The sequence below is a fragment of the Legionella tucsonensis genome (genome assembly GCF_001468035.1).
GTDB classification, from domain to species: Bacteria; Pseudomonadota; Gammaproteobacteria; order Legionellales; family Legionellaceae; genus Legionella; species Legionella tucsonensis.
Genome location: NZ_LNZA01000001.1, coordinates 288,358 through 403,700, shown reverse-complemented (window position 1 = coordinate 403,700; position 115,343 = coordinate 288,358). Strand labels below are relative to the sequence as shown.

Below are 115,343 nucleotides of genomic sequence, written 5' to 3'. Positions count from 1 at the left end.
TTCCACAACTGCCATTATCCCAAAAATTGGTAACGATCAAAACCGATGTTGATTTACCCTTAAGCTGGGGCGAATTAAAACCTGAGCCCATGAATAAAGAACGACTCATTGAATTAACCCGTGAATTTGAATTCAAAAACTGGCTCAAAGAACTTTTGGGTGAAGAAGGGAGGACCTCTACGAGTAAATCTGTTATTTCAAGTATTCCTTTTGAATTGATTACAACCAACCAGCAATTAAATCATTTGCTCAATCAACTAGAGCAATGCCAAGTATTCTGCATTGATACAGAAACAACCAGTATAGATATTATGCTCGCAGAACTTGTCGGGATTTCCTTAGCAATTGAAGAAGGAAAAGCCGTATATATTCCCTTTATGCATACTGACGGCACTGTGCAATTAATTCGTGAAGAAGTTTTAACTGCTTTAAAACCTGTTTTAGAAAATCCTGAAATAAAAAAAATCGGTCAAAACCTCAAATACGATTATGCTGTACTGAAAAATCATGGTATTAACCTTGAGGGGATAAGTTATGACACCATGTTAGAGTCTTATGTACTCAACAGTGGCACAGGACGTCATGACATGGATTCATTGGCCTTAAAATATCTGGGACACAAAGCGATTAGTTATGAAGAGGTTGCTGGAAAAGGAGCAAAGCAACTGCGTTTTGATCAGATTCCAGTGGATAAAGCAGCAGCTTATGCTGCAGAAGATGCAGAGATTACGTTGCAACTTCACAATACACTTTTTCCTTTAATTCCAGAATCCATACAAAGTGTATTCACTGATATAGAAATGCCATTAGTTACAGTTCTTGCAGACATAGAGCGACGCGGTGTACTTATCGACTCCATGACTTTGGAGAAGCATGGAAACCGCTTGAAAGAACGCATTAATGCATTGGAGCAAGAAGCATTACAATTGGCTGGCAGACCCTTTAACCTGAACTCGCCCAAACAATTACAAGAAATTCTCTTTGATTCGCACAAACTACCAATAATCGCAAAAACACCAACGGGACAACCCTCTACAGCGGAGTCAGTATTACAAGAGTTGGCTTATGATTACCGCCTTGCCGCAGTGATCCTTGAATACCGCAGTCTTACTAAACTCGTTTCTACATATATTGACACTCTGCCTAAAAAAATTAATCCAAAAACACTCAGAGTACATACATCTTATAACCAGGCAGTCACGGCTACTGGTAGACTTTCCTCCAGTGAACCCAATTTGCAAAACATTCCCATACGGAGTGAAGAAGGCCGTTTAATTCGTACTGCATTCATAGCTCCTGAGAATTTTCTCATTCTTGCGGCAGATTACTCCCAAATTGAATTACGGATAATGGCCCATCTATCACAAGATGAAAATCTATTAAAAGCCTTTGCTCTGGGCTGGGATATTCATGCAGCAACCGCCAGTGAAATTTTTCAAACTCCATTGGATGAAGTAAGCAGCGAGCAACGCCGTAGAGCTAAAGCAGTTAATTTTGGTCTAATTTACGGAATGTCTTCTTTTGGCCTGGCAAAACAAATTGGAGTGGAACGTCAGGATGCACAATATTACATCGATACCTATTTTCAACGTTACCCTAAAGTTTTGGAATACATGAACCGAACCCGTGAACAAGCTCATCAGTTCGGTTATGTAGAAACCTTATTTGGTAGACGTTTGTATTTACCTGAAATTAATACGCGCAATATGGTACGTCAAAAAGCAGCGGAACGAACAGCGATTAACGCGCCTATGCAAGGCACTGCGGCTGACATTATTAAAAAAGCCATGATAGCCATTGCTAAATGGCAAAATGAACAAAAAAATCCACCGGCAAACATGATCATGCAAGTTCATGATGAATTGGTTTTTGAAGTCTATGATAAAGAAGTTGAATCAAGCAAAAAGATGATTCGTGAATTAATGGAACACGCGGTAAAACTCTCTGTTCCGCTTGTAGTCTCTATTGGCACAGGAACTAATTGGGATGCGGCTCATTAATTAAACTTGTACTTGGCGGCATAAAGTTCATCTTAATACAGCGCAGCAGCAAAATTCAGTAAGCAAATTTCTAGCTTTTTTCGCTGCGCAAAAAACTACTCCATTGTTATTCCTACGAGCAAAATTAAATTCATCGTTAGAAACATTTTTTACACGGTGTGCCAAGTTAGTACTTCATTTTATATATGTTGCGTTGCCCAATAAATGTTCAATGCATCGCCATATTCAAGAGGTTTAATGATTTGTCCTCTTACATTTAAGTCTTTGATGGCAAGCTTATCCTCTTTTGTATAAGCATTTGTCAGGATGAATACCTCTGTAAAAGCCAATGATGGATCTTTACGAATGATTTTTAGTAAATCAATCCCATTTACTTTGGGAACATTAATATCAAGGAGAATTACTTTTGGATGAATTTTATCTTGCCCTTTCCGTCCATATAGTTTATTTAAGGCTTCTTCACCATTTGAAGCAACCTCAATAGCACACGACTCTTTAACTTTTTTAAATATTCGCTTTACACCCTCAACATCAACAATATCGTCTTCAATATATAAAATATCAACGATGTTTTCATGGGATTCCATAGTCATTCTCCTACCGTGATCATCTGCTTTTAATGGAGCATAAAAGCTTACGGAATTCAGGAAATACTTTATCTAAAAAGGATTACATTCATTACATTGTATGCATAAGTTAATTATAGTATCAATAATAATCATTTTGTGAAAAAATATAATTTTCTGCCTATAATCTATAATAAATTAAATAAAGGAATAAAAAATGTTTGAATTAGATAATTCCATTAATTTTATGCTTGTGGATGATGATGAAATTGACATCAAAGACATACAAAGAACTTTTAAAAAAAATAAAATCAACAATCCAGTTCACATAGCAACAAATGGGGTAGATGCATTAAATAAATTATTGGGCCTAAATGGAGAAAAAAAAATAAAACCTACGCCCAAAATAATTATTCTGGACATTAATATGCCTAAAATGAATGGCATAGAATTCATGAAAAATATCCGCACAAATAAAAAATTAAAATCACTGCTGGTTTTTATTCTTACCACTTCAAATAGTGAAAAAGATAAAATAGATGCATATAACTTAAATGCCGCAGGTTATATTGTAAAACCATTTCAAGTTTCAGAATTTATGGAAATGATTTCATCATTACATCACTATTGGAATCTACTTGAGTTTCCTAACAAAAATGTGAGTTAGCGCGCTCACAATTTCTTATAAGATCCAATTACTGGAGCACTTTCAGTTTTTTGATTTGCTTAGGCCAGGTAAATGACATCGTAGTACCATGCCCTATTTGAGACTGAACCATCACTTTGCCGCCTTGTGATTCGACAATTTTTTTAACAATACTCAAGCCAACACCTGTGGACTCCAACTCATCCCTTGCTTTAAGCGTCTGAAAAACAACGAAAATCTTATTAAAAAACTCAGGTGAAATCCCTGGCCCATCATCTTTAATAGTAAACAGATAAAATACACCTAATGTATCAACCTCGATTTTTATCGTACCTTTTGTCCGATGATGATGTTTAAAACTATTACCGAGTATATTAGAGAATACTTGAATCAATGGAATTTTAGCGGTTTTAAAAATCGGGAGACGTTGAGGATAATGTACTTCAAATCTACCTTCCGGATTTAGATTTTCAATGATATCTTTCAGAATTTCTTTGGTATTCACACGCTCGACATTCAAATCCAAACGACCCGCTCGTGAATATTGTAATATTCCATCAATTAAATTTGCTAAGCGTAAAGTACGTTGACGTAACAAGGCTAAATGCTCTTTAGATTTATCATCCAATTTATCGGCATTATCCTCTTCAAGCCAGGTAGCTAATCGCTCAATAGCCCGTAAAGGAGCTTTTAAATCATGTGATGCAATGTAAGCAAATTGTTCCAACTCTTCATTCGTCTTAATCAGTTGATTTTCGATTCGCTTCGCTTCTGTGATATCTTTGGAAATCATAACATAACCAACAGGCTCACCCTTATCATCCCGACGTAATGTCAGGGTAACAGAAGCAATAAAACGCGAGCGGTCGTTACGAACACGCTCGAACACTTCTTCCGCGTTTCCATTTTCTAATGCTCTTTTCATAAACTCATGAGCAGCTCCGGATTTAATGTCTTCACGTGTATGGAGTACGAAAATATTTTTTTTATTCACCATCTCGGAGGCGGTGTATCCATAATTACGGTAAGCGCCCTCATTCCATAAGATTATTTTTCCCTTCAAGTCCATGCCTACGATTGAATATTCAACAGAGCTTTCTAGAATATTTTGCAGCATACTTTTTGTATAAAATGTTTCTTCTGCTTTAATAGTTTGTACCTCCAGGTCGAACAAACTCTCTTTTGTCTGCTTTTTTCTCTGGCGTTTATTAGCCTCTTTTAATGGTTGCACAACGGAACCAAGATCATCTGTTTTTTCACCAATTTTTTTATTTCTACGTATTTTTTTGTGATCTGAAAGGCTCTGTGTCCGAGCATGGTCCATCATCAGGTTTCCTTAAAAAATAGATTATTGATTCATCACAAAAATAGGATAACTCTAATTATAGCGCGTGTTTCAGTTGCTTGCTGATTTCTTGAAATCAGCTCTGAAACTGTAGGTTACCAGATAATGCAATCAAAGATGGCGGCTGGCTTGTCTTTTAGAGCGAGTTATATGTGAAAAATCTTGTTTCTCGTTGGCCGATTCATCGAAATAATACGCCCAGGTTTTTTGAATGCATTCTGGACTTACGGTTTTAGTCCAAGTATTGTACTCATTCACTAAACGATTATATTGAATCAAAACTTTAGCAAAAGCACCGCGCATAAATTCGGAATCTGACCAGGAAATAAGAGGAAGATGAGGATATTTTTGCAATATGACTGCTGCAAGTTGTGGTCCATGAGTAGAAAATTCGTCAATCAAGTTCAACTCACCATCAATAACAACCAGATCCGGCACATGAGTGTCTATAAAAGACAGAGCGTCCTGACTATTACTTACAACATCGATTGCTACTGCAGCAACAACTGACTCTAATAATCGAGACAAGCAAAATGCATTAAAAGCATTGTCTTCAATAATTAATACACGCATCGCATCCGGGCTCCCTGTTAGTTCATAATCAAGTATAAAGATCAAACCTTAAGGAAGAATTAAGAAGTTATTTTTTGAGAAAAATTTATCTTTGCAGAGGACAAATTTGACATAAGAATGAAAAAAAAGAAATAACTCCTGATTTTTAAGTAATTTTATATAATTTTTTGCGACAAAAAAGGAGGATTTATGTGGATAAAGTCAGCGAGTTATTCATTATTTATTCAAGAAATTTACTATTTTTGTCCTGCGCAAAGAAAATTTATTTTCTATTTATAATAAATAGAAAATAAAGTCTAAATTAGACTACAATATATATTAGTCTTAAATATAGTGCTCGATATGAAGAAGGTAATTAAAAATTTTTTACCCGCCGCGGAGGCAATCCAACGTTTATTGTACCCTTATGCAGAAGTTATTGTGCATGATGTAAAACAAAATAAAATTGTGGCTATTTACAACCCATTTTCCAAGCGCCGTGCAGGTGATGCATCGCAACTGGATCAAGATGATCTGCAACTGCTGAATGATTGTGTTGGCCCCTACGAGAAAACAAATTGGAATGGAAATAAAATCAAATCAGTCAGCAGTATGATTCGTGATGAAAACCATAACGTTGTGGGCATGTTGTGTATTAATCTTGATGTTTCAGTAATGGAAAAATTTAATGAGTCTTTGCAACAATTTCTTCAGTGCGCTCAGTTAATAGCAAAACCGGAACCTTTATTTAAAGATGATTGGCAAGAGCGTGTTAATACCTACATTAATCATTACTTAAATGAACATCAATTGCTGCTTGATTCACTAAATCGAAAAGAAAAACAAGCCTTAATAGATCACCTGTATACGATTGGTGCTTTTTCTGGGAAAAATGCTGCGCAATATATTGCTCAAATTCTCAATGTGTCACGAGCCACTATTTATAATTATCTGCATCGATCCGAGGGAGAAAAATGAATGTTTGATGTAAAAACTGCCGTACTTAAAGCTGAAAATAGAATTCGTAGCCATATTCGTGAAACACCTTTGGATTTCTCTGTACCGCTAAGCAAACTTACCAATGTAAATCTTTATTTAAAATGTGAAAATTTACAACATACGGGTTCATTCAAAGTGCGGGGAGCCCTTAATGCGTTACTCTCTCTAAAAAAGAATCGGCAAAATGGCATTGTAGCAGCATCAACAGGAAATCATGGGGCAGCGGTTGCATATGGATTACATAATTTAAAACTTCCAGGAGTTATTTTTGTACCTGAAAATGTATCTCCTGTAAAAAAAGAAAATATTAGTTTTTATAATGTGCCACTTAAGCTTTATGGAAGGGATTGCGTCGAAACCGAATTACAAGCAATAGACTATGCAAAACATCACGATATGGTTTACGTGTCACCCTATAATAATACGCAAGTAATTGCGGGTCAGGGTACAATTGGTATTGAACTCTTACACCAACTGGATTCTGTAGATGTGATTTTTATCCCTGTAGGCGGGGGAGGATTAATTAGCGGAGTTGCGGGATATATTAAAGCAGTTTCTCCTAAAACAAAAATTATTGGATGTTTACCCGAAAATTCTCCGGTCATGTCAGAGTCGATTAAAGCAGGAAAAATTATTTCCATGGATAGCTTACCCACTTTATCCGATGCTACAGCAGGAGGAATAGAGCATGATTCAATAACCTTTGATCTGTGTCGCGAGTATGTTGATGATTTTGTTTTACTCTCTGAAAACGAAATTCGCTCTGCACTACTCACGATATTGAAAATCCAGCACCTGTTAATCGAAGGCGCTGCTGCTGTAGCCCTGGCTGCATTTTTAAAATGTGTTCCCTATTATCAAGGAAAAAACGCAGTGGTTATTTTAAGTGGAGCAAATATTAGCCTGGAAACATTAAGAAATGTAATCCAGCAATTATAAAAATAATCAACATGCAATCATTAGTGCTTGGAATCTTGCAGAACAAACTAAAGGGTAATAAGTGACCTAGAGATCTTGGTCAAACGGGCGTAGTTAAGCGCAGGTTGAACGAAACTTGTTCCGTAAAAACAGGATATAGGCGGCTACATGAGCATTTCCGGACAATTTTTTGTTTAAGATGCGCGCCAAATAAGACCGATCCTTGATAGGATCTAACGCCCGCCACCGTCTCCCCCATAGCCTTTTTCATTATTTGAAGAAATCGGAGGCTGATCGATATTACAGGAACTGACGAATACGGAAAGTCCTACCAAACAAAAAGCAAAAAGAACTCTTTTCAATTGTTTCATTATTGACATGGGCTCTCCTTAAGAATAATTATTTCCATAAATTATATCTACCTATTTATATAGTAGTATAATCGATAATTATCTCTTTAATTACATTCCAGGATTTCTATACCTCAACATCATGTGCCAATAAACGTCTGTTCGCACGGAAATAAGTTACAGGAGAGTGTTCCAATAAATCAGAAAGTTTTTCCATATAAATACAAGCAAAGCGATCGACTTGATAGGCAAAATAACTTTCCTCTGCTCCAGCACGAAAAATACGTTCCCATTTTGGATTAAAATAGGTTTGTTGTTCTTTTAACAATTTAGTAAGCTGAGTATCAATCCGACTGATTTGTGCCTGCAATTCTTGTATTTCATGGCTGTATTGTTTTGAACCTTCATCAATCATTTTTGTGTATAAATTGACGTATTGCTTTTCTAAATTCTTTTTTATTTCCATCGCTTCACTGATTTTTTTCTCTATAGGTATCGCCCGTGCTTGTGCGGCTATTTCCTCTCCAAGCTCTTCAACAACTAAAGCAGTTCTCCAATTGCAATCTTTTTTTAATCTTAAGATATCCCCATAGATATGATCGCCAATATAAAGGAGTTCGTCGCCGCGGATATGCAAATCTTCAGTAAATTTTTTGGCATTACCTCCTTGGTACACGCCTGGGACTATTGGACCCATTGTATTAGTCATTGTTCCAGTAGCGGGATGAATCGATAAAAAACGAAGATTATCGTAAAAAAAGCGTGGCTTATTGGCGAGTGTAATGACAAACTCAAATAAATTGATCCAGCTTTCACCCCTCTTCAAAAAAGGGTTAATTGCATATTCCAATAATAGCTTTGTATAGGAATAGTCGGAATTTGTAAGAACAAATATTTTTTTGCCATGATGAATAAAATGCTTCAAGCCCTCAACAAGGGCACGCTCTTTAATAACATATGTAGGCAAATTTTTACTAATAATTGTTTTTAAACTACCGTCAGAATGAACTTTATCCACGCAAAATTGTACGTCTTGTGCGATGATTTGATAACTGGGTATTTCCTCAGGATATAATGAGTCTTTTAAATCAACTAATTGACCATATAGAACACAGAAAGCAATCGAAAAAGCTGTATCTATAGCCATGTAATTAGGATCACTCAAATCAACATAAATACTTCGATAAATTTTTTGCTGTTCAGAAAAATCAATAGGTTTAGTGCCATGATAACTTTGGCGAATTGCACCATAACGACTTAACTTTAAAATATTACCGTTTTTACTATCGATAACCAAACCACGAATCGCATCGTGATAATTAAAATTCAATTTCTTAATTTGTTCAGGGTAATGTTTTACCTCTACCAACTGTTCTTTAACGAGTTGGTAAACCAAAGACTCAAAATTCTCCGAATTATAACGAATCAAGGTATGATCCATGTCCAGACCAATCAACTTGATTTTTTTCATATTCAGAATTCGGTTTACATAAACTTTATGTTCATTCATTAGCCTAAAACCTATTTTTTATAAAGCAGTCTATAGCCAAATACCCCTGTCATAATATTTTTTGGCCTATCCTACGCTCACTGCCAAAGGAAAAAACTGCCGCTCTCCGCGAAGGCGAGAGCCCATTTCTAGCGAGGCACAGAGCCACGTTAAGAATAGATTCCCGGCTTCGCGGGAATGACAAAATCTTAACTTAATGGGCTGTGTATCCCTCGCGCCTTCACTGTTAGTTAACAAGGTTGTCCGCGGAATCCAGAAATCAGCGACATCACCGGATCTCGCGGACAAGTCCTGGTCCTACGAGACATTATTCTATTTCACGCGCTTCACGCCATCTTGAGAAGCCGATAAAATTATATCTGCTGCACGATGTGCAAATATTCCGTTTTCTACAACTCCGGTTATCAAGTTAATGCGATTTTCCATATCCATAGGTTCATTGAGGGTTAAATGAAACACATCAAGAATGATATTACCATTATCAGTAATGAAACCCTCTCTATATTCAGGATCACCGCCTAATTGAACTAACTTTCGAGCGACCATACTTCGCGCCAGAGGAATCACCTCAACAGCAACTGGAAAATTGCCCAAATGGTTTACAAGCTTTGAATCATCTACGATACAAATAAATTTTTCTGCTACCTGAGCTACAATCTTTTCACGGGTATGAGCACCACCGCCTCCCTTAATCATTTCGCCCTGCTCAGTCACTTCATCGGCACCATCAATATAAATCGGTAAATCCTGTACTGAGTTTAAATCAATAACAGGAATGCCTTCTTGTCGTAATAAAGCTTCTGTTGCTTTGGAGCTCGATACACATGCATCAATTCTGTGCTTTATAGCAGTCAGTTCTTTAATAAAAAAATTTACTGTAGAACCGGTACCTACACCAACCACCATGTCGTCTTCGATGTATTGCAACGCAGCTTTTGCTGCTTTCATTTTTAATTCGCTCATTAAGAATCATTCCTTTTTCTTTGCCTCACAATTTCATATAAAGAAACGCCCGTGGCTACAGAAACGTTTAAACTGGTTACACTGCCTAGCATAGGCAAAGAAAATAAACCATCACAGCGTTCGCGCGTCAATCGGCGTAGTCCCTCACCCTCTGCCCCCATCACAATCGCGACATTTCCAGTACAATCTGTTTGATATAAGGAGCTAGTTGCCTCGCCAGCTGCACCATAGATCCAGACCCCTTGTTCCTTTAAAAGTTCCATGCCACGTACTAAATTAGTCACTCTCACCAAAGGTACCGACTCCGCTGCACCGCATGCAACTTTACTCACTATAGGAGTAATACTGGCACTCTTATCCTTAGGGATCACCACAAAATCAACACCGGTTGCATCTGCCGTACGCAAGCATGCTCCTAAATTATGTGGGTCAGTGACTCCATCCAAGATCAGAATCAAAGCAGGCTGTTTACTGGACTCCAATAATGCAAGTAAATGGGATTCATTGTAATCGGGCAAAGAAGATGCACTTGCAACTATTCCTTGATGAGCAAAATCCGCAAAACGCTGGTTCATTTTTTGCGTACTTAATTTTTCAATATTGATGTGTGCTTGCATCGCTTTATCAATAATATTTTGCAGCCTCTTATCCACCCGATCTTCACTAATGTAGAGCTTTTTAGTCACTCGATGGGGGTTGGTTAACAAAGCAGAAACCGCATGTACCCCATAGACATACTGCTCACTCATGACTGGCTACTTCCTCTACCGGCTCAAAATCAATTTTACGCTCATCTAAATCAACTCGGGCAACTAAAACTGTCATTTTGTCTCCCAAATGATACACATGACCACCTCGTGTCCCAGTCAGACGATGTTTTACAGAATCAAAAGTATAGTAATCATTTTTTAAAGAAGTAACATGGACCAAACCTTCAACATAAATTTCATCCAGTTCAACAAAAATTCCAAAACTGGTCACTGCAGAAATTCGCCCTTTGAAGACCTGCCCTAACTTATCTTGCATGTATTCACATTTTAACCATGTAGTCACTTCTCTTGTCGCTTCATCAGCACGACGCTCAGTCATCGATGAATGTTTCCCCAATCGATTCATATCTTCATGGGTATAACTAAATTCATAAACTGGCTGATTATCCAATAAATGACCCAGTGCACGATGAATTAACAAATCGGGGTAACGTCTGATGGGCGAAGTAAAATGAGTATAGGCAGAATAGGCAAGGCCAAAATGTCCTTCATTGGCTTCAACATAGTGCGCTTGTTTCAGTGAGCGAAGCATTACCGTTTCAATGAGATGTTTATCAGGCCGATCTACTATAGCATTCATAGTACGCTGAAAATCTTTGGGTCCAGGTTTTTTGCCACCACTTAATTGCAATCCTAACTCACCTAAAAACTGTCTTAATGCAGTAATCTTGTCCTCTTCAGGAACAGCATGCACACGATAAAGTGCGGGAATCTCTGCCTTTTCCAAAAATCGCGCTGTAGCAACATTCGCGGCCAACATACACTCTTCGATCAATTTATGCGCATCATTGCGAATCACTGGAACAATACATTGAATTTTTTTATTTTCATCAAATTCGATACGCGTTTCTGTAGTCTCGAAATCCATGGCGCCGCGAAGCTTACGGGTAACCAATAAAACGTGATACAAACCATAAAGAGCCTCCAACGTAGGCCATGAAGAAGCATGTTGTTCGTCGGTTATCCCCTGCTCAAGCCAAAAGCCAACCTGAGTATAGGTCAATCGAGCATGTGAATGAATGACTGCTCGATAAAACCGAGAGCGCGATATTTTACCTTCATTACTGATCGTCATCTCGGCGACCATGCACAGGCGATCCACATGAGGATTTAAAGAACATAGGCCATTGGATAAAGCCTCTGGTAACATGGGGATTACTTTTCCAGGAAAATAGACCGAATTACCACGTCGCGCGGCTTCTTTATCCAGTGCAGAATCTTGCTTCACATAATTACTGACATCCGCAATTGCAACATATAATTGAAAACCGCCCTTTGGCTTTTTATAACAATAAACTGCGTCATCAAAATCTTTGGCATCTTCCCCATCAATCGTAACAAAAGGAAGATTACGGAGATCAGTGCGTCCCTTGATTTGGTCTTCAGTAACATGCTGTGGAATTTTTGCAACTTCAATATTCACATCCTCAGGCCATTCGAAGGGAATTCCATGTGCATAAAGTGCAACTTGAATTTCCATGCCAGGAGCCATATGTTCGCCTAAAACATGAATCACCTTACCAATAGCTTGTGTCCGTTTACTCGGAAAGGCAATTAATTCGACCAAAACAATTTGACCGTTCTTGGCTCCATTAATCATTTCTTGGGGAATAGAGATATCTTGAGTTAAATGTTTGCTATCAGGGAATACAAAACTGACCCCATGGTCGGTAAAAAATCGTCCCACAACAGTGGCATTGGCATGCTCGATCACTTCATGAATTTTTGCCTCGGGTCTTCCTCGCCTATCCACACCAACCTGATAGGCAAGAACAACGTCTCCATGCATCACTGCCCGCATTTCTTTAGCAGACAAAAACATATCTTCTGAACCATTATCAGGAATAAAAAAACCAAAACCATCAGGGTGTGCTTGAACGGTACCGCGTGATAGATTAATTCTTTGCATAAGACAAAATCGGCCGCGTCGATCTTGCATGATTTGTCCATCACGTAACATGGCCTTCAGTCTAAATCCCATAGACTCTTGCTTGCGTTCATCTCCTATGTGGAGTTTATCGAACAATTGAGTACGCGACATGGGCTTACCGTATTCATTAAGAATTTCCATAATGAATTCGCGACTTGGGACAGGATCGGTATATTTTTCACTTTCCCGCTCATAAAAGGGATCTTTAAAGGGATCTTTTGATTTTTTGCTCAACGCTTATCCTGTTTGTATTTTATTGTCATCATATTTAAGGTATACATCATTTGCTCAGTTCTACCACTTATCCATGAAAGTAGCAAGATAAGTGGGGCAACCACGAGCAATTCCCGCCAAGAAACGTGTCAGCAAAAGCCGTCTTCCCTTTAGCAGTTATTGCTGGGTGTATATCTATTTTCTATATCTTCTTGAATCTCTTTTGCAGAGAGATTTGTATAAAACAATGAACCAGTCAATATCTTCTGTTTCATCTCGTTACTTATTGATGGGTCACGAGATAATACAGAATAAATGTTATACACAAACTGAATTCGTTTTTCCTTATCCTCTTTTTTGTCTAACTTTTGCTCGAATAACTTCGTATACATACTACATTCTCCAAAATTGATAACTGGAATTACTGTCAACTTCTTACTTATGATTTCTTGGGTACAGGAATCACAAACCCTCGAGCACCTACCGCGGCAGTTAATGCGGATAAAGACATATCTTCTGCTGCCCAAAACGTACTGCCTTTACCTTGAGCAGGAATTTTCACCCCTTTCCATTTACACACAGCAATGAGACCTTCACAAGGAGCTTGTTGTTCGTGGCCAGGCTTGGATTCAATACAATTTAAAACAAATGGGCCTTTATGCAGAGCCAATGCAGACCAATTTCCACCCTGTATCCGTGTTGTCCAACCGGCACTGGCACTGGGATTAGCAACTGGATGTGTAATCCATACATCTGTAGAAGCGAGATTATGAATAAATACCAAACTGCTTTTTTTAGCTTGTAATGTCACTGATTCACCCTGAACAGCAACAGCTTGACATCCAACAGGCAGAGTCGATTCTGCAGCTGCAACATAGGAAGACAACAGTGAAAAACAAAAAAAAGCGAAAACTTTCATTACTTTCTCCCAAAATAAAAAATAGAAATCTAAATCTTTCAACATCACAAAAACATCAACAAGGTTAAAATTATACAATTAGCCTATGTTGCTTGTCAGCCTTACTTGCTAAAATCATTCTAATTTACACTGACCAATTCAATGAATATGCATATCTGGGTAGATGCCGATGCGTGCCCCAAAGTAATTAAAGAAATCTTGTTTCGTGCTGCAGTCCGTACAAACACTTCACTAACCTTAGTGGCCAATTCCTTTCTTACTCATCCTAACTCACCTTTCATTCGCTTTGTGCAAGTCGTTAAAGGTTTTGACAGTGCAGACCATTATATTACGACCCATTTAAAGCCCTTTGATTTGGTCATTACTGCCGATATCCCCTTAGCAGCGGACGTTATTGCCCAAAAAGGATTGGTGATTAATCCTCGTGGAGAGGAATATACTGAGAACAACATCAAACAACGTTTAAATATAAGAAATATGCATGAACAATTACGGGCAACTGGACAACATTCGGGCGGCCCTGCTGCATTAAGCATCAAGGAAAAGACTGCTTTTGCGAATGCTTTGGATAGGTACTTAGCAAAAAAATAAAATAGCTCCCATCATATCTCAACCTTAAATTTGACAAATAATTGACCGCAACCCAGGTTTTAAATACGCTCAAAGGGAATGGTAGAACTGCATGAAGCTGTTTCGACATACATTATACGAGCAAAGATAATATAAAAGAATATCCAAAAATTTCTTTAATGATCATGGTATTACTCAACAACGATGCCAATGCAATCATAATGAACATCGATCTATTTAAGTACGTACCTTACGAGCAATAAAGTAATTAACTTTAAAACTGTAGATCCAATCTCATTAATAAAATAAATAAAATCTTGTTGCAAATAGAAATGATGGGACTTATACAACCATTTACAATAAGTACTTCGGCTCCTAATTTGTAGCCCTATGCAGTATAGGTTAAACTCATTTTCATTTTCAAAGAAAGGAATAAAATATGCCAGATCGCATTAATGTCGAAAAAATCATCACTCTACATAAAAATTCCATCACTCTATGGAAAGCTTCGGGTATAGTACATCAGTACGAAAAACTCTATCGCTTAGTTGAAGAAAATCATGCTTTTAACTACCAACTCTGGCACGCAGAAGATAGGGCCCGCCGCGATGATCAAGGATATGAGTTTGTATACCAAGCGAAACGCGAAATTGACCGATTCAACCAATTACGTAATAACCGCATGGAAGCAATGGACGCATGGCTTTTCAACGAACTGCAACCTGCAGATTATCATACTTGTCCCGTTCACTCTGAATCACCGGGAATGATTATTGACAGACTTTCTATTTTATCCTTGAAATCTTATCACATGGAACTGCAAACCAAGCGTGAAGACGTTGTGGAAGAGCATCGGAAAAATTGTACTCATAAATTAGCAACCATTAATCAACAATTAGAACAATTGGCTCAGTGTTTCAAGGAACTACTTGAGGAAGTAAAAGCACAAAAACGTACTTTTAGAATCTATCATCAATTTAAAATGTATAATGATCCTAATCTAAACCCTGAATTGTACTGCCGGCAGTAGGGTAATGATTTAGAGTGGTATCGCTCAATGAATGAGGCAGTATTGGGTTTTGTGGAGGTTTTTTAGGCTTAGAAGAAGGAGTAAAGAAGCACCAAAACAATGAATCGTGTCGCGACAGGGAATCAGAGGCTTTACTTTTTCGCTCACGTGATTCCCCTTGAGGCTGGGTTTTTATTTTATCCATCGACTCATCGACAGGAGCAGTTCCTTCCGTTTTAGTAACCTGTCCTTTAGGCGGACGCCCCAATCCCCGTGCCAAAGCTCGAAGTCCAAGAATTAATGAAAATAAAACGCCATTCGCTATCGCCAATGCACCCATTACCGGAGTGTCATGATAATCTCCTTCGGAATCAATTTCCTGACAAGGGGTCATTACAAAATTGGAGAAATTATTTCCTTTGGATAAACCAGAGAAAGTAGAACGGATACACTCCAACCACTCTTGAAAAAAATTCTGCGGCGAAGGATCTGGTTTAAGCCCATCTTTTAATGACGTATTAAAACCCTCCGCAGATAAAATCTTTACATCCTTTTGCTGCTCTATATTTTTCTTCATCTCGAGAATTTGGTCGTAAGGATGTTCTTTGTTGAGCTCCGTTTCTCGTTTCTGCATATGCTGATAATGTGCATGCAAGGTATAGGCTATCATCCCAATCATAAATGCCAGGCCAGAAGCGATAAATACAGCCAATAAAGCGGGGGGGAAGCTGACTGCGGCGATTGAAAATACTGCGGTAACCGTAAATAAGATTTGGGTCAATACGCCGTAGGCATATAAGCCATACTTTATTCCTAACAAACCCGCGGTTAAATAATTGTGCGTTGTTTGATCCTTTAATAATTGACGTTCTTTTTCAAAGTTCTTAATTAACTCACATACTTCTAATTTCAATCTTTGGATTTCAAGTAAATCCTCCGCTTTTTTTTCTTTTTTCTCCTGAAACTCAAGCAATTTGGCATAAGTTAATTCCAACTCTTTGGTTGTGATTGCTAATTTACAGTGAGTTTGAGTCGCTTTGAGGCGTAACTGAAAATCATATTCTTCATAAATTCGTGAAATAACGCAAGAGAGTGTGTAAATCGCACCAATGATTGACATGGCGATAAGAAGATGCGGTGAAAGAACAGAAAGACTTACCACCCCAACATAAAAATATAATCCATCCAGCAAACCACCTGTCCCTAATGCTAAATAAGCGTAAACCCGATCTTCATGAGTCTGATACTCGGTTCGTGATAAATAGTATTCTCGATCTAATGGGGTTAAAGAACTCAACTGTTGGATTTCAATTAAAAGCTCTCCGTTTTTATCCATTTGCCTTTTACGCTTTTCAACCATGCTGCGTATCCAAAATCGGTTAGCTGCAGCAAATACACCTAATACCAGTCCTACAGGGACAACCATATACTTAAGATCCATCCCACTGATCAGACTTATAATTTGTACTGTACTTCGCCAGCCTTTATACGCATTTTTCAAGCCCTTCATTACATCGCGAAAATAGGGCCAAGCGGTCACTATGAATTTTTTTACGGAATCCTTTTCTTCTTTCTCAAAAACACTTGCCAGGAAGGAAAAAGACACTAAAAAAATTGCTTCTGCGGTAATTGCTGCGATTCCCTCAGGAGAAGTGAGTATTTTGTGTATGTAGTCAGCATCAGTCTTACGAATAAATACTTCCATAAAGTATTTAAACATGCTGTAAGAGGAACTTAGAGAATCTACAATGGCATAAGCGTGGTAAATGTAACGATTTTTATCAAGTTTTTGAGCGAGGAGTCTACTTTGCGCGTCGATACGACCGGCGATTGCCAAGAGAAAAACAAGTTCTTCTGATTTTAAAGGTGTATCTTCTTCGCCGTTAAGAGACATTACTTACACACAGAAATGGCCATCGGTTAAGGTTGGGGCGGATTATAGGGATCATTGATCTTGATGTCAATAATCACCTCATCATGGATTAAAAAGATACAGATTTATTGTACACTGATAACAAAGATCACACTCAATTCGTACAAAAAATATTTCATTAAACCCACTTACGGGTTGTGACTTAGGAGGCAAACCTGCTACGATATTGCACTAAATATTAAAACAACTCAGGAAAGAGGATTCAATGAGATCAATACTTGCTCTCTTTATTTTAGCAGCACTAATGACTGGATCGGTTATGGCATCAAATGAAGTACAAATTTATGGTTATGTTGAGAAAGTTTCGTTTCCCGAGAAAGATTTGACCTTATCAGCAAAATTGGATACTGGAGCTAAATCCGCATCATTAAATGCGACCAATATAACTGAAATTACTAAAAATGGCGTACCTTATTTACGTTTTATTGTCCCCACTAAAAGTGGAGAATACGTATTTGAAGCAGAATATAAAGGTCGAGTAAAAATTAAAGTTCGCGATGGTGAACATGGATCAGAAATAATGGAACATGCACCAATCAAACGCCCTGTTGTCCTGCTTAATTTACAACTTGGAGATAAAGTTAGAACAATTAAAGTAAATTTAACCAATCGCAAACGGTTCCTCTATCCTTTGCTTTTAGGAAGAGATGCAATCATTGCTTTTAATGGTGCAGTAAATCCAGCACTCACCTTTACATTAAGAAACCAGAGTTTTAAGAAACAATGAAAAACAACGCGCGTCATGTTTATGGACTTATTTTTACTTTATTGATCCTGGGAACAGGATTTTTTTTGTATCGACATTTTGTACTCGATGTGCCTTTAACTGATACAGAAACAATAAACAGTTGGATGGTTGAATCCAACTTACGTTTTGTTGCGGACCCCAATACACCGATTAAAGCAAGTTTTAATATTCCTTATTTACCGCCGCATTTCGCTATTCTTGATGAATATTTCGTATCAAGAAATTATGGTGTAACAACAAATTTAAATGGAGATAACCGGGAAACAGTTTGGTCTATTAGACGCGCTCATGGCGCACAATCGCTGTATTACCGAGCAATTTTCCGTCAAGCCGAAGGAAATGAATCACCATTAGGAGCACCCCCAGCAGCCAAAACCCAATCTCTTGAAGAAAGCCAAAAATCAGCTGTTGAAACCATTACCAACCAAGTACGACAATCCTCTGCAGATATTAAAACCTTTGCCCAGAGCACGATTAAAGAACTGAATAAAAAAGATGGAAACGCCAAGCTACTGACAGGCAATGATTTTAGTGACGAACTCATTATCAATGCAGCAATTTTAATTTTGAATCAGTCTAAAATCTCTGCCATTCCAGTAAAGGGAATTTATTTGTCCCAAAAAAGTAAAGCAGAGTTAAGTTCATTTTTGGCCGTATACAATGGTAAAAGCTGGATTTATATTAACCCCAAAACCGGTGGAGCAGGCCTACCTAAAGATTTTCTTATTTGGCAATATGGCAATGAGCCTGTATTTAATGTCGTTGGCGGTAAAAAAACTCAATTTAGTTTAACCGTATCCCCCACTCCCATAAATGCCTTAAGTATTGCTAAATCACGAGGCTTGCAATCCGATTCACAACTGTTGCGTTTCTCATTATTGCAATTGCCAGTCAATGCACAGGAAACTTATAAGATTTTATTAACTGTACCTATAGGTGCTTTTATTATCTTAATTCTGCGAAATTTTATCGGAATTAAAACTTTTGGTACTTTTATGCCCGTTTTAATTGCTTTGGCCTTTAGAGAAACCCATGTAATCTGGGGAATTTGCCTCTTTGTCATTATCGTATCTTTTGGTCTATTGGCTCGCTTTTATCTGGATCAATTAAGGTTACTTTTAGTACCACGGCTCGCGGCAATTCTTACCGTCGTGATTTTGCTCATGATTTTTATTAGTGTATTCAGTCTCAATCTTGGATTGGATGCAGGATTATCGGTTGCTTTATTTCCCATGGTCATTTTAACTATGACTATAGAACGCATGTGCATTACCTGGGATGAGCGAGGTGCTTCAGAAGCCATAAAATCAGGTATAGGCAGTCTAGTTGCTGCGGTTATTTCTTATTGGGCAATGAGCTATGAACCTTTACAATATCTAATCTTCGCCTTCCCTGAATTGGTTTTAGTTCTATTGGCTTTAATATTGTGGTTCGGCCAATATCGAGGATATCGATTGTTTGAGTTGAAGCGCTTTAAATCACTTGCGGGACATGTAGAATGATCACCCTGTTTCGTCGTTTAAAAAGTCATGGAATATTAAGTATTAACCAACGTAATACGGATTTTGTATTACGCTACAATCCGCGAAAACTTTTCCCTTTAGTTGATGATAAATTAAAAACAAAAAAGCTGGCTCTAAAGTCTGGTATCGCAGTTCCGCCTTTATACGATATCATTGAAACGGAGCAACAAATTAAAACCATAGAGGATCGTTTAGAGCCTTATAGTGACTTCGTAGTTAAACCTGCACGTGGTTCCGGTGGAGATGGTATTTTAGTTTTTAAAGATAAAGTCTATGGTCGCTATCGACAAATTAATGGAAAACTTACCACAGCCCAGGAGCTTAGTTACCACTTATCTTGTCTGCTTTCAGGAGCATATAGTCTTGGCGGCTCCTCAGATTATGCAATTATAGAGAAACGAGTAGTAGTAGACCCGGTATTTGCCGAAGTAAGCTACGAAGGTATTCCTGATATTCGAATTATTAGTTTATTGGGCTATCCTGCCATGGCCATGGTGAGACTTCCGACTCGTTTGTCGGGTGGAAAAGCAAATTTACATCAAGGAGCAATTGGGGTTGGAGTAGACCTCGCCACCGGGAAAACTCTTGGTGGAGTATATCATAATGACATCATTGATTATCATCCGGACACGCTGAATTCCATTGTAAATATAGAAGTACCCTATTGGAATAAAATACTTGAGATCGCCTCCAGTTGCTATGAGCTAACGGGCCTGGGTTATCTTGGTGTAGATATCGTTCTTGACAAAGAGCAAGGGCCTTTAATGCTCGAATTGAATGCGCGTCCAGGCTTAAATATTCAAATTGCCAACAGGGAAGGTGGATTAAAACGATATCGAGCGATCGAAGTGCGCCATCAAGAATACCCCAATGAGACAATTGCTGAAAAAGTAGCCTTTAGCCGCGAACATTTTTCACGTTTAAAGCACGCTTAAACCCAACCATTCAAAGTTAATTTAGGGTCATCCTGACCCATTAATTAGAGTGGACTACTTGAAGTTTCTTGGTGTCGTTGTACCAAGATTCTCCTCCTTTTCATCCCTTGTTATTCCTGAGCTTTTTTGTTTTTTGTTAGAAGAAGTTCCACCAAATTGGAACGCTGGGCTCCACATCGATTTCCTTTTTCCAGGGATGTTTTCCTCCTCCTCTGAATGCTCTTTTTCCATATGCCAAAAAGGTTCATCCTCATATAAATCTAAATTATGACCAGGTGTAGGAATTCTCTCATCCGCATATAAATCAGAACCTATTGTTAGAGCCCACTCATTTGTTTGATCTTCCTCAAAATATTGAGAGAGAGCCGTCTCACTCTCTTCGAAACCATCTAAATTATAACCAGGAGTTTTGGGTATCACATATTCCATATTGATTCCAACTTCATTCCAAGTAGCTTGGTAATAATATTGGGATTCATTAAAATCAGCTACGACTTGCGACAATGTAGTAGGTGAAGCGCTATAATCATAATCTTCATAAAAGGCAAGAATTTCTTCACCCGGTTGAATTTCACGTGTCGTTATATAAGAATTAGTTTTAAAATCAAATCGTACATTCGCTTCATTTTTATGCTTTGCTCCTTCTATGCAATAGGCTTCTGAAGCTTTTTCTTTGGTATAAAGATACCCCCCCCTACTTGATTGCACTAAATAATTCGTATCAATACCTTGTTGCTTCGCCCACAAGCTCATCTCGCTTTCCCTTTTGGGAACATCTTCCCTTTGCTGACCAACAAGATGACATAGGAGTTTTCGTGCCGGAATTTTCTGTCCACTAAATAAAGAGTAACGATACTCTCCTTTTCTTCGCTCTGTCGGTGCAATAACTAAATGATAAGGTGAGTTTCCTTGCAGCTCCATTTTTTGATTTTTTTGAAAGCGTGCCACATCTTCTGATTGATGCAAATCATAAATTTTAGGATCTAAATTTTTATCTAAATACATTTGCCTTTTAGCTTCTTTTTTTCGCATATCTGCTCTCAGTGTTAATAAACCGAAAAATTTTTTTATTTCTTCTCGTGTACCCAAAGAGCTTGTTGTTAGCTCTTGATCTTGTGCTTTAGCCAGGTCATGTAGGACTTCAATCAAAGTTTGTGGTTGGCGTACGATTTGAGGACGCGCTTTTGTAAAATATTCATCTCCATAAGAAATAGTCAACTCATCAGCAAAAGCAATTTTCCGAGATGCAACATAATAGGCATGGTAATCAAATAAAGTATTTCCATATTCGTCTTGTCGTTGATGACAAATGACTTTTACTTCTAAATTAGGCGTTCTCGCATGGTTCACCCAGCGTGTACTTGTCCCTGCTTCCAACAAATCAATTACTACAGCATATTCATCTTGATCATCTAAATTCAATTTCCAAACAAAGGTGGAATTTCCTTGATATTCTTTGACCAGCCGATCGACCTCAGTATTAATTCCAATACCAAATAAATCAACACCTTTTATTTCCCCAACAATTTCTCCTTTCTCAAATGATTTGCCAGCATATACCGCCAATTGCTTGGGGCCAAGATTAGGAACCGCAGCTATAATTACACTCTTATCATAATCTGTGGATAGATAATTAAAGGTTGGTTGGTGGCAGTTATTCTTCAAATAATTACATAGCCTTAGTTGAGACTCTGTCTCCTCGGGAAAAAAAACCAATTGTTCTGTAAGCATTTCCTCAGCAGCTTGCTCCTGATCTGCTTTATTTAAAAATTTAATGGATCGTGTCATATTGATTCTGCATAATTATATTTGCAGCGAATTTTAATAAAAAAAAATAGTCTGTCCAGCTATTTTCTAAACGAAAAGACTGTTTGCGACTCTATTTGCAAAGTTAAACTATATAATTCCCTTAGTGAAAAAAATCCTAAGGACAGCAAGGTTCTATCAAAAGAAAATTGTTACATAATGTTTTGCCCAAATTGGAGCAATTATTTGAATGAGCATAAGCTTACAGCTTATGCTTAAATGACAAGAGATCTGTTAGCTGAGCAATAGTTTGCAAGTTCTTTTCTTTGCACCATCAAAGGCATTTCTCAACTTAATAAATAATTTTTGTCAGAGTTCTCGGGTGTTTTATCGTGACTATTTTTGAGTACGGCATACAAATCTTGTCGTGCTTTTAGCCAGTCAATAGTCTCATCTCTAATTTGCAACTCCTTTTTTGTTGCAATTTGATTCATTTCTTTTTGTTTCAGATTCCAGAACAATCCGTTAATACGGTATCCTTGGGCAAATCGTTTTTGTGCTGGACTAACACATGCTTCTTTAATTCGATTTAAACTATCTTTTTGCTTTGCTTGGAGCTCCTGTAAAATTTTTTGCTCTTCCCCTAAAATTTTATCTAATTTTACCAATCCCTTTTCTTTCAGCTCTTTATATAATTCTTGTTCAATAGTATCACTGGTTGTCTCTGGGGCCATACGTCCGAGACGAACCGTAAAACTATTTTTTCCGGAAGAAACAAAAAATTTTCTCAAAGCACCAAAGCCCGCTTGAGCAAAAATACGACTGTACATAGAGGCTATCCTTAATAATATAACAATAATAATATAACAATTGACCATTATGTCATTATTATACTCACAAGACAATTCAAGATTAGTCTTTAAAATAATGGTCAATTTGTTTTCAATTAACCCTTGGTATGGTATAACTTTGCCAGGAATAAGATATTGAGGATTTATATGTTTTTAAAAACGCTCTTCCGTCCAAACAAAACCACTTTGCCCATAGCCCCAAAAGAATGGCTTTATGCACAATTTAAAGCGAGTGAATTAGATAAACGTTTTCCTCAATACCTTCTAGACATAACTCAAAAATCCGCAAAAATATTTTATAATCAACATTATTTTGCTCATAATGATACCGATGCTCCTTTTTCTCTTCGTAGAGCATTAACCAAAATACCTGCAATCAATGTTTCCGGGGATAGAGCCGGTGTGTTTCAAAATGGGATCGCATTTCCGCAAGCATCCGATTTTTTTGCACGTATTCCATTAACACATCCCGAACTTTTATCTCCTACTGAACGATTGTCCGCAGCTAAAAAAATTGTTTTTTCCAATAGCTCTGTTTTTGCCTCGGGCGGTTACCCTAGAATAAATCCGAGGAATATAAAGAAAACCCCCTATGATGTAGGTATCTTTTCACTTGCGGGTGCCAGCTTTGAAAATTCATATCTGCATTATTCGTTGTTCATGCTGGATCCGTTAAATGCTAAAATTGATAATACGATGTTTACTCATTTGTTTAAAGATTTACCGACTGATTTTAAAGAGGCACAAACATCCCTTGGAGCCTATGATTCAAACGAATTCCTTACTCGTATTCGAACTGGATTTCCATTTCTTGCACGTTCAACCTCTAACAAATTTCATTCATCCTTTACTAAAAAAAATGCGGTAATTTTTGTATCCGCTGCATATTTCCGGCATCAGCTGGAAGATATTTCGATGCTGCTTACTGCGGTTAATGAGGCAGCTAAAGAGGCAGGAAGACCTGCTTTATTAAAAGCCACTGCAGTGGGGATGGGTTTTTTTGCGAAAGTGAACGGTCAATATGACATACAATATCTTCTTTATCCCTATTATCTTCGAGCATTTCAAAAGTTGCTGCAGGAAAATTCCTATCCTTGGATTGCAAAAATTGAATTCCCTACATTTAGTGAGCAGTTTCAAGAACAATTTACCTCCATTATGGATAAACCAATGGAACAGATTGAAGTATATCAACAATATAGGGACGTCCTGGAATTTACGAAAGAAGAAATTGAAAACTATTTTGTTTGTGCTATTAATCCTTCAGATGCGTTTGCCTATATAGGAAATGAGTGGGGGTTTGGAAGTGTGGAAGCAATGATTGGGCTAAACTCATCTTTGCGTATGGATCAAATACCGCTAGCAAATCCCTTGCTGCTTGACTCTGACCATCATATTCCGGTCAAAATCAGCAGCACGTTTGATGCCGAGCTGGTAGAATTAAAATCCAGAGGCCTACAATTGTAATGCACTTGTTGTTTTTAAAACGCTGTTAATTGCGCTCAGAATTTTTTGATCCTGTAAAAAAAACCGCCCCAACTTTTCTTCAGGCATATCAGCGTATACTGTTTTGCAAAGCTCAACAAATGTTTGCTCCGCATTGTTAATCAACAACCAGGCAAGAACATCTTTTTCAGAAAGTAAATCTCTCATGCACATTGATTTTGGTAAATCAGAATTATAGTAATGCATGACATTAGGTACTAAACCACCACTCATGAATTTTTCTCTGTATTTAGGACACGTAGAAGCAATAAACTGACTGAATGGAATATGTTCCACAATAAGTTCTTCATTTTCATTATCATGCCCTTCACTTTCAATTCCTGTTTTAAATTTTAACATCATGAGTGAAGTTGATTTACCATAAAACTTATGTATCCATGAATCCTGTGCTTGTGATTTATTTTTATCCATAAAAACCATTAAATTTTTTAAAGAGGTACAAGCACCCCATCCAAAAGGATCCTTATTAAATCGTTGATACTCGCACACTGTAGAATGACGAACGTGTAGCAATTGACTTTTAGTAACACGTGGAAGAATTCCACCTTGTTGATGAAAGAAATCAGGAGCTCGTCCATCTACACGAACAAGTAGAGAGGCTTTTTGAAGTTTTATTATTTCATTTCCAACGACTGGGTCGCTCATCTCCAAAAATCTTCTGCCAATATTTGCCCCTTTATCAAAAAATTTAATAGAAGAAAGTTTTGCTAACATAATCCCCTCAAATTACCAAGCCAAAATCTATCTGAGCGATTGTATATAAGAAATATTAAATAAATATTAAGCAGTATGATTAAATAAAAATATTTTCGGGATAAACGCATCTAATTTTAAATGTGGATCAATTCAAGAGAATATGATGGAAATAGAATTTGATATTCGTTAAAGAAAATTACTGCTGTACACCTTGTGCGTGTTGAATAAATAACCGCTTTATAGAGGTAAATCCATTACATAAACTTAAGCCTAAACCACGCAGGACAACAAGGGGCATAAAAGAATTACTGAATAAGCGTTTGAACCCTTCCATCAGCATGATAATTCGCCATACCTCATGTTTACGCTCACGCTGATAAGCGCCTAATGCCTTTCTGGATAAAAGGGTATCTTGAGCTGCATCCAAATACCGAATCCAGGAGTTCACATCAGCCAGGCCAACATTTAAACCCAAGCCCGCTAAAGGATGGATCGTATGTGCTGCATCACCAAGAAGTAACCAACGATCGCCTGCATATTGTTTCACATGCCTCATGTGTAGAGGAAACTGATGACGCGTACTGATAACTTTTATCTGACCAAGCTTTTTAGCAAATGCCTGCGTTAAGGACGCATTAAATTCCTCATCCGAAAGACTCATTAGTTTTTTTGCATACGATGGATCAGTGGACCAAACTATGGAGCATTGATGCACATCCGCAAGCGGTAAAAATGCCAAAGGACCGTTAGCATGAAAGACTTGATATGCCGTTTGTTGATGCGGTTTTTCAACAGATACAGTGGCTACCAATGCATGCTGATCATAAGACCAGCTGTTTAGGGGGACTTTAAGTTTTTGCCGTGCTGGTGAGTTAGCTCCATCGGCGATCATTAACAATTGCCCCTCCCAAGTCTGTTGATTGCTGCATACTTTAACTCCTGATTCTTCACTAAATAGTTCCTCTACACGATTGTCAGGAAATAAATGAATGGAGGGCTGTGCGAAAACTTGTTGCAATAAAGCTTCTTTTAAAATGGACTCTTCAATGATGTTTCCTAGACTCCGTGTTCCAACGTAGCGTGAATCAAAATCAATATGCGCTCCACTTACTGCATCCCAAACATACATACGACTGTAAGGAGAAAGACGTTTCTTATCCAGATTCTGCCAGGCATTTAATTGCTGCAACAGAGTCTGTGAAGCATGATTAATCGCATAAACTCGAGTATCGGATCGTTTATTATCGATTTTTAATGAACCCGCATCAATAACTGCTACAGAGTAACCACGCTGGGCCATAGCCAAAGCAGCGGTTAAACCTACAATGCCGCCGCCAACGATTAATACATTAAATTGCAGACTCATTTCTTTTCCTTTCATAACTGTTCTTGTAGTTTTGGTAAAGCAATTTCACAAACCAAATCAGGAATCACCCCCCCAAATCCTCGTGCATATCGTGCTAAAAGGCTCTTCAAAGCAGGAAAATTGTCGAGAGCAACCAATCCCAATCCACGAGCCACACCTAATCCCGGGAAACGACTGGTAAACAGTTGAATTAAACCATCTGTTAAACGGGTAATAATTTTTTGATCATGCAATCTTAATCGCACATAATGTTGCAACATCTCTGCATTGAGCCCTTGCTCAGCAATGCATTGTGCTAAAGTAGCCACGTCTCTAAGCCCCAGGTTAAATCCTTGTCCTGCTACTGGATGCAATGTATGCGCAGCATTACCTACAAAAACTACTGGCCATTTCATTTGTATTGGCATTAAAACTTGTTGTAAAGGATAAGAAAAACGTTTGCCTACTTTAGCAAAACGACCTAAACGATAACCAAAATTCTGTTGTAATTCCTGTAAGAATGCAGCCTCGGATAAAGACAACAAGTGCCCTGCTTCCTTGGGAGAAACAGCCCAAACCAAAGACATTCTGTTTTCTTGCATGGGTAAAAGTGCCAAAGGTCCATGCGTAGTAAAACGCTCATAAGCACGGTGCTCATGCGGCTTGAGCAAACCCACATTAGCTACAATCGCCTGTTGATCATAAAGCTTAGTCTTTGCAGGTAACGCACAAAAACGACGCACCGCAGATTGCGCACCATCTGCAGCAACAATGAGACGTGCAGCAATATTTATTTCTCCGGAATCCGTAAGAATTGTTGCCGAATGATTCTCATAATCCAAAGAATGCAGACTCGCTGGAGCAATAAGTTGGTCATGAGGTAATAATTGATGCAAAGCCTGATTTATATGTTGCATTTCCGCAACGTAGCCCAAAGGAGCATTCAACTCTCCTTGCAAACGCGATACTCCAAAATGATGTTGATCGGAAACATGGATTGTGTTTATGGCTGTTGCATGATCTTTAAGGAGGTCCCAAACTCCAAGCATGTTTAAAATACGTCGACTTGCAGGTGAGAGTGCTAAGGATCGTGCATCAAAGTCAGATTTTATTTTATCGCTAAACGGCTTGGCTTCTACCAACAAAGTGCTGTAGCCTAATTCTTGTAAAGCAAGCATTAAGGTTGCACCGGTTAAACCACCACCAATAACCAATATATCAATTTCTTTATTAATCACGCATTAATGCCTCAATCTCATGTACATCCACAGGCAATGCTGAAGTTAATACTTCATGACCTGTTTTTGTTACAACTACATCATCCTCAATACGCACACCGATACCCCACCAGCGTTTATCTACTCCTGAAGTATTTGAGCTAATGTATAACCCTGGTTCGACAGTTAAGACCATTCCCGGTTCTAAAGGCCGCCATTCGCCATTAATTTTATAAATACCACAATCATGAACATCGAGTCCCAACCAATGTCCAGAGTTGTGCATGTAGAACGGTTTATAAGCCTCTTGAGCAATTAATTCGTCCGCCTCTCCTTGCAAAATGCCCAACTCATTTAGTCCTTCAGTTAAAATGCGCACCATAATTTGCTGCACTGCATTCCAGGGTAGGCCGGGCTTAATTGCTGTAATTCCTGCTTTTTGTGCTTTGAGTACCAATTCATAGATACTTTTTTGTTCTGGGCTGAATTTACCATTGATTGGAAATGTTCTCGTAATATCAGCAGCATAATTTTCATACTCGCCCCCTGCATCAATCAGCACCAAACTGCCTCGATGTAAGGGTTTACTATTCTCAGTGTAATGCAGTACACAGGCATTTTCACCACAGCCTACAATAGGATCATAGGCCACACTGCGGCAACCACGGCGACTGAGTTCATAAACAAGCTCTGCCTCCAGTTGATACTCATGTTCCAAATGTTTGCACCGACGCATTGCATGTTCATGTGCTTTAACAGAAATACTTGCTGCTCGGCGCATTAAGTCCAACTCAGCATCGCTTTTAAATAAACGCATTTCACCTAATATAGGCTCCAAATCACACAACTGGTCAGGAACTTTAACTCCCCGCCGTACTTGACCTTTAAGGGTCGCTAATGATTGCATGATTGTTTTTTCTATTCCTGGATTTCGGGAAAAAGTGTAATAAATCGCTGATTTTCCATTTAATAATTTGGGTAACTCTTCGATAATACTGTCTATAGGAAAAGCAGCTTGCATACCCAGTTCAGACAATGCCCCATCCTGCCCCAGGCGTTTTCCAGTCCATTGTTCTTCTGCAGGATTACGTGGACGATTAAATAAAATACTCTGTGTATTTGCTCCTGTAATAAGAACCAACAATGCATCAGGCTCATTATATCCAGTTAAATAATAAAAATGGCTATCCTGGCGAAAACGATAATGTGCATCACCATTTCGTAATACTTCGCGAGCAGCAGGAACAATGGCAATACTGTCCTTGGGCAGTTTCTGCGCCAATTTGTTTCTTCTTGCTTGATATTCTTGTTGGGAAATCATAGTAACATCCTTTTTTAATGAGTTATTCCAGTATGACCACCACGTTCTTTCTCATTCATTACTAAATCACTGTGTAAACGAAGTACAGCCATTCGTGCGTATTCGCTGACTTCCATTAACGCGCGCTCATCTTCTTCATCTACATCCAATGTATCACAATCAAGCTCAGCAAATTCAATAAGATGCTGAAATGCATCTTGTGTTTCTTCTTCATGAAATTGGTTTGCGCTAATACCAGACAAAGTCAATGCCTGGGTAAAACCTTCACACCATTCGCTAAAAGCTTGCGCTCGTACCAGTAAGGATTCCTCATCATCAGGCAGCATCATTTCAAATTCAAAATCCATAGTATTAATTTGTTGCTGGCTTATAGAAAAAACAGAAAACATAGCTAAAACTGCATTACGGCTGGCTTCATCTTTTTTATTATTCAATAAAGCGCGTAAGTATGCCTCGCCGTGACTGTCAGCACCGGCACATAGGTAACCACACATCATTCCATGCAATAAACTGGTAGATATGTGCAACATCAAAACATCAATCGTTGCAGAAAATTCATCATAATCGGGCAAATGCAAATGTTCTCTTTCTTCAGACATATTCAACTCATTTATAGAAAATAACTCATGATAACCGATTTAATGCAAGCGTTCACCCTACTAATTGCTGCTTGCGAGCAAAATTGTTACTATTCATACATGCCCTCTATGGAATTGCAAAGGTCTTATATCATGACGCAGATGAAATCGTGTACTGTTAAACTACTCAATAAAACTTATGAAATTAAATGCCCAGAAGGCGAAGAACCTAATTTACTGCTTGCAGTGCAGAAATTAAATAACCAAATAATGATTAATAAAAAGAAATCAAAGCAGCTGGACGATTTCCAAACTTTGTTACTTGCTGCACTTGATATCAGTCATGAATTAATATTATGCAAAAATAAACAAGCGCATCAGCAACATCAGGTGACACAATTTATTAACTCACTAGAAAACAAAATCAACAAAATGGTAGGTGGTAGCGAGATGGTGGACCGTATTCCAGACTTAGATTAATTTTACTGTAGATTGCAAAAAATGCTTCTCCCGTTTTCTAAAGCGGAAAGATACTCTCTCTGAATAAGAGGAAACCAATTTTGATTAAAAGGACTTAAAATGAGACGCCAATGGTATGTAGGGTTTGGGGTAGCTTTATTAATTTTGCTTGCCCTATTCGTTATGTTTCATAGCATTAAATGGTTTGTCGCTTTTCTTATTCCCCTTATCATAATCTGGATCTACGATCTGATTCAGAAAGAACATACCATTTTACGTAACTTCCCAGTCTTAGGTCATGTACGCTATCTCCTAGAATTTCTTCGCCCAGAAATTCAACAATATTTTATTGCCACTGATGAAAGCGAACTCCCATTTAATCGTGAAACACGTTCGCTCATTTACGAGCGTGCAAAAAATACACGTGATACAGTTCCATTTGGTACGGAACGCGATATTTTAAGTGTTGGTTACACTTGGGCTCTTCACTCTTTAGCTCCGAAACATCATTCAGAAGTTGAATCAAGAATCATGGTAGGAGGACCCGATTGCCTGCAGCCGTACTACGCCTCTCGATTGAATATTTCCAGCATGAGCTTTGGTGCACTATCTGGTAAAGCAATTATGGCCATGAATAAGGGAGCGCTCATTGGCGGTTTTTACCAAGCTACTGGTGAAGGAGGATTAAGCTCCTATCATTTGCAAGGTGGCGATCTGGTATTTCAATTTGGAACGGCCTATTTTGGTTGCCGCGATGCACAAGGAAATTTTGACGAGAACGAATTTGCTGCTGAAGCCAATCGTAAAGAAGTAAAAATGATAGAGATTAAGTTATCTCAAGGAGCCAAACCTTCCCATGGAGGCATATTACCTGCAGCCAAATTAACCGAAGAAATAGCTAAGGTAAGAAAAGTATCTATGGGCCATGATGTAGTTTCACCGATGGCTCATTCTGCTTTTACTACCCCCATAGGGTTGCTGCATTTTGTGAAAAAATTACGTGACTTATCGCATGGAAAACCCATAGGGTTTAAATTATGTTTAGGGCGTAGAGACGAATTTCTCGCCATTTGTAAGGCGATGTTGAAAACCAACATCTTACCTGATTTTATCACCGTAGATGGCGCAGAAGGCGGAACAGGTGCTGCGCCAGAAGAATACGTAAACTTTATCGGAACCCCTTTAGAGGCAGGTTTAGTCTTTGTACATAATGCGTTAGTAGGGATTAATGTACGGGATAAAATACGTATTATTTGCAGTGGTAAAGTTGCAAATGGATTTGATTTACTTACCAATCTCGCCTTAGGTGCCGATATGTGCAATGCAGCAAGAGCAATGATGATGGCTGCTGGTTGTCTGCAAACCAAACAATGCAATGCAAATACCTGCCCTACTGGAGTAGCAACGCAAAATAAACGATTACAATATGGCCTGGTTGTAGATCAGAAAAAACATCAAGTAGCCAATTTTCATAAAAACACCATGAAAAGCTTTTTAGAAATGGTGGGCTCACTTGGTTTAGATAACCCCAGCGATTTGAAACCCAATCACATCATGAGACGAGTAACCGTGCAAGAAGTTAAATCCTTTAATGAAATTTATGAGTATCTTACACCGGGTCAATTATTAAGCTCTGATATTCCTAAGAGTTATAAAGTACATTGGGAAATAGCTGATCCTGAAAAATTTTAAGATAATGATAGAATTGGCGTTACTAAAATTTTTAAGTGGTGAACGATTTTAGTAGAGACTTTAAATTACATATTACTAAGGGAAGAATAATGCCTAGATTTTTTGATAATCCCAGACAATATATTAATCTGGAAAATGCTTGCATCATTTACAATGGTCTTACAAGTCTGGCAGTATTGTATGACTTGTGGAATAACCCAAATGCTAATCCTTCTGAGTATGCTATTGATATTTCTATTCATGCGCTTACCGCCATCATTTTAATGTGTAAGCAAGTACCTGAAATGGTTAAGGGCGTTATGATCGCATTAAATACTTATAGAGGACTTGATGCTTTATTTAAAGCCATCACACCTCTTCCGTCTACAATTCCTGGAGTTGCAAATGGCATAGATGTTCTTAACCATTGGTTTAATCTAAAAGAGCTTACAAAAGAAGAATCAGAAGAAGAAAACCGACAAGAAGCCCGACACACAATGTAATGAGAAATGATTCTTATGAATCTACTTCAACTGTAAAAATAGCTGTGACACAGCTATTTTTACAATCGAAATAATCCTCGATGTTATTTTTTAACAAAAAATATTATTAGAAACATCAAAAAACTATTTTAGCCTGATATAGCCCGATGTCATTCTTGACTTTAATCGAGATGGCCCCATAGTATCTTACCTAGATTTTAGAACCCAGGCTATGTATTATCCATACATATGATCCTTCCACTTAATATTGCATCCCAAGCTTGGTTTTTGTTCGGGGCTTACTGGTTTTCCAGCGAGAATATTATCCAGAGCGTTTTGTAAGTGAGCGCCGGTCACTGGTTTGTTGTTCCCAGGCGTTGATTCATCCAAGCAGCCACGATAGACACAAAGCAAATCTTTATCAAAAATATAAAAATCGGGCGTGCATGCTGCTTGATATGCTATGGCAACCTCTTGAGACTCGTCGTATAAATAAGGAAATGGATAATTAAATAGCTCTGCTTCAAACCGCATTTTTTCTGGACCATCCGCAGGATATTTTTCTGCATCATTGGAACTGATTGCCACAAATTGAATTCCTTTTTTCTGATAAATTGCAGCCAAGTCTACTATTTTTGTTTGTATATGTTTCACATAGGGGCAATGATTGCATAAAAACATAATCACCGTTGCAATGGGTGATTTAATATGAGCAAGAGAAACCCATTGATCGTTCCGAGTATCCACTAAAGTAAAATCAGGTGCCTTGCTCCCCAATGGAAGCATATTTGACGCAGTTGCTGCCATCATAACCTCTTATGTTGGTTGTTCTAATAAAATACAGGAGTAGAATTTTTGACATAATTACAACATGGTAAACGATAAATTCTTGGGAATCAAACGGCCATTCTAATATATTAAAATAGATAAGTCAGGTCAAAAAACGATTACTAGGCAGCCCTATAGTTAAGAAAGATGTTCGTTTCAACTTGTACTATTTCATGGAATATCTTTCCCAAAACATCAACTTACACATAGAGTGAACAATTCTCTTTATTGATTAAAATCAGCACTATTCTTGACTTCGATCAAGATGGCTATGTTATAATCAAACTACCCGATAGCAAGAGATTTTAGAACCAATGCTAACAGCATGGGAAGCATCCTGAAATCGGCGTTGTGCAAGCCTACCTTGAGTAGGAAGCCTGAACCGATTCATCCGCTACCCACTTGAACCTCAGGGTTCATAATCCATGTCTGTCGGGCTATCTTTTTATTAATTGCTCTTTTAATAAAAGATATTCATCTCGAACCTTGGCTGCTGCTTCGAACTCCATATTTTTTGCATGCAAATACATTTGTTTTTCCAAGGTGTTAATGTGTTTCACTAATTCCTGCGTTGACCAATGCATGTATTCCGGACTTGGTTCGGCAACTGCAGCATTACGCTTTCCTTGATAAGCACCTTCCATGATATCGGTTATGGACTTATTAATCCCTTTAGGTGTGATTCCATGTGCTTCGTTAAATGCTTTTTGCTTCTCACGTCTTCGATCAGTCTCATCCAAGGCTCTTTGCATGGAACCAGTCATCTTATCGGCATAAAGAATCGCACGTCCTTTCATGTTACGTGCCGCACGCCCTATGGTTTGGATCAAAGAACGATCGGAGCGTAAAAAACCCTCCTTATCTGCATCAAGAATAGCAACTAAAGCGACTTCTGGCATATCCAAACCTTCGCGTAACAAATTGATCCCCACCAAAACATCAAATACCCCCAGGCGCAAGTCACGAATAATTTCAACCCGCTCAACCGTATCGATATCCGAATGCAAATACCGTACTTTAATGCCATGTTCATTCAAATAGTCGGTTAAATCTTCTGCCATTCGTTTCGTTAAAGTGGTTACTAAAACCCGTCCATTTTGTTGGATCACGTAACGAATTTCCGACATTAAATCGTCAACCTGGGTGCGTACAGGACGAATTTCTACTTCAGGATCTACAAGACCTGTGGGACGTACTACCTGTTCTGCTACATTATCAGAATGCTCTTGCTCATAAGAACCTGGGGTTGCTGAAATGTAAATCGTTTGAGGGGAGCGCCCTTCAAACTCTTCAAACCGCAACGGTCGGTTATCCAGTGCCGAAGGAAGTCTAAAACCGTACTGAACCAATGTTTCCTTACGTGATCGGTCCCCTCGGTACATCCCACCAATTTGTGGGACAGTGACATGGGACTCATCAATAATCAGCAATGCTTCATCTGGCAAATAATCAAATAAAGTTGGGGGCGGCTCACCCGCCTCACGCGCCGATAAATAACGGGAATAGTTTTCAATACCGGAGCAATAACCCAACTCCAGCATCATTTCCATATCAAAAACAGTGCGCTGCTCTAGACGTTGTGCCTCGACTAATTTATTTTGCTCCTTAAACTCAGCCAGGCGCTCTTGCAACTCTTCTTTAACCCAATCCACGGTTTGCAAAATACGATCACGTGGCGTCACGTAATGAGTTTTAGGGAAAATAGTAATCCGCGGCACACGTCGCAGAATTTCCCCAGTAAGCGGGTCAAACTGAGCGATGCTTTCCACCTCGTCATCAAATAATTCAATGCGTATTGCATCTCGTTCCGAGTCAGCAGGAAAAACATCAATAATATCTCCATGCACTCGAAACTGACCACGCTCTAGGGATAAGTTACTTCGAGTGTACTGCATTTCAGCAAGTCGTCTTAAAATTTTACGCTGATCCGATTGTTCTCCACGGGAAAGATGTAATACCATACGTAAGTAGGAATCAGGATCACCCAAACCATAAATTGCAGAAACTGTTGCGACAATAATCGCATCTTTACGTTCAATTAAGGCTTTGGTTGCAGACAAACGCATCTGTTCTATGTGCTCATTAATGGATGAGTCTTTTTCAATAAAGGTATCCGACGCAGGCACATAAGCTTCTGGCTGATAATAATCGTAGTAGGAAACGAAGTATTCCACCGCATTATCGGGGAAATATGTTTTAAATTCGCCATAAAGTTGTGCAGCAAGCGTTTTGTTAGGAGCCATAATCAAAGCAGGACGGCGCATGGCCTGAATGACATGTGCTATAGTAAAGGTCTTGCCCGAACCCGTAACCCCTAAAAGGGTTTGTTTGGATAAACCTGATTTCAAGCCGTCAACTAATGAGGCTATGGCGGTCGGCTGGTCGCCAGCGGGCTTATAATCGGCATATATTTTAAATAAATCTTTCATATCTTATTAGTATATCTCACAGGAGCAACAAATGGATATCGCATTAGCAAAACGCGTGCAAAAAGTTAAGCCTTCACCTACTTTGGCTGTAGCAGCAAAAGCTACCCAAATGCGTGCTCAAGGGCATGATGTTATTAATCTAGGTACCGGTGAACCCGATTTTGACACACCCGACTACATTAAAGAAGCTGCTATCGCGGCCATTAATCAAGGTCACACCAAGTATACAGCTGTTGATGGCATACCTGAGCTTAAAGAAGCCGTTAAAAATAAGTTCAAGAAAGATAATGATCTTGATTATCAGCTCAATCAAATTTTAGTTTCGGTTGGTGGTAAGCAAAGTTGTTACAATCTCTGCCAAGCCCTACTTAATCCAGGTGATGAAGTGATTATTCCTGCGCCATACTGGGTTTCTTACCCCGACATGGTCTTATTGGCTGAAGCAACACCTGTTATCATCGCTACAACTCCAGCACAACGTTATAAAATCAATGCACAACAACTCGAAGAAGCCATCACCCCCAAAACACGATTGATCTTTTTAAATAGTCCATCCAATCCATCGGGGGTAGCTTACACCTTAGATGAATTAAAAGCTCTCGCTGAGGTCTTAAAAAAACATCCACAGATTATTATTGCTACTGATGATATGTACGAACATATTCTTTGGAGTCAACCTTTTGCTAACATTCTTTACGCATGTCCTGAGTTATATGATCGCACAATTGTATTAAATGGCGTATCCAAAGCTTATGCCATGACTGGTTGGCGCATCGGTTATGCGGCAGGTCCTACTCCATTAATCAATGCGATGAAAACCATCCAGTCTCAATCGACTTCAAATCCTTGTTCTATCGCACAAAGAGCAGCTGTAGCTGCACTAACAGGCAGCAATGAGAGTGTTTTAGAAATGGTAAAAGCCTTTCGCAAAAGACACGACTTCGTTGCCTCCAGACTGCAAGAAATCCCTGGCGTAGAAGTTATTCCAGCTGATGGTACTTTTTATATTTTCCCAAGTGTACAAGCAATCATAGAACAACGCGACTATGCCAATGACCTTGAATTTTCTGAAAAACTCTTAGTTGAAGAAGGGGTTGCCTTAGTACCTGGCTCCGCATTTGGCAATGAAGGCTGCATCCGTTTATCCTTTGCGACCAGCATGGAAACGTTACAAGATGCCCTAAACCGTCTGCAACGTTTTTGCAGTTAAAAGAACAAAGACACCTTGTCTCCTAAAGAGAGAAGGTGTCCATTAGGAACCGATGCAGCGATAGGACATCCTAAATAAACTCGATTTTAAAAATTTATTATTAAATCTACTTGACCCTCAATCAGAATCGTTTTAAGATTCCGACCCTATTCCCCGGTAGCTCAGTCGGTAGAGCGGATGACTGTTAATCATTAGGTCACAAGTTCGAGTCTTGTCCGGGGAGCCATATCTAGTCTGGGTTGTGGCGAAATTCAAATCTCTTATAAAAATTCTCGGGTACACTTTGGGGTACATATCTATTTGAGTCGATAGCTTGTATGTTAGATTTTTATTTTAAAGCTCCTTCAATTGTTTCCAACTCTCCTAGTATAGACTGGACAGCCATTGCAGCTATAATAGCTGCTTTTGCGGTAGTAACCACGTGGTGGTTGTTCTTTCATGACAAGCGAAAACAGCGATCTTTATTTTACTTAAATCAAATCAAGGCCTACTACACTCAAGCCACTTCTCTTTTAAGTCCGAATGACAATAGTAATGTAAACTGGCACCAAGCGATCGAAATCTTAAAAATGGCGGACAGTTTGGTTGGTCAGCTTAAAGATAAAGCTCATCAAAGCATTTGTGTAATGGACATGATGAATACAGGGTTTCAGATTATTAATGTTATAAAAGATATCGATGATTTTCGATTTTTCTATGGTGTTCCTGATTACAAAACGAAAGATAGCGCTTTATTGTTTCAGCATGCCAACCCCCAATTCTTTGAAACACCTACACTCAGAATTGCACCAACAGCCTTATCTTGCTTATGCGCTTTTATTGATAAGGTAAATAGTATTTTTCATGAGTCAGAGCTCAATGTTTCTTACCACCGTATTTTCAAAAGAAGTTATTTCAATGTTTCTATAAAAAATCCTACCATTTCAGGATTTACTGAAATCACCATGAAAGTTGTTATGGAATACATAAAAGACTCTAAAAAACATAAGACAGCGAGAACACAACGCCACCTTACAGAAAAGATAGACATATAAGTACAATTCATCACTTCATTTATTTTTTGTTGAAATATTCCCAATACCAAGCCAATCACCCCAGGATACCCCAACCATCATCCTTATTATATGCATCAGGACTTGATGGGATATTTTCAGATCCTTGAATGCTTTTATTATATGCATTCCACTCTGCTCGGATTTTAGGGTGAAGAATTATCTTTTTGTTACAAAAATCATTTGCCCTGTTTTGAGTTTAGTGTTGGTCGAGCGGCTCACTCAATGTTGAAACCCGGCAATGCCGTATGCTCGAAATGGGGGGCAAATCAACCGTTATAAGGCAAACGGTCTCACCTATTTACAGCTATTTTATAATTGGTTATCTCCTATATTTTTTAAATTGATCAAACAATTATTAAAAATTGCACCTTTACAGCCCCTACTAAACGTCCAGCCACAAGTTAAGGGTTAAAGTGGCTTTGCATAAGACGTCAATGACGTTTCACCTATACGGCTCATCAGTTATGCTATTTCAAAATAGCAAATAGATAGGCGCTAAACAAGTTCAAGATAACAATTTTGTCCTGACGCCAGACGGGCGTCAGGACAAAATCTCTGAATACCTTGATTTTATTGAGTCTAATCTGGGTGATTTTCCTGCGTCACTGCACAGAATTTGCAGTGACGCATAGGATTAACAATCTATACTTAAAGAAATGAATAAACAAATTTCATGGAAGATTTATTAATATGAGAAAATATTTACTGGATAACATTTATCTACATTCTGATTCAAGAGATCCTCTCACGATAAATATAGACAAATATTATATTCATACTCAACCTGTATTCTCTATGAATAAAAGCAATTATAAGAGGCATAATAAAACAGCATCTATTGAATTTGAGGGATCACAGGAAGACTCAGTACTTTATTATGGGGGGTGTTATGGCACTAAATATAAAACAAAAAAAAGAAAGTTAATAGAAGATATTCTCATAATTGGCTCTATTCTTACAGGCTGGAATTGGGGACTAACTTCAAGAAGAAAATATAACTATTATCCATTGCTACCAATCTCACATTTATCCCAACTCCATATTTCTGAAACAAGTGAAGTAGAATCCCATTTTAAAAGCGCACTCAAGAAGCTTCTCGATAAAAATTGGCAAACTCAATATGAAAATGGCTTTCACCTCCGAATGTTATTTAACCAAGCAAATATAAACCATATGGAATCAAGATTTCTTTCTAATATGATTATTTGGGAATGGCTATATCCGCATGAAAAAAATCCTAATGGGGCGACTCCGAAGGATGAATCTCAGAATTTAAAAGAAATAATTAATTATATTTTAAAAAAAAATTGGCCAGCACAATATAAAAGTCAAAATAAGAATGACATTTTTCATGCATTACGTAACCAGTTAGCCCACTCAGGTAAATTACCAATAAATCGGCCGCATAGCTATGTTGATGACTGGATGAAACAAATACCATGGGATGATCCCAATAGAAGTGATTTACGAAGCTACTTAAATTTTTTCAATATACTCACACAAGTGATTGTGCTTAAAACTCTCGATATTAATGCTGATTATTTAATTCAGTCTCAACTTGATAACTACTTATCAAAAGGCTCGCTTGATTAAAATGAAAATCCTATAAGCAAAAAATCACTGCCCAATCATCAGACTGTTCTTTAAAAATAGTGTCCTTGATAGATAGCATTATCAAACTCGAAAATGTCTTTCCAATACTCACTAGCCAACCAATTGGCAGGAAATATACAGGTTGGCTATTTATTCTTATCAATTAAATCAACAATGATAAAAACCTTGATATAACATAATGGAAACGGATATCTAACTAAAGCGTCAACTAAAAAATCATTTACCCTGTTTTGATTTTAATGTTGGGTTAATAATCATGTAAATAATGTCCAATCCCGAGCAGCGTGATCGGACAAATGAGCTACAAATCATGATTTTACTGGTTAAGATTGGATTGTTAATTCTGCGTCACTGCTGGAAAATTGCAGTGACGCAGAAAATAATAATAGACGATAAAGAAATTATTCTTCTCTCTCAAAGTGCAGAGTCTTACTAGTTATCGAGCTTCCCCAATCTCTGAAATTAAGTATGATCTAGACGGCAGTCCTCTTGAATACCTATCTGTTGATTTTCCAAGTCACGTATAACTGATAATGATTACTCAAGCACATATGGATCTGCTTGCCAACATTTTTTGGCCAACCAGTTGGCCGGATACTTCCATTTAGGCACCCATGCACCTATCATTATCAAAAGATTATAACTTTCAATTTGCTCATGTAGTCCCGTCATCATCTTTTCAAATAACTTATCATCAGGATAAAGCTCTCTAAATTGATAAAAAGCTGCTTCCCTATCAACAGGATGTGGATAACTTTTCCAAAATTTTTCAAATTTGCTACACACATATATATAATTATTATCTTCTGACTTCTGAGGTGGGTCGGGCTCAGGGTTATTGCCTATGTTGGGTTTTTGTCTTAATGTACATGACTCCCCTGATTCTACAGCATCTTTCTGTGTCTGGTTTGTGTCGGGATTATGGTTCGGCTTCGATACGGCCTTATTTGAAACAGGGTTATCCAATTCAGCGTAAATACACTTCACTATCAAATGCCTTTCAGTGGACTGAATCTCAATAAGTCCAGCACGCTCTAATGATTTAACAGCCCGTTTCATTTGCTGAAGGCTCGGACTGCCTGTTTTTACCCCAGCTATTGGCCCAACATAGAGTGTTTCACGCAATGATTGATAACTGATCCTGCGCTTGATACCTACGATGCAACTTTGCCTGTCCATGTATGGGCGAATTCCCATCAAGTAAACTAATCTTTGTATATAAGGCAATTCAAGTAACGCTGCTAATTCATGAGCATTGGCAAATAAAAAATTCATGCCTATTATCATCCATTTTAAGCGAATTAATAGTTTTTATGGTTTCATTGTAGTAAGGAAATTGCATCGATCAATAGCTTTTCAAATACTGATATTAATTGATATTAAATGATATTGATATTTTTTGTGTACGTTATTTTTAAATAAATCGTACGCAAAGTGGTTTGTGTATGATAGAGCATACACAAACGAACTTGTGTACAGTAAAAATAAAAAAATCGTACGCAACTTGGTTTGTGTACGATAGGCCGTCAAAAAATCTTTTTCCCTTCGGCTATGTTCAGTAAAGAAGGAAATGCATAAATGGCAGGATTTCTACCTTGTGAAGGCTTGATTTGTTTAATCAATTGATGCGAGTCAAGCAACTTTAATAAAGTGTTTGCTGTACCTCGATTTTCAATGCCAGAGTTTTTTGCAACATCGCTTGCATTAATGATCGGTTTTGCAAAAAAAGTATCGAGTATTGCTATAGCATATTGCGAATTTGTAGCAGTACTAAACTCCGCTTTCATTCGATCGTATAATGCATGAATGCTTTTAGCCTTTTTAATATTCTGTTCTGATTGTTCATAGATCGCTGCCAAGAAGAATTGAATCCAACTGAGCCAGTCCCCTTGCTCGGTAACAGCAAGCAACTTATCCCTATAAAGACTATCATTTGCTTCTAAATACTCACTTAAATAAAACATGGGTCTTTGCAAAACACCTTTTTGATAGAGAAAAAGAGGAATTAACATTCGTCCCAAGCGACCATTACCATCAAGAAATGGGTGAATGATCTCAAATTGAGCATGAATAATAGCTAGCTGCACTAAGGGATCTTGATAGTCTGAGCGAACAAACTGCTCCAAGTTATCCAAAGCTTCTTTCATGATAGTAATTTCTGGCGGGATATAGCGTGCTTGTTCTATTGGTGTGCCTTTTTTTCCGATCCAGTTTTGCTCTTTCCTAAAAGCTCCAGGGGTTTTATCTCCACCGCGGACGTCTTCCATCAATACCTCATGGAGCTGCCTGATGAGTTGTAGGGAGATAGGTCTTTGAAGAATATATTCTTCAGCAAGGAGCAAAGCATGGCGATAGTTTCTGATTTCTTTGATATCCCCCATTTTGGCATCATCAAATTTTTCACCGGCTTCTTCCTGGAGCACTTCGACTAAAGAGGCTTGTGTACCTTCTATTTTCGATGATAAAACTGCTTCACGGTTGGTTATGGGAGATAGTAATACAGCAGCGTTGATCATTCCTGCAAGCGTTCCATCATAACGAGCAATTGATAAGGACGCTTTACTGGAATAGGCATTTATACTCTCCCAATCCAAATTGCCTATGGGTAAAGTATCGGGAATGTGAGGTCTTTTGTTCATGCGTTAGCCTGCTTATTGTTTTTGAAATAGATTATATTGTCATTGACAAGGTTTTCTAGACATTCAGCCCATTTATTTAAAGCGTCTTTGCGTTGAGGCAGCATTTCATTTCGATTATAAGTTGCCATAATTCTTGGCATTTTGTGCCCTAGACATTTCTCAATAACAACTGGGTCGATTTGTAACGTTTCACCAAGCTGGGTAGCAAAAGTACGACGTAAATCGTGGGCAGTCCAATCTGGTATACCAACCTTTTCTTGAATTCGTTTTATCGCTCTTGGAAGAGCATTCTCCGTTATAGGATGCAATCCATCGACGCCAATGAGTACGTAATCGGAATGGCTTAAAGGCTTGAGTTGCAAAAAAAGTGATTTGGCTAACTGGCTCAGGTGGACTTTATGAATGATGCTGCCTTTGGAATGCAAAGCGGGGATCGTCCATAAAGAGGCCTCAAAATCAATTTCATGCCAACTGGCGAGGCGCAACTCAACTGTTCTCACACCTGTGAGCAGCAAGAGCTTAATGGACGTCCTGGTCCCCCTTGATTTTGATCCCCCTTCGGGGCTCAAAATCTACGCCCCCCAATGACTGACGCCTTTTCGTATGGCCTTATATTTTTCCTGCGGAAAATCATCCGGCCCTCAAGTCGCTCTCTAATAGATAAACCAGTACCTAGATTCCCATGAATCCCTTTACTCCCCACATTCATTGAACTACCTCGAGGCCCCAATGGGATAAACTAACCCCTTTTTTCCAAAATTCAGTCTAACTCCAGGGATTAATGTAACTCTTTTCTGAAATCGCAGTGCCATTAATCTTTCTCCGAATGATTATTCTTAATGTTTTGAATCGCATCACTAAATGAGGCTGCCAGTATTCCGGTTGGCATAGCAATTAATCCAATGCCTACAACCGCAGTAATTGCACCAAAAAACCTACCTATAGCAGTAATAGGATAAACATCCCCATATCCAACCGTTGTTAATGTAGCAACAGACCACCACATGGCTCTGGGTATGCTTCCAAAATAATCTGGCTGTATGTCACCTTCAACGATATACAATATCGAAGAAGATAAAATAAGTGCGAAAACACCTATTCCAAAACTAATAATTAACTCAAAACGTCTCAGATAAATAGCCTGACCAATATTCTGCATTGCCACTGAGTAACGCCCCAATTTAGCAATCCTTAAAACCCTTAGAAGCCGTGCTAATCTCAAAATAAAACCTTCTGTACCCAACGTTGTAAGTAAAATTAAAAGTACAGTCAAAAGATCTAAAATTGCGGCAGGTGTAAGCATATAGCGAATGCGACTTATACAGCTGGGGCTCTCTACGCAAACCCATACACGAGCAATATACTCAATCGCAAAAATAATAGTAACAATCCATTCAGTTATGAAAAACATCCACTCATGATTGTGATAAATTGAACGTTCTGTTTCTATAATTGCTAAAAACAGAGAGCAAAGAATAACAACAACAATTATCTTATTGGTAAAAGATAAGCCTGGTGTTTGCTTTAAACTTGGATCTAATTCTTGGGCCAAGCGATGTCTCAGTGACATATTATTTCCCTGAAATGATTCTTCTTTTTTTAATAAGTATAGACTCACTAAATTTACATCTTACTGATTTATCGACAAAAAACCATGTTTAGATTTCATAGATAACAGTGGAATAGTACTCATATAATTTTAACAATCACAAGAGGGGGAAATTGTTCCGTCACAACAATATGAACGTCCATCCTGACATCCGCACACTCCCTGATGATGAGAACAGCAACCACTCTTTTGAACTGCGGTGTTAATTTTACTAAGTACATTGATTTTTGAACTATAGATCTTCTGCTGCTCAAAAAAGAAAAGATTTATGTCTCTTTTATTACCACAAATATTTTGTTGATCCAAAAGAGTTCCTGCAATTGAACATGATGAAATTGATAAAATTGAAACCAATAAAAAACTATATTGATTCAGAGCGCATGCAACAGAATAGGTTCAATCTAGTAGTCTAGCCGGATTGCCGATAGGAGGCAGAGGAGTAAAGCATATCTTTTAACTCCTTTTCCTTCTTAATTCCAAACAAACTAGCCTTTTCAATAAAGATACTTTAATGGATTTTGCAATAGAAAAAGACAAGTTAGAAGAAAATGAGTTGTTCAAACGCCATTCACAGTCTTAAGACCTTAATGAATATATCTTAGGTAAACGATCATTTGTGGAATACTCTAAATTCTTTGCGCACAGCCCAAGCCTTTTAAGAACCACTGTTTTTCATCCAGTAAGTATTCCCACACCCCCACATTAGATGAATTTATGCCCAATTTGATTTATGTTTTTCAAAATAATGAAAAAAATAACCTATACTAGAGTTATTATTTATATAATTACATTATATCTATGATTGATTTAAATAAACTGGAGGGATTATATAAAGTTATTCATTTCTTAATAGCCTCCGATGCAGCCAGCTCATTTTGGAAAGGTATTATTCCCAGTACTCTAGAACTTCCTAAAAATATTTCCTCTATGAAGCAACTTTTCGAGGAGCTTAAGAAAAACCCCTTTGGTAACGACTTATCAAGTAAAATACGCGTGTTAGTTGAATTAGGAAAAAGAGCAGAGGATGCATTAAATAGCGACCCAGATTTTTTAACAAATGCTAAAGAAAAATTAAGTACTTTTAAAATATTCAAAAGTCTTTCTAGAGATCCTATTACAACTCATTTTTATGAAACGCTCGCTCAATTAAAAAATTTAGCTGACCTTTCCGATCATGAGAAAAATATCTTGATCAATGAGGTTCAAAATAAATTATTAAACTTAATTAAAGAAAGAAATAGTGTTCTTTTCAAACCTCCAAGCTTAGTGGCTGACTTATTACACACGGAGCGACAAGAACAACTTTTAAAATCACAATTACAGCTTAAAGTTTCTGAAAATAGAACAATAGCGTATATTTTTAGTAATGAACCTCCATCGCAAGTGTTTCAACAAGGATTCAAAGCGGGTGGATTCGATCGAGCACTCTTTGAAGGTACATTGAGTACTACTGTTGGAGGCAAGTCAAGTATGTATATCCTCGCACATAATCAATTAGATTTAAAAAAAGCACAGCAATATCAATATGCTTATGTGGTTGATGTTTTCTCCCCAGCAATAATAAATATGAATAATTTTCCGAACAACCCAACTCCGGAGCAGAGTTTGGTACCGCGCGCGATTGAATCTGGTGAAATCGTAGGTAGTTTCCAATTAACTGCTGAGGAACAACCACACATTAAAAATGTGGTAAGAAACAACGAATATAAAAAAACAGTGAATCCTGGTAAACAGCTACTATTTCGAGCAGATAGTCGCCATCACTCAGGTGATCCATCTAAAGATGCTGCACTGCATGTTTTCCAAGAGGGCCCAATACAATCAGAACAAAGCAAAGTATCAGCCCAAAAGAAAAATGAAGATTTATTTCACTCTGGGATGAAGCCATGGGTTAATCATTCTGATAGTTACAAAGAATATATTGATCATCGAAAGCCAACCATTTTTATTTCTGCTACAGATGATCTTGAACGAGCACTTAAATTTCCTGAGGAAGTAGCAGCAAAGGAAAAGCGTTATATTTATGTAATGTATAAACCAGAACGAGCCATTCAATCATTAAGTGTATATAAAGAGAGTCAACATGCATTAACTGATAGTGAATATTTAGTGCCCGGTGGTGTACCAGGAGAACATATTATCGGCATGTATACTTATGAAAATGGTAAATACACTTCTTTTGATTATAATGCAAACTCAACGATAAATATTGGTAATGATCTTAAGTCTTTTTTGGAGGAGTATGATTTACCCATACCTGAAAACATGCAGCTCACTGAAAAGGTAAATTTTTCAAAGTTCGAGATATGATTTGGTGTACTTACATATTAGAATTAACTCAATAAATCAAAAAGTTGTATCCAGAGCAAGGTCATGCCATTTGAGGTTAATTTAACGCTGTATTTCTGCATAAATTATCGTAATCCTGCGCGAGAAAACCCTTCGCTTAACTAGGGATCTGAAGTATTATCATTTTTTAGTGTGCCTAACAACGCGTTTGCATTAAGTTAAAAGTCTTATCAATAAAATGTGTAGTTCTATCAAGCTTCATACCGTCGAGGTGTTGAGCAAAAATAGCATGATTATCATGCAAACCCGTGTTCAGTATGGGGAACACAATATGGTCAAAGAATTGAGCTCGTTTTTCAATTTCTTCGCTATATATCTGTGCCACTATTTTGGGATCATTTTTAAACTCCCCACAGCCCCAAGCACCTAAAATCACATTGCGTTTTCCCTCAAGAATTAAGGTATTAAATTGAGCTGCAATACGTCGTCGCAAATCTGCTGTGTAGTGTTCTAGTGCCTCGTCATCTAACTCATGTGGCGTCGAGGAAAGTTCCGGAGCAGCAGATCTTAATTCATAGAATGGAAAAATATCAGATTTGGGAAGAAAAGAATAACTCAGTGTACTGTCGGCAATATAACCAGTTGGTGTAAAATCATTAAAATCAGAAGGAAAAGTTATTTCCGGTCCTCGGAAGCATACTCTGGGTTTTCGGTTAAATAATACTTTATATCCCTGAGCATCTGTTTCATTGAGGGAATCTTTTAAAGTTGCGCACTCCTCATCGGTCATTTTTATCTTAGCTTCTAACAGTTTGCTTGCCGTTTCATTATAGCGAAATGTCTTAGAGTCCTTATCTAAATAAACAATTTTATCCAGTAAAGATTGGACACAGGTACTTCGATGCCACATATTTTCTTCTTGGGCACTCCCTCCTTCCAAGACAGCGCCCCCCGGGAAAACTGGATTTGCCATATTGAGCACAGAGTAAGGCACACCGTGTTTTTTAGTTGCTTCAAGTGTCGCAAGCCCCCAATCTTGATTAACTACTACAACTGACTTAGGTGAAGAGGATTTTTTTTGTTCCCATTGACTTAAATTCTCTTGTGCCTGTTTTTGTAATTCCATGGACTTTTGTAAATCAGTGACCCATTCTAATGTTTTTCCCATGCTTTGATAGCGCCATCCATCTCCAGTATAAGCCCCTACAAGCCAGTTTGGTCTATATTCGCTATATACGTCTTTAATCACAGAATGTTCTTTGGGTTGAGGTCTAAATAGTGCCTTTAAAAACATGTTCCTATCCTTAATTTGTTAAGTTTCACTCAAACTTAGAGAATACAGTGATGAATAAATCCCGTAGGAACAATAGCTTTGATTGTTTCAGTTTGAGTTTTCCTTGATACAAAGATAACACGCTTCATTTTTTGATGGTTTAAAACATGCAACAATGTAGGTTTTACTCTTCCAAGCAATTCTCAGCAATTGTATTCTTTCTATTTATTTTTGATTCAACTATGATTAAACCAAATTAAAAGAACAAATTTTAAACATAATGACCAAAATTGTCAACTTAGCTTGCAGAAAAAAACGAATATTTATATGCTAACCTCATCATTAGACAAGAGCTCAGCAAGTTTTATAGCCCAGCTTGGATCGTCGTTATCTTCAATTAACCAGGCTGCCATCAAAACCAATCGTACAAACACCCAGTCCTTGATTCGTTGGACGTCAAGATTTGATTTTTGTGCAAGTAAATTAATTCGTTCCGCAAATATTTTTTTTACATTAGCTGTAGTTGCAAGCTCAGCAATGTACATGAAATCAAAGGCCGCAATTTCAAATTCTGCCTCGCCGACTACACCTTTAGGATCAATAGCTAACCATTCATTGCCATGTTTTAAGATGTTGTCATGATGCAAATCACCATGTAGAAAAACAAGTGACTTCAGTGAAGAGAGCAATTTATTTCTCAAATCAATCGCTCTATTTAATATAGGTGTGGGGATTTGTCTCGATGTGGGAGTATCCAGCGCTTTTAGCCAATCAGCAATATGGTAATCATTCTGTTTTTTAGGTAGATGCTTATTATGAAGCTTTCGCATGGTCTTTACGTAACATTCCATCACATAATCGATTTGAGCAGGATATAACGATTTAAGCGTAATACCAGGAATTGCTTGTTGTAATAATAACGCATTATATTTGCCGTTATAATCAATCAGCTTAATTGAGCCTTGATGGTCAAGATTCATCAAAGCCCGTTTTTCATTTACAATATTTTTTTTATCATAACTAATTTTTAAAACGACAGGCTGATTAATATTTAAAATTGCTTTGGCAACATAATTGAACGTCATATTGGGAACAGGGATTACCTGACTTAAGTTCCAATAGTCTGTAAGTGCCGCGACAGTGGCTGGTAAACTAGCAATCCAATGTTTCCCCTTTACCCCATATATATTTGCTATGTTTTGCTTTAGTTTTTTCATTTAAATAATTCCCTACACAAAACACAAATTAAATTTGGCTATTAAATCTAAAAATATTTTTCTTACTGTTGTTTAAGTGCACAATTTCACGAGTATATTCAGTAAAGTTATTCCCACTATAATGTTTCATCGTGGCTCGCCAAAATCGATAAGCTCCTTCATTACCAGGCATAACCATTACCTCCCATATACCAGGAAATTTCTTAAAACACTGTTCTGCAATATATTGGCCAATACCTTTATTTTTGAATTTTCGTACAACAAAAAATTGCGCCATATTAAAATCAACTCCAGGCTCACTTCCTTTTTTATCCACTATAACAAAACCAACCAGCTCATTTTCATAACGTACTACAAATGGGAAAGAGTTTTCATTCTGCCAATATTTTTTAAAATCAATACATTCATATAAACCATCCTCTGGAATTTCCCATCCTGCTTGGTTACCAAGATACTCGCTCATATCATATACGTAAAACCTGCCTAGATTTTGAATCGTAGGGTAATCTTCTAAAGTTGCAGGAATCAATCTAATGTTGTTGTAATCAATATATGGCTTATGAATTTCGTACATAGCCACTTCATTATTCCAGTAATTCGTACGACCTACATAATTCATTTGTGCTTTTTCCAATACCTTGCGAGAACGCTCATTGTCCGGATGAATAACACCAACAAGCTTTTTAATCGATAAATGCGCAAATCCCCAATGAATAAGAGCTCTTGCAAGCTCCATACCATAACCTTTATTCCAGGATGTTTTAGTTAACGCATAACCCACTTCAATATCAGGTTGACTGTCATCATAAGCAAGATAAATTAACCCTGCTCGACCAACAAATATCCCGCTTTCTTTTTCAAATACACAGCCAAGACTGAAATTATGTTTCTCATAGTGCGTGATCGCTTTTTCTAATCCAGTCATTACCTCAGCTCGTGTGCGTACTCCCTGGCCAATATATTCCATTACCTCAGCATCAGATTGTAAGGCGTATAAATTATCAAAATCTGCTAATGTAGGTGCATTAATAATTAAATTTTTTGTTTCTAAAAAAAGACTCATAGTACTCACTCAGTAGGTATAGGCGGCTCTTAATTCAATATTTTACCGAATACTTTTATCAATAAAAGAGAATGGGTTTGCGGTATTACCATAAATTGAGAAAACAGCCATCGCCATTTATCAAAAAAATGTAAAAGGTATTAATTCCACGCTCATTTTCTTCTTCAAAAAACGCTCATGTCCTGAAGCCTTAAAATGGTTTTATTATATCTGTCTTAATTCAAGCTACACTTTGTTATATAAACCTTATTTAAGGAAATAGTAAGAATGAGTAGCAAAGCACCCGTTTTAATTGGTGATGTGAAAGTCAAACCTGGGGAACGTAAAACTGTTTTATTACCTATGCCCAAATTATATGATTGGACGCCAATTAGTTTGCCAATTCATGTGATTAATGGCTTAGAAGAAGGACCGACATTATGTATTACCGCAGCCATTCATGGCGATGAAATCAATGGCGTTGAGATCATCAGACGTTTTTTGAAAAAAAAAGGGCTAAAAAATATCATTGGAAATGTCATTGCAATCCCTATTGTTAATGTATACGGTTTTTTGTATCAAGAACGATATTTAATGGATCGAAGGGACTTAAATCGATCATTCCCTGGCAGTTCAAGTGGATCACTTGCATCCATTCTTGCAGAAATTATAAGCAAACAAATTTTATCCCAATCAACCCACGCAATTGATCTACACACTGGCTCAAACCATCGTTTTAATTTACCTCAGATTAGAGTAAACCTTGATATGCCAGGGCTCGAAGACTTAGCCCGTGCCTTTAATGTCCCTGTGATCCTGCATTCGACCTTTAGAGACGGTTCAATGCGAGAATATGCCAACGAACAAGGTATCCCTATTTTGGTTTATGAAGGAGGTGAGTCTTTGCGTTTTGATGAGTTATCAATCAGAACGGGAATTAATGGTATTTTGAGTGTCATGGGGGAATTAGGAATGATTAAACTGGGTGGATATGGAGTAAAAAAATGTACGCCCACTGTATCCAGAAACAGTTATTGGATTAGAGCTCCCATAAGCGGCATCTTAAGACACATAAAGAAATCCGGAAACCGGGTCACTAAGGGACAAGTAATTGCAGTTATAGCCAATCCAACCAGTACGGAAGAATACAAATTAAAATCACCACTTTCTGGAATTATTATTGGTGAAAATATGTTGCCGCTTGTGCATTCTGGCCAGGCTTTGTTTCATATTGCCAGCTTTGAAAAAATAACCGTCGTTGAAGAGCAGCTGGAAAACCTGCAAGTGGCATTCGACCTAAATGACTATGAAGATTAGGGCTGTATATTTCGCTAACTTGAGTCAAAATGGCCTGACTTTGGAGTACAGAAGTGCAGAAGATTATTAAGGGTATAAAACGTACTGGTCTTCATCATTCATTATAGATAATATCAATAAAAAAGAGAAAAACAGTGGATATAACAATCTTTATACCTAACGAAGGTTTCTATCTATGCCGAATAAATCATTAGATACTTATTTGAGTTTATGCACACAAGTTTATGACTTGAGCAAACCCCTTCCACCATCAGATGCTTGGAATTTTTATTTGAGTTATGCAAGGGAAACAGAGGGCCCTATTTTAGAGCCTATGTGTGGTACGGGACGTTTTCTTCTTCCTATGCTGAAGGAAGGATTTTCCATCGATGGGTTTGATGCCAGTCAATCGATGTTGGATGCACTGCATTTTAAAGCAAAAGCACAACAGTTAAATCCTCGGATCTGGCATGGATATCTTGAAACGCTCAGCCAGGCAAAGCAATATGGATTAATCTTTATTCCTAGTGGTTCGTTTGGCCTGATCGTTAACTTAGCAGTGGTGAAGCAAGCATTAAAAATGATTTATCATCATTTAAAAAATGATGGTATTTTTGTATTTGAAACTGAAACTTTAAATGCCGTCCCTAAAGAATTAGGCATTTGGCGTGGTTCACGTTGGTACCGTGACGATGGACAAACCATTTTGCTCAGTCAGCTGGCTATGCTTGAAGAATCCATTTGTTATTCGATTGGCAAATATGAATTAGTTGAAGCCAATCAACTCATAAAAACTGAAATTGAGGAATATAAAATCCGACTTTATGATGACCCATCCGTTTTACTGAACTTGTTACATGAAGCCGGATTTAAATCAATTCGCTTGCTTAAAGCATTTGATAGGACTGCATCTCCAGATAAAAATGACGAGACTATTCTCTATGAATGCAGAAAATAATCCGGCTTTCTTGGGGTGTAAAAGATTCAGACCCTAGGCCGGGACCTCCTGGTAAAAATAGCCAGTTATATTTTGTATTATTATCTCGATGCAATCGGTTTAAGCGTGCTTTTTCCCAGCTATAGTAACCTGAAGTACTGAGTACTCAGATTTACGTTGTTTTTTGATAAACGATAGAGGTGCGGCACTTAGAGAAAGTTTGGCAAGCAAATAAAACTAATTTCTTTCTTTTTATGATGCTTTATCTTTCTGAATTTGACAATGCAGTAATTTCCAATAACCAAATAGATTGGTCTTTCGAGAATCCAACAACTTTAATGCTTTGTAATCAAGAATCGAGTGCACAGAAAAATCGGATTTAAAACCCACAAGTTCATTAACACGCGCAAATGTTTTCTCAAAAAAGCGAATTACCGGTTGTTCCGAAGCAAAATGGTTCACAAATATAATTTGTGCTGTAGGCTTGGCAACACGCGTTAATTCCTGAAGAAAAGCATGTACATCAGGAACCACAGAAGCCACATACATGGCAACAATAAAATCAAAGCTGTTATCAGGAAACTCTAAATGAGCAGCATCCATAACTTTTAATTGCACCCGCCCTTTCAGCTTATTTTTTACTACCTGCTCTTCTGCCTTTTCCAACATTTTTTCAGAAATATCGATTCCAGTAATCTGCAAATCAGGGCGATAAAGCGGCAAAGACAAGCCAGTACCAATACCAATTTCAAGCACGGTAGCATTATGCTTTGCAGCGTTATTGACTATCTCGGTACATAAAGAACGGCCTGGGTTAAAAATAGAACCAAACACAAAATCGTAAAACGAAGCGTAGATATTATAAACTTTTCGTATTGAAGCTACAGACATAAAAAAACTCCATGAATGCTAATAATTTAATAAAATTATTTAAGATCTGTTTACAGATCTTAGTTCTTACCTATCTAATATAGGCATCCTTAATCGCTAAAAATAAATTGGAAAATAAAAAAATGCTTAATCTACTTTTTTTAGAGTTCTATTTCCAATAATCAAATAAAAGCCCATGCACTCCAAACACCGGATCACCTTGGGGTAAACCAGCACTTTCAATATGCTCATCAACATGCGGACCCTCTTCTGCTTTTCTATAATTCATATCAAAATCAGCATCCCATGGATAAGCCCCAATGCACTTAAACCCCCTGGATAAACTCAGGCTCTTATGCGCAACACCCGCAGGAATGATCACTACATCCCCCTGCTTCACATCATAAATCTTGCCTTTCTCTCCTCCAAATTGGACTGTACCCTCTCCTTTAATCATAACTAATACTTCATGGGTGGTGCTGTGATAATGATGATAGTCGTAAATTGAATCAACCCATGATTTACCCCAATGATTTCGCAATAACAAATCCTGAATAGCTTGTGGTGATTGATTTGTTATGACAAGTGTTTGCTTGTAGATCAATAAGGGATAACGCGGATTATTTGGGAAAAAACCTGTAGGTTGGATCAATTCATGGAACACTTCTTGTGGGGTTACAGGCTTGGGTGTATCCATGTTTCATCCTTGTTGAGTTACACTTTCAATGCTCTCGAAACAGAGAGGTATTTGGTCTTTCAAATTTATTAAATTATGTTGAGCAGGTAGGCCCGGGAGTCTCGCTATCAGCATTACCTTCTTTCTTTTGAGGGGCAAAAAAACCAAGTTTTTTTTGTCTTTCTTCTATAATTCCATCTGCATAACCTGTGTTCGGATGTTGGCTTAGCAGCGCGTTTTGATAAGCAACTCGCTCTTCTCCTGTATAAGAATTAGGATCATCAGCAGTAAATCGACCATCTGGAGCCGTATATGCAACTGATATCTGACGTTTGAAGCCTACCGGCATAAGTTTTTTATGCTGCACTTCTGAGTTACTTTTTTGTTTGAGCATCGAAATCTCCTATTTTATAAAACGTCCTTGCTCGTCAAACGTTTATATCAAATATAGAGTAATGAAACAATACAATTCAATTTGATCAATAATAAAATTACTGACAAAATAGCATTCAACTTATTCACTTAATCCAGGTTACATTAGTGAAATGTCATTAAAAATTGACTTAAACCATCCCATATTTTTATTAAAAAATAAAATCCAGGAAGTAAGTAAGAATTTATTGGATGCATACGGATTTAATTATTTTCAATATTTACGCTGTTTTGCAGATGGTTCAATTAATTGTCTGACTAACAATACAGGCCTCTTTGAATATTTCCAAAAAACTGATAATGAACCGGTTGTTTTTTCTTCCTTTGAAAATGAGCATGAAAACAACCATTCATACTGGTTTCTTTGGGATGAGGAATTACCCAGTACGCCCGTACAAATTGCTCGCGAAAAATTTAATTTGCATAATGGACTTACTTTAGTCCGTCGTAGTAAAAATTATTACGACATGATTGCTGTAACCTTACCCTATGAACACCCAAATCCGGGCTCCTTTTATCTCAATAAATTTAAAGCAATCGAGCAATTTATTTTTGATTTTGATCTGCAAAATAAAGATTTAATCCAGGTTCTAAATAAACATCCTGTCTCTTTGCCTGAAGCGTATCGTGATGTAAATTATAAAGAGATTTGCCTGACGCAAGGCAGAATTTATGTTACTGGAAAAAACGGCAGCACTTACCTCACTGCTCAAGAAATAACATGTCTCAGATTATTGCTGCACGGCGCAACTCACAAACAAATTGCCCAGATGCTTGAACTTTCCCCTCGAACCATTGATACCTACTTGTTACGTGTGAAACAACGCACAGGTTTTTCTTCACGGATGGAAATGGAGCGTATGTTGTATACATGCTCAGCGTTATAAGACGTTAATTTAATTGATTTGTCCGTGTTCATTACGGACAGACAATTTTTTTTCTTCTTTTTATACTTCGCCCACAATTTTATTCATTCAGGAGAAGTCTATGAAAATCCCAGAAAAAAAACCAGCAGAACAACTCTTTAAACAATTTTGTAAGGGATATGAGCAACGAAACTTGCCTTTTTTGCTCACCCTTTTTACCCAAAATACAAATGTTTGGGGTTCTGGGCTCGATGAATATCGTGTCGGTTTAACAGAAATGGAAGAACAATTAAGAAGGGATTGGAGCCAATCAGAACAAGGTAAAATAGAAATAATTCGCTTTGTTCCAACGCCTGAAAATGCTTTGTGGGCTGCAGCAGTATGTCATGCACGAATTATCATCGAAGGTAAAGAGCATTTATTTGAACATCTGCGGGGCACTTTAACCATAGAAAAAGAAGAGGGAGTCTGGAAGATTGCGCACATGCACTGTTCTTTCCCTGATTACAGAAACGCCGAAAATGGTTCTTTCCCTGTGGAGTGAGGAAACAAAAAGTTTATAAATTTGTCTATACTTATTCTGTCCCGTTAATAAAAGTGACGGCTGATTTCATATTGAGAAGAACGAGTGAAATTGTGTTTTTAAACTTCAACCATGAGGACAAGTAAAATGGATCTAAGTAAACGTATAGAACCAAAAACCTGGGCTTTCATTGAAAAAATCAAGAAAGCTGGCGGTAAACCACTTTATGATCTTCCGGTAAAAGAAGGCAGGGCCATTTTTGACAAATTGCAAGAATTGCCTTCAGGAAAAGAAAAAGCTGATGTGGATATTGAAGATCGTACTATTCAACACACCAAAGGTAAACTAGACATCCGCATTGTTCGTCCCAAAGGATCAAAAGAAAAACTACCGGTAGTCATGTTCTATCATGGTGCAGGTTGGGTTTTTGGTGATTGGCAAACTCATGGTCGTCTTGTTCGTGAGCTTGCTGTAGGTGCTCATGCAGCGATCGTATTTGTCAATTACTCTTTGGCTCCAGAAGCGCAATACCCAACTCAAATTGAAGAAGATTATGCTGCATTGAAATATATTGCAGAACATGGAAAAGAATTGAATCTTGATTCTTCTCGCTTAGCAGTTGCTGGTGATAGCGTTGGCGGAAACATGGCCGCAGTAATGACGCTTCTTGCCAAAGAGCGTGGCGGCCCCAAAATTGATTATCAAGTACTTATTTACCCTGTGACTGATGCCAATTTTGAAAATGATTCCTACAAGGAATTCGCTGATGGCCCTTGGTTGACCAAAAAAGCAATGCAATGGTTTTGGGACAATTACTTACCTGATAAAGCAAAAAGAAAAGAAATAACTGCCTGTCCTTTGCAAGCGTCGATTGATCAACTCAAAGGATTACCGCCTGCACTGGTAATCAACGGTGAATGTGATGTATTGCGCGATGAAGGCGAAGCCTACGAGCACAAGCTTAATGCAGCGGGCGTACCCGTTACTGGACTTCGTCATCACGGCACAATTCATGATTTTCTTATGTTAAATGATCTTGCTGATACCCCAGCATGTCGTAATGCAATCGAGACAATCAGCAGTCATTTACGTATGGTTTTTGCCAAGAAGCACTAACTCAATACATTTGAGGGATTCTGCGACATGACAGGATCCCTCCTTATTTTCGATCAAGATAATTCGAGATCCGATATCGCTTTTTTGCTTTCAGATCCTCTTTTTTTTATTCCTGTAAATAAAGGCTCCTGATATCCTCCTGGAATACCATTTTTGGAAAAAACAATTTGCCATAACTGGTTCGTTCGCGCACGAAAAGAACCTGCGCATGCTAATAAGTAATAGCGCCACATTCGATAAAACCGCTGGTCGTATTGTTTTTTTAAATGTTCCCAATTTTGTTCAAAATGCTCATTCCACGCCATTAAAGTATGATCATAATATGCCCCAAAATTAACCCAGTTTTCCATGACAAACAATCCTTCAGAAGCCTTGCTGATTTGTTCCATGGAGGGAATCATTCCGTTAGGAAAAATATATTTATTAATCCAGGGATCTGCTGCTTTTGTAGTCTCATTTCCACCAATAGTATGCAATAGAAATAAACCATTACCTTTGAGACAATCACGAACTTTTTTCATGTAGGTGCTGTAATTTCGATAACCAACATGCTCAAACATCCCTAAAGAAACGACACGATCAAATTGTTCATGAATGTCGCGATAATCCTGAAAGCGAATTTCTATGGGCAAACCAGAACAATTTTGTTTTGCATAGACAAACTGTTCTTTGGATATCGTGATCCCAACAACACTGACTCCATAATGTTCCGCAGCATATTTTGCAAAAGCACCAAAGCCACAACCAATATCTAATACGTGCATCCCTGGCTCAAGCTTTAATTTCTGACAGCTTAACTCCAATTTATTTAATTGTGCGGTATCTAGATCATTTGCACTTTTCCAATAGCCACAGGTGTAATTCATGCGGCTATCGAGCATGGATTTAAATAATTCATTTCCCAAGTCATAGTGACTTCTACCCACTTCCAGGGCATGCTTTTTCGATTGAGGGTTAATCAGTTTGAGCCAAATTAATTTCGGCCATAACCATTTATCGGATTTAATTTTTTGATCAAGTTGGGCCTGGAGTATGCGGGTAAAAAATTGGTCGAGGCTTTTACAGTCCCACCATCCATCCATGTATGACTCTCCAAGTGCTAAAGAACCCTCATTAAAAACACGTTGGTAGAACGCTTCATCGTTAATTTGAATGTCCCAATCTTCATTTCCATTAGGAGTAATTCCTGCCGAATACAAAAGGTCCGTTGCAATTTTTTTTATCTGCTGATTCATGTATAGACTCTTCCCTTTGAACTACACAACTCAAGAATGTATCAAGTGAGTAATTTTTAACGGGTTATCTTACTCAACTTACCTGTAAAAAATAAATACTTCAAACAACAAAATCTTTAATACAATATATCTTAAAAGCTTCATTGCCAATAGACTTCTGCGGAAACTCGCTACAGAGGGAAGTACACGCGGAGCGCATAACAGGAGTGTGAGAATCCGAGCACCGCATCGACGAAGCGATTTTCTCTGTGCAGCGAGTTTCCGCAGAAGTCTAATGAATGCAAGTAAAATAAAACAAACCTGGCCGCATCATCAGACTTTATTAATAACCACTCGCAGGGCTTGTAACTTTAAAGTGGTACTGTGAATGAATTCTTCACTTTCAATAAGTTGTTTTTTGTAAAAGACAATCTCATCTTCACGTATTGAGGGATTAATACTTTTTAAAGCTTCAAGCCGATTTACTTCGTGAGTAATGCTCTCTTTCATCTGGTTTGTAGCACGTTTGATTATCTCTTGAAGTTGTCCTTCAGCTGCTTTTTTGCTCTGTGTTAATATGGTCTCAAGATCAGCATGGATCTGCTGAATAATTGGGTAGCCTAAATGACGCTTAACAGGCTCACACATTTGATTCAGTTGTTTGTAATCTAAAATGCTGGAAAGATTCTTTCCAGAAATATCCATGAGCACACGAATCGGTGTAAGCGGCAAGAAACGATCTAATTGTAATTTTTTTGGCGCGGCACAATGTGCTGTAAAGAATGATTCCAAAAATAATGTTCCAGGCTTAATGCTTTTTATAGAAATAGTAGCCAAAGTTGCATTTCCCAACTCAGAATCCAGAATCATTTCCATGCATTCGCTGACCATAGGATGTTCCCAGCTTAAAAACTCGATATCCTCACGCACCAGTGCTTTAGGACGCGAATAGGTTACCGTAACCCCATCTTCTTTTAACCCCGGGAAATGACTTGTTTTCATGTGATCCGTTGGACGCAATATTTCCGTAGACTCAGAATGGTACTCATGGTCAATACCGTACTCCTGAAATACTTGCGCCATATAATTTTCCAATTCCAAAAAATTTTCCTCTGCCTCTATGGCAGCAATCAATGCCTCTGCTTGAGGAGCATTACAGGAGTTTAACTCCAACAACCGATCTCGACCCTCGTGAAGCGCTTGATTAATTTGTGCCGCACGCGTTTTTGTTTCTAAAATTAGTTTTTCGAACTCTTCTTTATTTGCATCAACTGTATCAAGAATTGGCAGTAATTCATTTTCAAATTCTTCATAAAGTGTAAAGCCAATAGAGCAACTCCTAATAAATAAGTTAATCCCTTCGTGATACCAACGAAACAATTTCTCTTGTACAGTATTCAACAGATAAGGAACATAAATTTCAATAGTATGTCGTTGACCGATGCGATCGAGTCGACCGATGCGTTGCTCCAGCAAATCAGGATTTAATGGTAAATCAAACACTATTAAATGATGGGCAAATTGAAAGTTTCGTCCCTCACTTCCAATTTCAGAACAAACGAGTACTTGGGCTCCATTTTCTTGTTCAGCAAAATAAGCTGCGGAGCGATCTCGTTCAATAATAGATAATCCCTCATGAAACGAGGTGCTGCGAATTTCTCTCTTTAATTTTAAATGCTGATCTAAAGCAATCGCTGTATTTGCCTTGGCACAAATAATTAGAACTTTTTTAGGATGCAATTCATTAATTTTATTTACTAACCACGTCACTCGAGGATCACTTTCAAGCCATATCTCTTTATTCAAAAGTTGCTCGGGATAAAGCTTTCGTTGACCTTTTTGTTCCTCCATAGAAGAATAAATCACGGGACATTCCAAAGGACAGGGATGCACTCGCCGCTCAGGAAAGCCTTGAATAGCTGCACGTGTATTGCGAAATAGAACTCGTCCAGTTCCGTGTCGGTCTAATAGGTCTTTAATGATCTGATTAATACTCAAGCCTGTTATCTCGCCCAAATAAGCTTCCAGCTGAGTCTTATGTTCCGCACTCAAGATATCTGTCGATGTCTGTTCCTCATAAACCATCAGTTCTTGCACGAGTTTATTGATTTTTTGGTACCCTTCTTCCTCTTTTTTAAATGCAGAAAAATTATAAAATCGTGAAGGGTCAAGCAATCTTAAGCGAGCAAAATGACTGGCAATTCCTGCTTGTTCTGGTGTTGCAGTCAAAAGCAATAAACCGTTACTTTGCCTTGCTAATCCTTCGATGCACTCATACTCAGGGCTCTTTTCTTCTTCGGACCAATGCAAGTGATGTGCCTCATCGACAACAAGCAAATCCCACTGACTGGCCATCGCCTGTTGGCGTGCTTTTTCATTTTCCATGAGAAAATCCAAGCTGCATAAAACCAATTGCTCGTTTTCAAAAAGATTTTCTTGCGGTGTACTGAGTTGCATCCCTTCTTCTTCATCTAACTCATACACAAGCTCATAGCGCTCAGCATCGATGATTGAGAAATACAAATTAAAACGTCGAATCATCTCGACAAGCCATTGATGAGTCAAAGTCTGTGGTACCACAATCAATATTCGCTGCGCGCGGCCAGTACCCAGCTGAGAATGAATAATCATGCCTGCTTCTATGGTCTTGCCAAGACCTACTTCATCTGCAAGCAAAACTCTTGGAGCATGGCGTTGTGCAACCTCACTGGCTATATAAACTTGATGTTTAAGATGACTGGTGCGTGAACCCAATAATCCCTTAACCCCAGATTGCTGTAATCTACTCGCATGATGCAAGGTATCAATACGCAATTTAAATGTATTTAGCTTATCAAGCAAGCCACTAAAAAGTCTCTGTTCCGGGGTATTTAACTTAATAAAACAATCCAGGGAAAGTTCGCTGATCTGCAATTCATTGCCAGCTTCATCTACTCCTGTATAAAAAAATAATCCTTGACGCTCTTCAACATGGGTAACACACATTTTTTGTTGGTTCGAGGTAGTTATTTCTTCACCTTCTTTATAAATAATGCGACTCAGTGGAGCACTGTCTGTAGAATAAATACGTTCCTCATCCGCAGCAGGGAAACTCAAACTCACCTGCCTGCCATTCAAATCAATAATGATCCCTAAACCAAGTTGTGTTTCCGTATTACTTATCCAGCGTTGGCCGATACTAAAAGTCATAAAAAACCATTTTGTTTGTCAAGTGCCACTAAAATAATCAAAAATTTGAATAAACACAACTTGACTTGTAGTCTTTTTTTAAATAGGATGGCTCGAATTTAATCATTCTCAGGGGTGCCACTATGCAATCAAAAAAAGAATATAGAAGAAGCGATGAGGGAAAAACAAGCTACGAACAAACACCACATTCCTCTAGTTACCCCCAGACATATCCACATGTTACTGGTAAAGAGGAAAATGACGAGGGCTCAATTTTTGATTTATTCTTAGGAACTCCAGAACAAAAAGCAGAAGCTGCAACTGGCCTTAAAAAAGATATGGCTCAAAGTTTTGAGTATGCAAAAGATAGTTTTCCAGGGTTTTTCACTCCCTTTAGAAGCAAAAAAGAGTTTGGTGTTGTTGCCGCTGCGCCTTTAGCCTTACCTTTAGCTTCAGCTCTTATTACGGGTGCTGCTGTGATTGGTGCCGCTGGCGCAACATTAACCGCGCTTGGCAGCTTAGTTTTTGCAGCTGGTTATAGTTTGGATGGATTACGCAAAGGTCATGAAGAGTCAAAAACAAAAGCACACGACGCACTAATCATTGCTGCAAAAGCAGGCATTGTCGCTGCTGTTTGTGCTGCAGTTGCAGTTGCTGCTGCCCTATTCACTGCGGTTATCGCTCCCATAGCGCTTACTTATTTGCTGACTCGTAGTGCGGCAACTGTTGTTGCAAAAGCTAGTGAGTGCATTTCTTCTTGTGGTAGTGAAGAAAATGACCCTTATAAAAATATGAGTTTCACATAAATATACTTGTATTAGTTGGGCTAAAAAAGCCCAACTAATAATATACCCGAGTTTTTTCCCGCATTCACTAAAGAAAATTTTATTATTTAATAAATCGTCGCTCGCTCCAAAAATAAATTTTCCTTGTTTTTTTACATTATTCTGGTTAAAAATAGTAGGCACAGGAAGATTATTCAACAGAAAAAGGAATTCACATGGCTATCAATGAAGAAGAGCTTCAACAGCTTATTGAGATCGATACTCCCAAAGCAGCAGTACAAGAAGAATTACCAAAAACATCAGTAGAAGAAATGCAAAACCAGTTGCAGCGCATCAATACCGACACAGAACAAGACAAGCTTCAAAAAATTACCATCACCAAAGAAATATTCGAACAAATCAGAAAAAGCCTGCAAGAAACGGTTAAAAGCATGGAAAAAAATCCAAGTATTTTCTCACGTGCAGCGGAGTACTGGGGTGAATTACCTCTTTGGCAGAAAATCATTGGAGGTGTCGCCTTAACGGTCCCTACCTTAATCATTGGCATTGTGGCACACATAGGTTTTCTTTTGGCCATTTGTGGTGTTACTGCTGTTACTTATACAGCCGGAGGCCTCATTCTTGATGATCATCATAAATGCAGTACCAGTGCTGTCGAAAGCTTGCAAAAAGGGATTTTAGGTTTGGCTGATCTTCTTGAATTAACCATTAATGCTTTGGATATTATTCGCCAACAATTAGCAGTAGAAATTCAAAAATTTGTCAAAGAAAATGCACGACTTGCCGAAAATATTGAATCGTTAAGTCTGCAGATTGATGCGATAGACAAACAAGTTATGGCCACATCCAAAGTAAATGCGGCATTAGGTGAAACCAAGGATGGATTGGTAGTAGTCTCTGATTCTCTCAAAGAGGGCGTGACCCAACACGCCGACTTTTTAAAGCAAAACCAGGAGAAACTTGATCGTATTACTGAGGCATACAGCAGCAGTCAAAAGGAATTAGCAGAAAAAGTCCTTGAAGTCCAAAAAGTGCGAACAGAACTTGGAGAGGACCTTACTCGAGCTAAATCAATGATAGATACGCTGCACTCCACTATATCGCAACTATCAACCACCGCCATTGGCAATGAAGAACAACGCAGAGCGTTTCAAGAAAAACTGGATGTCTTCATAAATAATAAAGAAGCGAGTTTTCTTTTAATCGCCGATCGTATTTGTGAAGCGGAACGAAAACTTGTGCTGACGCAAAAAGAATTAGATCAAACAACGTCACGCTTGCAAGAACTCCTTAAAGTACAGGAAGCACACATAGACACGCTTAAAACGCTGAGTACCACTAAAGATCAAGCGCCCCAAATAATCCCAGTTGGTGGGTCATTAACTAAAAATGGATTATACGCGGTAAAAAAAGAAGTGTCGGAAACAACAGATCCGAGAACATCACTCGATGCTTCTATGTAATATGATTCATATCTCCCTCCTCTCTACATGTTGCTTAACCTGGAGGAGGGATTTTTTAAGATGCTCCATAAGCGCACCTCAGCGCTTTATTCCTTTTTACCCTCTAAAGTCAAATTATATGCCTCTAAAGCAGCTTGAACTGCGGCACGTTCGCTGACTCGTTGATACCATTCCAGCAAATGAGCAAATCGCTGCTCATCAATAGTCTGCTGATAAAAAATTTGAAAGCAGTAAATCCACGGCCAAATTGCCATATCCGCAATCGTATAATCTGCACCGGCTATATACGAACATTGCGTCAATTGTTTTTCCATAACACCAAGCAAACGATCGCATTCATCTGCATAACGCTTCAATGCATAGGGAACCTTTTCCATTGCACGGTGAAAGTGGCCCAATTGACCAAACATAGGTCCTATATGTGCCGCTTGAAAAAAACACCATTGTAAAATCGTGTATTTCTCTTTCAGTGATTCAGGTAAAAATTTACCATGCTTTTCTGCAAGATATTTCAAGATGGCAACACTCTCAAACAAATGAAAATCTTTTTGCGAATCATATAAAACCGGGATTTTATTATTTGGTGAAATTTTTAAAAATTCCGGATTGAACTGTTCCCCTTTAGAAATATCAATTAGTTTAAGCGTGTAAGATTGTGACAATTCTTGCAGCATAATTGTCGGCTTAATACCATTAGGCGTACCAAATGAGTACAAGGTATACATAGGAACTCCTTGTTTTTAGTTCTTTTACGAAAGTACAGTGTAATTTTTTTCTTCGACTAAACCTAACCTGATTAATGACAAGATAGACTATAATTTTAAAGAAAACCCAGTTATTTTAACCTACTCTTAGAAATCACCTGCAAAAAAGGATTTTAATATGAGCTTCAAAGAAAAAGTGGCGATTCTTGGCAGTTCTCGCACTCCTTTTGTCAAATCACAAACCTACTATTTAGGAAAGTCCAATCAGGATTTGCTAGGCTCAGCCTTAGCTGATCTCATCAATAAAAACAAACTCCAAGGTAAGTTATTAGGCGATTTTGTTGCAGGCGCAATTATGAATCATCCTTTTGACTGGAATCTGGCTCGTGAAACCGTTTTAGGTAGCTCTCTCTCGCCTGAGACTCCCGGATTAACCATACAACGTGCCTGTGGTACTGGTTTAGAAGCAGTTAACCTTATTGCCTTAAAAATTGCCAGTGGACAAATCGCAGCCGGTATCGGTGGAGGAACAGATACTAATTCAGATATTCCATTAATTGGCCAAAGAAAATTGACCCACTTTTTAATCAAATTTCAAAATGCTAAAGGATTTAAGGAAAAGCTTAAGCTGTTCAAGGAGTTCCGATTAGGCATGTTAAAACCCGAAATCCCTGAAGTACGTGAACCTCGAACGAGTTTATCTATGGGTGAACATTGCGAATTAATGGTTAAAGAATGGCAAATTTCTCGTAAAGATCAAGATGAATTGGCCCTTCGCTCACATCAAAATGCCGTACAAGCCTATGATGAAGGATTCTATGAAGATTTGATTGCGCACCTTGATTCCTTAAAACAAGATACGATCACCCGCAAAGATACATCTTTAGAAAAATTATCTGCCTTAAAACCCTCCTTTGATAAGTCAGATAAAGGCAGTTTAACCGCAGGAAACTCGACTCCACTCACAGATGGAGCTTCCGTTGTTTTATTAAGCGACCCTGAGTGGGCAAAAAAACATCAATTGGAACCGCTTGCTTATTTTGTGGACTGTGAAGTAGCTGCAGTAGATTTCGTACATGGTGCAGGCCTATTAATGGCTCCGACCATTGCGGTTTCACGTTTGTTAGCACGAAATCGACTCAAATTGCAAGATTTTGATTATTATGAAATTCATGAAGCATTTGCCGGTCAGGTGCTCTGTACTTTAAAAGCCTGGGAATCTGCTGAATATTGCCAAAAAATTTTGAGTCTCAATAAACCCCTAGGAAGTATTGATACCAAAAAGATGAACATCAAAGGAGGGAGCCTCGCTCTTGGTCACCCCTTCGCTGCAACAGGAGGACGATTAGTTGGTGCAGCAGCAAAAATACTCGCCAATAAAGGTCAAGGACGCATTCTTTTAAGTGTCTGCACTGCAGGAGGGATGGGTGTTGCGGCGATTATTGAACGTTAGCCCACACATAACCGGTTAATAAGATTGGGCTTTCGTTTCACCGCGCTTCTTCAATTGATCAATGTATAAGTATTTGCTTCTGCCTCGTGTATTCTTTCAGAATGTAATTGTCTGGATTTAGTAGCAAAAAAATTACTTGCAAGATAAGCACTTGTTCCCACTGTCGAAGAAACTATCTCCGTAACAGCCAAAGAAGGATTTTGCGTAGCCCCACTCGGTTTAAAGAAAAAACCTCCGCCATAAGTAACATTTGCTGCTGCATCAACTGATTTTTTTAGCAAAACGTCTAAATTCCCAAAATATAGAGGAACGGTAAAGTTGCTCTCACCTAAGTCGATTGTTGCATGAAAAGGTTCGGTTTTCACTGCACCATTATAATGTCCCCCATATACTTTTTCTTTTCCATTAGGAGGATAAGTAAAATCAGGAAAAACCCTGTCTGAAAAATAGAGAGTCGCTGCGGCAACCGCATTACTGAACATGACTGTAGATATTGAGCGACTAAAGGCTTCCGCACTCACATAAAGATATTCTTTCAGTTGAGGATTGCTAATTAGAACTCCTTTGCTGTGAGCGTAATAACGCCGCTCTTCCCTACTTTCCTGCCAATGATTAATATTGGCTCCTAAAGTTTTTAAGGCAATGCCTGAGCCAATACATATAGTACTAATCGAGTTAACCGTTCCTAAGCTGATGTACTCAGTTAGATTATAAGCAGGAGTATCATTATTTACATGGTTACTGTAAGACCCGGGGAGCCACTCAGAGATGACATAATCCAAATTGGTAATATTAATTCCTAGAGAAAAATTACCGACAGCATGAACGCCTCCATAGTATGAGGCATTGACTTCCTGTAAAGGAAGTACATTAGAAAGTGCATAGGCAGCTCCACCAACAGTACATGCCAGTGTACCACAAGTGCTCATAGTATCTGCCACTGCATGTACTGTTGTATCTAAAACCCAATTGGTTGCTGTCCAAAATCTATCTGCCCATCCCATAAACCTACATCCCCCAAAATAATTTCTCTTTAAAAACACTACTGAAATTCCAGTTTCGCACGTGTCTTCCTGCATTCCAAAGAGACCCAATAAAAAATGAATTATGCAAATTAATTCTTAACAAATATTTGAATTTCCATCAGAACATATCTATTGCAACCGGTCAATATTATTTACAAGCTGATCTTAAAGTGGCGCTTTAAAACAAAAGAGCATAGACTTTATTACTTACTAAAAATGATGCAAATAAAAATTCAATTCATCTGCACGATTGGTAAAAAGCCAGTTTACTCCTCGATTTAATTCTCTATATAAACTATATCTTGAATTTATCATACCCACACCGACAATTTTTTCAGCTGCTTTGAAACGGTTAACGATTCTGTTGTCTATCAAAAAATAATGGCCTAATACACCACCATAATTCTCATTTAAGCTGATATCACAAAATTGTTTCACATTATTATGTGATGCAACCAGTAAAAGGGCATGGTTGGGAAATTGTGTCAATGAATAAAAAATTGCCGAATCTAGAGTTAACAAATGGTAGTCTTCACCAGCAGACAACCCTTGTAACGTTTCGACTAAAATATCCTCATCCCGAAAAGGCGCTTTTAATTCAATAAGCAAATGCATGTTCTTCCCATACGCAGCAACAACTTCTTTAAGCGTAGGAACATCGGGAACCTGGCTCCGTAATTCCTTAAAGCTCAGGTCAGCAATTGTTTGATTATGTTTCCAGAGACGCTTTAAAGTAGCATCATGATTTACCACCAGCACTTTATCTGCCGTTGTGCGCACATCAAACTCAATTCCCCAGCATTTCAATTCTTTTGCCAAATCAAATGCAGTAAGCGTATTTTCAATAATGCCCTGTGCATGATTATGAGCGCCTCTGTGCGCAATTAAACGAGCGGACTTAACGCGTTCCATTGATGGTTTATCCCTGGGAATGATGGCAAAATAACCATCCACTATTTTTTCTAATAAATTAAGTAGCACAACACAATCCCTGAGTATCTTACATAGAGTTATTCTATGTGGAGAAAATCGAAAACGCAAAAAATACTGATTTCTCTCGCAATTTGTGTAAGAATAAAGAGTTTTTAAATTTATCACAGGTATATGCCCTTAATTACCACCAATATTGATCAGGCTATCAACGAATTATATGAAGGAAAACCTGTAGCCATACCTACAGAAACCGTCTATGGTTTAGCCGCGCCTATTGACAATGAAAAGGCCATTAAGGCAGTTTTTGCGATGAAGGATAGACCATTAAATCACCCCTTAATTGTTCATGTTCCACATAATTGGGATCTCAGTACCTTGGTCGAAGACATTCCTGTTTATGCTCAGCAACTCATTAAAAAATTTTGGCCAGGCCCTTTAACTCTTGTCTTGCATTGCAAACACGATAAAATCAATCCGTTAATTACAGGTAACCAGACTACTGTAGCCATCAGATGTCCAGCCCACCCTATAGCCCAGGAATTATTGACAAAATTAGGCAACCCACTGGTCGCCCCCTCAGCCAATCCCTTTGGGAAAGTTAGCCCTACTACCGCACAACATGTTAGCGAATCATTTCCTAACCTAGAATTAACCATATTAGATGGGGGCCGTTGTAGTGTAGGCATTGAATCGACCATCATTGATGCGACTGATGTAGAAAACTATCAAATTTTACGTCATGGACTTATTGATGAAAAAACGATAGCCAAGGTAATTGCGACTCCTTCCTTTCACTCTAAGAGTACACTACGCGTTCCCGGGAAGCTGGAAAGCCACTACCAACCCCAAAAAATCTTATATTATTTTTCCAGTTACATAGCTCTTGCAGATTTTTGTCAAAAAAATCCAGATGATGTTTATGTGATTGCAAGTAAGCGACCAGTGAACATCCATAATGATCATTTCCACCTTTTGGCAGATCATCCCGAAAAAGCAGCCTTTGACTTGTATTATCAATTAAGGAAAGCAGACGCAGCCAATGTTCAAATCATTGCAATTGAACTTCCTCCAGAAACAGGGAATTGGCAAGGAGTACGAGAACGTATTTTAAAAGCAGGAACTCCTTATTCCAGCTAGTCCGTGTAAGATTCTCCAATATTAAACTAAGAAATCCATTGACAGTTCAGCAAAATATAAGTAAGTTAGCGCCACAATGCCGAGGTGGTGGAATTGGTAGACACGCTAGCTTCAGGTGCTAGTGGGGGCAACTCCGTGGAGGTTCGAGTCCTCTTCTCGGTACCATTGAACTATTTGGCAACAGTTCGCAATGGTTCAAATTAGTATGTAACACCTTGATTTATATTGTAATAATACAGACTTATTCTTCTCAAATCTTTCTCAACTATTCGTTATTTTTCGTATAAACCGCGACCACTTTGGGTAAGATCTTGGGTAAGATTTTTTATTTCATATTCCAACTCTTCCAAAGTTACCGCTTAGTTGAGGTACTTTATAATGTTAACCGACGCATACATAAAATCTTTAAAGATTGGTGATAAAAAACGTCATGCTGATCTCTATGGTCTGGTATTAGAACTTAGACCAACCAAAAAGAAACTAAATAAGGTATTCATTTTTCGTTTTCAATGGGAAAAGAAACCGCAGACAATGACTTTAGGCAATTACCCATGCTTAAGTTTGGCAGATGCCCGAATCAAAGCAATATCGCATCGCGACTTACTCAATAGAGGGACAGGACTTACGAAAAACCCCTTCAAAATGGACAATGGATCAAGATAAAATAAGAAATATCTTACAATTAGGCTTTAGTCAGATTAACTATACTCTGACAAATTACGCAGAGCATGTAGAATCAATTAGTCATGATCTAGTGCGTTTGTATTTAAAAAATACTCGTTTAACAGCGAAGGGCGTGTGGCATTAAGTTAAAGACGATATTGTTTTTAATTTAGACACACTTATGCAGCGAGGCCATAGTTAGCCTAGCTTGTTGGTCCCTTAATCTGCAATATCTAGAAAATGTTCAACTTCCGATAGTATTTCTTCTTTGTCCATTTTTTTAGATTTTTCATGATACTCTTCTATGATGGCGGATGCTTTTGGTATCTCTTTTATCAATGACATTTGCGCCTCTGTGATTAGAATATCTCCCTTAGCAATACTTTTAACTACTTCCTTTAAGCTAGGTTTAATTTCCTCAAACTCGGGGATTTCATTTAAAAATTGCATAATTTCTTCTTTTCTATAAGCACCTTTATTAATATGCTCGCCTATCGCGCACAACAGCTTAATTGAGCAGGACTGCATACTTTCTAGATTATCTGGCTTTTTAATTTTTTTAATTAGTTTTTCCGCGTTAGCGTACTTTTTTTCTAGTTCCTGAGCCTTATTTTGTTGATTCGTTATTGCTTCTAAGTGAGCATCTGGACTCATCAATTTGTTAATATTTAATGTTGAACCCTGAATAGGGGATGCCTGATGTTCAGCCTTTACAGAATTATCTTTAGAATTGTTTAGCTCCGTCGTATTGTCCATTTGATTTAATTCACCATCATTTTTTTTAAACTTTTGTATAATTTTTGAGAGAAATGCACCTCCAACCTCTTGAAAAAATCTTCCACCCATATAAACAACACTTGTTGCAGCAACACCGACAAGTATCAACAGTCCGACAGGTGGAAAGACTGTTGCGATTAGTATTCCTGATAAAGCTATGCCTGCAGCAGTCACTCCAAACAGCTTATCGATCAGGCCTCGCTTTTTACTCAACTGTTTATTTTGAAGAATTAATGACTCTTGATGGTCTATCTTGTTCTGCTTATTGCTTTGCTTCTCTTTAAACTCCTTATACAGTTCCTTTATTTGTTGAGGATCAGGATTAGGTTTTTTCATTAACGTCTCCGCTTTCACGGAAAGTTCTTCTAGTTCACAGTTTAGTTCTTTTATTTCTTTTGTAACTGCGTTTAATTGTTTGGAAACTCTATTCAATTTAAAAAGATGATTACCTACTGCTACCACTGCACCTACAAAACCAAGTCCGGCAGTTATAACAGCCACAGGAGGAAAAAAAATACTCAATGTAATCAATGAAAGCGTTGCAGCAGAATAAGCAAATTTTGCCGCGTTTGAAAGCGTATAATATTTTTTGTCATGCTTATCGAAGTATAAAAAAAACGCGACCGGGAGGAGTAACAAGTCTATACCAGCAAACAAAGGCTGAGCAAACGTTAGCCCCTTTGCTACATTCGCACTTTTCATTGCTCTCTGCATCTGCCCCGCAGAACTTGCGGTGCCGGCAACTATCTGTGACATTGGAATGCCTGTTTTATCTACAAGATTGAAAAATGAATTTGAAAAGGGCAAGAGTTTAAACAGGTTCTTCAGCTTGTTTGGGGTATTAGGCTTTAACTCCTTATTTTCAATCATTTCATTCAACATCTTTTGCAAGTTATCATCCATAACTGAACCTTTATCTTTGCCAAAGAACTTAACCAATATATATAATTATAATTTATGATGATAGAAAAGAGGGCTGTTGCAAAAATAATAAATCTTCGCATCTTTTCGTAATCATTCAAATCAGCTATCATACACAACGTTGGATAAGATATTGGGTAAGTTCCGAGTCCTTATTATCCTAAACCAATAAAATCAAATGGTTACGATGAGGTTCGAGTCCTCTTCTCGTACCATTGTTCATTTCATGATAATTCTTTAGATATAAGCAGTCTGTAGGTTAGTTGAAATAATACTGACATATTCTTTTAATAAAAAAATGCCTATATTAGTTATTTCAAACAATCGCATAATTTTTACTAAGATTAGCAATTTTATATAGATTAAACTGAATAAGAATATTAGACCAATGCTATAGGGAGGTTCACATGAAAATCATTATCGGTGGCGGCACAGGATTGGTTGGTCAAACATTGGTTCCTGAACTACTTCAGTCTGGACATGAAATTTATGTCATAGGACGAGATGAGGAAAAAATTAAACGTACGTTTTCAAATGCCGTTCATGGAACTACTTGGGATAAACTTAATACATTAAACCCAAATGAATTTGATGTGATTATTAATTTGGCTGGTGAAAATATTGCTGATCATCGATGGAATGCTAAAACAAAAGAAACACTACTTTCGAGTCGAATTGAAACAACCAACCAATTAATTCTTTGGGGTATAAAGGCCGACACTAAAAAACCCCACTTATATAACGCAAGTGCCGTAAGCATTTATGGTTTGCAGAAGACACTGGCACAAGACCATATTACATTTACCGAAACGACCCCTCCCATCGATTCTCCTGAAACCAGTTTTGCAAAGCAACTGGTTACTCAGTGGGAAGAGACCGCAAAAAAAAGCTTTGATATGGGTATGCCTGTTACCCTAATGCGTTTTGGTGTGGTTCTAAAGCGGGGGGGAGGAATGTTAAAAAAATTGGAGTTGCCCGCTCGATATGGAATGGGAGCAGTAATTGGTTCTGGAGAGCAACCCTTGGCATGGATTGACAGCACCGACCACATTGAAGCAATCATGTTTTTGATAGCACACCCAGAGATTACAGGCCCAGTAAATCTTGTCGCACCGGAGTGTGTGTCGCAAAAAACATTTACCAAGACATTCGCTCAGGTATTAAAAAAACCTGCTTTTCTGTGGATGCCGGCATGGATTATACAACTTTTATTTGGTCAAATGGGCAAGGAGTTATTATTGTCAGGACAAACCGTTGCGCCACAGCGATTGTCAGAATATCAGTTTAACTTCAAGTATCCAACTTTATTATCTGCTTTAACTAAAGAATTTAGAGGTTAAAATTATTATGAGTCTTTGCTTATTGTCCTTAGATGAAGTCAAACAAAGCATCACCATGAGCCAAGCAATTAAGGCAATGGAAAATGCATTTATGCAATTAGCAAAAAAACAAGTTAAATTACCTTTAAGAACAGGCATTACCATTGATGAAGAAGATGCGCTTACTTTAATTATGCCGGCCTATCTGGCTCAAGATAAGGCTTTAGGTCTGAAGGTGGCTTCTATTTTTCCTAAAAATAGTGCACTCAATAAACCCTCTATTACTGGTTTTATCATGTTACTTGATGCCGGTACTGGCGAACCCAAAGCACTTATGGACGCAGGTTATTTGACCGCATTAAGAACCGGGGCAGTTTCTGGGTTAGCAACTCAATATTTTGCAGTAGATAACGCAACTCATGTTGCAATCATTGGCTCAGGAGTACAGGCAGAAACACAACTTCAAGCCATAGCAAACGTACGCGACATAAAGCAGGTATCGGTATGGTCAAGAAACATTAAGAATGCGGAACAATTTGCGACTCAGCTCGCAGACCAATACACCATCAATGTATTTGACAACATTTCTTTAGCAGTTAAAGACGCGGATATCATCTGTACCGCAACCGGAAGCGCCGAGCCATTAATCCACTTGCATGATATAGGACCACATGTTCATATTAATGCTATAGGCTCACACACTGCCAAGATGCAAGAAATCAGCAATGATGTACTAAAACATGCTGTAGTGATTGTTGATCAATTAAGCGCTGTTATGGCTGAAGCTGGTGAAATTATCAGTGCTGTGCAGCAAAATCAATTAAAACAAGAGGATATTATTGAGATAGGTAATTGGTTAATGCATAAAAACTCAGACTTCAAAAATCAGATCACTGTATTCAAATCAGTAGGACTTTCAATACAGGATTTAAGTGTTGCCTCTGTTGTTTATCAAAATGCCATGGATAAAAAATTGGGAACTTTATTTGCATTAAATGAAGCAAGGTTGTTGTAGGCTGGCGCTGAGCTTGCGAAGCAATAGGAGTTCAAAAGATCCATGCTGGGCTACTCTACATTTAGCCCTAGCAATTCTCGCTATTTAATTTCACCAAGTGCCTCACCTAAACGGATTGTACTTCCTGCTTTTAAAGCTGGATTCCAATGCACCGGCGTGTCGCTTGCAAACAGCAAAACTACAGTTGAACCTAGTTTAAAGTATCCCATTTCATCGCCTTGAGCCATCTTTTGTTCTTTCTCTTCATTGTATTCAAAATCAACACGAGTCTTACTCCGTTTGATGTCCCCATGCCAACGGGTTCCTATCGCTCCAACTATGGTTGCTCCAACCATCACTATAACCATAGGACCTACTTTGGTAGAAAAAAAGAGAACCAGTCGCTCATTACGCGCAAATAATCTTGATACAACTCGAACAGTTGAAGGTTGTACTGAAAATAAAGCACCTGGAATATAGGTCATCGAGGTTATTTTGGCATCCATAGGCACATGCACACGATGGTAATCTTTAGGCGATAAATACAAAGTAGCAAAATGTCCATTAATAAATTGAGCAGCCGCATCGTTAGTACACGCCAAAAGATCAGCCACGGAATAATAATGACCTTTTGCTTGAATTAATTGACCTTGTTCTATAGATCCTATTTCACTAACACAACCATCTACAGGTGAAATAATATCCGCATCGGCCAATGGCCTGCATCCTGGTTTTAGGTGACGAATAAAAAAATCATTAAAACAAGAGTATGCAGTATGGTCTTCGATCAAGGCCTCGCTCATATTGACCTGATATTTATTTATAAATCGTTGAATGATGTAATTTTTTATTTTGACATTTTTCACTTCAGCCAAACAACCAGCAAGGGTGGTAAGCCCGTGCTGAGGAATCAGATATTGGGGTAATGTTTTTATTAAATCAAAAGACATGTGAAGCTCTCAACAGCATTCTAAAAAAAGGGAATCATAACCTATACTTCCAGCAGCCACAAACAGCGTCGTGATCACGTGAAGTATAGTGGTAAATTTAATTTGTTTTAACACATATAGCTGGAGGTAAGTTGTAATTGTCGATGCGATGCAGAAATCGTTTCGTGATGATATCTCAGATTATTAAGATAATGCGTTTTATGTTCCTCCAAATTAAACTGAGAAATTAATTTATATTTTGGCTCTTCCAACATCACCGGATACCTACTAACTTCTCTTTTAATTGCTTCTACTATTTTAACAAACAAACACTCGTTCAATGTTGAGGACTCACCTCCATTCATAAAAATCATAGCCAGTACTTTCGCATTACAATTTCCATCTAAATAACCCTCTACCTCTGCTCTCCTGGAAGCTCCCAAAAGGCTTCCCCATGTCTTCGATTCATATTTTGCTAATGAAGAAGAGATTAAGCTTTTAAATGATTTATCGGTGAGGGAATCTACCCAATCATAAATCGTCTTATATAACATGGTGATGCCCCCATCACTATAAAGATGAGTAAATCGTTTATCTTTCTTAGCAAAAAACACCACATCCCGAGTAAAATCATTGATACCTTTTTCAAAACTTTTATCTCTGAGTGCAAGATCAACACTTGGTATAGGATGCTTTTGCAACATTAAAGGTGTAAGGTCCTGCACAAGCAAAGTATTCAATGCCCCATCTTGCTGGGTTCCTGAGCTTAAAATATAAGCCAACCGATTATCACCGCTTTCTTTTGTGCTTGCTTTTAAATAGCTCTTCACCGGTTCAACCCTCTGGCGGAATGAAAACGTAGATACTACCGGTGCATATTTTTTATCTATAATTTCATTTATATAATGCTCTAACTCCTCAGGTTTGAGACTTTTTGCCCAAACGAACAATGAATCATAATATTGTTTTTTCACATCTTCATGCGTAAAAGGCAGCACTTCTCGTTTCACAGCCAGTAATGCTTCTTCCATAAGTTCGTCAGTAGTGGTCAAATGCAATTGGAAATGAACCTGTTCTGCAATGAGCTTAAGGCTTGATGCAATACTATTAAATTCACCGGCATAGGTTGTTGTATTCGCCAAGGCTTGACGAATTTTTAGGTTGTACGCTTGATGGAGTAAACTCAGTTTATTTGAAAATTCAAGATTGTCTTCTTCGGTAAGATCTTGACGTTTTTTTTCATAATAGGCCTTTGTGATTTCACGAAACTCGTTAACAAAAGCAACCAAAGATAATAATGCATCACGCAACTTACTGCCTTTATCAACACGAATCTTTGCTTCAATTGTTTCAGCAGAAAGCAGGGGAAGATTTCCAAATAGCTCCCATGCACTGGTTAAACTATCATCTGTGGCTTTTTTGCTTACCAGTTCGGAAATTTGCTCATATGGAGGATTGGTGGTGTCCTTAAGTAAAGAGTTTGTTAGTCTATAGGAACTGTGGATCAACTCTTTTATTATCGGTGCAAATGCATCACGCCAAACCTGATGATATCGTTTTTGTAGTTCATCTAAATTGTATTTTAGCTCTTCTTCTTTAGCATAAGTTGTTTCATTTTCCTTTTTGACCCATTCCTGTATCTTGCGATAAAAAGAAGGCTTTTGATAAAGAGCTAAATAGGTAGGTGGCAGCGGTAACCCATAACCATTGTCAATACACCCCATATAAAAGATCGCAACTCGATATAAATTATCATAGTGTTCTTGATATAAATCCATCATAAAATCAACAAATGATTTTTTGTTCGTATTTTCATTGCAAAAACGAGGATACAGCTCTTCATATTTTTTCCGTAAGCTGGGATCTGTCTCTTCTAAAGAAGTGTAATTTAAAGGCAGATCACCAAAGAGCTCGGTTAAGCGTTTGCGTTGTAACTCTGGTTGATATGTTAATAAGGCCTTTAAAGCGGCAGCCAGTTTTTGTTCCTGGGCAAGAGAATTCTGTGCCAGGCGAGCAAACTCGACTGGGTCTGCATAAGCTTTAGGTAATAGTTTACGGGCTACATTAGGTACAATAGCCGGAATGGTAACTTGTCCTGGATTTTCGTAAGAAGGCCAATGATAAGGCATGGACTCCTGAACATTGGGAAACGCTTCATAATCACGAACCGTGAGCATTACATGTTTCTTAGGTACTCCGATTACTGCTCTTGGTTCTTTCATATGGATGGTAAACCAATAGAAGAACATATCAAAATCAATATCCCCTGCCAGGCTGAGATTATGGGGATGTGGATCATCATCATCGAGGAACCATCTGCCGATTAAAAGTTCCATGACATTTTTTTCGACAAGGGTTTTAACACTGGGCGCAACTTGTTCTTTTAAAGTACTGTTGATAGGAGTGCCCTGACTCGCATAATGAAAAGGTTTAAAATCCTCGACACCAATAGATAATGTACCGATTACTTTTTCTTGTGTGTCTCCCCTTTTTGAGGTGATTTCCAGGATACTACTCTCTACCTTTTGCAGCTGCTCTATAGTTAAAGGCAGTTGGGGGTTAAAGTCTGGTATATCCTTTATCGCAATGGTATCTTTTTTTAAGCCATCGGGAGTTTTAACAATGTATTCGAGAAAATCATGCTCTAATTGAATATAAAGGGTGCCGCTTTTTATATTTTTCGTGTCATCTGGCATTAATTCGAGATCATACTCCCCGAATACCAAACGCTCTTCAGCAGATCTTTTTCCTTGAAACAACCTTTTGAATGATGAAGTTGCAACACTGATTTTGGCAAGTAATTCAGGATAGTGATTTTTAGGCTCTAATTTTTTAAAAAAAGCCTTCTTGACAACACCATCTTCCTCAAAAGAAACCTTCCATGTTTCATGAGAGCTATCCGAAATTTTTTCTACATAAGTGAGTTTATTATTTCTGAGTGCCTTTTTTGGAATTCCCATATTTTAATCCATTAAATCCCAGTCGTCCTTTTAGAATAGTTCATATTAGGCAGAAATATTCAATAAGTTCAAGAATAATTTTCAAACAGATAACAAGGAAACTAAACAGTTAAGATTCAAATGCTTAGTGTATTACTAAAAAATAATCACTCACATTATGTCACTCTGCTTTTTTTAATGACAACTCATCATGCAAATTGCTGCATGATAAGTAAGAAGGCCCTGCCCGGAGGAGATTTGTTCCGAGCTAAGGCTGTAGCCTTCTTCTTTGGCTACGTTTGATTAACTCATTTGACGCATGATAAGGGAAAACACATTCCATTTTCATCCGAATTCTCTAGATCGATAAGCTTAAACACGTCCTTATCCAGTGCGCGTATCTCTTCTCCTGAGCGAGTCTGGTTAAAAAACCAGAAATTACCAGTCTTGTAGTATTTATATCCATTAGCTCCTCCAAGGGAAAGAGTGCAACTAATTATATTAGCAATAGCAACTAAGGCGTTGTATAAAAATCTATATAAATCGGGCTCAATTTCAGGATCGACAATTTTAAGAATTTCATTTTCAGCATTCTTTAATGTAGGAGACACATCGGTATAAGGATCCATGAGTGCATCATAAGAAACCTTGTATAATGTTTTTCTATAAGCTTCTTCTGCACCCTTCCATTTTATATGCATTTCACTGGATGATTTAGCCCCAGATAAACGCTCATGGATTATTTTGCATTGAGCCTCAACCCTCAAAATAACTTGTCGAAACCGTTCCGCTTCTTCACTCTCTTCTTGTGCTGCCAATTCAATTAGGTCTTTTCCGAGCCTTAAGTCTTGCATTTGCCTGACACAAATAAAACGATCGCGCAAGCTTTTAGCCAAAGCCAATTGTACCGGATCTTTTATGGCAAGAACTTTATTGCCTTGAGTCTGTATCCCGTGTACTACGCCACTATAAAGAACTGCCATCAATAACGCTCGGGTTTTACCTTCCACATTCGCTAATTGTGGTAAAAGCAGGCGTAGGGCTTGTCCTTTATAATTCTTCTCTAATACTAAGTGATATGTTTCAAGAGGGGCAGTAATACCTGATTTTTTTAATAAAAGTAACGCTATGCTTGCTGCTTTTAACTCGTCAAGAGTTAACTTGTGTAATCTCGATGTTACATCATGAAGCCCTTCAAATTCTTTAGCAAAATGATGGACAATTGATTTTTGTAAATGTTGGTGGGGGTTTAAAGCAAGCTTTTCTAGATTTTCAATACTAATGGTTTTTGTTTGATCCAAAGCCACCAGGCATGAAGCCAATAATGGATATTTCTTTGTTGCCGCAACGACTTGCTGATAACCATCTTCAGATAAAGAGCCTTTGACCCAAAAAATCAAACAAAGCCGTCTACAGTCTTCATCAGGTAAAGAAAAAATAAATTTTAATTCTTCACGTTTTTTAGATTCTTTAAAAAATTCAGGGACATCTTCCGTCAGTTCCGGCTCTAACTTAACTAAACTATCTATAGCTCGGTAATAAGCTTCCGTGGATAAAATAAGTTGGATTAAATCATCTGGATAGGATTGTTGAATTAAAAACGGGATTAACTTGATTTGTGTCTCATCCTTCATATAACCACTGAATTTATTAATAAATTCAATATTGGTAAGTAGCTTCCGGTTTTGATCCAAAAGCCCATTTTCATAAAATACGATGAGGATTTTTAATAGACTTTTATTAATGCGTTCATCATCTGTGAATTGAATTCCCTGAATTTCTTTACGTAATGGACTGGATTTTGATAAAAGCTCCTTGAGCAGAGAAACAGATAAAGGAAGCTCATCAAGTATTTTGTATTGAAAAAGCAAATCCAGGTCTGGATTCTCTGCGAATAATGCGGATAAATCAAATTCAGAAAAAGAAATGGGTTCGCGAAGGGTTGCCGTTTCTTGCTCTATTTGGAGTTTTCGCATCAATAAAGCAATACGTTGAAAACGTAAGTTAATCTCATTATTCCGATTAACTGCATTTTGTAATAAAAAGCTCGGAATAGCTGAGCCAATCTGCTGTAATAAGGGTTCGATAGAGGACACAGAGGAAACGGTAACCCCAAAATCAAGCGATTTAATAAACGGGGTTAAATCAAAGCTTGATACACAGACAATTTCTCTATTTTTGGGTTCGGCATGGCCATTTTTTATTAAACCGATGACCCACTGTGTTGGGTCATCCTTACGATACATCACCATAATGCCGCAGTCCTCTCCTGCGTCATTAATGTAAGCAAAATCCTGGTGACCTAAATTCGCATGATAGGCTTCTGAATCTTCTTCTTTTTTGAGTGGTTCACGCCCAAACAAATAGGACAAATTTCCTGCAGTCATATTACCATGCAAATAATATTTCCCTAGAGCATGTTTTCGCCAGATATTAAAATGTCTTATTGCTTGCTGTACTGTACCCAGAAAATTAATCGTAGAGAAATCACCAATTATATTGGTGTCATCTTTTTGTTCTGCAACAACCCAGCCCTGTCCAAAAGCATGGAAAATTTGTTCCGCGTTTCCCTTCAGCAAATAAGGCATAATTCTTTCTCAATATGACAAATTGAGAGTATTATAACCAAGAATTCATCAAGATGGTGATGGTTTTTTGCTAAAATTGCATTTTCAATACCTTTAATAAGTTATAATGACTAGGAAAAGGAGGCGCGTAGCCCATGTTCTGCGATGCAGGAGAAAGCACATTTGCCGATCCTGTTGAGAAGTCACGTATTATGAGGGTAATGTACTGACAATCTATTGAGGCAAGAAAATAAATATGAAATGCAATATCATAGGCGCAGGCCGATTAGGTAGAAATATCGCATTGGCCTTATCTAAAGCTCATCTCATCTCGTCCTTTTCCATTTGTAATCGCAGTTTGGAAAGTGCACAAAAAGCGAGTCAGGAGATTGGGGCAGGCCAAGCAATTGATAAAATTGAGCATTTACCTGAAGCAGATATAACCTGGATATGCTGTAATGATGATGCAATTAGCGATGTAGTAAAAACTTTAGCACAACATTCTATTTTAAAATCAGAGTCTTTTGTAATTCATTGTAGTGGTGTACTTAATTCCGATTTGCTTAGGCCATTAAAAAAGCTTGGCTGTTATGTAGCCAGCTTTCATCCTTTAAAGGCTTTTAAAACAAATTACTTAGATCCTTCTGCGTTTTATCAAGTTGATTGTGTTTTAGAGGGTGACACTGAGGTATGCGCGTGGTTAAAAAGCACGTTCACTCAATTAGGCTCTCATCTAATTACCATTAAGCCTGAGGCAAAAACAGCATATCATGCTGCAGCATGCATGGCTTCGAATTATTTAATTACCTTAGCCGCATGCAGTGAAGAATTATTTCTTAAGGCAGGGATTAATCCACAACAAAGCCGGAGGATGATGATCAATTTAATGCAAGGCAATCTGAATAACTTACAAGAAACTGTAAGTATTGCTGAATCACTCACAGGCCCATTAGCGAGAGGGGATGTCCAAACCATTGCCTTGCATTTAGATTCGCTAGAAAATCACGAGCTCAAGCGTTTCTATCAAAGTGCAGCATTAAGCACACTGCCTATGACGCAATTATCTGAAGAAATAAAAGAAAAAATTACACATCTTTGTAGTTGAGTTTCTTACTTAAAAGAATGAGTTCTCCCATGTCCTATATCAACAGGGTTAACCCTGGAACAATACGCTCAAAGACAGTTAATGTGTTAAGAATTCGTAGGAATACGAGTTTCTTCCTCGCTTGAATTCGATCCTTCAGGTAAGCCAAAATCAACACTCACGAGAGGATCACTTTCTAAGTCCATTTTTGATGGCTGTAATACCCTTGGCTTTGGCTCTTTCTTTGGCTCTTGCTTTTGAACCTCCAAACCGTTCACCATTTTTTGTGGACTACCATTATAGCCAGAATTAACTTCTTTTTCGACCTTTCCCACAACTTGAAATTCATGTCCTCCATGAGATCCCTTGGTTTTCTTAAACCCATCCTTTTCCTTGCTCGTTAACTCTATTCCACCTTTCTCCGGATTAAATAATTCATCTTCCTGTAACACCTCTAAAACTACCTCGCGAGTTCGTTTATCTTGGCCTTTATGCGCTTGGGTTTTACTTGCACCGGTTGCATCAAGATTCATTTCTCTATCTGCCGCATTGTTGGTGTCAATTAATTGATTTATATAGAATTTTCTCACTGGAGGAATCGCTAATAATGGGAGTGTTGCCAGAGCAAACACTCCAAGAGCAATTCGCGCAGTCCAACGCAAGAAAGGACTTTTTATATCTTGCACAAATGAAAAACTACTTACTTTCGCCGCACCACCTTGGTCTTCGCGTGAAATAGCTGCCGCACCACCGTGTAAATTACATTTGCTTACTGATACAGCTATAGCGGCTCGTAATGCATCGGGATCAGCTGTATCTCCTTTCGCATAAGCTTTGATTTGATCATAAATCGCTTTTTCATGTTCTTGTAGCTTATCAAGTTTTCCATCATTATGCTCCACACGTTCGTGTATACTTTTCAATAAAGCAAAGCGTAGCATGACATCCTGATTGCGCTCATTACCACTTTTACAGCCGCCAGTTGATGCCCATTCGATATACATACTCAGAGCTTGGCTCAGTTGGCCGTAACGTATATCCCAATGCTGATTAGTTGCAATCATTCTTGCTAATGCATTGGACGCTAATGAAGGTAAATCTTGATCTTCGTCTTGCTGTGCTAATTTATCTTTTAAATCTTCTTTAAAAATTCGTATTTCTGTAATTAATTGTTTCCCTTCTGGTGAGTCTGCAAAATATTCTTCTCTATTCTCCTTGTTCAAGAAATCGTTATAATATAGGAGAACCTGTTCATTTATTTTAAAAAAATCAGTCTTTACGTCTTGGCTTAGAAAAGCACTATTTTCTTGAAGGGTATGCAGCATGGCCATTTCGGCACTTAAGGTAATCTCATCCAACTCCACAGAACCAGTAAAAATGCTTCTATCAACCCGATAACCTAAATCCTGAGTGTGACGGTTTGTACCTATATTCTGTACATATAAAAAGCTATTTACTTTGGTCTTTGCTACTCTTAGATCCTCCTGTAGTTTTTTGACTTGTTGCTCCCGAACCTCTTCTTCTTCTATTGTAGACACAGGGTTTGTTTGAACATCCTGAATTTTCTTTTTGAGCTCTTCTATACGTGCAGAACGTTGTGCGTTAAATTCATGCATGGCCTGCATCATGTACAGAGCGCTGGCTCTTTGCTTGTTATTTCTATCACCTATAGTTTCAAATGCCTCTGAATGAAACGAGGTGAATAAATTCTCTACGGCAGGACCATCTTTTCCACCACGCATGGCACGCATTTGCTCGTGGAGAAAACCGAATTTTTTTACTAGATCATCTTTAATATCCTGAGCACTCATTGTGGGATGAAAAACCAGTGCTGGTGAGGGTAAACGCCCACTTACAGCGGAAGTAGGATGCAATACACCATTTTCATCTCGATAAGTATAAGTAACTCGCCTGAAGGCGGCTTGATCTTCTATATGCTTCCCTGCGTCAAACGTAGATTTTTCGTGCGCTGTTTGTTGGGTTCCGGTTATTAACATCCCCTGTTGCAGGTAATTAGACGTGTAAAAATAATCGAATCCTGTAGCTGTGCGCGCAGTAAATTGGTGTTTATCCAAACTACTGCTAAGTTTTTGCGTGTAGTCTAAAATATCTTTTCTAATCTCATCTGAGTTTTTTCCTAATTTTTTTCCTTGTTCTTTTAAATGCGTAACGACACCCTCTATAAGCTCTTTTTTTGCGGCTCGAGCCAATCTGGTTCTTTCTTTAGCTAAATTTTTATTAAGTTTATCTACATTAACCCTGCCATCATCTGGATCAGTGGCTTTTTCAACTGCCCTCTTATACGCCTTGGCCACTTCCTGCTGGAGCTTTACGGCTGCTTTATGGCGAATGTCTTGCCAAGCCTCAGGATTAATCGTTTCCTTTGTTGTACCATAGGTTATGGAACGCCGCTCAAATGTTCCTGCCATTAAACACATATGTGCGTAAGTTTCTTCAAAAGAGGCAACAATACTCGCTCTTTGATGATGAGGAACCTTCTGTGGCCCATATATTTCTTTGTACTTATCTTGTAGCTTCTTGTATACATCACCACCTTTTTCAGGACGGGGACCACTTAAATCAATTGAGCATAAGGTTGTGTCAGTGGGGGTACGACCACCAAGCACTTCTTTGAGTCCATTATTGATCTCTATACCTTCTCTCTCATCGACTTCTAGCATGTCAATGCCTAAAGCAGCCTCTATCTTCTTAAGTACCGCTTTTTGTTCTTCTTTAGATAGTGTTAACTCGTAAACTAAACGTCCTTGCGGATCAAACATTAAGTCTTCTTGTAGTTCTATTTCTTCATCTTTACGTTTGGCTACTTTTTCTAAAACTTTTTGAGATAGGTACTCTTGATAGATGGCATTGGCTTTAGCTACAGCATATCGTTGCTGTTCGATTTTTATTCCATTTTGTACTTCTGGAGATAGACTATTCTGAAAAACAGGCTCATTCAAACTCGCTAAGGCTTTTCGTTCATTACTTTCTTCAGGCGTTTCGCCTGCTTTAAAGAGTAATTTCTGATAAATTGCAATTTGAACATCTGCATCTAATTTTTGAAATTCTTCTTGATACTTTCCCTCTCCAGCTGCAATAAGCTGTTTAAGTATTGTTGAGAGCGACATACATCGATTCCTCTTAAGCCTTTATAGTTTATATTAGCACTAAAACATTACCGAAACCTTACGTTGATAAATCTCAAAAAGGCAATATGAATTTCTGGGGGATCTAAAGGCTAAAGTTCAACTTCTTTTCCTAAGTTTTTCTGATTGACATGTTTTTTTGTTTTTCTTTTCTCATGCCAGGTTTGCAACATAACAAAAAATGCAGGGACGAATACCACGGCAAGGCAGGTTGAAGCCAGCATTCCACTGCATACGGCAATCCCAATCGAGCGCCGTGCATTGGCACCGGCTCCGGTAGCCAATACTAAGGGCATGACTCCAAGAATAAAAGCGAACGAGGTCATTAAAATAGGACGAAAACGTGTTTTAGCGCCAATTACCGCAGCCTCCATGATTGATTTGTTATGCAGTTCGTGTTGTTCTCGCGCCACCTCAACGATCAAAATAGCATTCTTGGCTGCCAAAGCAATAAGTAGCAAAATCCCAATTTGGGTATACATATTATTGGAAAGACCTAAAGCCGATAACACCAATACGGTCCCAATTAAGGCTAAGGGTACGCTTAATAGAATCGCTGCAGGAGCGATCCAGTTTTCATATTGACCTGCCAAAATCAGATACACCAAAATGAGTGACAGGATAAAAATATAATAACTCATATTTCCTGCAATTTTTTCCTGATAGGCGGTACTGGTCCATTCATAAGAGATACCCGCAGGTAAAACTTGCTTTGCAAGCTGCTCCATAACCGCCATGGCTTGGCCTGAGCTATAACCTGGCGCGGCCGAACCATAAATATTGCTGGAGGGGTATAAATTATAAAGAGAAATAATGGAAGGACCTACTGTAGGTGACATATCAGTAAGTGTTCCCAATGGTACCATTTCCCCTGATTTGTTTCTTACATAATAATTACGTACATCACCAACCGTCATGCGTGACGCAGCATCTGCCTGGACATAAACCTGAAATACCTGTCCGAATTTTGAAAACAGATTCACATAGGATGAACCAAGATAGGTCTGTAACGCATTGGATGCATCGCCGACAGAAACACCTAAAGCCTCTGCTTTGACTCGATTAATCGGGGCAGCAAGCTGTGGCACTGAAGCACGAAAAGAAGTCATCAAGCGTTGCAATTCGGGCTGCTGGTTTGCATAGCGAATCAACAGATCAGTGGCAGTTTGCAATTTTTGATAATCAAATGATCCATCTTGCAATTCAAGCTGCATTTGAAAACCACCAGACATACCCAAGCCTTGAATTGGCGGGGGGATCATAACCAATATTTTAGCGCCTAAAGTTTTTTCTGCGATCGCATTAAGTTGTTTATACATCGCCAACAGATCCTCTTTTTTACCCCGCACGCTCCAATCTTTAAATATCACGTAAAGAACACCACCATTGGCAAGGCTCGCATTACTGTCCAAAAGCGAGATTCCAGTAATACTGATGACATTCTCTACGCCATCAAGTTTAGATACTTGCGCGCTTAAATCGTGTAAAACCGCCTCTGTGCGCCCTAAACTGGAACCATCGGGCAATTGCACGTTCATCATCGCATATCCCTGATCTTCAAGTGGGATAAACCCTGTAGGGATACGTGTTAAACCTAAGATCGCTAAAATAACTAGAGAAATACCAATGAGGCAAACTGTTTTATTGTTATGAACAAGCCTGTCTATGAAACGAAGATAGAAATTTTCTATAGGATAGTAATACTTATCAAATAAACGAAAAACGACGTTTTTCTTTTTTTGCGGGTCGACTGGTTTGAGCCACAAGGCACATTGAGTTGGCTTCAAAGTCATCGCATTGATGGCACTAATAAATGCAGTTGCTGCAATAACGAGTGCAAACTGAGCATACATAGCTCCGGTTAAGCCTGGCATAAAACCTGCGGGAATGAATACCGCCATTAAAACAAGAGTAATACCAATAATGGGCCCCAATAATTCGCCCATAGCATGAATTGCCGATTGTTTGGGCGGGGTGCCCTGTTCTATGTGTTGGGTTACACCTTCGACAATCACAATCGCGTCATCAACGACGATCCCAATTGCTAAAACAAGGGCAAATAAAGTTAACAAGTTAACGGAATAACCTAATAAAAGCATGGCAAAGAATGCGCCAATGATGGTCACAGGCACTGTGGTAGTAGGTACTAAGGTGGCACGATAGTTTTGTAAGAAAAGAAGAATAACAATCAAAACCAGGATGCCCGCTTCGAACAAAGTTTCATATACCTCATTCACTGAAGCTTTTACGAATATGGTGGTATCAAAAGGAATCGAGTACTCCATGCCAGGAGGAAATTTTTTTGCCATTTTCTCAACTGCTTTACGTACCTCGGTTGCAACTTGCAGGGCATTGGCATTGGGGAGCTGGTAAATACCAATAGCTGCGGCCTGCTTATTATTCAGTCTCGCGAGCTGGTTGTAGCTGTTAGATCCCAACTCAACACGACCTACATCACGAATACGGACAATTTGGGCACTTTGTGTAGTACTGGTTTCTTTAGCACTTTGATTGGGGTTTTGTGCTATTGTTTTCACAATGATGTTTTCAAATTGATCTACATCAGCAAGTTGTCCCGGTACATTTACTGTAAATTGATACGCTTGTTTCCCTGAAGTTGGTGGCGCACCAATTTGCCCGGAAGATACCTCTTGGTTTTGATTGCTAATGGCTTGAAGAACATCACTTGGATTAAGAGAATAAGCCAACATTTTTTTAGGATCCAACCAAACACGCATCGCATAAGTACCGGTTCCAAAAATAATCACATTACCTACGCCAGGCAAACGCGATAATTCATCTTGCATGTTAATTGCCGCATAATTATCAAGAAACAGTCCATCATATTCATTATTTTTGGACGTTAGGGTAATAAATTGCAGAATCGCCGTAGATTTTTGCTGTACCACTACTCCTTGCTTTTGCACTGAATCGGGCAACTGCGCCATAGCAGCCTGTACCCTATTTTGCACCAGTACTTGCGCAAAATTAAGATCTGTACCAATAGCAAAAGTAACAATTAGAGTGTAGGTACCATTATTCGTACTGGTGGATTGCATATACAGCATGTTTTCCACCCCATTCACCTGCTGTTCAATCGGTAAAGCTACGGTTTTGATGAGTGTTTTAGCGTCGGCACCAGGGTATGTAGTGGTCACTTGAATAGTTGGTGGAACAATAGCAGGATATTGAGAAACTGGTAGTACAAATATAGCTACCAACCCCAGCAACACGATGAGGAGCGCAATAACATTTGCCAATATTGGCCGCTCAATAAAAAATTTAGAAATCATTCTGCTATTTTCTCATTTGTAACGATCATTCAAAAAACGCCCCCATAGCCACCAAACCAAGTAGAAAGCAAACATTAAATACTCTTAGTTTGACGGCTACGAACGACAGTCCCTGACACATCTCCATTAATGCTTGCCTTCTTTATTTTTTTATTATCTTTGTCTATGTTATCTTTATTATCTTTTGTTTGTGAGACCTGTTCTCGTGGCTCAACCTTATTACCAGGAGTTGCGTATTGCAGGCCATCAATGATCACTTTGTCTTGAGCCTCTAGTCCCGAGGCCACAGCACGCACCCCGTTCTCCATACTGCCCAATGTTACCCGTTTCGTCACCACAGCATTGTCATTATTTACGGTCAATATATAGGGGCCAATTTGATCATAAAGGATCGCTGTATCAGGCACTGTTAATTGCTTTTTAGGTTTGGAGATAGCGACTCGTACTTGCACAAAGAGTCCTGGTACAAAAATGTACCCTTTATTTGGTAATACAGCACGCAGCTCCATAGTTCCGGTAGATGCATTAAGACCTGTATTCACAAAATCAAGCGTCGCCTTGTACTTAACTGTAGGATCGTTTTGTAGGCTCACTTCAATAGGAACTTGCTTGATATCTTGGGGCTTAAATCCTTGTGCACGCGCTGCCGCTCGTAATTTGATTAAATCAAGCTCATTTAAATTAAAGTAAACATAAATGGGATCGATCTGCTCTATGGTAGCCAAATTTGTGGCTTCGCCATGCCCTACGAGATTGCCAACATCAACCAAATGTCGACCAATTCGACCATCAAATGGGGCTGAAATATGTGTATAACCGTAATTAATTGCCGCGTTTATTTCTTCGGCTTCTGATTTATCCAATTGTGCAGCAATCTCTAGCGTTTTGGCATACCATTTTTCGACCTCATTTAGAGAGGTAGCATGTTGTTTATACATCCGTTGTTGGCGCGCATACTCTGACTTGTTATAAACAAGCGATGCCTTTGCTGCGGCTACAGTCGCTTTAGCGGCTCTAAGTTTTTCAAAATACGGCTCAGGCTGTATTACAAAGAGCTCCTTTCCTTTTTTAACAAAAGTTCCATCAACAAACTCGATTGAATTAAGATAGCCTTCAACACGCGCAACCAGATTAACGGAATTATACGCTACTGTATTCCCTGTTTGCGTCACATATTCAGCCATTTCTGCAAGTTTTGGTTTTTGCACAACAACCTTGGGCACAGGGATGGCTGGAGCGCTGTTTTTGCCAAAAATATGTGAAATCAGATAAATGAGAAGTAAAATAGCAACCACTATCCCTGCAATTTTGACTGATTTTGAATTTCTATTAAAGTTCATACCCAATACCATTTTATTTAGTTTCCCTAATTTCCTTTCTCTGCTTAGGGTCATTACCATTAAGCTAAGCCATGCGTACGTAAAATTGTTATCACCCTACGCGGGGATGAGAAAACTCCTTCACTTAGCACGCGATCCTCCCCCTATCCTCAGCGCGAGAGAGAGAATTTTTCTTTTCTTCTACCACTTTGGTAAATAAAGTTCCTTAACTCGTTCTTTCTTAGTTCGCGGTAACTCATGATTTTGTTGCTTCAGCAAAGTCCCCCAGTTCGTTCGCGCAGCCATTTCGGCTTTTATTTGTTCTGGTACAACATCATTAGCTCCTCGAATTTCCCACCCCCCACCGAGTGCACGATAAAGAGAGACGAGTGCCTGAGGAATATTCGCTTGTGCATTTACAAGGGACGTCTGTACACTCAATTGTTGCTGCTCAGCATTCAACACCGGGGTAAAGTCTACTTCTCCATTAATATAACGGATTATTGCCAATTTTAATGATTTGATGGCAGAGTTATTTGCTTGAGTTAAAGCACGTTCTGCTTTTTTTGCCTCAATATAGGCTGTAATACTGTTTTGCACTTCTTGCTGCGCCTTTAGAACCAAATTAACATAATTTAATAAAGACTGCTGGAACACAGCATCTTGCGCTCGTACTGCGTTTGTAATTTGACCGTAATTTAGTATTGGCCAGGTCAAAGCAGGGCCTGTGGTTATTGATCGATTAGACCATTGAAACAGATCCGCAAGTGAATTTTGACCAATATTGTTTGAAGAAAAAACGAAAGTCCCATTTAATGCTAAGGAAGGGAACAGATTTGCTTTTGTTGCACCGATTTTAGCAGATTGCGCGATAGCCTCCAAACGTGCTTGATGAATATCCGGCCGTCGCGCTAATGTTTCTATAGGTATTCCAACCGCTACAGATGAAGGCGCCTTGGGAATCCCTTTACCTTTTTTTAGCTCCCCATCCACCCCATTGGGTACTGTACCCAATAAAAGAGCCAGCGCATTCTTTTGCTGCTCTAAACTATTTTCCAACGGTGGAAGAGATGCTTCTGTTTGTGAAAGCTCTGTCTGTGCTTGTTCCACATCCATGAGATTTGTTTCACCTGCATTATATCGGGCCTTGGCTATTTTTAAACCTTCTTTTTGCACGACAATATTGGCTTTGGTTACCTTAATTTGCGCCTCAAAGGTTCGAACTTGGATGTAGGTGCTGGCAACATCTGCAGTAAGAGTCACCAATGCGTTATCATAAGCCGCTAGAGAAGATAAAAACGTAGCATCATTGGCCTGAATTGCTCTTCGGTATTTACCCCAAAAATCAATTTCCCAATTCGCAGCAAAACCCAGTGATAAAGTTGAAAAGGATGAAGGCAAAATAGATTGCAGTTCACTACCACCAAGTTCAACATAGGTGAAATTGCCTGTCACTGCTTGTTGTTGAGGGTACAGCTGGCCTACCGATTGTGCTAAAAGTGCCCGGGTTTGTAAAACCCTTACCCCCGCACTCTGGACCGTCAAATTGTTGTGATACCCTTGATAAATTAATGAAGTCAGGATTGGATCATGAAATACTTGCCACCATTTTGTCGTTTTAAATGGGGCTTCTTTTACTGTTGCATCCTTTTTCGGCCAATGAACTGCAACTGGTTTTTTCGGCTCTTTATAATTAGGGCCGACCATAAAACAAGCGCTAAGAAACAGGCAAGCAACAAAGGTAAAAATTTTTAACATGAGTGCTAAGACTTCCCTATCTAAATATTTTCCATTATTGGAAATGACATTAGCTTCTTACTAAAGCACTTTATCACTAGTAGGGATTATTTAATAGATCATTAATGTGAAAACCAGGTCCACAGAAAAACTATCCTGCAGTATTGACTTGCAATTGAGTCACATTTTGCAATCCTCGCGGTAATCGATTGCCCCGACGTCCACGCTCGCCTTTATAATGATCCAAATCACCTCCTTTCAAGGTAAAATGTCGTTTGCCAGCATGCACAGTGAGTGAATCATCCGCTGAAAGTACTTGCAAATCAATCATATACTCTTCACGAGATGCCGCTTTAGCAGAAGGGATACTGATTAATTTATTTCCTTTGCCGCGCGATAACTCTGGGACTTCTTTGGCAGAAAAAATGAGTAAGCGGCCAGCATTGGTAACACAGGCAACAAATAACTCATCATGTTTGGGTAAGATACGAGGCGGCAAAATAAGGCTGGATTCAGGCAGCTTAATACAAGCCTTGCCATTGCGATTTTTTACGTAAAGATCACCTATCTTGGCGATAAAACCATATCCTGCATCACAGGCTAATAACACCATTTGCTCTGCCTCACCACCGACCACTGCTTCGAATAATGCACCTTCAGCGGGATTAAGCTTACCTGTTAAAGGCTCTCCTTGGCCTCGTGCCGAGGGTAAAACATGGCCTGGCAAGGAATAAACTTTGCCTTCACTGTCAAAAAAGAGGATTTGTTGGTTTGAACGCGCCATGGCTTGCGCTTTAAATTCATCACCTGCTTTATAACTCAACTCACTACCAATTACATCATAGCCTTTAGCTGCCCTTACCCAGCCCTTTTTGGAGAGTACTACAGTAATTGGCTCATTGGGTAAAATATCTTCTTCTTTTAATGCTTGTGATTCTTGTCGGACAATAATTGGCGAGCGACGCACATCACCAAATGCATCCCGATCTTTAATAATTTCGTCTCTAACCAAAGCTTTTAACCGTTGCTCTGAGGCTAAAATTTTTTGTAAATTATCGCGTTCAGCGCAAAGCTCATCCAGCTCGCCACGTATCTTTATCTCTTCCAGTTTTGCCAAATGACGCAACTTCATTTCTAAAATAGCTTCAGCTTGACGATCACTGAGATTAAAACGTGCTATTAATCCTTGCTTGGGTTGCTCTTGTTCGCGAATGATCGCAATGACTTCATCGATGTTCAGATAAGCAATAAGTAAACCTTCCAGCACATGAATGCGATCCAGAACTTTTGCCAATCGATACTCCAAGCGTCGTCTTACTACTGTTAAGCGATAAGACAACCATTCTGTTAGAATATCCAGTAAATTTTTTACTTTTGGTCTGCCATCAAGACCTATCATATTGAAGTTTACGCGATAACTTCGTTCTAAATCCGTAGTTGCAAATAAATGAGACATCAAGCCTTCTGCATCAACTCGATTTGAACGTGGAATAATCACCAACCGTGTGGGATGTTCATGATCGGATTCATCACGTAAATCCTCTACCATAGGCAGTTTTTTCTGTTGCATCTGCAACGCGATTTGCTCTATTACTTTGGCACCAGATACCTGATACGGCAGGGCAGTAATTACTATATTTTGTTTTTCCTGGTTATAAACCGCCCGCATTTTAATTGAACCATTACCTGTTTCATACATACTGGTAATTGCTTCCGGCGGAGTAATTATTTCCGCGTCAGTCGGAAAATCAGGTCCCTTAATGTACCGAGTAATCGTTGCTAAATCTGCTTGAGAGTTATCCAGTAAATGCACACAAGCATTGGCCACTTCAGTTAGGTTATGTGGCAGAATATCTGAAGCCATACCCACGGCAATACCTGTTGCGCCATTTAATAATATATTAGGTAAGCGAGCTGGCAGTAATGCAGGTTCTTGTAACGTTCCATCAAAATTGTCAACCCAATCCACGGTACCTTGCAATAATTCTGAAAGCAATACTTCGGCGTATGGTGATAAGCGGGCTTCCGTATAACGCATGGCTGCAAAAGATTTAGGATCATCTGGAGATCCCCAGTTTCCTTGACCATCAACAAAGGGATAGCGGTAGGAAAACGGCTGCGCCATTAATACCATAGCTTCATAACACGCACTGTCACCATGGGGATGGAATTTACCCAACACATCCCCAACCGTGCGTGCTGATTTCTTATATTTGGCAGTTGCTTTCAAGCCCAACTCAGACATTGCATAAATAATACGCCGCTGAACGGGTTTTAATCCATCAGCAATATGAGGTAAGGCCCTATCTAAAATGACGTACATTGAATAATCAAGGTAAGCCTTTTCCGTAAACTCAGTTAATGCTTTTCGTTCTGTTACTTCATTCATCGTTATTTTATTCATGAGATTAATAATTACTATTTAACCACTGGGAGACTCTATTGCAAAGTGATTTTAGCAGAGTCCTTATGATGCATATACAGGAACAGCTTATAAATTGTGAATAACTTTTGTATATTTTTTCATAATGGCAACTGCATTTGACGTAACATATTGAAAATTCAATTATTTTAAAAAACAACTTATTTTAAATAATTTTTTTATCTGTGGATAACTTTGTGTGTTAATATCGAATAAAAATACTAAGTCATTGTAAATAACATAAAAATTATAAGCAAATTTTCCACATTATTTCTCATTACAATTAATCAAATTAAAGAATGATATATAATTGAATAAAGGAAAACCTTATTTAATGGTTTGTTATGAATTATATTAAAAAGCAAAACCAAGATTCGCTATTTGCTAATACCGATTCTCGATTTAGTAAAATTTTGCTTTATTTTATTTTTATACCCGCACTTGCTCTTGTACTCATTATTAGTATTTTCTCCGATCGTCAAGTGAATAAACTAGTCGATGCAAATAATAAGGTAACACATACGTATCAAGTCATTCAGGCCACGGATGAAATACTATTTACTGTAATTAATATTAATTCTTTGCAAAGAGGTTATCTTATCTCCGGAGACGATCAGTTTATTACCAATATTGATAAAATGAAAGCAACCTTGAAACAAAGTTTTGATAATTTACTTCTTTTAACAAAAGATGATCTATCTCAAACTGAACGAATAACACGTTTTTTTGATTTAACAAATCAACGGCTTAGCCAATTAAATCAATCCATCCAATTAAAAATGAGTAACAAACTCAATACCCAGGAAGGAATGGATTTCTTCCGGCAAGAAGTAGATCTTTCCAATCAAATTAAGAGCTTGGGTCAAGAAATAAAATCCGTTGAATTGGTGTTATTAAGTGGACGAAATAAGATGGCACTCAATGATGCGAAGTTAGCAAATTTGATTATAATCTTCGGGAGCTTGATTAGTATATGTGGTTTAATCTTAGCATTTTTCTTGGCGAATAAAGAACTATCTAGAAGTTTAAAAGCGGAACATGATAGGAAAAGTGTTGAAGCACGATTAAGAAGTATTTTAGAAAGTGCTACAGACATGATTGCTGCTGTTGATAATGATTCCCGCTATATTATCTTTAATGAAGCATACCAACGTGAATTCAAACGCCTGTTCGGTAAACCCATAGCTATTGGAATAAGTATCGATAATGTCTTTTCTGATCCCGCTAATTCAAAAAATAAATTGATGGAGATTTGGAAAGAGGCTATGAAAGGAGGAGAGTTTGTAAGAAATATTGAATTTGAAGTACATAAAGAGCGTTATGTCTATGAAATTACATCCAGCTTAATTAAAAATGAAAATAATGAAATTAATGGAACGGTGTATATTATCCGTAATATTACGAAACAAATTGAAGAACAAATCGAACTTAAAACTTCTTATGAAAAACTCCATGCAGGGATTCAGGAACTACAAGATAAAAATGATCAAATCACCCTTCTTGTTGAAATGAGTGACATCATGCTTGCCTGTAGTTCTCAAGAGGAATTATGTAATGTGATGACTAAATATTGTCAACGTATGCTAAATTTTGCGAGTGGTTATTTATATGTTATGCATCCCTCAAAAAATTATCTTGAAATTGCCACCACTTGGGGCTCACCTAACACTCAATCTACTACGTTCCCTCCTGATCAATGTTGGGCAATTCGCTTAGGCAGGATTCATCACGTGCGATCCACTCATAACGAATTAATCTGCACTCATGTGAATGAGAACAACGTAGAACATGCAACTTATTTTTGTGTGCCGTTAATGGCTCAGAATGATATTTACGGTTTATTGTATCTGGAAATCCAACAAGAAACACAAATTGAATTTTCAGAAAATCAACGGCTTCTAATTACTGCATTCTCTGAATTAACTGCACTGGCTTTTGCAAACGTACGCTTAAGAGAAAATCTACGTTATCAATCGATGCGTGATCCTTTAACTGGTCTATATAATCGTCGTTATTTGGAGGATTTTCTTCTAAAACAAATTCATCAATCTGAACGAACTAAGGCTCCGCTTTCACTTTTAATGTTAGATTTGGATCACTTTAAAAAAATAAATGATACTTATGGTCATGATGCGGGTGATGCAGCTTTAAAAGAACTGGGGAAAGTATTACAAGATGATATACGTGTGGGCGATATTGCCGCTCGCTATGGCGGCGAAGAGTTTATCGTTGTTTTTTATGGCACCGATGCGGAAACAATTAAAGCTCGCGCTGAAAGCATTCGTCATGCCGTCTCTCGACTCCAAATAAAATATGGGGCACAGCACGTCGGCCCCATCACCATTTCGATTGGCATATCCGTATTTCCACTTCATGGTCGAACCCCTTCGGAATTAATCGAATCTGCTGATAAAGCATTATATTTTGCTAAAGCTAATGGAAGAAATCAGGTGGCTCTCTATTCAGAGATCGAAAATAGAGAACACCTCGAAAATGGGAAAAAGAATGAATATAACAAACCTTTTGATAGTTAAAGTGAGGCGCAAAATAAAATAATACCAAAATTTATTATTTTCACTTCCTTCTTGGCTCCCATTCTTAATGTTTAGTTAATCCCTCTACAAAGCGGATCATGAATTGGAATGCAGTTTATAAGCACAATAGGACAGAGAGGCAGGAAAACACGCCACGTTCAATCTTTTGGATGATTTCAATGAGTCCTTGGTAAGTTATTGCCGTCAATTATTTATTAATGTACACGAAGAAGATGTAATCTATTATAAGTCAAAAGATAAACGCAAAGAGATTTAACAAGTGCTACGGCCAAGCCTGGCACAATTTATCCTAATTCTTTATCAATTTAGCTAATCAACCATTTAAGTCTTACGTAATAATCTCGTTATATACTATAAATAAGTTAGGGAGAAAATTAACGGTTGTGGTGTTGGATCAACGCAAATTAGAATCGGAGCAAAGAGCTATGAAACAGCGTGTTGATCAAAATCTGGTAATCGATAGATTAAACCAGTATCTTAAATGGCATAATATGCCAGTACGAATGAATAATGAAGGAGTTTGTAACGGTCTTGCAACTATGTATGCAAAATATGTGCTCGAAGGAAAGGAAAATCAATTTTTTAAGATACTCGAACAGATAGCAAAGAAAAATCCTGAGTCCGCAATGGAATCTGATATAAACCAATTCGTCTATGATGTGGTTTTAACTTTATTTCCTGAACAATTTGATAAAGAGTTAACTCAGACCAGTTCAATGCGCGCATTGACTATCAATAATAAACCACTGCAATCCTCCTTTGATCTTGCCATATCGACCAGTGATAATAATTGGGTAGAAATTTTTGATACTCTAGCATTGCAGCAAGATGAAGTAATGCGTATTGGAGGCACCATGCATGCCGTGTCAGTTAGAAGGAAAGATAATAAATATGTCGTGTATGATCCCAATTATTCTTCAGGTACAAAAGAGTTTGCAAGTGCAAAGGAGTTGATTGCCGAGTTACATAACAAAGTACTTAGATATCAGAATGGGGGAGCTTTAGGAATGACGATTAGTATCATGCGACATCCAGAAAACAATGAACCCAGAAATTTTCCCAAAGTTTCCGAGATTTATGATTGTTATTTAACTCAAGAAAATATTAATGATGTTGCAGTTTCTCATTTTGGTGGGGTATTTAATACTCTGGAAAAAGCAGCTGAAATAAATGATGCCGCTGCCATTAATCATTTACTAGGTATTGGTGCAAAAGATAAAGATCATCAGGCAGCAAGGATTGCTGTTACATATAATAACCCAGATGCTTTGACAGCTTTACTGGGTACAAATAAGGATTCAACAACTTTTGCAACTCTGTTTATTGATGCTTTAGCTCATGGACGCGAAAAAATATATGACACGTTATTCTCTCTGAAAAAAGCTTTGCCATTTAATAATTCGTTTCCAGTAATTCAAGCGGCTGCTAAGGGTGGTAATCCCAGTCTCCTTAGAAAAGTAATTAATTATTATGGGGTGTCTGGGTTAGAATCTGATGTACTGCACAAAGTGATACCTGATGCCATTTACAGTGGAAATACTGAATGTGTCAAGGTACTTGTTGAACAATTAGCTATTAAAAAACAGCCTTTAAGTGATGAAAAAAAAATGGAATATTTACTGGAATCCATTAAACATAATCAAACTTACATGGTAGCCTATTTTATCAAAAATATTCCACAAGAATATTTAAAAACAATTTCTATGAGCGTTACTGCAGTTGGGAGAACTGATTTGTATTTGTTACGTCAGTTACAAACTCACGGCGTTACTTTTTCAGAAACAGCTAAGGCAGTCCTTGATAAAAAGGAACATCAACCTATTAAATTGAGCCTTAAGTTTGGTATTCTCTTACACAAATTTACTGATTTAAGGCTCAGTGGGATTTCTTATGATCACTCTCATTTTAAGGAAATAAAGGATAAACTTTCTGCAACTAAAAATGAACTGGAAGAAAAACAAAAAGGTGAGAATGAGGTTCTGTCTAGAAAGACATTTTGATGGAACAATAGTCATTAGTGAGCAGGGAGCAACTAAACGACTTAAAGGTTATTAGATTACGTAATGCTGTTTCCATTAATAATGGAGCTTCTTAACAGAAGCAAAAAAATATCAGGCTTTTGAGTTTAGAGTTCCTTTCATACATAAGAATCAAGAAAGAAACTCTAAAATATAAGTACTATTTAACCATTTTTCTAACTTTTTGAATCGCACGGATTTGCGCAACAGCTCGTGCTAATTCTGCAGCAGCGACGGAATAATCCATTTCACCACCTTTGCCAGCCATTGCCGCTTCAGCCTGAGCTTTCGCAGCAAGTGCAGCTGCTTCATCTAGATGATCAGCGCGCTTAGCAACATCAGCAAGAATAGTAACATTGTTAGATTGAACTTCCAGCATTCCACCTTGAACGTAGTAAACTTCTTGGTGACCGCCAGGTAAAGTAAGTCGCACTTCACCTGGTTTCAGAACTGTAAGCAGAGGGGCATGACCGGCTGTAATACCCACCTCGCCTAATTCTCCAGTTGCAACAACCATTTCAACCAAACCGGAATATATCTCATGTTCAGCACTAACAATATCTAAGTGCGTTGTTCTAGTCATATTTGCTTACCTCACAAGGTCTTAGCTTTAGCAACTGCTTCCTCAATGCTACCAACCATATAAAATGCTTGCTCCGGTAATTCATCGTATTCACCAGCGAGAATACCTTGGAAGCCTTTAATTGTATCTTTCAGTGATACGTATTTTCCTGGAGAACCAGTAAAGACTTCAGCAACGAAGAATGGTTGAGATAAAAATCTTTGGATTTTACGCGCACGGGTAACAACGCGCTTATCTTCTTCAGATAATTCGTCCATACCAAGAATCGCAATAATATCTTTTAATTCCTTATAGCGCTGTAATGTTTGTTGTACACGACGAGCCGTATCGTAATGCTCTTGTCCTACAATGAGAGGATCCAATTGTCGGGAAGTTGAATCCAAAGGATCTACTGCAGGGTAAATACCTAACTCAGCAATTTGACGTGACAATACAACTGTAGCATCCAAGTGAGCAAACGTAGTAGCGGGTGACGGATCGGTTAAGTCATCAGCAGGTACGTATACTGCTTGGATCGAGGTAATAGAACCCGTTTTAGTAGAAGTAATACGCTCTTGCAACATACCCATTTCTTCAGCAAGCGTTGGCTGATAACCTACAGCTGAAGGCATACGGCCTAACAGGGCAGATACTTCAACCCCTGCCAAGGTATAACGATAAATATTATCAATGAATAATAATACGTCACGGCCTTCATCACGGAATTTCTCAGCCATAGTCAAGCCAGTTAATGCAACACGTAAACGGTTACCTGGAGGCTCGTTCATCTGACCATAAACTAATGATACTTTATCCAATACATTAGAATCTTTCATTTCATGATAGAAGTCATTTCCTTCACGAGTACGCTCGCCCACACCAGCAAATACCGAGTATCCACTGTGCTCAATAGCAATGTTTCGAATTAATTCCATCATGTTAACGGTCTTACCTACACCCGCGCCTCCGAACAAACCTACCTTACCTCCTTTGGCAAAAGGACAAAGCAAGTCAATCACTTTAATACCTGTTTCCAGCAACTCTTGACTGCCTGCTTGGTCTTCATAACTTGGCGGCTTACGATGAATAGACCAGTGTTCTTCAGCTCCTATTGGACCAGCATCGTCAACAGGACGACCAAGAACATCCATAATTCGGCCCAAAGTCTTTTTACCAACGGGTACTTGAATAGGATTTCCTGTATTTTCAGCTTTTAATCCACGTTTAAGTCCATCGGTGGTTCCCATGGCAATAGTACGAACGACTCCATCGCCCAGCTGTTGTTGTACTTCAAAAACCAAATCACCATCAGCAAGTTTCAATGCATCATTGATTTTAGGGACATTCTCACGGGGGAATTCTACGTCCACTACCGCGCCAATAATTTCTACTACAGTTCCTAAGCTCATTTTATACCCTCTTATAAAGCGGCTGCGCCACCGACAATTTCTGCCAACTCTTGAGTAATTGCAGCTTGTCGGGCTTTGTTATAAGCCAATTGAAATTCTTTAATCAAATCACCGGCATTGTCTGTTGCATTTTTCATTGCAATCATTTTAGCCGCTTGTTCACAAGCGATATTTTCAACTACCGCTTGATAAATCTGCAATTCGATATAACGTTCTAAAAGATTATCCAGCAATTCCTTAGCATCAGGCTCATAAATATAATCCCAATGATGCCCCAATATCGTGCTGTCTTCTTCTGATTTTGGCAATGGTAATAATTGTTTCACCACAGGTTTTTGGGTCATAGTGTTAACAAATTCGTTGTAAACCACATGCAACGCATCGATGGTGCCATTGTTAAAAGCATCAAGCATTACTTTAACGATACCAATAATTTCTTTGATACCTGGCGCGTCACCAAGATGCTCTATTGAGCCAAGAACATTACTGCCAACTCGTTTAAAAAATGCTTGTCCTTTACGCCCAATGACCGCAAGATCAACTTCTTTGCCTTGCTCCTTCCAGCTACGAATAGTACGCACCGTTTCTCGAAGCAAGTTGACATTTAAGCCACCGCATAAACCGCGGTCTGTAGTGACTACGATAAGACCGATACGATTAATCTCGCGTTGGCTCATAAACGGATGTCTATATTCTGAGTTTGCACGAGCAATATGTTTTACTACACTGTAGATTTTACTGGCATAAGGTTTGGATGCGCGCATTCTTTCCTGAGTTTTGCGCATTTTGCTTGCTGCCACCATTTCCATCGCACGAGTAATTTTCCGAGTTTTGTTAATACTCGAAATTTTCGAACGGATTTCTTTTGCTCCAGCCATAATCTTACTTCGCCTTAAATTGACTTACCAACTTGCTGTACGCTTAAAGTCCTCTACAGCTTTTTTCAATTTTGCTTCAATATCATTATCGTAAGCACCTTCTTCATTGATCAGTTGTAACAGATCAGGATGAGAGCTACGCATGTAGTCATGTAATGATGCTTCAAATGCTGCAACTTCATTTACAGGCACATCATCTAAATAACCTTTTTCAACAACAAACAATGCAGTACCCATTTCTGCAACAGACAATGGAGAATATTGTTTTTGTTTCATCAGCTCCGTAATACGCTGACCACGCTCTAACTGCTTACGGGTTGCATCATCAAGGTCAGAAGCAAATTGCGAAAACGCTTCCAGTTCACGGAATTGAGCCAGTGCCAAACGCGTACCACCACCCAATTTTTTCATGATTTTTGTTTGCGCAGCACCACCAACCCGTGATACAGAAAGACCCGAGTTAATTGCTGGACGAACACCTGAGTTGAATAAATCAACATCAAGGAAAATCTGACCGTCGGTAATGGAAATAACGTTTGTTGGAACAAACGCAGATACGTCACCAGCTTGAGTTTCAATAATTGGCAATGCAGTTAACGATCCTGTTTTTTCTTTAACTTCACCATTTGTTAATTTTTCTACTTCTGCAGCATTAATTCGTGCTGCTCTTTCTAATAAGCGTGAATGTAAATAGAAAATATCACCAGGATAAGCTTCACGACCAGGAGGTCTTCTTAACAATAATGAAATTTGTCGATAAGCCCAAGCTTGTTTGGTTAAATCATCATAAACAATTAATGCATCTTCACCGCGTTCCATGAAATATTCGCCCATAGTACATCCAGCGTAAGGTGCGATAAATTGCAATGCGGCTGAATCAGATGCACCAGCAACTACAACGATGGTGTGTTCTAGAGCACCGTGCTCTTCAAGCTTACGTACGATTGCTGCAACAGATGAAGCTTTTTGGCCTACTGCTACGTAAACGCACTTAACGCCTGTGCCTTTCTGATTAATGATCGCATCAATTGCGATTGCAGTTTTACCTGTTTGACGATCACCAATAATAAGCTCGCGCTGTCCACGACCAACAGGAATCATCGCATCAATCGCTTTTAACCCTGTTTGTACAGGTTGGTCTACCGATTTACGGGCAATAACACCAGGTGCAACTTTTTCAATTGGGGACATTTTTTCTGCTTCAATTGGGCCTTTACCGTCAATTGGATTACCCAGAGCATCGACAACACGACCTAAAAGACCTTTACCTACAGGTACTTCAAGAATGCGTCCAGTACATTTTCCTTTTTGGCCTTCAGCTAAAGAAGAATATTCACCAAGAACAACCGCACCCACTGAATCTCTTTCAAGGTTAAGAGCTAGTCCATAAACGCCGCCTGGGAACTCGATCATTTCACCAGCCATTACATCTTCTAGGCCATGTAAGCTCACAACACCGTCTTTCAAACTGACAATAGTACCCTCATTTCGTGCTTCAGATACTACACTAAAGTGTTCTATTTTCTTTCTGATTAATTCACTGATTTCAGAAGGACTTAACGCTACTTGTTCTGACATGGAAACTATCCTCTAAATTATGCGGTCAATTCAGTGCTAAGCTTATTAAGCTTGCCACGAACTGAACCATCTATAACTAAATCGCCCGCTCGAATTATTGCTCCACCAAGCAAAGAAGGATCAATACTGATTTTTAACGAGACCTTGCGCTGTAAGCGCTGACTTAATGATTCGATTAATCGCTGTTGTTGTGCATTTGATAAATCAGAATAACTGTTTACATCAACGCTCAGAGTTTTTTCTTGCTCTGCCCGATGCGCTTCATAGAGTGCATAAATCTCAGGCAGCAATATCAATCTTTTATTAGTAGCCAGTAAAGCGACTAAATTATTTAATGGCTTTTTTTCTTTTGACTTTACATCGATTGATGCTTCCAACAACTCGATATGTTGCGCTACATTCGTTGCAGGATTTGCAATAAATTTCTCAGCCTCAGGTATCAACACAGCTTGTGCAAGATTTCTCAAATGTGCTGACCACTCAGCTAATTCTTTTTCCCTTAAGGCATATTCAAAAATTGCCTTGGCATAGGGTCTGGCTATGGTGGTACTATCAGACATTTTAAATCTCTTCTATCAAGTTATCTAATAATGCAGTATTTGCCTTAGCATCTATTTCGCGCATTAAAATCTTCTCAGCACCTGTTATTGCTAAGTTTGCGACTTGTTTACGCAACGCATCTTTTGCATGGTTGATTTGCTGCAGTAATTGCTCTTGTGCCAGTTTTACTTGCATTTGCGCTTCATGCTTTGCTGCTTCTTTTGCTTCTTCAATTATTTGTGCCGCACGCTTATTTGCTTTTTCGATGATATCAGCTGATTGAACTTTAGCCTGCTTTAACTCATCCTTCACGCGATGCTGTGCTAGCTCTAATTCTTTACGACCACGTTCAGCAGCAGCTAGGCCATCAGCAATTTTGTCTTGTCTTTCTTCCATCGCTTTTGCTAGTGGAGGCCATACTAACTTCATGGTAAACAAAACAAAAGCTGCGAAAACGAGCATTTGTACGATTAATGTTAAATTAATTTCCACCGTTTATCTCCTGTAACAATTAGGGCGCCAAGCGCCCTGCTCATGTGTTATCAAGAACCCAGGTTGCTAAGGAAAGGGTTTGCGAAAGTAAAGAACAATGCGATACCCACTCCAATCATAGTTACGGCGTCTAACAAACCTGCAACGATGAACATTTTTACTTGTAACATTGGAACCATTTCTGGTTGACGAGCTGAGCCTTCAAGGAATTTACCACCAAGTAAACCAAATCCTATCGCTGTACCCAATGCACCCAAACCAATTAACAAGGCAACCGCAACAACGGTCATACTTTGAATTTGTGCTATTAAACTAGCGGCTTGCATATTTATCCCCTTTACAATGGATGAAAATTAAATCGGTTAATGATCTTCGTGTGCCAAACTTAAGTAAACAATCGTTAGCACCATGAAAATAAATGCTTGCAATGTTATCACCAATATGTGGAATATTGACCACGCCAGCGCCAAAATAAATTGTGCTGAGCCTAAAGTCACTGTGCTCACTGTTGATGATGTTGCAGCATTTAAGGTTAACAGTGCGATTAATATGAATATTAATTCGCCTGCATATAAGTTTCCAAATAAACGCAGTGCTAGTGAAATTGGTTTTGCAATAAGACCAACCACTTCGAGCAACAGGTTAAAAGGTATAAATCCAGGATGATTAAAAGGCTGCAAGGTAAGCTCTTTTATAAATTTTTTGGGGCCTTTTATTTTAATGCTGTAAAAAATAATAAGAATAAATACAGAAATTGATAAGCCAAAGGTTAGGTTCAAATCGTTAGTTGGTACTACTTTAAGGTAATGAATACCACCAGCTTGAGCAAGGGCAGGTAATATATCTACGGGTAAAATATCCATAAAATTCATCAGGAAAACCCATAGAAATATGGTTAAAGCTAATGGACCGATTAAGTTATTTTTGCCATGAAAACAGTCTTTTACCTGATTATCTGCAAACTGAAGCATAATTTCAGCGAAATTCTGTAATTTACCGGGAATCCCGGTGGTCACTTTGCGTGAACCAAAATACATTAAACCACAAGCAAAAATTCCTAAAACAATTGAGAAAAATAACGTGTCAAGATTCAATGTCCAGAAACCGCCTGAACCAAATTTCATATCACTCACATTAAAGGTAAGATATGTTAAATGATGCTTGATGTAGTTTGTACTAGATACCATTTCAGTCACTTTCAGGCCTATTCTGTTTGTTTACAATAATCAACGGGGCAAACCAATGCGTCATCAGGATCATAATATATGATCCAAAAAACGCCAGTGGTGTAATTTTAAATAGTAAAAACACCGCGGTGAATAAGAATATGGATATTACTATCTTTAACGCTTCGCCTTTATAAAAACTGTTCACTATCTTTTTGGCTGAGCGAGCACCTTGATACTGAAACAGTTTGCTTGCAAAATATGCATTAGGAACAATACAAACCATACCACCAAGCAATGCTGAACTTGCTGCATTAGCACCATGCACTAACGCACAAAACGCTGTAAATACCAATGTAACGCCTGACTGCACGAGCCATAGCCGTACAATTCCGCGCTTACTTAGCTGTTTGTTCACATATTCACCTAAGTTTCACCGCGCGAATTATAAAGCAACCCGCATGAATAATCAACGCCATATTTTATATATGCGAGAATCTTTATTACCAATGACCTGTATTTGGCTCTGACGCCCAGGGTTCCTGTATTGGCAAAGGCTCTCCTTTTTGCAACAGCTCTATGGAAATATTATCTGGAGAGCGAATAAATGCCATATATCCATCTCGCGGAGGCCTGTTAATTACAACTCCTGAATCTTTCAATCGTTGGCATATCTCATATATATTATCAACTCGGTATGCTAAATGGCCGAAATTACGCCCTTCTTCATACTCTTCACGATCCCAGTTATAGGTAAGTTCAAGTAATGGTGTTTTGAGTTGTTTTGCGCGCTCTAAGTCATGTGGTGCAGCGAGAAATATCAGAGTAAATCGACCCTTTTGATTCTCTATACGTTTGACTTCAATTAACCCCAATTTCTTGCAATAAAAATCAAGCGACTCATCCAAATTAGAAACTCGTACCATTGTGTGTAAATAATTCATTTCTTTTTTCTCCTTATGTGAACTATTTCGACCTTACTCTAGAGGTACTTTAGCCTCCTTATATATTTGCATTCAATCCACTCTGAATCCAGTTAGAATAGATTTTACCGTCTATAATTAAAGTGTGGAGCTTATTATCGTCATATTCGGGTAATAAGTAGTGTTTATTAACCTCGCAAAAGGAAAAAACATGCCTGATAAGATCCAACATACTGCAGCCAGTCTGCAGCAAAAAATGCTCGCTCGTTATAGCGATGGGTTACATCATAAACATAACAAACATCATCTAGAATATCGTCAACACTGTAGAACCCACCCATGTAATCAAAGTAATGGCTTAAGTAATGAAGAAGAAGGGTTAACCGGCTCTACGGGATTGCTGCGTCAATTTAAATTGAGGAAAATGCGTAAACGACCTGATAAGGGAAGTTTCCATTAAAAAAATATACATCCTAAAAAAAGCGATTGGATGTATGTAGTTGTTCAAACGCTTTTTTTAGGATCAACCTACAGAATTATCCTGATAAGTAAAATATTTGAGAATTTTTACTACACGCACTACATCATTTGTTCGTCTTGCCATATTAATTACTTTTTCTGCTTGTTCTTTATGAACATCGCCCATCAAATAGACAACTCGATCTGAAGTAACTATTTTGAACGCATTAGGATCAATAGAATCATCAGCAAAAATTTGGCCGCGAATTTTAGTCGTTATCCAACTATCCTGTACTGTATTAGACTCCGAAGCACTCACTTTGACTTGATTAAACAATCGTCTATAACCTCTTACTTTGGCTAAACGCCGGCTTAATTCCGTTTGCATTTCAGCAGTAGGAACATGTCCTGCTACTAAAACATCGCCGTTGAAAATTGCGATATCAATAACACTTTCAGTGTTTTTAAAGGTGTTATCAACCATTATCGCATTATTTACTTTAAGGTATAAACTGTAATCATCGAGTTTTTTATACACATTATGTCGATTGTAAACCATGGTGGCGCCTGTCCATAAGCTGCCTACACAGCCGGGTAAGCACAAAAGAATAGAAGTAAGTAATAGAGCAAAACATCCTTGTTTTAACATATTATTTAGTGAATATACTGAAAAATTTTAACCACTTTACTTACACCATTAACGCGTCGCGCAGCATCAACTGCAAGAGCTGCTTGCTGGTCATTAACGATACCCATGAGATAAACTACTTTGTTTTCCGTCACAATACGAATTGATCCCGACTCAAGTCCTTTTTTAGCCAGTAGCCTGCTGCGAACCTGGCTGGTAATCCAACTGTCTTTGGAGCGTTCGGTGAGTGGTATGGGGTAGCCTACCGATATTTCATTATATACTCTATATACACCTGGGGTGGTTCGCGCGATTTTTTCCGCCAAATCACGTAAAGAAGCTGTTGGTGTTTGACCTACAAGCAAGACAACTCGATTAAAGCTGGTAACAAGAACTCGTGAATCACTAAACTGACGGTTTGTTACGATTGCTTTATGAATTAAATGAAATAAGCGGGCATCTGCCTCCATAGTAATTATACCGCGGCGATCATAAACCATCCCGGCAACTGCACCGGTTACTACAGCAGCAACACATCCTGTCAATAAGGCAGTTACTAAAAGAAAAACTATTGATTTTAATTTGAACCTCATTTTTTACCCCAAAATCTGACCAAACAATGATTGGTCAATTAAATCACAAAAGCAATGTAAGATGAACAGGTGCATTTCTCTTATTCGTGCTGAATTGTCTGAGGCAACACGGAGTTCAATATCTTCAGGCCCTAAATGATTTGCAAGAACACCTCCATCACGTCCACTTAAAGCAACAGTATCCATTCCGCGTTCATTTGCAGCATGAAGTGCATGCAACATACTGTCTGAATTACCCGAGGTGGTTAATAAAAGCAGCACATCATTTTCTTGCCCTAAAGCCTGAATTTGTCGCGCAAATACCTGGTTGTAATGATTATCATTTGCAGAAAAACTTAAACTGGTCGCATCGGTACTTAAATTAATTACAGGAAGAGAAGGTCTTTCTACTTCAAATTGGTTCAACATAGCACCCGCAAAATGCATGCAATTGGCGCTTGAGCCACCATTTCCGCATAATAATATCTTCCCATCAGCAAGCAAACAATTCACTAAACGTTGGCCGGCTTTGGCGATCAAATCAGATAAAGAATCAGCAAGCGCTATTTTGGTTTCTATATTCACACCAAACAGATGTCTTACTCGTTCCTCCATTTGTACTATCATAAAAAACCCCTACTTGATACTTTTTTTGTGGCCTGGGTGAAGCGACGTGAAACCCGGGAATTTTTACCTGAACAGTAACCACGGGTTTCACGTCGCTTCAACCAGGTTACAAATAATTAATAATCCATACCGAATGCATCTTTTATCCAACTAATGGATGCTGATTTTCCATCAATACTTACCACATCAAAACGAAGAGCAGGGTCATGATTTTGATGATGGAGCATATAATAAGTAGCTGCTTTGAGTATTTTTTGTTTTTTTGCATAGGTAACACTTGCAATACCACCACCAAACTGGATAGAAGTTCGTAAACGAACTTCTATGAAAACCAGCTGTTCTTTGTCACGCATAATTAAATCAATTTCTCCCAAGCGGCAGTTGTAATTTTTCGTAACTAATTTAAGACCTTGCTTTTTTAAATAAGCCAAAGCTTTTTCTTCAGCAATACGACCTTTCTCATATGTTGTCAATTAAGCCATCTCACCTAATGAATGAACAAGACCTTGTCTAAATTGTCCCCACTCCAAAACTCGCGCAACGCGCTGAGACGACTTAAGATATAAAATACCCTCTCCATTCTGCGATTGGTCTGCTGGAAATAATATCAATTGATTCAATTGAGTAGCCAAAGTATAACTGTCTATTCCTAAAGCATACAATCGATTGTAGCTATTAAATTGTTCTGGCCAATTGCGTGTTCCCGCCTGATGCGAGAAAACCCAAGGAATATCACAAAAAATAATTCCATCAAGATCTTTATCTTTCAATGGATTGGCACTACCGCTATAAATGCTGGCTGTAGCATATACTGGAACATCTCCTGCATAATAGTAATTTAATAAAGGCATAATTTGCCGGGCTTTTGACGGATAAGCTAACAAAAATATCATGTCGAAATCTTGCCTGCGGCTAATAACCGGCTGGATTTTTTGCCCTAATAACTCCCTTAATTTCTTTTCGCGTTGTTGGCTGTTAGTGATTTGCAGAAAATCTTTCATTTTTTTATTCAAATCATCCGTAGAGCCATATAAAAAAGTATCAACAACACGCCCACCACCCTTTTGCCATTGTTGAGTAAATGCTTTGGTTACCTCTTTTCCCCAATCATTTCCTGGTGCGATAATTAATGCTCGGCTATATCCCTTATTTTTTGCCCTGATCGCTGCCTGCGTTGCTTCATTTGCTGGAGAGAGTCCGAACAAATAGGAGTTTTCCTGGATAACGGTATCAGCATCATTTAGCAACAGCGTAGGAACAGGATGAGGTAATGTCGCAATTGCAGCTACCTGCGCTTTGGTTAGAGGACCCACAATGTAATCAGCACCATCATTGACTGCATTTTGATACAAAGAGGCAGCATCACCTTTATTGGTATCGTAGGTTTTCACCAGCATGGATGTTTCGCTGTTATTACTCTTGTATGCAGCCATAAAACCATCTCGCACCGCAGTTCCTGGTCCTTGCAATGCTCCGCTTAAGGGCAACAAAAGTGCTACTTGTTTTGGTTGGGCATGTATTTTATCTGCGATCGAATCCAATGGGGTAGGCAAAATATGATTTGCTGGGTGGCTTCTGTATTGAGATTGCCATAGCTCTAGGGCAGCAAGAATAGTCTTTGGATTGTCGCGATACTTACGTGAAATCAATGCAAGCTGTACCCACCCTTGTAACACCGATTGATTCGCAGCTTGGGCTGCAAAAGAATTTAATTCTGCTTGAGGTAAACGAGTCAAAGTTAACCAAAGTGCGCGACGATTATTGGCTTGACTTTCTTCATCAGTCAACAAAGTCTCAAGTTGGATACGCTCATTAACCGATTCTAATGGCTTATCTGTACTACGATAAGCTTGTGCCAAAAGCTCATGAAGTTGGACCTTTTGATAAGCAGATAATTCATCGTGTTCAGTAATACCATCTAATCTGTTCAATACTCTTTGCGGCCGGTCACGAATGAGATCGATTTGTGCCAATAAAAGATTCTTTTCGTCTTTAAGTGTCGGTGTTAAATCAGAAGTCTGTGCTAAAATAGCAGCAGCTTGTCGCCATTGACCATCAGAAATCAAACGACCTGCAGCCAGAAGTAACGATTGTTGCTTTTCGTTTCCTTCTTGATTTTTGGACTGTGTAATATAGCTCACAGTAGGTTTGGAATAAGGACTTGCTATTTTTTTTTCTATTTTTGGTGCAGATATTGGTGCTGCCGCTTCTGGGGGATTCACCGCTGTAGTGCACTGACAAAGAAAAAAAATGGATGCCAGCAAAAAAAATGCACGAATTTTTATTGATTTTATTAGCATGTTTTTAAAACATTGAATGAGCAATAACGCAAGAGGATAAACCATGACTAACTCACTAGCAACAGGCATAGGAACACTCTATATTGTTGCAACACCGATAGGAAATCGTGAGGACATTACGTTTAGGGCATTAGAAGTGCTTAAATCGGTTGATTTTATTTTAGCAGAAGATACACGCCATTCAGTGCAGCTTTTAACTTCTTTAGGAATAAAAAATAATCTTGCTTCACTCCATGCACATAATGAAAATGATAAAAGCAAACACATTATTGAAGAGCTTTTGAAAGGAAAATCTGTAGCATTAATCAGCGATGCGGGTACACCTTTAATTAGTGACCCAGGTTTTTTATTGGTAAAATTAGCCCATCAACATCATATCCCTGTAATCCCTATTCCAGGAGCTTGTGCATTAATTACCGCGCTTTGTGCGGCTGGCATTCCTTGTGATTCTTTTCTGTTTATGGGATTTCTCCCAGCAAAAAAGCAGGCGAGAAAAATCAAATTGGAGGCAGTGCGCACAGAGTCCCATACTTTAATCTTTTATGAATCGACTCATCGTATTCTTGAATGTCTTGATGATATTAGTGAAGTATATGGTCAAACATGCGAGATTGTTCTGGCAAAAGAACTAACCAAAACGTTTGAACGGTTTATTACCGGTACTTTGCTTGAAGTCAAAAACTGGCTTTTAGCAGATCCGGCGCATATAAAGGGAGAGTTTGTGCTGCTTATTCCTCCGCAACCCGCTTCTCATGAACCTGATACCTATGAAAAACTCCTGAGCGTGTTATTGGATGAACTACCGCTTAAGCAGGCAGTAGCAATCGCATGTAAACTGAGTAATGGAAGCAAAAACGAATTGTATGAAAGAGCATTGGTAATAAAAAATAAAGCAATGTAGTCTGGTTGAAGCACAGGGAAACCTGGGTTATGTTTCGCTTCATCCAGGCTATAAATTAAATAAAGCAACAATTATCTACGTCTTCTTCGTGAAGTAGTCGATCTTTTTCATATACATCCTCTTCTTTAGGTCCTTCCAAAGCTAACCTAGCCGCCTCTTTTTTGCCATTATGCTGATCATAAGCATGATAAATTTCATAACCTACATACAATACAGTTAAAGCAATTGCCGCAGGCCAACATATTGCATATGTAGCGATTAAAAGAGTAGGCATTACCGTATTTTTTACCATTGTGAAGATAAAATCATTACGAGCAGCTTCGTATTCCTTAAGTGCAACAGCATAATCCCCATCTTTAGCTTGCTCCAAACGCAAACTTTTTTCCTGGTATTTCGAAAAAGCATCAGAAGAAAGATACATTGCTACTGCAAGAGTACATACAAAAAAACAAGCAACCGCTATTCCTGGACCTGTAAATAATAATGAAGCAGTAAATCCAAGCATCAACAAAGCTGCTGCTGCTGCAACAAAATAAAATGTTGCTTCTTTTGTACGCCAATCAATTTCCAATTCTTTAAGTTGCATGCGGAGCATATCTACATGGACTAATCGATCTTCCGGAGTCATATAAGGAAATTTCTCCGGATGCATTAAATACTCTTCCATTTCCTGTTCATACTGTGCCTTCTTGCTCAGATATTCTTGCTTTGCCAAATGGCATTTATAAAGCGTCATGCACACATCAAAACCTAAAAATACTGCAGTAAGTGCTCCGGCAGTAGGATCGGGTATATGTGTAATATGATTAAAATTGGTTAAGAAATTCACTGTTGCCCATACTAAGTCATTGGCAAAATTACAGTGACGTTTATAAAATTCAAATTTAAAACGCTCAAGAGCTGTAGTTTTATCCTTTTCTTCCTGATCAGTAGGAAACCAGGTGTGCCTTATCAATAGACCCGCATCAATAGCAAAACGCATTAAAAAGAAACCCACACTAAAATAGTTAAGTACTCCATTAGGTGCTTTGAGAATGTCAATTATTTTATCAGTATCCGTATGCGTACCTAAAATTTTATCGAGCTTTTCAAGAATTTGCAGATCTTTAGCCAAAGATAAACCTGATGCCAGAGTTAGACGGCAAAATATCCAATACACACGACATAAATTGGAATACGCCACATAGTCACGAATTTGAGACAGATGAAGCGGTGAAGTCAATAAATTATGAAAACTCTTGAGAAAGCTGTTTTTTAATGACTCGATAAATTCTTCTTCAGCTTTGCCATCCTCTTTATCTTTTTTATCTTTAAAGTGTTTCCTAATTTGTTCCTTTATTTTTTTATATTCTTCTTCTTTGCTTTGCTGTGAATATGCTTTATGAAAGGCTTCCAAAAGAGTGGCGCAAAAGTAGCAGTACAACCAAAATGCTTTATTCTTTTCATCATTTTCATCTTTTTGCTTTTGCAATACAGCAAACATTTGAATGAACTCTACTTCAAGCGCTTTTTGATTTTTTAATAGAGTGGTATAGCTTATATTACCTGTTCGACCATCAATATCATCAGTACTAGCTATTTCGTGATTATAAAATTTCTCAAAAAACTTTTTCTTACTGTTACTAATGGAATTTGTTGGTTTTGAGTAAGCCATAGCAACCTCACAAAAAATATACAGATAGTTTTATTTATAGATTCTGCTACGGTATCATTTGCTTTTCATTTTGACAAGATATTTTTGTTTGTTTTTTTTACATAATGTTTCAAATCAGCAAAGAAAACTTCGGATTTGATACAATTCAATTTTTGTTCAAAAAAGTATTGAACCATTTTGTGGTGTATTTTATTGAAGAGCTAGGAGAGAAGAAATCAATCTATGCTTATTTACCAATACAGAAACTGGAAAAGATACGACCTAACAAATCATCAGAACTAAATTCACCGGTTATTTCGCATAAACTTTGATGGGCTCGGCGTAAATCCTCTGCCAATAACTCACCAGCGCGATGTACAGTTAATTGTTGTTGGCCAATGGTAAGTAAATTTTTTGCTTCATCTAATGCGTGCAAATGACGTCTTCTGGCAAGAAAATGGCCTTCATTCGGTTGATAGCCTACAACATGTTTTATTACTTGTTTTAGACCATCAATTCCTTCACCTGATTTTGCAGAGAGATAGACTGTATGATTGTCTATTTGAGCACTATGACCTAAGGTATCAATTTTATTAAATATCGTAATAATAGGAACTTCCTGTGGTAATGCTCTCTTGATTTCCTTTGTTAAATAATGATGATGTTCCAGATCATTCACATCCACGACGAGCAAAACACAATCTGCCTTCTTTAACTCTTGCCAAGCTCTTTTAATTCCTTCCTTTTCAACTAAATCATCAGAATCACGTAAACCTGCAGTATCAATGATATGCAGTGGAATGTCATCAAGTAAAATGTGTTCTCGCATCACATCGCGAGTTGTGCCAGCAATTTCCGTAACTATAGCAATATCTCGTCCAGCAAGACAGTTAATCAAAGTTGATTTGCCCGCATTGGGTCTTCCTGCTATAACTACAGATAAGCCTTCACGTAAGATCACTCCTTGATTGGCTTGCGAGCGTATCTCATCTAATTCAATTAAAATATTTTGTAGTAAATGAGCTACTTTACCGTCGTTCAGAAAGTCAATTTCTTCTTCTGGAAAATCTATTGCTGCTTCCACATAGAGACGTAAATAAATAATTTTTTCGTTTAATTGATTGATTTTATTTGAAAAATTACCTTGCAATGACTTTAAGGCCATTCGCGCTGCAGTTTGCGAACTGGCTTGAATTAAATCAGCTATTGCTTCAGCCTGCGTTAAATCAATTTTATCATTTAAAAATGCGCGCTCAGAAAACTCTCCTGGACGTGCCATTCGAGCCCCTAGATAAATGCATGCTTTAGTGAGCATATCGAGCACAATAGGAGATCCATGTGCTTGAATTTCAACAACATCTTCACCAGTAAAAGAGTGAGGAGCTTTGAAATAAATCATGATCCCTTGATCAATTAAAGCTGCAAGCTGTTGTGATTGTGTTTTCTCAGAGAATGAATAAAAAGAACAAAAAGTAGCCATACGTGGCGGCAATGGTTTATTGCCATTAAGGGAGTGGGCTATTGTGTATGCTTTTGGACCTGATAGTCGTATGATTCCTACCCCACCTCTACCAGGTGGGGTAGCTATGGCTACTATGGTTTCTGTTGTAGGCATTTATTTAACTGTAACAAGTTTTTTTGCCGGTTTTTCATCGGAATATTTACGTGTAATGTACCATTGTTGCAGTATGGACAAGGTATTATTCACAATCCAATACAATACCAAGCCAGCTGGAAAATTCCAAAATAAGCCAGTGAACAACAAGGGTAAAAACATCATGATCTTTGCTTGCATTGGATCAGGCGGTGCTGGGTTTAGCTTTTGTTGAATCAGCATTGTAGCACCCATGATTAATGGCAATACATGATATGGGTCAGGTGAAGCTAAGTCGTTAATCCATAAGATAAATGGAGCTTGTCTTAACTCAACGCTTTCCAATAAAACCCAATACAGAGCAATAAATACTGGAATTTGGATTAATATAGGCAAACAGCCACCTAAAGGATTTACCTTTTCCTGTTTATAAAGCTCCATCGTAGCTTGACTTATTTTCGCTTTATCATCGCCATAGCGTTCACGTAAAGCTTGTAACTTCGGTTGTAACTTACGCATCCCTGCCATTGATTTATAGCTGGCAGCAGACAAACGATAAAAGGCTAATTTAATTAAAACAGTAACTAAAACGATAGACCAACCCCAGTTGCCAACAAAATTATAAATTGCTTTCATCAATGAGAATAATAGTGAAGATAAAAACCATAAAATTCCATAATCAACGGTAAGATCAAGCGAGGGGGCAATACTTTTTAATACGCTGGTAATTTCTGGACCTATATACAACCTGGAACCAACTGTTGTCTGCTCTTCGGGCTTAACTGTAATAGGTTTACTTACAGAACCAATGATGTAATCATTATTTGCAGCGCGAGTATAAAATTTGTTGTTCGAATCGGGTTCTGGAATCCAAGCACTTAAAAAATAATGCTGCTGCATGGCAATCCAGCCGCCTTTACTGTCTACATCCAGGTTTGCTTTATTCATATCGCTAAAGCTTACCTTTTGATAGCGATGTTTTCCTGGATCTGAATAGGAGGCGCCTGTATAGGATCCAACGTGAAATATGCTTGATTTATCCTCTTTGGGTGAGCTGCGTAACAGCTGGGTATTCAAATATCCAGTCCACTCATTACTTCCTTTATTAGCAATTTTATAATTTACATCAATAAGATAGCTTCCTTTTGTAAAGGTAAATTCCTTTTTAACATCAAGTCCTTCATCACTTTTTCCGCTAAGTGTTACGGTTAATTGCTTTTGATCGTGACCTAATTCGAATTGTTGTTTTGATGTCGTAAAATTAAAGTCAAGTGCTTGAACGTTTTGTCCTGAAGCGACAAAAAGGTTACTGTTAGCAACATAGCGTTCATTGGGTTGATTTTGTAAAAGAAGAAACGGTTTATTTTTTTCATCTACGCTTTGAGGGTACTCAAGAAGTTGACTTGCAACAACATCACCTTGTTGTGGATCAATAGTCACATTTAAAACATCTGTTTTAACCTGGATTAGAGGTACATTGTTGCTCTTAGTTTGTTCAGCAATTGAATTAATTGGGGTTGATGTTGATGTATTGGATGGAGTTACTTGCGGTAACAAAGGTTGTCCGCTTTTCTCTTGGCTTGTCACATTTTCTGTTGGTACTGGCTTTGGAGGATAGTCTATTTGCCAAGCATTCCAAAGCGATAAGCTTACTAGCGCAAGCGCCATATATAATACAATACGTCGTATATCCATCAATGATTCTCGTTGTTGGGGAGTACAGGATCATAACCACCGCGTGACCAAGGGTGGCAACGCAATACTCTTTTTAAAGCCATCCATAAACCTTTGGTTATGCCACATTGTTGGATAGCACTTTCAGCATATTGTGAACAACTTGGGTAATATCGACAACTTGGCTTTAACAAAGGACTAATCAAATACTTATATAGCCTGATGGGTAAACAGACTATTTTTCGTAACATGAGATTATTTTTTTCCATGTTTTGCTCATTCTAGCGTTGATAATTGCATTTGTTTGTTTTGCTACGCCTTGTCTTGCTAAAAAAACCACATCGACTGCAGGTAATTCTTTTTGTCGAAAGCTTTCTCTTAACAGCCGTTTAATACGATTTCGATCATGAGCTTTTGCTATCATTTTTTTCGACAGCGCCAGCCCAAGTCGTGCATAATCTAAATTATTCTCTCTACAGAGAATGATAAATTCGGATGTTACAATTTTCTTCGCCTGTTCAAACACATGATTATAATCATTTTTTGTTAATAATCGTTGTGTTTTTTTAAAAGAAAACACTTAAGCAGTCAAACGTTTACGGCCTTTAGCACGACGGCGTTTAATTACCAGTCTACCTGCACGAGTAGCC

The 115,343-nt window shown here is 38.3% G+C and carries 99 protein-coding genes, 2 tRNA genes, 1 other RNA gene and 2 pseudogenes (2 of these 104 only partly in view); 38 read left to right on the top strand and 66 right to left on the bottom strand.

Annotated features, from left to right (window positions below):
- A protein-coding gene (gene polA / locus Ltuc_RS01770) for a DNA polymerase I (RefSeq protein WP_058519644.1) crosses the window boundary here: on the top strand, positions 1 to 2,000 show its 3' portion. Its footprint begins 685 nt before the window's first position; 2,000 of the gene's 2,685 nt are visible here — the last part of the coding sequence; the start codon falls outside the window, past its left edge; its stop codon occupies positions 1,998 to 2,000.
- Between the two features lie 179 nt (positions 2,001 to 2,179).
- On the opposite strand, the gene Ltuc_RS01765 is transcribed toward polA, so the two are convergent.
- Positions 2,180 to 2,587, bottom strand: coding sequence for a response regulator (locus Ltuc_RS01765; RefSeq protein WP_058519643.1), 408 nt, complete (start codon positions 2,585 to 2,587; stop codon positions 2,180 to 2,182).
- 196 nt (positions 2,588 to 2,783) lie between these two features.
- Here Ltuc_RS01765 and Ltuc_RS01760 point away from each other — a divergent pair, with 196 nt between their 5' ends.
- Positions 2,784 to 3,233 carry a response regulator gene (locus tag Ltuc_RS01760; RefSeq protein ID WP_058519642.1) on the top strand — a complete coding sequence of 150 codons (450 nt, stop codon included), beginning with the start codon at positions 2,784 to 2,786 and terminating at the stop codon, positions 3,231 to 3,233.
- A 28-nt stretch (positions 3,234 to 3,261) separates the two neighbouring features.
- On the opposite strand, the gene Ltuc_RS01755 is transcribed toward Ltuc_RS01760, so the two are convergent.
- Both Ltuc_RS01755 and Ltuc_RS01750 read right to left on the bottom strand, forming a co-directional pair.
- Positions 3,262 to 4,536, bottom strand: a complete 1,275-nt coding sequence (locus Ltuc_RS01755; protein ID WP_058519641.1) for a sensor histidine kinase — start codon at positions 4,534 to 4,536, stop codon at positions 3,262 to 3,264.
- A 132-nt stretch (positions 4,537 to 4,668) separates the two neighbouring features.
- Positions 4,669 to 5,130: a response regulator gene (locus tag Ltuc_RS01750; protein WP_058519640.1), complete on the bottom strand. Its 462-nt coding sequence runs from the start codon at positions 5,128 to 5,130 to the stop codon at positions 4,669 to 4,671.
- 342 nt (positions 5,131 to 5,472) lie between these two features.
- Between Ltuc_RS01750 and Ltuc_RS01745 the strand changes: the two genes are divergently transcribed.
- Together Ltuc_RS01745 and Ltuc_RS01740 are read left to right on the top strand one after the other, a co-directional pair.
- Positions 5,473 to 6,087: a helix-turn-helix transcriptional regulator gene (locus Ltuc_RS01745; RefSeq protein ID WP_058519639.1), complete on the top strand. Its 615-nt coding sequence runs from the start codon at positions 5,473 to 5,475 to the stop codon at positions 6,085 to 6,087.
- The gene (locus tag Ltuc_RS01740; protein ID WP_058519638.1) at positions 6,088 to 7,047 is read left to right on the top strand and encodes a threonine/serine dehydratase; all 960 of its coding nucleotides are present in this window, start codon (positions 6,088 to 6,090) and stop codon (positions 7,045 to 7,047) included.
- Positions 7,048 to 7,259: 212 nt separating this feature from the next.
- Here the strand turns inward: Ltuc_RS01740 and Ltuc_RS15485 are convergent, their stop codons facing one another.
- The 7 genes from Ltuc_RS15485 to Ltuc_RS01710 form a co-directional block, all read right to left on the bottom strand.
- A complete protein-coding gene (locus Ltuc_RS15485; RefSeq protein ID WP_165480998.1) occupies positions 7,260 to 7,406 on the bottom strand; it encodes a hypothetical protein in 147 nt (48 codons plus the stop codon).
- Positions 7,407 to 7,503: 97 nt separating this feature from the next.
- Positions 7,504 to 8,886 carry an HAD-IG family 5'-nucleotidase gene (locus tag Ltuc_RS01735; RefSeq protein WP_058519637.1) on the bottom strand — a complete coding sequence of 461 codons (1,383 nt, stop codon included), beginning with the start codon at positions 8,884 to 8,886 and terminating at the stop codon, positions 7,504 to 7,506.
- 312 nt (positions 8,887 to 9,198) lie between these two features.
- Positions 9,199 to 9,849, bottom strand: coding sequence for a ribose-5-phosphate isomerase RpiA (gene rpiA, locus Ltuc_RS01730; RefSeq protein WP_058519636.1), 651 nt, complete (start codon positions 9,847 to 9,849; stop codon positions 9,199 to 9,201).
- A complete protein-coding gene (rlmB, locus tag Ltuc_RS01725) occupies positions 9,849 to 10,598 on the bottom strand; it encodes a 23S rRNA (guanosine(2251)-2'-O)-methyltransferase RlmB (RefSeq protein ID WP_058519635.1) in 750 nt (249 codons plus the stop codon). Before rlmB ends, rpiA begins: the two co-directional genes overlap by 1 nt.
- On the bottom strand, positions 10,591 to 12,783 hold the full coding sequence (gene rnr, locus Ltuc_RS01720; RefSeq protein WP_058519634.1) for a ribonuclease R: 2,193 nt from the start codon (positions 12,781 to 12,783) through the stop codon (positions 10,591 to 10,593). The genes rlmB and rnr overlap by 8 nt, the downstream gene beginning before the upstream one ends.
- 149 nt (positions 12,784 to 12,932) lie before the next feature.
- On the bottom strand, positions 12,933 to 13,154 hold the full coding sequence (locus Ltuc_RS01715; RefSeq protein WP_058519633.1) for a hypothetical protein: 222 nt from the start codon (positions 13,152 to 13,154) through the stop codon (positions 12,933 to 12,935).
- 47 nt (positions 13,155 to 13,201) lie between these two features.
- Positions 13,202 to 13,681, bottom strand: coding sequence for a hypothetical protein (locus Ltuc_RS01710; RefSeq protein ID WP_058519632.1), 480 nt, complete (start codon positions 13,679 to 13,681; stop codon positions 13,202 to 13,204).
- Between the two features lie 147 nt (positions 13,682 to 13,828).
- Here Ltuc_RS01710 and Ltuc_RS01705 point away from each other — a divergent pair, with 147 nt between their 5' ends.
- Together Ltuc_RS01705 and Ltuc_RS01700 are read left to right on the top strand one after the other, a co-directional pair.
- On the top strand, positions 13,829 to 14,272 hold the full coding sequence (locus Ltuc_RS01705) for a YaiI/YqxD family protein (RefSeq protein WP_058519631.1): 444 nt from the start codon (positions 13,829 to 13,831) through the stop codon (positions 14,270 to 14,272).
- 418 nt (positions 14,273 to 14,690) lie between these two features.
- Entirely contained in the window at positions 14,691 to 15,281 is a 591-nt protein-coding gene (locus Ltuc_RS01700; protein WP_058519630.1) for a DUF4254 domain-containing protein, read from the top strand.
- Here the strand turns inward: Ltuc_RS01700 and Ltuc_RS01695 are convergent.
- Positions 15,247 to 17,154: a hypothetical protein gene (locus tag Ltuc_RS01695; protein ID WP_058519629.1), complete on the bottom strand. Its 1,908-nt coding sequence runs from the start codon at positions 17,152 to 17,154 to the stop codon at positions 15,247 to 15,249. The two genes, Ltuc_RS01700 and Ltuc_RS01695, sit on opposite strands and share 35 nt — an antisense overlap.
- Before the next feature lie 244 nt (positions 17,155 to 17,398).
- Between Ltuc_RS01695 and Ltuc_RS01690 the strand changes: the two genes are divergently transcribed.
- From Ltuc_RS01690 to Ltuc_RS01680, 3 genes are read left to right on the top strand one after another with little or no spacing between them, the layout of a single operon-like run.
- On the top strand, positions 17,399 to 17,920 hold the full coding sequence (locus tag Ltuc_RS01690) for an ATP-dependent zinc protease family protein (RefSeq protein WP_058519628.1): 522 nt from the start codon (positions 17,399 to 17,401) through the stop codon (positions 17,918 to 17,920).
- A complete protein-coding gene (locus tag Ltuc_RS01685; RefSeq protein ID WP_058519627.1) occupies positions 17,917 to 19,443 on the top strand; it encodes an inactive transglutaminase family protein in 1,527 nt (508 codons plus the stop codon). The genes Ltuc_RS01690 and Ltuc_RS01685 overlap by 4 nt, the downstream gene beginning before the upstream one ends.
- Positions 19,440 to 20,399 (top strand): alpha-L-glutamate ligase-like protein, encoded by a 960-nt coding sequence (locus tag Ltuc_RS01680; protein ID WP_058519626.1) that lies wholly within the window; start codon positions 19,440 to 19,442, stop codon positions 20,397 to 20,399. The genes Ltuc_RS01685 and Ltuc_RS01680 overlap by 4 nt, the downstream gene beginning before the upstream one ends.
- A 54-nt stretch (positions 20,400 to 20,453) precedes the next feature.
- On the opposite strand, the gene Ltuc_RS01675 is transcribed toward Ltuc_RS01680, so the two are convergent.
- The gene (locus Ltuc_RS01675; RefSeq protein ID WP_058519625.1) at positions 20,454 to 22,187 is read right to left on the bottom strand and encodes an SET domain-containing protein-lysine N-methyltransferase; all 1,734 of its coding nucleotides are present in this window, start codon (positions 22,185 to 22,187) and stop codon (positions 20,454 to 20,456) included.
- 305 nt (positions 22,188 to 22,492) lie between these two features.
- Entirely contained in the window at positions 22,493 to 22,975 is a 483-nt protein-coding gene (locus Ltuc_RS01670; protein WP_058519624.1) for a hypothetical protein, read from the bottom strand.
- 168 nt (positions 22,976 to 23,143) lie between these two features.
- Here Ltuc_RS01670 and Ltuc_RS01665 point away from each other — a divergent pair, with 168 nt between their 5' ends.
- The gene (locus Ltuc_RS01665; RefSeq protein ID WP_058519623.1) at positions 23,144 to 24,463 is read left to right on the top strand and encodes a hypothetical protein; all 1,320 of its coding nucleotides are present in this window, start codon (positions 23,144 to 23,146) and stop codon (positions 24,461 to 24,463) included.
- On the opposite strand, the gene Ltuc_RS01660 is transcribed toward Ltuc_RS01665, so the two are convergent.
- The 5 genes from Ltuc_RS01660 to Ltuc_RS01640 all read right to left on the bottom strand — a co-directional run bounded on the left by Ltuc_RS01660 (position 24,452) and on the right by Ltuc_RS01640 (position 29,680).
- Complete coding sequence (locus tag Ltuc_RS01660) at positions 24,452 to 25,216, bottom strand: hypothetical protein (protein ID WP_083498024.1); 765 nt, start codon at positions 25,214 to 25,216, stop codon at positions 24,452 to 24,454. The two genes, Ltuc_RS01665 and Ltuc_RS01660, sit on opposite strands and share 12 nt — an antisense overlap.
- 178 nt (positions 25,217 to 25,394) lie before the next feature.
- A complete protein-coding gene (locus tag Ltuc_RS01655) occupies positions 25,395 to 26,564 on the bottom strand; it encodes a UbiH/UbiF/VisC/COQ6 family ubiquinone biosynthesis hydroxylase (RefSeq protein WP_058521566.1) in 1,170 nt (389 codons plus the stop codon).
- A gap of 11 nt (positions 26,565 to 26,575) precedes the next feature.
- The gene (ubiH, locus tag Ltuc_RS01650) at positions 26,576 to 27,781 is read right to left on the bottom strand and encodes a 2-octaprenyl-6-methoxyphenyl hydroxylase (RefSeq protein WP_058519622.1); all 1,206 of its coding nucleotides are present in this window, start codon (positions 27,779 to 27,781) and stop codon (positions 26,576 to 26,578) included.
- The gene (gene pepP, locus Ltuc_RS01645) at positions 27,774 to 29,081 is read right to left on the bottom strand and encodes a Xaa-Pro aminopeptidase (RefSeq protein WP_058519621.1); all 1,308 of its coding nucleotides are present in this window, start codon (positions 29,079 to 29,081) and stop codon (positions 27,774 to 27,776) included. The genes ubiH and pepP overlap by 8 nt, the downstream gene beginning before the upstream one ends.
- A gap of 14 nt (positions 29,082 to 29,095) precedes the next feature.
- On the bottom strand, positions 29,096 to 29,680 hold the full coding sequence (locus Ltuc_RS01640) for a UPF0149 family protein (RefSeq protein WP_058519620.1): 585 nt from the start codon (positions 29,678 to 29,680) through the stop codon (positions 29,096 to 29,098).
- A 132-nt stretch (positions 29,681 to 29,812) separates the two neighbouring features.
- Here Ltuc_RS01640 and Ltuc_RS01635 point away from each other — a divergent pair, with 132 nt between their 5' ends.
- The 3 genes from Ltuc_RS01635 to Ltuc_RS01625 all read left to right on the top strand — a co-directional run bounded on the left by Ltuc_RS01635 (position 29,813) and on the right by Ltuc_RS01625 (position 32,292).
- Complete coding sequence (locus Ltuc_RS01635; RefSeq protein WP_058521565.1) at positions 29,813 to 30,139, top strand: cell division protein ZapA; 327 nt, start codon at positions 29,813 to 29,815, stop codon at positions 30,137 to 30,139.
- A 99-nt stretch (positions 30,140 to 30,238) separates the two neighbouring features.
- Positions 30,239 to 31,810 (top strand): FMN-binding glutamate synthase family protein, encoded by a 1,572-nt coding sequence (locus Ltuc_RS01630; protein ID WP_058519619.1) that lies wholly within the window; start codon positions 30,239 to 30,241, stop codon positions 31,808 to 31,810.
- An 89-nt stretch (positions 31,811 to 31,899) separates the two neighbouring features.
- Positions 31,900 to 32,292 carry a hypothetical protein gene (locus tag Ltuc_RS01625; RefSeq protein ID WP_058519618.1) on the top strand — a complete coding sequence of 131 codons (393 nt, stop codon included), beginning with the start codon at positions 31,900 to 31,902 and terminating at the stop codon, positions 32,290 to 32,292.
- A gap of 216 nt (positions 32,293 to 32,508) precedes the next feature.
- Here the strand turns inward: Ltuc_RS01625 and Ltuc_RS01620 are convergent, their stop codons facing one another.
- Positions 32,509 to 33,078, bottom strand: a complete 570-nt coding sequence (locus Ltuc_RS01620) for a thioredoxin family protein (RefSeq protein ID WP_058519617.1) — start codon at positions 33,076 to 33,078, stop codon at positions 32,509 to 32,511.
- A 304-nt stretch (positions 33,079 to 33,382) separates the two neighbouring features.
- Here Ltuc_RS01620 and ssrS point away from each other — a divergent pair.
- Positions 33,383 to 33,542, top strand: a non-coding RNA gene (gene ssrS, locus Ltuc_RS14810) — 6S RNA.
- Here ssrS and uvrB read toward each other — a convergent pair.
- Positions 33,537 to 35,528 (bottom strand): excinuclease ABC subunit UvrB, encoded by a 1,992-nt coding sequence (gene uvrB / locus Ltuc_RS01615; RefSeq protein WP_058519616.1) that lies wholly within the window; start codon positions 35,526 to 35,528, stop codon positions 33,537 to 33,539. The genes ssrS and uvrB overlap by 6 nt on opposite strands.
- Positions 35,529 to 35,559: 31 nt before the next feature.
- On the opposite strand from uvrB, the gene Ltuc_RS01610 reads away from it, so the two are divergent.
- From Ltuc_RS01610 to Ltuc_RS01595, 4 genes are all read left to right on the top strand, one after another.
- The gene (locus Ltuc_RS01610; RefSeq protein ID WP_058519615.1) at positions 35,560 to 36,738 is read left to right on the top strand and encodes a pyridoxal phosphate-dependent aminotransferase; all 1,179 of its coding nucleotides are present in this window, start codon (positions 35,560 to 35,562) and stop codon (positions 36,736 to 36,738) included.
- 150 nt (positions 36,739 to 36,888) lie between these two features.
- Positions 36,889 to 36,964, top strand: a tRNA-Asn gene (locus Ltuc_RS01605).
- 91 nt (positions 36,965 to 37,055) lie between these two features.
- Positions 37,056 to 37,772 carry a hypothetical protein gene (locus tag Ltuc_RS01600; protein ID WP_058519614.1) on the top strand — a complete coding sequence of 239 codons (717 nt, stop codon included), beginning with the start codon at positions 37,056 to 37,058 and terminating at the stop codon, positions 37,770 to 37,772.
- Positions 37,773 to 38,483: 711 nt separating this feature from the next.
- The gene (locus tag Ltuc_RS01595) at positions 38,484 to 39,386 is read left to right on the top strand and encodes a hypothetical protein (protein ID WP_058519613.1); all 903 of its coding nucleotides are present in this window, start codon (positions 38,484 to 38,486) and stop codon (positions 39,384 to 39,386) included.
- A gap of 558 nt (positions 39,387 to 39,944) precedes the next feature.
- Here the strand turns inward: Ltuc_RS01595 and Ltuc_RS01590 are convergent.
- The 5 genes and pseudogenes from Ltuc_RS01590 to Ltuc_RS01575 all read right to left on the bottom strand — a co-directional run bounded on the left by Ltuc_RS01590 (position 39,945) and on the right by Ltuc_RS01575 (position 43,616).
- Positions 39,945 to 40,682, bottom strand: a complete 738-nt coding sequence (locus Ltuc_RS01590) for a hypothetical protein (protein WP_058519612.1) — start codon at positions 40,680 to 40,682, stop codon at positions 39,945 to 39,947.
- A 251-nt stretch (positions 40,683 to 40,933) separates the two neighbouring features.
- Positions 40,934 to 42,046, bottom strand: coding sequence for a Fic family protein (locus tag Ltuc_RS01585; protein WP_058519611.1), 1,113 nt, complete (start codon positions 42,044 to 42,046; stop codon positions 40,934 to 40,936).
- Positions 42,043 to 42,597: pseudogene (locus Ltuc_RS01580) on the bottom strand (tyrosine-type recombinase/integrase); the annotation flags it as partial. The gene Ltuc_RS01585 and the pseudogene Ltuc_RS01580, both read right to left, overlap by 4 nt.
- A 162-nt stretch (positions 42,598 to 42,759) precedes the next feature.
- Positions 42,760 to 42,858 carry a DUF4236 domain-containing protein gene (locus Ltuc_RS15840; RefSeq protein WP_133138378.1) on the bottom strand — a complete coding sequence of 33 codons (99 nt, stop codon included), beginning with the start codon at positions 42,856 to 42,858 and terminating at the stop codon, positions 42,760 to 42,762.
- Positions 42,858 to 43,616, bottom strand: coding sequence for a potassium channel family protein (locus Ltuc_RS01575; protein WP_058519610.1), 759 nt, complete (start codon positions 43,614 to 43,616; stop codon positions 42,858 to 42,860). The genes Ltuc_RS15840 and Ltuc_RS01575 overlap by 1 nt, the downstream gene beginning before the upstream one ends.
- Positions 43,617 to 44,453: 837 nt before the next feature.
- Here Ltuc_RS01575 and Ltuc_RS01570 point away from each other — a divergent pair.
- Complete coding sequence (locus tag Ltuc_RS01570) at positions 44,454 to 45,965, top strand: hypothetical protein (protein ID WP_058519609.1); 1,512 nt, start codon at positions 44,454 to 44,456, stop codon at positions 45,963 to 45,965.
- 175 nt (positions 45,966 to 46,140) lie between these two features.
- Here Ltuc_RS01570 and Ltuc_RS01565 read toward each other — a convergent pair whose 3' ends face one another.
- From Ltuc_RS01565 to Ltuc_RS01555, 3 genes are all read right to left on the bottom strand, one after another.
- The gene (locus Ltuc_RS01565; RefSeq protein ID WP_058519608.1) at positions 46,141 to 47,238 is read right to left on the bottom strand and encodes a poly(ADP-ribose) glycohydrolase domain-containing protein; all 1,098 of its coding nucleotides are present in this window, start codon (positions 47,236 to 47,238) and stop codon (positions 46,141 to 46,143) included.
- Positions 47,239 to 47,540: 302 nt separating this feature from the next.
- On the bottom strand, positions 47,541 to 48,434 hold the full coding sequence (locus Ltuc_RS01560; RefSeq protein WP_058519607.1) for an aminoglycoside phosphotransferase family protein: 894 nt from the start codon (positions 48,432 to 48,434) through the stop codon (positions 47,541 to 47,543).
- A 28-nt stretch (positions 48,435 to 48,462) separates the two neighbouring features.
- Positions 48,463 to 49,497, bottom strand: coding sequence for a GNAT family N-acetyltransferase (locus Ltuc_RS01555; RefSeq protein ID WP_058519606.1), 1,035 nt, complete (start codon positions 49,495 to 49,497; stop codon positions 48,463 to 48,465).
- Between the two features lie 267 nt (positions 49,498 to 49,764).
- On the opposite strand from Ltuc_RS01555, the gene Ltuc_RS01550 reads away from it, so the two are divergent.
- Both Ltuc_RS01550 and Ltuc_RS01545 read left to right on the top strand, forming a co-directional pair.
- Entirely contained in the window at positions 49,765 to 50,793 is a 1,029-nt protein-coding gene (locus tag Ltuc_RS01550) for a succinylglutamate desuccinylase/aspartoacylase family protein (protein WP_058519605.1), read from the top strand.
- A gap of 175 nt (positions 50,794 to 50,968) precedes the next feature.
- Positions 50,969 to 51,730: a class I SAM-dependent methyltransferase gene (locus Ltuc_RS01545; RefSeq protein ID WP_058519604.1), complete on the top strand. Its 762-nt coding sequence runs from the start codon at positions 50,969 to 50,971 to the stop codon at positions 51,728 to 51,730.
- Between the two features lie 231 nt (positions 51,731 to 51,961).
- Here Ltuc_RS01545 and pmtA read toward each other — a convergent pair whose 3' ends face one another.
- The 3 genes from pmtA to Ltuc_RS01530 form a co-directional block, all read right to left on the bottom strand.
- Positions 51,962 to 52,600 (bottom strand): phospholipid N-methyltransferase PmtA, encoded by a 639-nt coding sequence (gene pmtA / locus Ltuc_RS01540; protein ID WP_058519603.1) that lies wholly within the window; start codon positions 52,598 to 52,600, stop codon positions 51,962 to 51,964.
- A 148-nt stretch (positions 52,601 to 52,748) separates the two neighbouring features.
- Positions 52,749 to 53,276, bottom strand: coding sequence for a cupin domain-containing protein (locus Ltuc_RS01535; protein ID WP_058519602.1), 528 nt, complete (start codon positions 53,274 to 53,276; stop codon positions 52,749 to 52,751).
- Between the two features lie 73 nt (positions 53,277 to 53,349).
- Positions 53,350 to 53,649 (bottom strand): hypothetical protein, encoded by a 300-nt coding sequence (locus Ltuc_RS01530; RefSeq protein ID WP_058519601.1) that lies wholly within the window; start codon positions 53,647 to 53,649, stop codon positions 53,350 to 53,352.
- Between the two features lie 151 nt (positions 53,650 to 53,800).
- Between Ltuc_RS01530 and Ltuc_RS01525 the strand changes: the two genes are divergently transcribed.
- From Ltuc_RS01525 to Ltuc_RS01515, 3 genes are all read left to right on the top strand, one after another.
- The gene (locus Ltuc_RS01525; RefSeq protein ID WP_058519600.1) at positions 53,801 to 54,574 is read left to right on the top strand and encodes a helix-turn-helix transcriptional regulator; all 774 of its coding nucleotides are present in this window, start codon (positions 53,801 to 53,803) and stop codon (positions 54,572 to 54,574) included.
- A 100-nt stretch (positions 54,575 to 54,674) separates the two neighbouring features.
- Positions 54,675 to 55,097 (top strand): nuclear transport factor 2 family protein, encoded by a 423-nt coding sequence (locus tag Ltuc_RS14805; RefSeq protein WP_065236200.1) that lies wholly within the window; start codon positions 54,675 to 54,677, stop codon positions 55,095 to 55,097.
- A gap of 126 nt (positions 55,098 to 55,223) precedes the next feature.
- On the top strand, positions 55,224 to 56,192 hold the full coding sequence (locus Ltuc_RS01515) for an alpha/beta hydrolase (RefSeq protein ID WP_058519599.1): 969 nt from the start codon (positions 55,224 to 55,226) through the stop codon (positions 56,190 to 56,192).
- A gap of 53 nt (positions 56,193 to 56,245) precedes the next feature.
- Here the strand turns inward: Ltuc_RS01515 and cfa are convergent, their stop codons facing one another.
- A complete protein-coding gene (gene cfa / locus Ltuc_RS01510) occupies positions 56,246 to 57,427 on the bottom strand; it encodes a cyclopropane fatty acyl phospholipid synthase (protein WP_058519598.1) in 1,182 nt (393 codons plus the stop codon).
- 312 nt (positions 57,428 to 57,739) lie between these two features.
- A complete protein-coding gene (rapA, locus tag Ltuc_RS01505) occupies positions 57,740 to 60,595 on the bottom strand; it encodes an RNA polymerase-associated protein RapA (RefSeq protein ID WP_058519597.1) in 2,856 nt (951 codons plus the stop codon).
- A 122-nt stretch (positions 60,596 to 60,717) separates the two neighbouring features.
- On the opposite strand from rapA, the gene Ltuc_RS01500 reads away from it, so the two are divergent.
- Entirely contained in the window at positions 60,718 to 61,380 is a 663-nt protein-coding gene (locus Ltuc_RS01500; protein WP_058519596.1) for a hypothetical protein, read from the top strand.
- A 194-nt stretch (positions 61,381 to 61,574) separates the two neighbouring features.
- Positions 61,575 to 62,822, top strand: a complete 1,248-nt coding sequence (locus Ltuc_RS01495) for a LegC2/C7 family Dot/Icm T4SS effector (protein ID WP_058519595.1) — start codon at positions 61,575 to 61,577, stop codon at positions 62,820 to 62,822.
- Positions 62,823 to 62,908: 86 nt separating this feature from the next.
- Here the strand turns inward: Ltuc_RS01495 and Ltuc_RS01490 are convergent, their stop codons facing one another.
- Complete coding sequence (locus tag Ltuc_RS01490) at positions 62,909 to 63,547, bottom strand: glutathione S-transferase family protein (protein WP_058519594.1); 639 nt, start codon at positions 63,545 to 63,547, stop codon at positions 62,909 to 62,911.
- A 157-nt stretch (positions 63,548 to 63,704) separates the two neighbouring features.
- Here Ltuc_RS01490 and Ltuc_RS01485 point away from each other — a divergent pair, with 157 nt between their 5' ends.
- Positions 63,705 to 64,979: an acetyl-CoA C-acetyltransferase gene (locus Ltuc_RS01485; RefSeq protein WP_058519593.1), complete on the top strand. Its 1,275-nt coding sequence runs from the start codon at positions 63,705 to 63,707 to the stop codon at positions 64,977 to 64,979.
- A gap of 50 nt (positions 64,980 to 65,029) precedes the next feature.
- On the opposite strand, the gene Ltuc_RS01480 is transcribed toward Ltuc_RS01485, so the two are convergent.
- Both Ltuc_RS01480 and Ltuc_RS01475 read right to left on the bottom strand, forming a co-directional pair.
- On the bottom strand, positions 65,030 to 65,983 hold the full coding sequence (locus Ltuc_RS01480; protein ID WP_058519592.1) for a hypothetical protein: 954 nt from the start codon (positions 65,981 to 65,983) through the stop codon (positions 65,030 to 65,032).
- A gap of 231 nt (positions 65,984 to 66,214) precedes the next feature.
- Positions 66,215 to 66,985 carry a glycerophosphodiester phosphodiesterase gene (locus Ltuc_RS01475; protein WP_058519591.1) on the bottom strand — a complete coding sequence of 257 codons (771 nt, stop codon included), beginning with the start codon at positions 66,983 to 66,985 and terminating at the stop codon, positions 66,215 to 66,217.
- A 123-nt stretch (positions 66,986 to 67,108) separates the two neighbouring features.
- Here Ltuc_RS01475 and Ltuc_RS01470 point away from each other — a divergent pair, with 123 nt between their 5' ends.
- The 4 genes and pseudogenes from Ltuc_RS01470 to Ltuc_RS15835 all read left to right on the top strand — a co-directional run.
- Positions 67,109 to 68,074, top strand: a complete 966-nt coding sequence (locus Ltuc_RS01470; RefSeq protein WP_058519590.1) for an L-threonylcarbamoyladenylate synthase — start codon at positions 67,109 to 67,111, stop codon at positions 68,072 to 68,074.
- A 78-nt stretch (positions 68,075 to 68,152) separates the two neighbouring features.
- A tRNA-Leu gene (locus tag Ltuc_RS01465) sits at positions 68,153 to 68,239 on the top strand.
- A 213-nt stretch (positions 68,240 to 68,452) separates the two neighbouring features.
- A complete protein-coding gene (locus Ltuc_RS01460) occupies positions 68,453 to 68,737 on the top strand; it encodes an Arm DNA-binding domain-containing protein (protein ID WP_058519589.1) in 285 nt (94 codons plus the stop codon).
- A pseudogene (locus tag Ltuc_RS15835) lies at positions 68,724 to 68,876 on the top strand (IS701 family transposase); the annotation flags it as partial. The gene Ltuc_RS01460 and the pseudogene Ltuc_RS15835, both read left to right, overlap by 14 nt.
- An 80-nt stretch (positions 68,877 to 68,956) precedes the next feature.
- Here the strand turns inward: Ltuc_RS15835 and Ltuc_RS01455 are convergent.
- Positions 68,957 to 70,417 (bottom strand): hypothetical protein, encoded by a 1,461-nt coding sequence (locus Ltuc_RS01455; protein ID WP_058519588.1) that lies wholly within the window; start codon positions 70,415 to 70,417, stop codon positions 68,957 to 68,959.
- A gap of 425 nt (positions 70,418 to 70,842) precedes the next feature.
- Between Ltuc_RS01455 and Ltuc_RS01450 the strand changes: the two genes are divergently transcribed.
- Positions 70,843 to 71,775, top strand: a complete 933-nt coding sequence (locus tag Ltuc_RS01450; RefSeq protein ID WP_058519587.1) for a TIGR01777 family oxidoreductase — start codon at positions 70,843 to 70,845, stop codon at positions 71,773 to 71,775.
- Positions 71,776 to 71,782: 7 nt separating this feature from the next.
- A complete protein-coding gene (locus Ltuc_RS01445) occupies positions 71,783 to 72,769 on the top strand; it encodes an ornithine cyclodeaminase family protein (protein ID WP_058519586.1) in 987 nt (328 codons plus the stop codon).
- 80 nt (positions 72,770 to 72,849) lie between these two features.
- Here the strand turns inward: Ltuc_RS01445 and asd are convergent, their stop codons facing one another.
- From asd to Ltuc_RS01430, 3 genes are all read right to left on the bottom strand, one after another.
- Positions 72,850 to 73,698: an archaetidylserine decarboxylase gene (gene asd / locus Ltuc_RS01440; RefSeq protein WP_058519585.1), complete on the bottom strand. Its 849-nt coding sequence runs from the start codon at positions 73,696 to 73,698 to the stop codon at positions 72,850 to 72,852.
- A gap of 107 nt (positions 73,699 to 73,805) precedes the next feature.
- Positions 73,806 to 76,637: a hypothetical protein gene (locus Ltuc_RS01435; protein ID WP_058519584.1), complete on the bottom strand. Its 2,832-nt coding sequence runs from the start codon at positions 76,635 to 76,637 to the stop codon at positions 73,806 to 73,808.
- Between the two features lie 287 nt (positions 76,638 to 76,924).
- Positions 76,925 to 79,204: a hypothetical protein gene (locus Ltuc_RS01430; protein ID WP_058519583.1), complete on the bottom strand. Its 2,280-nt coding sequence runs from the start codon at positions 79,202 to 79,204 to the stop codon at positions 76,925 to 76,927.
- A 235-nt stretch (positions 79,205 to 79,439) separates the two neighbouring features.
- Here Ltuc_RS01430 and Ltuc_RS01425 point away from each other — a divergent pair, with 235 nt between their 5' ends.
- The gene (locus Ltuc_RS01425; protein ID WP_058519582.1) at positions 79,440 to 80,288 is read left to right on the top strand and encodes a Rossmann-like and DUF2520 domain-containing protein; all 849 of its coding nucleotides are present in this window, start codon (positions 79,440 to 79,442) and stop codon (positions 80,286 to 80,288) included.
- A gap of 86 nt (positions 80,289 to 80,374) precedes the next feature.
- On the opposite strand, the gene Ltuc_RS01420 is transcribed toward Ltuc_RS01425, so the two are convergent.
- From Ltuc_RS01420 to parC, 5 genes are all read right to left on the bottom strand, one after another.
- Positions 80,375 to 83,395, bottom strand: coding sequence for a hypothetical protein (locus Ltuc_RS01420; RefSeq protein WP_058519581.1), 3,021 nt, complete (start codon positions 83,393 to 83,395; stop codon positions 80,375 to 80,377).
- Positions 83,396 to 83,505: 110 nt separating this feature from the next.
- Positions 83,506 to 86,706: an efflux RND transporter permease subunit gene (locus tag Ltuc_RS01415; RefSeq protein WP_058519580.1), complete on the bottom strand. Its 3,201-nt coding sequence runs from the start codon at positions 86,704 to 86,706 to the stop codon at positions 83,506 to 83,508.
- 74 nt (positions 86,707 to 86,780) lie between these two features.
- Entirely contained in the window at positions 86,781 to 88,046 is a 1,266-nt protein-coding gene (locus Ltuc_RS01410; protein WP_238584049.1) for an efflux RND transporter periplasmic adaptor subunit, read from the bottom strand.
- A 180-nt stretch (positions 88,047 to 88,226) separates the two neighbouring features.
- On the bottom strand, positions 88,227 to 89,783 hold the full coding sequence (locus Ltuc_RS01405) for an efflux transporter outer membrane subunit (RefSeq protein WP_058519579.1): 1,557 nt from the start codon (positions 89,781 to 89,783) through the stop codon (positions 88,227 to 88,229).
- A 130-nt stretch (positions 89,784 to 89,913) separates the two neighbouring features.
- Positions 89,914 to 92,166 carry a DNA topoisomerase IV subunit A gene (gene parC / locus Ltuc_RS01400; RefSeq protein WP_058519578.1) on the bottom strand — a complete coding sequence of 751 codons (2,253 nt, stop codon included), beginning with the start codon at positions 92,164 to 92,166 and terminating at the stop codon, positions 89,914 to 89,916.
- A gap of 362 nt (positions 92,167 to 92,528) precedes the next feature.
- On the opposite strand from parC, the gene Ltuc_RS01395 reads away from it, so the two are divergent.
- Together Ltuc_RS01395 and Ltuc_RS01390 are read left to right on the top strand one after the other, a co-directional pair.
- On the top strand, positions 92,529 to 94,718 hold the full coding sequence (locus tag Ltuc_RS01395; protein WP_058519577.1) for a diguanylate cyclase: 2,190 nt from the start codon (positions 92,529 to 92,531) through the stop codon (positions 94,716 to 94,718).
- Positions 94,719 to 95,164: 446 nt separating this feature from the next.
- On the top strand, positions 95,165 to 96,739 hold the full coding sequence (locus Ltuc_RS01390; RefSeq protein ID WP_133138381.1) for an ankyrin repeat domain-containing protein: 1,575 nt from the start codon (positions 95,165 to 95,167) through the stop codon (positions 96,737 to 96,739).
- A gap of 178 nt (positions 96,740 to 96,917) precedes the next feature.
- Here Ltuc_RS01390 and Ltuc_RS01385 read toward each other — a convergent pair whose 3' ends face one another.
- From Ltuc_RS01385 to Ltuc_RS01340, 10 genes are all read right to left on the bottom strand, one after another.
- A complete protein-coding gene (locus tag Ltuc_RS01385; protein ID WP_058519575.1) occupies positions 96,918 to 97,340 on the bottom strand; it encodes a F0F1 ATP synthase subunit epsilon in 423 nt (140 codons plus the stop codon).
- An 11-nt stretch (positions 97,341 to 97,351) separates the two neighbouring features.
- On the bottom strand, positions 97,352 to 98,728 hold the full coding sequence (gene atpD, locus Ltuc_RS01380) for a F0F1 ATP synthase subunit beta (RefSeq protein WP_058519574.1): 1,377 nt from the start codon (positions 98,726 to 98,728) through the stop codon (positions 97,352 to 97,354).
- Between the two features lie 11 nt (positions 98,729 to 98,739).
- Positions 98,740 to 99,606: a F0F1 ATP synthase subunit gamma gene (gene atpG, locus Ltuc_RS01375; protein ID WP_058519573.1), complete on the bottom strand. Its 867-nt coding sequence runs from the start codon at positions 99,604 to 99,606 to the stop codon at positions 98,740 to 98,742.
- A gap of 24 nt (positions 99,607 to 99,630) precedes the next feature.
- Positions 99,631 to 101,184, bottom strand: a complete 1,554-nt coding sequence (gene atpA, locus Ltuc_RS01370) for a F0F1 ATP synthase subunit alpha (protein WP_058519572.1) — start codon at positions 101,182 to 101,184, stop codon at positions 99,631 to 99,633.
- Positions 101,185 to 101,201: 17 nt separating this feature from the next.
- Entirely contained in the window at positions 101,202 to 101,744 is a 543-nt protein-coding gene (locus Ltuc_RS01365) for a F0F1 ATP synthase subunit delta (RefSeq protein WP_058519571.1), read from the bottom strand.
- Between the two features lies 1 nt (position 101,745).
- Positions 101,746 to 102,216 carry a F0F1 ATP synthase subunit B gene (locus tag Ltuc_RS01360; protein ID WP_058519570.1) on the bottom strand — a complete coding sequence of 157 codons (471 nt, stop codon included), beginning with the start codon at positions 102,214 to 102,216 and terminating at the stop codon, positions 101,746 to 101,748.
- A gap of 50 nt (positions 102,217 to 102,266) precedes the next feature.
- Positions 102,267 to 102,542, bottom strand: coding sequence for a F0F1 ATP synthase subunit C (gene atpE / locus Ltuc_RS01355; RefSeq protein WP_010655291.1), 276 nt, complete (start codon positions 102,540 to 102,542; stop codon positions 102,267 to 102,269).
- A gap of 36 nt (positions 102,543 to 102,578) precedes the next feature.
- Positions 102,579 to 103,403 carry a F0F1 ATP synthase subunit A gene (gene atpB / locus Ltuc_RS01350; RefSeq protein WP_083498022.1) on the bottom strand — a complete coding sequence of 275 codons (825 nt, stop codon included), beginning with the start codon at positions 103,401 to 103,403 and terminating at the stop codon, positions 102,579 to 102,581.
- Position 103,404: 1 nt separating this feature from the next.
- Positions 103,405 to 103,800 carry a F0F1 ATP synthase subunit I gene (locus tag Ltuc_RS01345; RefSeq protein ID WP_058519569.1) on the bottom strand — a complete coding sequence of 132 codons (396 nt, stop codon included), beginning with the start codon at positions 103,798 to 103,800 and terminating at the stop codon, positions 103,405 to 103,407.
- Positions 103,801 to 103,885: 85 nt separating this feature from the next.
- Complete coding sequence (locus tag Ltuc_RS01340; protein WP_058519568.1) at positions 103,886 to 104,326, bottom strand: VOC family protein; 441 nt, start codon at positions 104,324 to 104,326, stop codon at positions 103,886 to 103,888.
- A gap of 190 nt (positions 104,327 to 104,516) precedes the next feature.
- On the opposite strand from Ltuc_RS01340, the gene Ltuc_RS01335 reads away from it, so the two are divergent.
- Positions 104,517 to 104,765, top strand: a complete 249-nt coding sequence (locus tag Ltuc_RS01335) for a hypothetical protein (protein ID WP_058519567.1) — start codon at positions 104,517 to 104,519, stop codon at positions 104,763 to 104,765.
- A 63-nt stretch (positions 104,766 to 104,828) separates the two neighbouring features.
- On the opposite strand, the gene Ltuc_RS01330 is transcribed toward Ltuc_RS01335, so the two are convergent.
- The 5 genes from Ltuc_RS01330 to Ltuc_RS01310 all read right to left on the bottom strand — a co-directional run bounded on the left by Ltuc_RS01330 (position 104,829) and on the right by Ltuc_RS01310 (position 108,891).
- Positions 104,829 to 105,413 (bottom strand): BON domain-containing protein, encoded by a 585-nt coding sequence (locus Ltuc_RS01330; RefSeq protein ID WP_058519566.1) that lies wholly within the window; start codon positions 105,411 to 105,413, stop codon positions 104,829 to 104,831.
- Positions 105,414 to 105,418: 5 nt separating this feature from the next.
- Complete coding sequence (locus tag Ltuc_RS01325) at positions 105,419 to 105,985, bottom strand: BON domain-containing protein (RefSeq protein WP_058519565.1); 567 nt, start codon at positions 105,983 to 105,985, stop codon at positions 105,419 to 105,421.
- Between the two features lie 3 nt (positions 105,986 to 105,988).
- Positions 105,989 to 106,588: an SIS domain-containing protein gene (locus Ltuc_RS01320; RefSeq protein ID WP_058521563.1), complete on the bottom strand. Its 600-nt coding sequence runs from the start codon at positions 106,586 to 106,588 to the stop codon at positions 105,989 to 105,991.
- A 119-nt stretch (positions 106,589 to 106,707) separates the two neighbouring features.
- On the bottom strand, positions 106,708 to 107,064 hold the full coding sequence (locus Ltuc_RS01315; RefSeq protein ID WP_058519564.1) for a YraN family protein: 357 nt from the start codon (positions 107,062 to 107,064) through the stop codon (positions 106,708 to 106,710).
- Positions 107,065 to 108,891 carry a penicillin-binding protein activator gene (locus Ltuc_RS01310; RefSeq protein WP_058521562.1) on the bottom strand — a complete coding sequence of 609 codons (1,827 nt, stop codon included), beginning with the start codon at positions 108,889 to 108,891 and terminating at the stop codon, positions 107,065 to 107,067.
- A 43-nt stretch (positions 108,892 to 108,934) separates the two neighbouring features.
- On the opposite strand from Ltuc_RS01310, the gene rsmI reads away from it, so the two are divergent.
- On the top strand, positions 108,935 to 109,792 hold the full coding sequence (gene rsmI, locus Ltuc_RS01305) for a 16S rRNA (cytidine(1402)-2'-O)-methyltransferase (protein ID WP_058519563.1): 858 nt from the start codon (positions 108,935 to 108,937) through the stop codon (positions 109,790 to 109,792).
- Positions 109,793 to 109,847: 55 nt separating this feature from the next.
- Here the strand turns inward: rsmI and Ltuc_RS01300 are convergent, their stop codons facing one another.
- The 6 genes from Ltuc_RS01300 to rpmH all read right to left on the bottom strand — a co-directional run.
- Entirely contained in the window at positions 109,848 to 111,446 is a 1,599-nt protein-coding gene (locus Ltuc_RS01300) for a hypothetical protein (protein WP_058519562.1), read from the bottom strand.
- 226 nt (positions 111,447 to 111,672) lie between these two features.
- Positions 111,673 to 113,040: a tRNA uridine-5-carboxymethylaminomethyl(34) synthesis GTPase MnmE gene (gene mnmE / locus Ltuc_RS01295; protein ID WP_058519561.1), complete on the bottom strand. Its 1,368-nt coding sequence runs from the start codon at positions 113,038 to 113,040 to the stop codon at positions 111,673 to 111,675.
- Positions 113,041 to 114,714, bottom strand: coding sequence for a membrane protein insertase YidC (gene yidC / locus Ltuc_RS01290; protein WP_058519560.1), 1,674 nt, complete (start codon positions 114,712 to 114,714; stop codon positions 113,041 to 113,043).
- Positions 114,714 to 114,962, bottom strand: coding sequence for a membrane protein insertion efficiency factor YidD (gene yidD, locus Ltuc_RS01285; RefSeq protein WP_058519559.1), 249 nt, complete (start codon positions 114,960 to 114,962; stop codon positions 114,714 to 114,716). The genes yidC and yidD overlap by 1 nt, the downstream gene beginning before the upstream one ends.
- Positions 114,929 to 115,273: a ribonuclease P protein component gene (gene rnpA, locus Ltuc_RS01280; protein ID WP_058519558.1), complete on the bottom strand. Its 345-nt coding sequence runs from the start codon at positions 115,271 to 115,273 to the stop codon at positions 114,929 to 114,931. The genes yidD and rnpA overlap by 34 nt, the downstream gene beginning before the upstream one ends.
- A protein-coding gene (rpmH, locus tag Ltuc_RS01275; protein WP_019232681.1) for a 50S ribosomal protein L34 crosses the window boundary here: on the bottom strand, positions 115,274 to 115,343 show its 3' portion. The gene runs 65 nt beyond the window's last position; the window shows 70 of its 135 coding nt (coding positions 66-135); its start codon lies off the right edge, out of view; the stop codon is at positions 115,274 to 115,276.

What these genes read in the sequence shown, in the direction of transcription:
- Ltuc_RS01620 (WP_058519617.1), bottom strand. Translation starts at nt 33,078, where the DNA reads ATGGCAGCAACTGCGTCAAATATGCTTCCATTGGGGAGCAAGGCACCT.
- Ltuc_RS01410 (WP_238584049.1), bottom strand. Translation starts at nt 88,046, where the DNA reads ATGAACTTTAATAGAAATTCAAAATCAGTCAAAATTGCAGGGATAGTG.
- Ltuc_RS01330 (WP_058519566.1), bottom strand. Translation starts at nt 105,413, where the DNA reads ATGTTAAAACAAGGATGTTTTGCTCTATTACTTACTTCTATTCTTTTG.
- Ltuc_RS01610 (WP_058519615.1), top strand. Translation starts at nt 35,560, where the DNA reads ATGGATATCGCATTAGCAAAACGCGTGCAAAAAGTTAAGCCTTCACCT.
- Ltuc_RS01575 (WP_058519610.1), bottom strand. Translation starts at nt 43,616, where the DNA reads ATGTCACTGAGACATCGCTTGGCCCAAGAATTAGATCCAAGTTTAAAG.
- Ltuc_RS01700 (WP_058519630.1), top strand. Translation starts at nt 14,691, where the DNA reads ATGCCAGATCGCATTAATGTCGAAAAAATCATCACTCTACATAAAAAT.
- Ltuc_RS01590 (WP_058519612.1), bottom strand. Translation starts at nt 40,682, where the DNA reads ATGAATTTTTTATTTGCCAATGCTCATGAATTAGCAGCGTTACTTGAA.
- Ltuc_RS01300 (WP_058519562.1), bottom strand. Translation starts at nt 111,446, where the DNA reads ATGGCTTACTCAAAACCAACAAATTCCATTAGTAACAGTAAGAAAAAG.
- Ltuc_RS01760 (WP_058519642.1), top strand. Translation starts at nt 2,784, where the DNA reads ATGTTTGAATTAGATAATTCCATTAATTTTATGCTTGTGGATGATGAT.
- Ltuc_RS01705 (WP_058519631.1), top strand. Translation starts at nt 13,829, where the DNA reads ATGCATATCTGGGTAGATGCCGATGCGTGCCCCAAAGTAATTAAAGAA.
- Ltuc_RS01450 (WP_058519587.1), top strand. Translation starts at nt 70,843, where the DNA reads ATGAAAATCATTATCGGTGGCGGCACAGGATTGGTTGGTCAAACATTG.
- Ltuc_RS01715 (WP_058519633.1), bottom strand. Translation starts at nt 13,154, where the DNA reads ATGTATACGAAGTTATTCGAGCAAAAGTTAGACAAAAAAGAGGATAAG.
- Ltuc_RS01390 (WP_133138381.1), top strand. Translation starts at nt 95,165, where the DNA reads ATGAAACAGCGTGTTGATCAAAATCTGGTAATCGATAGATTAAACCAG.
- Ltuc_RS01560 (WP_058519607.1), bottom strand. Translation starts at nt 48,434, where the DNA reads ATGAAAAAACTAAAGCAAAACATAGCAAATATATATGGGGTAAAGGGG.
- Ltuc_RS01365 (WP_058519571.1), bottom strand. Translation starts at nt 101,744, where the DNA reads ATGTCTGATAGTACCACCATAGCCAGACCCTATGCCAAGGCAATTTTT.
- Ltuc_RS01565 (WP_058519608.1), bottom strand. Translation starts at nt 47,238, where the DNA reads ATGTTTTTAAAGGCACTATTTAGACCTCAACCCAAAGAACATTCTGTG.
- Ltuc_RS01670 (WP_058519624.1), bottom strand. Translation starts at nt 22,975, where the DNA reads ATGTACAGTCGTATTTTTGCTCAAGCGGGCTTTGGTGCTTTGAGAAAA.
- rlmB (WP_058519635.1), bottom strand. Translation starts at nt 10,598, where the DNA reads ATGAGTGAGCAGTATGTCTATGGGGTACATGCGGTTTCTGCTTTGTTA.
- Ltuc_RS01385 (WP_058519575.1), bottom strand. Translation starts at nt 97,340, where the DNA reads ATGACTAGAACAACGCACTTAGATATTGTTAGTGCTGAACATGAGATA.
- Ltuc_RS01695 (WP_058519629.1), bottom strand. Translation starts at nt 17,154, where the DNA reads ATGTCTCTTAACGGCGAAGAAGATACACCTTTAAAATCAGAAGAACTT.
- Ltuc_RS01640 (WP_058519620.1), bottom strand. Translation starts at nt 29,680, where the DNA reads ATGTCTGAAGAAAGAGAACATTTGCATTTGCCCGATTATGATGAATTT.
- Ltuc_RS01495 (WP_058519595.1), top strand. Translation starts at nt 61,575, where the DNA reads ATGGCTATCAATGAAGAAGAGCTTCAACAGCTTATTGAGATCGATACT.
- Ltuc_RS01515 (WP_058519599.1), top strand. Translation starts at nt 55,224, where the DNA reads ATGGATCTAAGTAAACGTATAGAACCAAAAACCTGGGCTTTCATTGAA.
- Ltuc_RS15485 (WP_165480998.1), bottom strand. Translation starts at nt 7,406, where the DNA reads ATGTCAATAATGAAACAATTGAAAAGAGTTCTTTTTGCTTTTTGTTTG.
- Ltuc_RS01480 (WP_058519592.1), bottom strand. Translation starts at nt 65,983, where the DNA reads ATGGGATGGGCAGATAGATTTTGGACAGCAACCAATTGGGTTTTAGAT.
- Ltuc_RS01425 (WP_058519582.1), top strand. Translation starts at nt 79,440, where the DNA reads ATGAAATGCAATATCATAGGCGCAGGCCGATTAGGTAGAAATATCGCA.
- Ltuc_RS01485 (WP_058519593.1), top strand. Translation starts at nt 63,705, where the DNA reads ATGAGCTTCAAAGAAAAAGTGGCGATTCTTGGCAGTTCTCGCACTCCT.
- Ltuc_RS01500 (WP_058519596.1), top strand. Translation starts at nt 60,718, where the DNA reads ATGCAATCAAAAAAAGAATATAGAAGAAGCGATGAGGGAAAAACAAGC.
- Ltuc_RS01655 (WP_058521566.1), bottom strand. Translation starts at nt 26,564, where the DNA reads ATGAGTCTGCAATTTAATGTATTAATCGTTGGCGGCGGCATTGTAGGT.
- Ltuc_RS01735 (WP_058519637.1), bottom strand. Translation starts at nt 8,886, where the DNA reads ATGAATGAACATAAAGTTTATGTAAACCGAATTCTGAATATGAAAAAA.
- Ltuc_RS01555 (WP_058519606.1), bottom strand. Translation starts at nt 49,497, where the DNA reads ATGAGTCTTTTTTTAGAAACAAAAAATTTAATTATTAATGCACCTACA.
- pepP (WP_058519621.1), bottom strand. Translation starts at nt 29,081, where the DNA reads ATGATTTCCCAACAAGAATATCAAGCAAGAAGAAACAAATTGGCGCAG.
- Ltuc_RS01675 (WP_058519625.1), bottom strand. Translation starts at nt 22,187, where the DNA reads ATGACACGATCCATTAAATTTTTAAATAAAGCAGATCAGGAGCAAGCT.
- Ltuc_RS01335 (WP_058519567.1), top strand. Translation starts at nt 104,517, where the DNA reads ATGCCTGATAAGATCCAACATACTGCAGCCAGTCTGCAGCAAAAAATG.
- Ltuc_RS01750 (WP_058519640.1), bottom strand. Translation starts at nt 5,130, where the DNA reads ATGCGTGTATTAATTATTGAAGACAATGCTTTTAATGCATTTTGCTTG.
- Ltuc_RS01460 (WP_058519589.1), top strand. Translation starts at nt 68,453, where the DNA reads ATGTTAACCGACGCATACATAAAATCTTTAAAGATTGGTGATAAAAAA.
- atpG (WP_058519573.1), bottom strand. Translation starts at nt 99,606, where the DNA reads ATGGCTGGAGCAAAAGAAATCCGTTCGAAAATTTCGAGTATTAACAAA.
- Ltuc_RS01660 (WP_083498024.1), bottom strand. Translation starts at nt 25,216, where the DNA reads ATGTTAGCAAAACTTTCTTCTATTAAATTTTTTGATAAAGGGGCAAAT.
- cfa (WP_058519598.1), bottom strand. Translation starts at nt 57,427, where the DNA reads ATGAATCAGCAGATAAAAAAAATTGCAACGGACCTTTTGTATTCGGCA.
- Ltuc_RS01340 (WP_058519568.1), bottom strand. Translation starts at nt 104,326, where the DNA reads ATGAATTATTTACACACAATGGTACGAGTTTCTAATTTGGATGAGTCG.
- mnmE (WP_058519561.1), bottom strand. Translation starts at nt 113,040, where the DNA reads ATGCCTACAACAGAAACCATAGTAGCCATAGCTACCCCACCTGGTAGA.
- Ltuc_RS01550 (WP_058519605.1), top strand. Translation starts at nt 49,765, where the DNA reads ATGAGTAGCAAAGCACCCGTTTTAATTGGTGATGTGAAAGTCAAACCT.
- Ltuc_RS01430 (WP_058519583.1), bottom strand. Translation starts at nt 79,204, where the DNA reads ATGCCTTATTTGCTGAAGGGAAACGCGGAACAAATTTTCCATGCTTTT.
- Ltuc_RS01595 (WP_058519613.1), top strand. Translation starts at nt 38,484, where the DNA reads ATGAGAAAATATTTACTGGATAACATTTATCTACATTCTGATTCAAGA.
- Ltuc_RS01415 (WP_058519580.1), bottom strand. Translation starts at nt 86,706, where the DNA reads ATGATTTCTAAATTTTTTATTGAGCGGCCAATATTGGCAAATGTTATT.
- rapA (WP_058519597.1), bottom strand. Translation starts at nt 60,595, where the DNA reads ATGACTTTTAGTATCGGCCAACGCTGGATAAGTAATACGGAAACACAA.
- Ltuc_RS01665 (WP_058519623.1), top strand. Translation starts at nt 23,144, where the DNA reads ATGTTTTTAAAAACGCTCTTCCGTCCAAACAAAACCACTTTGCCCATA.
- Ltuc_RS01600 (WP_058519614.1), top strand. Translation starts at nt 37,056, where the DNA reads ATGTTAGATTTTTATTTTAAAGCTCCTTCAATTGTTTCCAACTCTCCT.
- Ltuc_RS01710 (WP_058519632.1), bottom strand. Translation starts at nt 13,681, where the DNA reads ATGAAAGTTTTCGCTTTTTTTTGTTTTTCACTGTTGTCTTCCTATGTT.
- atpA (WP_058519572.1), bottom strand. Translation starts at nt 101,184, where the DNA reads ATGTCAGAACAAGTAGCGTTAAGTCCTTCTGAAATCAGTGAATTAATC.
- Ltuc_RS01765 (WP_058519643.1), bottom strand. Translation starts at nt 2,587, where the DNA reads ATGGAATCCCATGAAAACATCGTTGATATTTTATATATTGAAGACGAT.
- Ltuc_RS01525 (WP_058519600.1), top strand. Translation starts at nt 53,801, where the DNA reads ATGTCATTAAAAATTGACTTAAACCATCCCATATTTTTATTAAAAAAT.
- Ltuc_RS01455 (WP_058519588.1), bottom strand. Translation starts at nt 70,417, where the DNA reads ATGGATGATAACTTGCAAAAGATGTTGAATGAAATGATTGAAAATAAG.
- yidD (WP_058519559.1), bottom strand. Translation starts at nt 114,962, where the DNA reads ATGGAAAAAAATAATCTCATGTTACGAAAAATAGTCTGTTTACCCATC.
- atpB (WP_083498022.1), bottom strand. Translation starts at nt 103,403, where the DNA reads ATGGTATCTAGTACAAACTACATCAAGCATCATTTAACATATCTTACC.
- Ltuc_RS01445 (WP_058519586.1), top strand. Translation starts at nt 71,783, where the DNA reads ATGAGTCTTTGCTTATTGTCCTTAGATGAAGTCAAACAAAGCATCACC.
- Ltuc_RS01325 (WP_058519565.1), bottom strand. Translation starts at nt 105,985, where the DNA reads ATGAGGTTCAAATTAAAATCAATAGTTTTTCTTTTAGTAACTGCCTTA.
- yidC (WP_058519560.1), bottom strand. Translation starts at nt 114,714, where the DNA reads ATGGATATACGACGTATTGTATTATATATGGCGCTTGCGCTAGTAAGC.
- Ltuc_RS01685 (WP_058519627.1), top strand. Translation starts at nt 17,917, where the DNA reads ATGAAAAACAACGCGCGTCATGTTTATGGACTTATTTTTACTTTATTG.
- Ltuc_RS01585 (WP_058519611.1), bottom strand. Translation starts at nt 42,046, where the DNA reads ATGAACAAAAGACCTCACATTCCCGATACTTTACCCATAGGCAATTTG.
- Ltuc_RS01535 (WP_058519602.1), bottom strand. Translation starts at nt 53,276, where the DNA reads ATGGATACACCCAAGCCTGTAACCCCACAAGAAGTGTTCCATGAATTG.
- Ltuc_RS01570 (WP_058519609.1), top strand. Translation starts at nt 44,454, where the DNA reads ATGATTGATTTAAATAAACTGGAGGGATTATATAAAGTTATTCATTTC.
- Ltuc_RS01690 (WP_058519628.1), top strand. Translation starts at nt 17,399, where the DNA reads ATGAGATCAATACTTGCTCTCTTTATTTTAGCAGCACTAATGACTGGA.
- rsmI (WP_058519563.1), top strand. Translation starts at nt 108,935, where the DNA reads ATGACTAACTCACTAGCAACAGGCATAGGAACACTCTATATTGTTGCA.
- Ltuc_RS01310 (WP_058521562.1), bottom strand. Translation starts at nt 108,891, where the DNA reads ATGCTAATAAAATCAATAAAAATTCGTGCATTTTTTTTGCTGGCATCC.
- Ltuc_RS01680 (WP_058519626.1), top strand. Translation starts at nt 19,440, where the DNA reads ATGATCACCCTGTTTCGTCGTTTAAAAAGTCATGGAATATTAAGTATT.
- Ltuc_RS01435 (WP_058519584.1), bottom strand. Translation starts at nt 76,637, where the DNA reads ATGGGAATTCCAAAAAAGGCACTCAGAAATAATAAACTCACTTATGTA.
- Ltuc_RS01625 (WP_058519618.1), top strand. Translation starts at nt 31,900, where the DNA reads ATGCCTAGATTTTTTGATAATCCCAGACAATATATTAATCTGGAAAAT.
- Ltuc_RS01530 (WP_058519601.1), bottom strand. Translation starts at nt 53,649, where the DNA reads ATGCTCAAACAAAAAAGTAACTCAGAAGTGCAGCATAAAAAACTTATG.
- Ltuc_RS15840 (WP_133138378.1), bottom strand. Translation starts at nt 42,858, where the DNA reads ATGGCACTGCGATTTCAGAAAAGAGTTACATTAATCCCTGGAGTTAGA.
- rpiA (WP_058519636.1), bottom strand. Translation starts at nt 9,849, where the DNA reads ATGAGCGAATTAAAAATGAAAGCAGCAAAAGCTGCGTTGCAATACATC.
- uvrB (WP_058519616.1), bottom strand. Translation starts at nt 35,528, where the DNA reads ATGAAAGATTTATTTAAAATATATGCCGATTATAAGCCCGCTGGCGAC.
- Ltuc_RS01395 (WP_058519577.1), top strand. Translation starts at nt 92,529, where the DNA reads ATGAATTATATTAAAAAGCAAAACCAAGATTCGCTATTTGCTAATACC.
- Ltuc_RS01405 (WP_058519579.1), bottom strand. Translation starts at nt 89,783, where the DNA reads ATGTTAAAAATTTTTACCTTTGTTGCTTGCCTGTTTCTTAGCGCTTGT.
- asd (WP_058519585.1), bottom strand. Translation starts at nt 73,698, where the DNA reads ATGTCTTTTGATTTAATAAAAACATTACCCCAATATCTGATTCCTCAG.
- Ltuc_RS01545 (WP_058519604.1), top strand. Translation starts at nt 50,969, where the DNA reads ATGCCGAATAAATCATTAGATACTTATTTGAGTTTATGCACACAAGTT.
- atpE (WP_010655291.1), bottom strand. Translation starts at nt 102,542, where the DNA reads ATGCAAGCCGCTAGTTTAATAGCACAAATTCAAAGTATGACCGTTGTT.
- Ltuc_RS01470 (WP_058519590.1), top strand. Translation starts at nt 67,109, where the DNA reads ATGCCCTTAATTACCACCAATATTGATCAGGCTATCAACGAATTATAT.
- atpD (WP_058519574.1), bottom strand. Translation starts at nt 98,728, where the DNA reads ATGAGCTTAGGAACTGTAGTAGAAATTATTGGCGCGGTAGTGGACGTA.
- Ltuc_RS01745 (WP_058519639.1), top strand. Translation starts at nt 5,473, where the DNA reads ATGAAGAAGGTAATTAAAAATTTTTTACCCGCCGCGGAGGCAATCCAA.
- Ltuc_RS01420 (WP_058519581.1), bottom strand. Translation starts at nt 83,395, where the DNA reads ATGTCGCTCTCAACAATACTTAAACAGCTTATTGCAGCTGGAGAGGGA.
- parC (WP_058519578.1), bottom strand. Translation starts at nt 92,166, where the DNA reads ATGAATAAAATAACGATGAATGAAGTAACAGAACGAAAAGCATTAACT.
- pmtA (WP_058519603.1), bottom strand. Translation starts at nt 52,600, where the DNA reads ATGTCTGTAGCTTCAATACGAAAAGTTTATAATATCTACGCTTCGTTT.
- Ltuc_RS01740 (WP_058519638.1), top strand. Translation starts at nt 6,088, where the DNA reads ATGTTTGATGTAAAAACTGCCGTACTTAAAGCTGAAAATAGAATTCGT.
- Ltuc_RS01630 (WP_058519619.1), top strand. Translation starts at nt 30,239, where the DNA reads ATGAGACGCCAATGGTATGTAGGGTTTGGGGTAGCTTTATTAATTTTG.
- Ltuc_RS01490 (WP_058519594.1), bottom strand. Translation starts at nt 63,547, where the DNA reads ATGTATACCTTGTACTCATTTGGTACGCCTAATGGTATTAAGCCGACA.
- Ltuc_RS01755 (WP_058519641.1), bottom strand. Translation starts at nt 4,536, where the DNA reads ATGGACCATGCTCGGACACAGAGCCTTTCAGATCACAAAAAAATACGT.
- Ltuc_RS01635 (WP_058521565.1), top strand. Translation starts at nt 29,813, where the DNA reads ATGACGCAGATGAAATCGTGTACTGTTAAACTACTCAATAAAACTTAT.
- Ltuc_RS14805 (WP_065236200.1), top strand. Translation starts at nt 54,675, where the DNA reads ATGAAAATCCCAGAAAAAAAACCAGCAGAACAACTCTTTAAACAATTT.